Below are 96,197 nucleotides of genomic sequence, written 5' to 3' on the forward strand. Positions count from 1 at the left end.
GCCATCATGTACACAAGAGATTTCCGTAGGTTGGGTTAGCGGCTCAGCAGGAAAGGCATGCTCATTTTCTCCGTACGCTCCTAAAAAGCACCCACGTGTTTTCATCACGTTTATCAAGCGTAACCCAACATTCCGATGCAGTAATTCACATACACAGCTATTTTGTTGGGTTTCGCTCCGCTCTACCCAACCTACGAACTTGTCCACCCGTTCGTGATTGTTGATCGCCATCGGTGGTTGCTCCTTTTATCTTGCTATCAGTTCCGCACAGGCCTGGTAAATCTCTCTCAAGGGAAGGGCCTCAATACGATCGCGTCCTTATACGGATCGACATAAGAATCTCATTATTACAGTCCAGGGCTGGATGATACAAAAGGCTTCTATCGTTATATGAAACGGGCTGCTCCTAGGTGTAATAAAACACTACGAAAAAACGATCTAAAAACTTTGAAATCAGATTGTGTTCAGTCATAAATCGTAATCTACTGATTTTTCGGTATCGCCGAAATCTTCATAGATAACATGCCCATTGAAGACGGTCAGACTCACTTTCACTTTGACCAGCTCTAATGGATCGAACGAAGCGTCGAGAATATCTTGCGATAGAATTACAAAATCGGCTGCGTAGCCTTCTTTTAGCTTGCCAAACCGATTGTTCTCATTAGCGGTATAGGCGACATTTACGGTAAAGGTTTTAAGGGCTTCTTCAATCGATATATTCTTGTGCGGCCACAGGCCTCCCTGAGGATTACCCTCAAGATCCGTTCCATTAACCATAACGTGCATACCCAACATCGGGTCTCTGTGAGCAAGAGGGAAATCACTTCCTTGAACCACAATTGCTCCAGCATCGACAATATCTTTTAACCGTTGGTAACGGTTTTTCAATCGCTCCTTTCCAAACACTTGTTCAAGGTATGGTATAAAATCACTCGGATAAGAACCCATATAGTTCATTACCACCACCACACCCAGTTCATCAAAACGTGATAAATCCGACCCTTTGATCCACTCCGCATGTTCGACTGTGTGGCTTCTGGTGCGAGGTGGGTTCAGGGCAGCAACGTCCTCCAGAACATCCAGGGCCTCGGTCACAGCGCGATCGCCCATGGTGAGCACATTTATTGATAATCCGTTTATGTCGGCTTCAAATATTTGACGTCGTACTTCATCCATATCCTCCAGCGGATGTCCGGTAGTAGGAACTCCATTGGCGTTGTACGCCTCATGCATCCAAAGGTGGTAAGGCAGGTCGAGAATAATCTTGATGCCGTCCGCCCGCAAAAAACCATCATAAACGGGATTGCCGGCAATTTCATTAGCCCTTTGCGCAAACATCTCAATATCGCCATCTTTTGAATACGGAGTGTATAGATGATCCAGGATGACCCGAACAGGCAGGTTGTCTTCCAATAGAATCTGTTGATAAATCTGAGTAATGTCCAGATCCCCATCTTTGGTCCAGATACCCGTAACGCCCCATTGTGCATACTCTTCAAGAATCTTTTGTTGCAGTTGAACTTGAGTTTCAAACGTTAGCGGTTGCTGTTCTTTTACACTGCGAAGCAGAATCCCATGGGTGGAGGCCAGCTCTGTCTCAACCAGGTAGCCCGTGGCCAGACCTTGTTCATCCCGAAAAATAGTTCCTGCCGCCAAGTCGGGCGGATCGCTTTCAAGTATGCCCGCGACTTCAAGCGCTTTTGTATTGGTCCAGTGTTTATGGCCACTGGAATGAACCAGGTAACAGGGTTTGTCTGGGACGATTTCGTCGAGCAGGTCACGCGTTGGCTGGCTGTTTCCCTCAAAAACACCATCCGTCCAGCCGAAAAGTCGTGGATAGGTGTCTTCGGGGTGTTTTTCTACGTATTCACGAAGTATATCCTGCACCTTTTGAACACTGTCGGCTTCAAACAGGGTGGGGGCACCCGGACTCGTTAAAACATAGGGGGTCTGTGGGTGTGTGTGGCCATCCCAGAATCCAGGTACGATCAAACGTCCCCCTGCATCAATGACTCGACCGGTGGAAGTTTCAGCATCCATGGCTACAATCATGCCATCCATAACTGTCATTGAGGTCTTATAAGGATCTTGAGGATCTCCTGTCCAAATCTTGGCATTGGTGATGGTAATATCTCCGCCTATCGAATTGAGTCCCATCTCACCTGCATTATTATCATCAGAACAGCTCACAAAACCCATCACGCTAACCATCAGTGAAAAAACTATCAATACGTTTAGACATAGCTCCTTCATAAAATACCTCCTTATATTTTCAGTTGAAGTGTTCTGTGACTAACAGAACATAGGTCCCCTGTCAATACGAGCTATTACGAAGTATTTATGCGTCAAGAGCAGGTGTTTGAGCCCCTTGAAGGGAATCTAAGGAGTCAACACCGGAGTCTATAACCTCGAAAATCCAGCATATGAAGGTTACCCAAATCAGGGTTCGGCATCCCATGGCTTTCCCAAACGCTATAATACGTGCATGATCATCGTCTCTGAGCACTCCCCATTTGGTGAAGGCTACAAAATGAAAAGTTGAAAAGTCAACAAGTGAAGGATACTAAATATTGGGTTCAATTTTGGGCGTCGGGAAATCTCAAAGATACTTGCATGATGGTAACCCGGTGGCTGGGGAAAATCAAGTTCGGAATATTATTGGTATCCTTAAGAAAATCGGGGCCAGGCTACTCAGCTTTCGGATAATTAGTCGTGACTTATGGCGCGAATTTAATCCTATTTCTTGTCCAGCACCTCCCGAACCTTGCGCGCCAAACCTCCCGGTGAAAAAGGCTTTTCAAGAAAATTAAGTCCCGGTGCCAAAACACCGTGACGAACAATAGCGTCGTCCGTATATCCAGACATGTAAATTACCTTCATTTGCGGGTGGAGCGCTTGCAACCGTTCTGCTGTTTCCTTGCCACTCATCTTGGGCATCACCACATCAGTTACTATCAGATCAATCGGCCCCCCGTGTTCCTTGCTTGTTCTCAAGGCATCTTCCCCGTTTTCAGCCACCAATACTCTGTATCCATGGGGCTGGAGAGACTTTTGCGCAAGTTTTCGAATGCTATTGTCATCTTCTACAATCAAAACGGTCTCAGAACCCCTAAGGTTCTCCACAGGGGGTTGTTCTTTTTTCTCCGCCTTAATATCTCTTTTCACCCGGGGCAGATAAATTTTGAAGGTGGAACCCTGTCCGGGCTCGCTGTAGACCCATATAAACCCATTGTTTTGTTTGACAATGCCGTAGATCGTGGACAGGCCCAATCCTGTGCCCTTGCCTTTCTCCTTGGTGGTGTAAAAAGGATCAAAGATATATTCCTGGACTCCTTTGTCCATCCCAATGCCGGTATCACTGACAGTCAGCACCACATAAGAGCCTGTTTGCTTTTCAACAATGCCGTGTTCATCAAAATGGTTATCGTTCAGATCCATGTTGGCCGTTTCAATGGTGAGCTTGCCTCCCAAGGGCATGGCGTCCTTGGCATTGACCGCCAGGTTCATAATCACCTGCTCCATCTGTCCGGGGTCTATCTCTACCTTCCATAAGGCAGATTCCTGGATCATCAGAATCTCAATATCCTCTCCAATCAGGCGGACAAGCATCTTCTCTATCCCTGTCAATAATTTATTCAGATCCAGGATCTCAGGCTGGACAATCTGTTTGCGGCTGAAGGCGAGGAGCTGGCGGGTCAAAGCGGCTGCCCTTTCCCCGGCTATCTTGATTTCCTTTATCTCCTCAGTTAAGGGTTTCTCAGTGTCGATATCCATTAACATAAGGTCCGCATACCCGATGATAGTGGTCAGTATATTGTTAAAATCATGGGCCACGCCGCCTGCCAGTGTGCCGATGGCTTCCATTTTCTGGGCCTGACGGAGCTGCGCCTCGATCTGCCTGCGCTTGGTGACATCGGTGAAGAACCCCACGTTGCACTCCAGGCCGTCGATGATGCCCGGGGTCGTTTGGACGTCCGCATAGAAGACGCTGCCATCTTTCCGGAGGCAGGGGATACTCGGAGAGAGATGCTTATCACCACGCGCCTGGGTCTCGAAGTCGGCCAGGACGTGATCGAGCGACTCTTTGGGGTGGATATCCGTCACGTCCAGCTCTATGAGCTCTTCTTCGGAATACCCCAACATCTCGCATATGGCTGGATTACAGTATTTGAATCTCTGGGTCTCCATGTCCGCCACCAGTATACCCTCTGCAGCTCCTTCAAATATAATCCTATACCTTTCTTCTGATTCTTTGATTGTCTGTCCTGCAGACTCTGCAAGCAGGTCTTCCAATTGCCTGCGCTCGGTAATGTCCTCAATAGCCAGGAGGATGATCCGTTCCCTGCCCATCGCTTGTTCAATCTGCCTGGCATTCAAAAGCATTGTGCGCCTGCCGATGGTGGCAAAATCGTGTTCAACCTCGTAGTTATCAAAGGTTGTTTCCTGGGGAAGTATGGTTTCCAGCAGTTCCCGCAGCTTGGGGATATCCCATTGTTTGTTGCCAAGGTCATAAATAAGCTGCCCCACAGTCTCTTCAGGTTTTACCTTGAAAAATTCATAGAAGGAACGGCTGACGGTGACCACCCTGAGGTCTTGATCCAAGGAAATTAAGGGTTCACGCACGGTGTTGATAACGCTCTCAGCAAATTCACTGGCTTCATCTGCGGTTTTTTTGATGATCGCCAGTTCTTTTCGGGTCTTTTCCAGGCCGTCTTCTATCTTCTTACGCTCGGTAATGTCCTCAATGGCCAGGAGGATAATCCGCTCCTTGCCCACCGCCCGTTCAACCTGCCGGGCATTCAAAAGCATTATACGCCTGCCGATGGTGGCAAAATCGTGTTCAACCTCATAGTTGTCAAAGACGGTCTGTTGGGGCAGGATGGTTTCTAAAAGTTCCCGCAGCTTGGGGATATCCCACTGTTTGTTGCCAAGGTCATAGATAAAATTGCCTAAAGTTTCTTCCCGCGTTACCTTGAATGAATCAATGAAACTTCGGTTTGCTGAGATAACCTTCAGATCTGAATCCAGCACCAAAAAGGGGTCACGTATTGTCTCTACGATATCTTCGAATATCTGGTCTATCTGAGTCTCCACCACAGTGCTCTCCTCCGCCCATTAAATCTTGACTTTATTTTGTTTGAATAATGGGGCCTTTGAATTGTCAAGGATTCTTGTATGATGGTAACCCGGTGGCTGGGGAAAATCAAGTTCGGAATATTATTGGTATCCTTAAGAAACTCGGGACCAGGCTACTCAGCTTTCGGATAATTATTATGGAACGAGCTGATCATGGCCGGCGCGCTTGTTTGCGCCGTCCACTGCAGAAGTAGGTAGGCTTTCTGAGTTAACCTTGTTCACTTCGGTGTGTATAGGATTGCCCCTCCCATCGATTTCATTTTAATAGGATTTACGAAAATACCATATTTCTCCTGAATGTATTTGACTACAGCTTCCTTATCTCGCGATACATCCGTGTCTGCGACAAGAACGTCATTTTGTTGCTCTAATTTGTGAGGGTCTGTGAGAGCCTGACCAGACTCAAATAGTTGGTATAGAAGGCTGCAGCGAAATTCCTTTAACCTTCTTGAAAAACTGTTCACGCTCAGTTCGGCCCCTCTTCCATTATCAAGAACGACCGCATCAAGAGATGGGTACTTGAAGAATTCGTTATGATCGAAGTAAAAACAGTTTGCGTGCGAAAAACGCCCCGATTTATCACAAACGAGAAGATGCCTTGTACCGTAAAGAGTGGCTTTCATGAAATCAAATGCATCAGAAAACAGGCTTTCTATCGCTCTGAACCAAATGCATTTGAAACTATGGGCATCATCGGGCGTTTGTTCAAGTTGACTTACACCCTCCCGGATTATCTTTCCAAATGTATTTGATCTATGTAGCTGCTTCTCATAAGGAACAATCTCCAAATAGTTGCTCCTATTTAGGGCTGCTGTGAATTCTGGGTGATCCTCTTTCGTCTTGACCTCGATAAGAAACGATTGGTTACCTTTGGTCGCTCGTATATCTGCTCTCCGCCCTTTTTGGGGTTCTTCAGGAATCTCTGAGGATGTGAATCCGAAATCCTGAAGTATCTCTATGACAGCCTGTCTCTCGATGTCCTTGGGCATAGGAGTTCTGCCTAATGTTTGCGCATAACGTGCATTGAGACCTACTGCCAACCTTGCCAATGGTTCAACACCAAAACCCGCCGCCAGCACCCAAGAAAGCCGACGCGTGATGGCGTCGTAGTTAATGCGATTTGTCATGCAGATTCATGTTACTGCGATGCAGTTAATCTCATTCTTTTCAGTAACAGTCCAAAATGACTTCGTCGACTTATCGAGCTCCTGTTGGTAATCAAGTGCATATAAGTCTATTACTCCGAGATTATTCTTCAAATTGTTTACGTAAGCTTTAGAAAGTGGCTTTGTTGTCAACACAAATTCAATGTGACCAAAGAATGCTACACGTAGTATCGTAATATAATCTGGAAATGCCAATCTAATGAGGTGGACCGGGCTAAAATACTTAATGGTGGCTTCAACTCGCGTTACAGACAGTCCTCTCTGTATTTTTTGTTGGATAATCGAAGTCAACAGTAGCCGTCTCAACTCCACATTTTCCTCACTAAACAACTCTGCTCCACCGTAAAAAAACATGATCTCATAAGCGATTTTCGCAATCAACGGAAAAAGATCTGCTGTTTCCCGAGGAGTAGCACTGATTGAGAGCTTGTCAGAGCGTTTGCGAAGGGTCAATCCAAGCTCAACACACTCGATGGTATCGCCAGGTTGTGCCTTTTCGTACGACGAACTTAACTCTTCAAGCAGTTCCTTTATGTGTTGATCGGATAAACCTACTTCAGGGAGTCTCTTATCGCGTTTCACATTTCGCTGCAACGATTCAATGTAGTCGCGTTCAGGTGCAATGAGACTACCGTCTCGAAGACGTTGCTCGGGAAAATAAAAAGCTTGTCCCCTTGATTTGCCGAAGAGTAGCTCCACGTCCGCAGCCTTACCGGTGATATTGAAATGCCGATTTAGGATTCCGTCGCGGTCGTGAGGGATATTGAGAACTTCAAATGCCCGAAGCACATCAGGTAACTTTAGCAGTTCTGCATCTATGTTAGCACCGAGGCTACTGTTGCATTCGACGCAGACGGCATCATCGAGAAATAGATTTCCGCCTACGCTCTTTGGAATGACATGCTCGCGATTGAACCGCACCTCATTATCAGTGCGATCACAAAAGATGCAAACAGCTTTATGATTGACGTCGTCAGCCATGTAAATAACGGACCGATCTGCATAACGGGCTGCTCAGGGGCGGCGCGCTTTATCACCGTCCCCCGCAGCAGCAGTGTTGGGCTTCTTTAATCAAGTTTCTTGCGGCTACCCAAAGCCTCCTTGCGTTTTGCTGAATTGAATGGGAAACATACACCGCAATACGTGCATTGCCTCGATTCGATCCCACGAGGATTAGGATTGCCAAATACAGCATGGCTTTGTTCGAATCCCGATAGTTCTCCAAATCCGCAAATTGGGCATCGGGGGCCAATTTCTTCCAAAGGAGGATAGCCAGATTCGATAATAGAACGGACTCTTTTCGCTACAGCCTTGGCCTCGATAGCGGATCCCCATCGGTTACGCCACTCACGACGAATTGTTTTTTCAAAAATATGATGAAGGTGCCAAGTGCTTGGATTATCGGGAAACATTTCTGGCATTGATTTGTCATTGAATGCTGGATTCTCTCGGGAGAATGCTTTTAGACTGGTGATTGCAGACCACAGAATTTTTCCGGCTGAATATAAATCCGCTCCGATTCCGATCATGCCTTCGGACACGGATTCACATTCTGGAGCCATATAATTTATCGTGCCAACACCCTCGTCAATCAGCGTGATGGTTTCGCTTCCCTGTAGCTGGCAAAGTCCAAAATCAATCACTTTTATTGTGAGGTCTGGTTTTATAAGGATATTGGAAGGACTTAAATCTCTATGAATGATCTTCGGACTAGCTTTCTCGCACGCTATGAGGGCAGAGCAGATTTGCTCAAATAGGAAAAGTGATCTAAGAGGATCTCCATGGTATGGATTGGACTCGTCCTTAACAAGTTTTTCAAGAGGACGTGCCCCATCAATATACTCCATAACGTAGAATTGAAAATCATCTTCTGGTGAAGAATTATCAATAACGCTTATAATATTCGGATTTCGGAGGTTTTTAATGGTAGAAATTTCTCTACAGAAACGTTCGTAAGCTTGACCAGGCTCACCACGTTTTAGGGCTTTCAGCGCCCAGACGCCATCAAATTCTGCATTCTTATCTCTGACTAGGAAGACTTGTGCTTGCCCCCCTTCTCCACAAGTTTTGCCAGTCAATTCCCAACGCAGATTATTAGGAAATTTCATTTTATTATTCTCTTACAAACTGAGCCGAACGGCAACAGCCAGAAGCAGAAAGGCTTTTTCTGACTGAGTTAAGGATGGTTAATTTTAATTTCCCCCGGCTGTTCAAAACCCGATTGCCATAGTTTTCCTTTCTGCCCTGCCTGGTTTGGCAGCAGTAGACTATCGGTGCTGTTTGGCGGAACCGTGCTCTGTATGTTCATCAAGAGGCTTATCGTCGTGTCGAATTACTTCACCTGTACCAAGCTTCCTAATTATTTTGATATAACGATTATTTTCTCGATCTACGATCTGTTCTACGTGATTCCACACACCATCTTTGAAGAAAAAACTTGGACCAACCCGTGCTTCAAAAAAGGGTTTTCCTCGACCTTCGTGCTTTCCCTTCATTCTTAGCTCGTCATAAAATGCAATCTCTTCGCGCAGAAGTTCATCAGCACACCTACGTTCAGATCCGCAGTGTGGACATGGCTTTCTTTCAGTGCCCTGCTCATAGAAAAGGGACGCATCGCATTCGCAACATTTCCATTCTTGAATCATCGAGAATCGCCTAATATTAATGGTTAGTGCTTCAGTCCTGATGTCCAGCAATAATTTTATGTATCCGCATAGAATGCGGGGAGTTGTTTGTTTCTGCCCGTATAATACACGTCCTTAAATTGTTCCATTATCTCGTTAACCCTAGACTTTTTGCGTGTCGTGATATACGAATCGGCATAAGACACTCATTCTTAATGGCCATCCACTCGAATTTTTCGATTCAACCATACTTGCATTATCCTGCATGAATGATGCTTTTCAGGATTCAAATGCTATTCGAAAGCCCAAATCGAAACCGCAATTTTCTGACAGCCATATTGGAACATCCTGATTTAAACGATTGTGTCGATATCTACCACACAACATCTTTGGGCGCAACCAAAATGAGCTATATTCTCAAAGAAATTCTTTATTGAAAGGGAAAAGCATTGATTGAGGCTAAACTGGTTATCTTTTTTTTCAAGCTATATCAGTCCCGGGGAAAAATCATGATAGGGCGGGTTAAGCCTCGTGCGTGAAGGAAGCCACATCATCTGGATAACTCAAAGATTTAACACCACCCGGAATTACAGATATCTAATTTCGAGCTCGGGCTTTCGATTCTAAAATACAATGAAATATCGGATAGATAAGAGGCTAAGAAGAGTCTGTCGAAAAGAAGGGCTTTCATACCGGATGGTAATGGTTAAAATAACCGGGGATTGTGTCAAGGCTGTCTTCGCCCGGAGAGCCGGTTCAATACCCCATATCCCTGTCCCGGATTTCCAGAGGACCTGACCAAGGCTCCGGGCCTTTTGGACCTGCAGTTCGGAGTCCATTGAAAGGACTAATCCGAATAGGCCTTTTCAACGGCCCGCTGTACCGCATTCATGATGACCAGGCTGCTGTTTGTGGCCCCGCTTACCGCATCGACCTGTGTTGACTGCTGTTCTATGATCCTTTTGAGGGTAAGTGATTCGGCCTCCTTCCCCCTTAGCTCCCAGTGTTCGACCATTTCAATATGGACGATCCTGTTATCTTCGATGGTTACCCTCACGACGGCCTTGTTAGGCCCTCCCCTATAGACTCCTTCGTAGGTCCCACCCTTGAGTTTTCTCTGCTCCAGGGGTTCCCCGATCATGGGTGTTGCCGCGCAACCGGCAAAGAGGATGGCAAGCAGAATACAGGCGATTCCACGCCCAATAGGTCTATTGCCACGGGGATTGTACCTGAAGATTCGACTGCGAAACATCGGTTTGATAACCCCCTATTCCAGGCGCAACAACAGCACAAAGGGCAAGCTTCTAAAGCCTACCCCGCGCTTCCTGACCAGGCCATGTCTAAAAAGGCAGGGATGGCAGATGGGTATTATTTCCACGGGCTCTCCTGCCGGCCATCACCGTGGCGAGGGTGGCAGGTAGGTTTGAATTTCATGCTTACCTGGAAAAGGCCTTGTAAAGCTTGGCTGCGCCAATCATGGCTGTGCCATGGAAGGCCGCATCAAAGATATCCTGGTCGCTCCAGCCCATCTCCCGCAGCTTTTCCACGTCGGTTTCCTGAACTTCTTCCGGTGTCTTGACCACTTTGAGAACAAAAAGCAGCAGGGCCTTCTGGAAATCCTCCAGCGGTGCATTTTCGGGATTGGCCTTGAGGGCTTCCAGATCAGCATCGGAAAAACCGCCCGCCATTTTGAGAAGCCCTGCATTCAGATTAATGCAAAACGTGTAGTCATTCGCTACCGCTGACAGGTATCGAATCATGGCCAAGAGGCCCATATCCAGTTTTTCGCGGGTCATGAAATGCCGGATAATTCCGCTCTGCAGGTGGACCAGTTCCGGGCTTGCGCTCATAAGGACGAGAGGGGCTGGGACCGGCATTTCCTTGGGAAACACCGAATAGGCTTCCGCAACTTTTCCCGTAGCTTCCTCCGGTTTCACGGTTTTCAAAATAAACATGATTTTCTCCTTTCCGCTTTTTAAGGTTGATCATAGGATGTATCCGTTGTTTCGCTCTCTGCGGTCAAATCGGGTGCCTTTTTTGGCTCAGGTTTGACCTGCAACCAAAATCGCAGACGCTGCTTATTCATCTTTTCCCATACGAAAGGCTTTCCCGATAACACCTCCCAGGCACTGATATTGCGCAACTCCTACAGTGAATATGAGGGGATCTATCTTAGCAGGGTCAGGTTTCCCGTCGGTCATGCAACTCTCATCCACATATGTTTCAAGAATCTCTCCAATAATCAACATGTGGCTCTTGAGATCCAGGGAATGAATCACTTTGCATTCAAGATTAACGGGACATTCGCGAACGAGGGGAGCCGTCTGCAAGACTCCGTAAAAAATCTCAAAAAGTCCCGATTTATCTCTTTTCTCACCTGAATAGATCCCGCAGAAATCCACCTTCCGGGCAAGACTTGTAGACGGCACGTTAATGGAGAAAGTCCCTTGTTCGTTAATACCCTTCAAGGTGTGTCTCACTTTTTGTAACGCAACTGAAATAGCCGGTGGGCTGGATGCTGCAATACCACACCAGGCAGCCGTCATGAAATTGGCTTTTAGGTCAACGTTTGCTCCGACCAATACCGCCGGCATTGGATAAAGGAGTGTTTGAGGCCCAAGTTTTATTTTTTCCATGGTATTCTTTCCTTTCTCAATCCGTTCCTGCGGGATACCCTCCCGAGTCGAGATTGAATTCCCGGTTTCAAAAGATCTGCCAGCAGACTGACTTCCTGACAGCCTCAATATGTTCGCCATCCTGGTGCAGAAAATTATGTGGCGGCGTAACACAATCGGATTTGCAGATCTGATGCTACCTCTCGCCCCGTAAGACGAAAGACTGCCTCGTGAATTGCTTTTCGCCTCAGGACCATGTTACCTGGACACAATCGGCCCGGAGGAGTTAAGAGGAGAGTGTCGGATCCCGCACCAAACCGTTCAGTCGAGCCCATCAAGACCGTTCAGGTAAAGTATCCTTCCGTCAATTCCCGGCGATATGGGGGTATGCTGGATCACATAATCCGCCAGGATATCGGTAACTGTCGTGGTCGTAAGGGTTTTCTTGAGATCTTCTCTCAAAAATATGTAATGCCCGTCTCCGCCTTCTGCAATGTAGTCGTTGACAAGGACAGTATAGGCTTCGGCAGGGTCCAGGGGGACCCAGAAGCCTTCCTGCCAGACCTCCGCTTTGACGATCCTGGACCCCGGATTGAGAATTTCGGAAATCTCCCTCCCCGAATAGACGGCGCAGAAGCCCGGTTGTTCAAAATCAATGGTGATTCTGAGACCACTGACCTGGAGAAAGCCGCCTGTGGAGGCCCGGTTTCCGTCCGCACATCCATCTCCTTGGATACGGACCGCCGACGCGGAAACCTCCAGCGCTTCCTTGATGTGAGAACCCAGCATCTCAACACGGACAAGTTCATTCCAGTAAGGGAGCATTTCGTTTACAGTCAAGTAACTTATGGGCCCGGCTGGGTATATGGCATCACCACGGATGGAACCGGCGTTGACCGTCGCCACATCCGAGTCTGCGAACCTGCCTCTCCAGCTATCCGCTACCAGGTCGCCCAAATTGGTCTCACCCGAGCGAAGCCTATCCTTGCGGCCATCCAGATCAACCGTGGAGTCGCCAATCTGTTGCCCGAGTCTATGCTCATATTCCGAGACGTATCCCTCCATCAGGGCCTGGATTTCAGGATCATGCCCGACCTTTGCGTCGATCAGGATCCGCTGCCATGTGGGATTTAAGATAAAACCGCCCTCAACGGTAAATCTAAGGACACCGAGATACTCGCCGCCTGGCCCTTCCTGGATAATGATCGTGTCCTTGACGGTTTCATGAACAGGTTGCCGATCCTGACCATCGACAATAATGTCGATGCCCGTGACGTTTTGAGCGAGTTTGGAGGCCCAGGCATAACCGATATGGGTGAGCCCGATAATCAGATCGCAACCGCCTCCCCTCAATTCGTCCACCAGTCCCTGAGCCAGGGGGATGATCTCCCCAGAAACGCGGACCCCACCGCCAATCGGATTGCACAACAAAGAAAACTCGGGTGTCATCATGCCAAAAATGCCGATGCTCACCCCGGCAACCTCCTTTATTACATAGGGCAGGATTCGACTTGAGAGGTCCGCGTCATCCACAATAAGATTGGCAGATACCAGATCGAATTGGGCAAAGGTCAAGGCTTGTTTGTACATATCTGTGCCGTAATCAAACTCATGGTTGCCGGGCGTGGCGACCTCATACCCGGCAAGGCTCATGCCCTCCATCTCGGGCTCGCCCTGGAACATGCGGTAAAAGGAACCCAACAGGTCATCTCCGGAAGAGACCAGCAGGGCGCCATCCACCTCACTGCGGATCTGCTTTGCGGCTGATGCGATCCGGGCCAGCCCGCCCACTGTCAGTGTTTTCCCGTTTGAAACGACCTCGCGAGAAACGATGCAGCTTTGCAGGTCAGCGGTCGTCATCACTGCGATCTTTACAGATGACTGATCGGTATGGTGATTGTCCGAACAACCCACCCAGACCCCCGCCGCCAGCACAAAAGCAACAAAACGTGTCCAGTTCATGCGCCTCAATCCTCCCCTGCTCCCGGTTCCGAACCCGAGGCAGTATTGAGAACAGCCTCCTCACACTTTCCGATAACCGAGTCAAGCCGACCTTATTGAACCCCTTCGCAGATCCGAAGAGAAAATATAAACAGGTCTTGTACTGAGAACCCAAGTTATCACAGAATCGGTCTCGCTGCAAATTGTACGGGCTGCCTTCTCAGGAGGTCGGTTCATTCGGACAAAAGCGTTTTGCTGGGGCGCTGTCGATGGCTTCTCTAAACGATATGGGCAATTGGGAAGTGTTGAAACTGTGGTGTCAGGGCTTCGTGTGCCAAAGGAATACCATCTGGATAACTCACAGATTCAGCACCGCCCAAAACGTGAGATAACTGCCATCTCGCTCAGGCCTCTGATAGCAGAATATCTAATAAGATCAATTCGATACATGATCATCTTCCTATATCTGATGCAGGCGCGCTTGTCGATAACCTCTCGGCTTCAGCGCGTGGCGTCTTGCCATCGCCTGCGCGAAGGATAATATGGAGAAATAGACCTGATTTCGTACGGAGAAGTGATCGACAAAAATCGTCGTTTTGCTGGCGGTCTGCTTCATCCCATGGTTGGCGCTAATATGATGGTCCTTTTGGAAGTGTGTACCATGCCACACCGCAACAATCCAAACGACATCGTTTTTAACTTTACAGAAAAATCGATACGGCGATATGATCACTTCTCGGTGGGGGAGTTCTGGAAATTCAGGTATAATCCTTCCGGATTCAGGGAAGTCCTCAAGCATTCGTAGGATTTTTCAGCCCGTTTCCGAAAATCAACAGCAGAAAACAAATCGGTGATAAAATAGATCTTTGGGCGTTTCTTGATCTAAAAAGGAATTATCAGTCAATGGGTTCTTTTGTTGCAAGAATAGTATTCTACCTGATATTCGGGTTAATCATCTCCGAGACAATCAGGGAATTCAACAAACTCTTCAGCCTGGCCCTGAATCCTTACATGGCTATTATTCCAGCCGTCCTCATATACATATTTCAAGAACTATTGATCAAAGAAGAAAGAACCAATGATAAGGCGATCCCAATGAATACGCCCATGGAACCAAAACTCCATAAAGTCTTTTATTTCATGGCCTGGATTCTTGTAACAAGCTTTTTCCTTGGCATCTTATTTATTTGGGCAGGAACGGTATACAAACAGATCAAAGGAGCTTAGGCAAAGGAATCTTCCTGTCTAAGAAACCTGGTCCGGCCATCCATGCTCGTGAGGCAGGAATGAAGGAGTGAGGTGCCTGGAAAGCGAAAAGGCGAGGAAAGGAGAGTTGAAGAAATGGCACAGGAGATCATCATCAGGCAGATTCCCATAGGGGATTTTGAGGTGTTCACCTATGTGGTGACCTGTCCCGAGACGCGAGAGGCGACCATCATGGATCCTGCCGGAGAGCCAGAGAAGATCCTTTCAGCCTTGTCTGCCGAGGACCTGAAAGCCAGGTTCATCCTAAATACACATGGACATGCAGACCATATCCTTGGAAATGAGGCACTGAAAGAGGCCCTTGCGGTTCCTGTATGCCTGCATCGTGCAGATATGGACTTCTTTTGCAGTCCGGCCATCAAAGAGAGGATTAAGAAGGAATTGGGGCTTGCCTGTGAGGCCGTGGCAGACATACCTCTGGAGGACGGTCAGACCCTCACCCTGGGTAATCTGGAAATCAAGGTCATTCACACCCCTGGTCACACCCCTGGTTCCTGTTGCTTCCTCACTGAGGGGAATCTGTTCACGGGCGACACCCTGTTCGTAGGCGCAGCCGGAAGGACAGATCTGACCGGTGGATCCCTTGATACGCTTCTCGCCTCCATTCGGGACAAACTGCTGGTCCTCCCACCGGACACAGTGATCTGGCCGGGCCATGATTATGGAGAGAGTCCCACGTCAACGATAGGGAGGGAAATGGAGGAGAACGTCTATATAACGGAATTTATACTGGATGAGTAAGGGAAACCAACGGGCGGGCAAGGCCCTTCGAAACTGTTCGGCAGGCGTGAATACAGGTATGGATTTATCCCTTTACCTGATACAAAAATGCCTTTCCCAAATAAATCTAAAACGATACTCAAAAAAATGCCTACAACAACGTTTAAGACCGTCAGCGAAGAAGAAATCCAGAGGATTAACAGGCTTCAACGAAAGTTGTTTGATGACTTTTACCACCTTTTTGAGCCCCCTTTACCTGAGGGTGTACCTGAGCGGCTCGAGAAAATCATATCCTGCGGCAAAATCGCCGAGGGGGACACCGTCCTTGATGTGGGATCTGGCACGGGAATTTTGATTGCGATCATTCAGAAATACAAGCCCAGTTGCATTTATGCGTGCGATCTCTCAGACGATATGCTGAAGCAATTGAAAGAAAACTATTCCTCCGTGAAAACCATTTTGGCCGATGTTCGGGATCTGAGGCTGCCGGACCAATGTATTGATGTAGTCTTCATCAATGCCTGTTATCCAAACATTGTAGACAAAGCAGGGGCTTTCTCAAACATCAGCAGGATGATGAAGCGCAAAGGACGCCTCGTGATCAGCCATCCTCTGGGCAAGGCATTTATCTCTTCACTAAAAGCCAGTATGCCATTCGCCCTTGATGATTTCCCGGAAGAGCCGAAAGCATCTGCTTTACTAAAGTCCTTTGGGTTTGAAATAGAGACTTTCATTGACGAGCCCAAACTCTACATTCTGGTTGCCTTGAAACGCAGGCTCAGGGAGCCGGTTAAGGAGGCCAAATAAAAAAGCAAGATATGAATGATATAACCAGGTTAAGGCCGTTGGTGCAGAGGGTGATCCTGCAGGAAGGAAAGCAGTTCTCGGGCCAGGCGATCCGGGGCCTCTATAGCGGTCACATGCCCTATGCCTTCAATAACGACATGCCGGTTATCTGGAATGGCGCTGGCCATGATTCTGGCCGGCTCAATAAACAGATCGTCCTTTTCGCCAAGCAGGATTAGAACGGGGCAGGTGATCTTCGCCAATCTGTCCACCTGCAGATCCGGATCCTGGTAAAACGACCGGACAAATGCCGCTTCTTCAACCCCCATTCCAGACTGTTTCTGTTGCCGTAATGCTCCCAGGCCTTGAGGCACACCAGAAACAAGATGCCTCAATTAGGCCGAGACATGAGGCCATTGATCAGGTACGCATTCTTCGGTCTTATGAGGAAAAAATGGTCTTGACACCTCAATTCATCTCAAGATATAAGATACTTTATGTCAACCAGGTATGTGCATTCACCAACCGTTTGAACAATCATGCAGGGGACCGAAAGGAGGGTGGACAATGAGAACAAAGAAATTTGCGTTTATTGTGGCTGCTCTGGCGACAGTCTGTTTGGTAGGAGTGGCGTTTGCCGATGATCCCCCCATTCTTGGAGGTGAGGGGAATGGAAATTCACTCACAAGCCCGGTGTTATCGGTTCAGACGTTTAAATCCACGGCGTCACTGGGGTGGACCTCGGTACCTGGGGCCTCCGGATATACCCTCTCCTACGCGCCCTATCCGTACACCGGCCCTGATTCGATCAAACATATGGATGTGGGGACGAAGAGAGGCGTGGCAGTCGATCTCTCGGTGGGGTCATCATATTATGTGGCGGTTCAGGCTTATAATAATTCCGGTTCCAGCGCTTACTCCAACATTGAACGATTCACCATCTTTGGCGTCTCCTGTGTTGTGTCGACGGATGACGAAGGCACAGTGGCCGTTGCATCGGTTGGTGATGAAAATGCAGATATCGACAATGCCTTGGTCACGGTCAATGATGTGGCCCTGGCATATGGTCCTTCCCTGGAATTCCGAACCGAGAGGGGGTTCGACGTCGATGTGGTCCTGCCGATCTATTATGCAGATTTAAGCCGGTTCACGTATGGAGATTCGCTTCAGCTTACCGCCCGGATGCCTGACGGGACCATTATTTACGATCGCACCAACGTCACAATTCCGGGGAGACTCGCTCTCCTTGAGCCCAACAAGTGTCAAATAATCGCGGATAGCCAAGATGTTCCCATGCAATGGGATGTCGCAGCCGACGCTGAAGGATATGTGGCAGGTTATACGGAAGTGGACGCCTTTGACCAGGATCTGGCAGATGATGATGCGGGGTACTATGCCGCGTATGTAGATGCATCCACAACAGAGGCGACAGTCCCTTCCGCATACACCGTCATCGGCGATGCAACATTCTTTGCCAGCGCTGTTACGGGTGATACTGAAATCTTCACATCGGAAGAAGACGCCGTCGGATCGTTTTTAATCGCCACAACTTCCGATTCGGTCGATGCCAAAATAGTGGAGGCCTTTGGCAGCGAGTCCTTGCCCGTAGAGAAAGTCACAGAGGATCGGGGATCCCAGGGGCTCAGAGTCGCAAAGCAATACAGCAAGAAGATAGAAGGATACAAATTTAATATCCGCGAATGCGATCCCAATCAGATACAATCCCCGGGGACCATCTCGTTCTATTTCAAGTTGCATTCGTATAAGGCCAGCATTGCGTTTGTGGAAGCATATGATATGAATGGCAACAAATACTTCTCATGGAAAAAAGTCCGGATATTCAAGAGCAGCAAAAAATATTATCCGTCCTTCTCTGTCAGCCCCGGGACCACCGTAATTTTTGGGACACACGATGCCAGCGAGCGCGGGAAAACATACAGCTATTGAGTCGATTCTGAAAAACAGATTATTGGCGCTGAAATGCGATTCCTCATGGGATTGAATCCCTATGGGGGGAACTTGATCGTCTGATAAACTTAAGACGAACAGGCAAGAGGTTTCCATAGGAGCCTTCCAACCTTGAATGAGGCGGGCGCCGGCTTCAGATTGCCGCCGGCGCCCGCGCCTCTCTTGTGGCAATTACGAATCACTGAAATCTCCGATTGGACAGCTAACGAAAAAACCCCGACCTCCATTAGTTGAAGGAACGGGGTTTTAGGATTAAAGAAAGGATTTGATATATGGGAGTTGTGACTGATGTCAGGACAGGCAGCCCACTACCAGGTCCCCCACCTCGCTGGTGGAACAGCCCATCTTCCCGGCATCGAGGCTGGCGATCTTTTCCCTGACCACCTGTTTAATGGCGGTGAGGAGCCGTTTTGCAGCCGCATCTTCACCTAAATAGGCCAGCATCATCTGTGCGGCGCAAATCGCGGCCAAGGGATTGATCTTGCCCAGCCCCGCGTACTTGGGGGCCGAACCGCCGATCGGCTCGAACATGGCGGTCCCCTCGGGGTTGATGTTCCCGCCGGCCGCAATCCCCAGTCCCCCCTGGATGATGGCCCCGATGTCCGTGATGATATCGCCGAACAGGTTGCCGGTCACGATCATATCGAACTGTTCCGGGTTCTTGATCATCCACATACAGAGGGCGTCCACATGCTGATAATTGACGGCGACATCCGGATATTCTTTTGCTGCCTCATAAAAGACCCGGTGCCACAGATCGGATTCATAAACGAGCACATTGGTCTTGGCGCAGAGGGTGAGCTGCTTTTTCCCACCCCGTTTCCGGCAATAGTCAAAGGCGTACCGGATGCACCGCTCCACCCCCTTGCGGGTATTGACAGACTCCTGGAGAGCAATCTCATCCGGGGTCCCTTTCTTGAAAAACCCGCCCCCGCCCGCATACATCCCTTCGGAATTTTCCCTGATGACCACGAAGTCGATGTCCCCCGGCCCTTTTCCCTTGAGCGGCGTGTCAACGCCCTCAAAAAGGGCGACCGGCCGGAGATTGATGTAGAGGTCCAGTTCAAAGCGCAGTCTCAGAAGGATCTCCCTTTCCAGGATTCCGGGCGCGACGTCCGGATGACCGATGGCCCCCAGAAATACGGCGTCCATTCCCTTCAACCGGCGGATCTCATCATCGGCTACCAGTACCCCTTCCCTGAGATACCGATCGCCGCCCATATCAAAGGTGTTGAACCGGAGGTCAAAATCCGATATTCGGGATACGGCCTTCAGGGTCTTTATCCCTTCGGCCACCACCTCCGGGCCGGTGCCGTCGCCCCCGATGACCCCGATCTGATAGGATTTTCTCATGCGTCTTCTCCCTCTGCCTGGCCCTTTTTTCTGTTTTCAGGCCTCAGGGCACGGACGGCCGCCCCCGCCCGCCACATCTCGGAATCCCTGATTTCGGAAAGTTCCTTTTCAAGACCCTTACGGTAATCCGGGCGGCTGTTCGCATCGAGAACGATCCGGGTTTCTTCTCCCGACACAACGCTTTTGTAGAGTTCGTCAAAGACCGGAACCACCGCCTCCCTGAATCGTCCTTTCCAGTCCAGGGCGCCCCGCTGGGCCGTGGTGCTGCAGTTGCCGAACATCCAGTCCATTCCGTTTTCCGCCACCAGCCGGATCAGGCTCTGGGTCAACTCCTCCACGGTCTCGTTAAAGGCCTCGCTCGGGCTGTGCCCATGCTCCCGCAGGGTGGCATACTGGGCCTCCATGACGCCGGCAAGACACCCCATCAGGACGCCCCGTTCACCGGTAAGATCGCTGTAGACCTCTTTTTCAAAGGTGGTGGGGAAGAGATACCCCGATCCGATGGCGATCCCGACAGCCAGGGTCCGCTCCCGGGCCCGCCCCGTGGCGTCCTGAAAAACGGCAAAACTTGAATTGATTCCGCTGCCTGCCAGGAAATTGGACCGAACCGTACGGCCGGAGCCTTTGGGCGCCACCAGGATGACGTCCACGTCCGGGGGCGGTACCACGCCTGTCTGATCCTTATAGGTAATGGAAAACCCGTGGGAAAAATAGAGGGCATCCCCCTTACGAAGACAGCTCTTGATCTCGGGCCAGAGGGCGACCTGCGCTGCATCCGACACCAGATACTGTACAATGGTCCCCTGATCTGCCGCATCCTTGGGTGAAAACAGCGTCTTTCCAGGGACGAATCCGTCGTCCACGGCCCTCTGCCACGACCCCCCCCCTTCCCGTTGTCCCACAATGACCTTTATTCCGTTATCTATCTGATTAAGGGCCTGCCCCGGTCCCTGGACCCCGTAACCGATCACGGCCACGGTTTCATTCCTGAGCACATCCTGTGCCTTCGCGAGCGTGAACTCCTCTGAGGTGACCACCTCTTCCAACACTCCGCCAAAATCTATTTCTGCCATAACTTCCTCCTTTTATTTTTTTTCACGCGCCAGGGCAACGACCCCGGTCCTCGCGATCTCCTTGATGCCCATCGGTTTCACCAGTTTCAGGAAAGCGTTAATCTTCCCTTCGTTCCCGGTAATCTCCACCGTATAGAACTCCGATCCCACATCCACCACCCTGGATCGAAAGATATCCGCCATCCTCAGTATCTCAGCGCGATTTTCAGGCTTCGCCCGAATCTTGACCAGGGCGGTCTCGCGCTCAACATACTCCACATCGGTAAAATCCAGCACCTTGATGACATTGATCAGCTTGTTGAGCTGTTTCTTGATCTGTTCCAGGACGGCCATATCTCCCATGGCCACCAGGGTGATCCTGGAGATGACCGGATCGATTGTCTCGGAAACGCAGAGACTGTCGATATTGAATCCCCGTCCGCTGAAGAACCCGGCCACCCGTGAGAGCACGCCGGGCTGGTTGTCCACCAGCATGGAGAGGATATGCCTCTTGTCCTTCTCGTTTTTCATTGTTATTCCCTTTGTCTGATAAAAAATGGATCAGCTCTCCATTATCACTCACACCAGGAGCATATCAGTGATAGGCGCCCCTGCCGGCACCATCGGATAGACGCACTCCTCCTTCTCCACCACAAAATCCATGATCACCAGACCCGGATGGGAGAGGCCTTGCCTCAACACGGATTCCACTTCTTCCGGCCGAGATGCCCGCAGACCCATGGCGCCGTAGGCCTCAGCCAGTTTCACAAAATCCGGGGTGGCCTCCAACTCGGTATGCGCGTAACAGCGATCATAGAAGAGCTCCTGCCACTGTCTGATCATTCCGAGGCAACTGTTATTGAGCACCACAATCTTGACAGGGAGACGGTGTTGCATGGCGGTGGCCATCTCCTGGATGTTCATCTGGATGCTCCCGTCTCCTGCAATATCCACCACCAGCCTCTCGGGACAGGCGACCTGCGCGCCGATAGCAGCCGGAAAGCCGAACCCCATACACCCCAGTCCCCCGGAGGTGATAAAGCAGTTGGGCCGGTCGAACCGGTAGTACTGGGCGGCCCACATCTGGTTCTGGCCGACCTCGGTGGTAATGATGGCTTCTCCCTTGGTGATCTCACACAGCTTCTCGATCACGTACTGGGGTTTGATCACGTCCTTCTGAACATACTTGAGCGTCTTGGTCGCCTTCCATTCCCCTATCCGGTCCAGCCATGCCTTCCTCTCCTGGGACATATCCCCAAGTTCCTCTTTCTCAAGAAGGGCGTTCAGCTTCTGAAGGGTCAGCCCGCAATCCCCCACAATGGGAACCGCGACAGGGATGTTCTTACGAATAGACGTCGGATCAATATCGATATGGACAATCTTCGCCTTTGGGGCAAAGGTCTCTTCCTTCCCCGTCACCCTGTCGTCAAAACGGACCCCCACGGCGATCAGCAGGTCGCATTCGGCAGAGGACATATTGGCGCGGTAGGTCCCGTGCATGCCGATCATCCCCAGCCACAAAGGATCGCTCCCTGGAAAGGCCCCCAGGCCCATGAGTGTGCCGGCCACAGGTGCCTGGATCCTCCTTGCCAGGGCCTGCAACGCTTCCGAGGCCCTGGAAAGGATGACGCCTCCTCCGGCAAGGATCATCGGCCGCCTGGCCTCCCTTATCAGGGCCACGGCCTTGGGAAGCTGCCTGATATTGGGTTCGTATGTAGGATTATAGGACCTGAGCTCAACATTTTTTATTGAGCGATAGACCGTGCTCGCCTTGATAACATCTTTAGGCAGGTCCACCAGGACGGGCCCCGGACGTCCGGAACGCGCCACATGAAATGCCTCCTTCAGGATTCTGCCCAGATCCTCGACCTTTTTTACCAGGTAATTGTGCTTGGTGCAGGGCCGTGTGATGCCCACGATATCCACCTCCTGAAAGGCATCATTTCCGATGAGATCGGTGGGGACCTGCCCTGTCAGCACGATAATGGGGATTGAATCCATATATGCGGAGGCGATCCCGGAAATTGTATTGGTGGCCCCCGGTCCCGAGGTGACCAGACAGACCCCTATCTTTCCGGAGGCACGGGTATACCCGTCTGCTGCGTGGACCGCCCCCTGTTCGTGCCGTACGGTGATATGCCGGATATCCGTCTTGACCAGTTCATCGTAGATATCCGCTACCGCGCCCCCTGGAAAGCCGAAGATAACATCAACGCCCTCTTCCTGGAGTGTCCGTAGAATGATTTGTGCGCCGTTCAGTTTAATGATAATCCCCCCCTTTTTATTTATGATTGGTCACTGCTGATTGTTCATCTGGATGACTACAGCAGTTTCAAACCGAATCTTTACTTCTTTGTGCCTCTGTGTCTCTGTGTGAGACTCATTTTTTCACGCAGTATCATGTTAGAATCAGGCAATAGAGGCCACAGCAAAAAAATGCTTTGGCCTTTCAGGTTTCAGCTTCAAGCGTATCAAACGCCGTTCCCGTATCCATGCGTATCCATCGCCCGAATACAGGAAACCAGCCCCCCGGACTGAATGATTTTCATCATAAACTCCGGAATCGGCTTGGCAAGAAAGACCCTTCCCGTATCCGCCTCTCTGATCTCTCCCCGGAGAATATCGACGGCTATCCGGGCGCCGTCCCGGAGCATGCCCGGGGCATCCTCTGATTCCAGGACAGGGAGGCCGATATTGAAGGCGTTCCGATAAAAGATTCGCGCACAGCTTTTTGCAATGACGGCCGCGATCCCGGCCGCCTTCATGGCCCATGGGGCATGTTCTCTGGAAGACCCGCACCCGAAATTGATCCCTGCCACGGCTATATCCCCGGTCCGGACCTCTCTAACAAATTCAGGCCTCACATCCGCAAAACAGGATTTCGCCAATTCCTTCGGATCGGATATATTCAGATATCTCGCCGGAATAATCAGGTCCGTGTCCACATGGTCGCCGAACTTCCATACCCTTCCTTCTATTTTCATTCTGTTGTCACCCTCCAGTTCTAAAACGGCATAGCCGCAACCAATCCCGCCAGGCGGGACTCACACGGAGACACAGAGGCACAAAGAGTTTCTTGTCTTTACAGGGGGTTAACGGGTTAACCAATAAGCCACTCACTTGTTCAGAAGTTGCAGACATAGAACCTCAATCCCATCCACAGATTACGCAGATATCAATCGCCCAATCCTAAAGCGCATCCGGGGATGCGATGTGCCCCATGACGGCAGAGGCCGCGGCTACGGCCGGACTTGCCAGATAGACCTCGCTCTTGGGATGCCCCATACGGCCGAGAAAATTCCGGTTGCTGGTGGAAAGGGCCCGTTCCCCTTCTGCCAGGATCCCCATGTGTCCACCGAGACAGGGCCCGCAGCAGGGGGGGCCGATCACCGCCCCCGCCTCCAGGAAGGCCTCGATAATGCCTTCCTTTATGGCCTCTTTGTAAATGAACGGGGAGCCGGGAATCACGATGAACCGGGTCCCCGCCGCCGTCTTCTGCCCCTTGAGCAGGCCGGCTGCTTCCCGCAGGTCTTCCAGACGCCCGTTGGTGCACGATCCCAGAAAGACCTGATCCAAGGGAATGGCATCCAGTTTGGATACGGGTTTTACCTTGTCCGGCGAATGGGGGAGGGCCACCTGAGGCTCCATGTCGTCCACCGGAATCCGGATTTCCTGTTCATAGCCGGCATCAGGGTCGCTGTTGAAATAACGGCCGGGCCGGGCCGATCGTCCTTTCATATAGGCACTGGTGGTCTCATCCGGCGCAAAGATCCCGTTTTTGGCCCCTGCCTCAACAGCCATGTTGGCCATGGTAAATCGGTGCGACATGGAAAGCCGGTCAACCGCATCCCCGGTAAATTCCAGGGACTTGTAAACAGCGCCTTCCACCCCCAGAAGACCGAGGGTATACAAGATAAGGTCCTTCCCCCCCACCCATGGGCGGAGGCTCCCCTCATAGACGAGTCGTATGGTTGCAGGCACCTTGAGCCATGTCTTCCCCGTGGCCAGGATGGCGCCCAGGTCGGTGCTCCCCATGCCCGCTGAAAAGGCCCCGAGCGCACCGTAGGTGCAGGTATGACTGTCCGCACCGATAACTAGATCGCCCGGACAAACAAGCCCCTTTTCCGGCAGGATGACATGTTCAATCCCGGTCTCGCCCAGTTCAAAAAAATGCCGGATCCGATGCTTTCGGGCAAACTCCCGCATCAATTTCACCTGTTGGGCCGATGCGATGTCCTTGTTCGGCACAAAATGATCCTGGATCAGCGCAACCTTTTGCCGGTCAAAGACCGCATCCTTCCCCAGTTCGTTAAACACCCGAATCGCCATGGGAGCGGTAATATCATTGGCCAGGGCCAGATCCACCCGGACCTCGATCAATTCGTCCGGACTTACGCTCTCCCTCCCTGCATGTGCCGCAAGGATCTTCTCCGTAATGGTCATCGCCATGGATTGCTTTCCTCTCTTCGCATCAGATTTGCCCTATAAAAAACCACAGGTTCAGAGGTTTAAGGTTCAAAGGTCCCCGTTGCGGGGTGCCCGTTGCCGGAAAACCCCTTGCGCCTAACGCCTGCGCCTCCTCCCCTGGTTGCTTGTCACGTGTGGCTTTCAGCTTTGAGCTTTGAGATTTCGGCTCATCGCCCTCCTTTCTCACCGGAGCCCCTCGTTGGGTGACAGTCTCGGATTCTTCTTCAGATATTCCAGACGATTCAACCCGTTGATATAGGCCTTTGCGCTGGCAGTAATAATGTCCGGGTCCGCCCCCTTGCCTAAGGCTACCAATCCGTTTTCCTGCAGCCGAACGATCACCTCGCCCTGGGCATCCATCCCTCCGGTGATGGCATTAACTGAGAATCGCATCAATTTTGAGCTGCTCCCGGTCATCTTGGCGATGGTATTGAATGTGGCATCGATGGGTCCCACACCGAACCCGGCGCTCTTGACCTCCTCCCCGCTGATCCTGAGCTTGACGGTCGCCGTAGGGATCTCCACCGTACCGCTCACCACATTGAGATAGGCCAGTTCATAATGATCCGGAACGCGCAGGATCTCCTCCGCCACCAGGACCTCTATGTCTTCTTCCAGGATCTCTTTTCGTTTATCGCTCAACTCCTTAAACTTTCCGAAAAGCCGGTTCAATTCCTCGGTTGACAGCTCATAGCCCATCTGGGCCAGTTTATCCCTGAAGGCATGTCGGCCCGAATGTTTTCCTAGGACCAGGCGGTTCCTGGACAGGCCCACGGTCTCGGGCGCCATGATCTCATAGGTCATGGGGTTCTTCAAAACACCGTCCTGATGAATCCCGGCCTCATGGGCAAATGCGTTCGCCCCTACAATCGCCTTGTTGGGCTGCACCACAATACCGGTGATCAGGGAGGTAAGCCTGCTGGTGGGGTGGATCTCATTGGCATGGATGGAGGTGTTGAGGTTCACCAGATCCTTCCGGGTATGGAGGGTCATGACGACCTCCTCCAGGGAGGTGTTACCGGCGCGCTCGCCGATGCCGTTTACGGTAACCTCTGCCTGGCGCGCCCCGGCCCGGATTCCAGCCAGGGTATTGGCCGTGGCCAGTCCCAGGTCATTGTGGCAGTGAACGCTCAGGATGGCCTTGTGAATATTGGGCGTATGTTCTCTGACATAGGTAATCAGCGTGAAAAACTCTTCGGGAATTGCGTAGCCGACCGTGTCCGGCAGGTTGACGGTAGTGGCTCCGGCATGGATCACCGCCTCAAACACCTTGCAGAGGTAGTCCCTGTCGGACCGCGTCCCGTCTTCTGCTGAAAATTCCACATTGTCTGTGAATCCCTTTGCATATTTTACTGCATCCACGGCCTCTTGAATCACCTGATCCCGATCCATATTCAATTTGTGCTTCAAGTGGATGTCCGAGGTAGCAATAAAGGTGTGGATCCGCGGGTTGGCGCCGTCGCGGATAGCCTCCCATGCCCTGTCGATATCATTTCTGGATGTCCTGGCAAGGGCGGTTACCTGGACATTTCGGACCTTGTTCGCGATCATCCGGACCGATTCGAAATCGCCCGGGGATGAGGCGGGAAACCCTGCCTCCAGGACGTCCACCCCCAATTTTTCCAACTGGTTGGCCAATCTGAGCTTTTCAGCCACATTCATGCTGGCGCCCGGGGATTGTTCCCCGTCCCTCAGTGTTGTATCAAATATAACGACACGGTCTTCCATAATAGCATCTCCTTATGAATTGATTACATCGAAACCCTCTTCACGTCCTGGATCTGCAATCCCTCACAAGGACCCTCCGCAGACTGCCCGGGTTGTGAGCGTCTGCGGCGCATTCCTCCGTGGAACGACCTCTATGGTTAATCTTCATAAAACAGCTCCTGTTTCCTTGCTGAGTTTATACTGAAAGCTGTCCGCAAGGGCCTGCCAGCTCGCCTCGATGATGTTTTCCGAAACGCCGAGAGTGGACCAGATCTCCTTGGAATCCCGCGACTCGATCTGAACCCGGACCTTTGATCCGGTTCCCCAACTCCCGTCGATCACGCGAACCTTGAAATCCACGAGTCCCATTTCCCCGATCTGGGGAAAGAACTTGGTGAGGGCCTTTCTCAAGGCATTGTCCAGGGCATTTACCGGCCCATCTCCTTCTGCTGCGGTAATCTCCTCTTCATCCCCTACAGAGATCTTAATGGTGGCCTGACAGGCACTCGGGCCCAGACGGTTTTTTTCGGTGGTCACCCTGAAGGACTCCAGGGCAAAGGGCTCCCGGAACTGGCCCGTAACCTTCTTTATCATAAGTTCCAGAGATCCTTCCGCAGCATCGAACTGGTATCCCTCGTCTTCCAGTCTCTTGATCTCACTGACGATCTTCTGGCTGTCAAAACCGTTTCCCCCCAGTTTGATCTCCATCTCCCGGGCCTTGTAGGCGATGTTGCTCTTTCCGGAGAGATCCGAGACCAGGACCCTTCGCCGATTCCCCACCTGTTTCGGATCCATATGCTCATAGGCCGCCGGGTTTTTCTGAACGGCGCTGACGTGGACCCCGCCTTTATGGGCAAAGGCGCTCTGCCCCACAAAAGGCCGCTGATTCATGGGCGGCACATTGGCCACTTCACTCACATACCGGGAGAGTTCGGTGAGCTGCCTGAGCCTCTCTTCCGGGACACAGGAATACCCCATCTTTAACTGGAGATTCCCGATGACACCGATCAAATCCACATTGCCGCACCGCTCTCCATATCCGTTGATGGTCCCCTGGACCATTCGGGCGCCTGCCTCCACCGCGGCCAGTGAATTGGCCAGGGCAAGCCCGCAGTCATTATGGGCGTGGATGCCGATCGGGACCTGAAGACGCCCCGCAACATCCCTTACCATTTCCGCAATCTCCCAGGGCATTCTTCCGCCGTTGGTGTCGCAGAGCACGATGGTGTCCGCGCCCCCCTCTTCTGCGGCCTTCAATGTCTCCATGGCATAGGAAGGATTGGCCTGAACGCCGTCAAAAAAATGCTCCGCATCATAGATGACCTCCCTCCCCTCCCCTTTCAGATATGCCACGGTCTCCCGGATCATCCTCAGGTTTTCCTTCAGGGAGACCCCCAGGATCTCTGTGGCATGAAGATCCCAGCTCTTCCCGAAGAGGGTTACTGTCGCGGTTTCGGTCTTGAGGAGCGCCCGGATGTTGTCGTCATCCCGGGGGACGGTGCCGGGTCTGCATGTGCTGGAGAAGGCGGTCATTCGGGAATTCTTGAAATCAGTCCCTCTGGTCATCTCGAAAAAACGGACATCTTTTGGGTTGGAACCCGGCCATCCCCCCTCAACATAGGGGATCCCAAAGTCATCCAGTTTCTTTGCGATACGGAACTTATCTTCAGCCGTAAGATTGATGTATTCACCCTGGGTCCCATCCCGCATTGTCGTATCGTAAAGGGTAATTTGATCTTTCATAATTTTTGTCTCCAAAGAATTTTCCCAAAAAAAAATCCGTTATCAGGTTTGCCTGATAACGGATTTTAAAGAGTTTTGCTTAAATCATGTCATTATCAGGCCTGGAAATTTGAGTCTGACGACCAAAAGGAGAAGCAACAGGGAAAGGCTGATCCCTGCTGCGCTGATAATGACGATAACCTTATGCAAAAAATCGGACATGATCACAAAACCCAATCGATGGAATAATTAAAAATAAGCAAAGATTTTATTCTTTCAGATTTCACATGTCAAGATATTTTTTCAAGGCAATTCAAAAAATGGCCGCGCTTGGGTGTTTATAGGCGAAATCTAAAAAATATTTTACAGAAAATAACGAAGGGACCGAGGAAGATGTTGGGGATTCCCGCCCCTTATTGTTGCATTGCTTTATATGAGACCCCCTGCCGGACCTTTGCCAAATTTCCGAAGACTGCAATTTTGCGAAAAATATTATTTCAGCATCCTTCAATAATTTATCTTGACAAAATCGTTTGGGTGATTTACTAATTCACCACTCCATGCAGTTTGAAAGGATCAGCGACAAAAATGATTTTCAGTTATCGGTCATGGCAGAGCCTCTATTCTTATTTTTACTTTTGGGGAAGAGGTATGCCCATGTGCTGATAAGCTGATTTCTCAAGTTTCAAGGCCGTGGGTAAGCAAATTGCCCACGGCCTTTTTTTTGCTCAGGTGCAAACAGATATTATGAACATTGTCTTGATCGGTTACCGATGCAGCGGTAAGACGCGTGTGGGCAGGATATTGGCCCGGGATCTAAAAAGGCATTTCTTGGATACGGACCATCTCATTGAGGTAAAGACATGTATGCCTATCGATTCCTATGTAACTCAATACGGATGGAACGATTTCAGGAATGTGGAAAGGACGGTCATTAACGAGAGCGCCTCAAGCGACAATGTGGTCATTGCCACAGGCGGAGGCGCGGTGATGAACCATATGAACGTCCAGAAGCTGAGAAGAAATGGGTGGGTGGTGTGGCTTGACGCAGGGGCGGCGGCCATCAGGGAGAGGATGGCCCGGGCACAGCAGCTGGGACACATTCGGCCCCCGCTCTCAGAGAACGATCCTCTGGAAGAAGTGGATATAATGCTCCGTGAACGGAGAGCTGCCTATGAACAGGCCAGCGACTGGACGCTCCGTACCGACACCCGATCGCCTCAGGAGGTGGAACGGGCGATTATGAGGGCTCTCCCGCATGAACTTAGGGGCAACCCCGTGAGGACCGCTTAAGATGGCAGCAAATTCATTCGGGAAGGTATTCAGGATAACGACCTTTGGAGAATCGCACGGTAAGGGAGTCGGTGCGGTAATAGACGGCTGTCCGCCAGGCATCCCTCTCTCGGAAGATGATTTCGTCAGTGAGATGGCAAGACGAAGACCCGGTCGCACCCCTGTGGATACGCCCCGATCCGAACCGGACAGGGTGGAAATCTTCTCGGGTGTCTTTGAGGGGGTTACCGTCGGGACGCCGATTGCCCTTTTTATCCGCAATCAGGACGTAAAGAGCGCGCCTTATGAGATTCTTCGCAGACTGTTCAGGCCGGGCCACGCGGATTATACCTATTTTAAAAAATACGGTCATTTTGACTTCAGGGGCGGGGGGAGGTCTTCTGCACGCGAGACCGCCGCAAGGGTTGCCGCCGGCGTCATCGCCCAAAAAATTCTTGCGCCGGTAGAGGTACGAATTGCTGCTTACACCCTGGAGATGGGGGGCATCCGGGCAGAGCATATCGATCTCGATGCTGTCCATAAAAACCCTTTTTACTGTCCTGACGTGACTGTCGTAGACAAAATAGGAGAAGTACTTTCAAGGGCAAGGGAGGCTGGCGATTCCATAGGCGGTATTGTGGAGCTTCGAATCACCGGATGTCCTGCGGGATTGGGCGAGCCGGTATTTGATAAGCTGAGTGCGGATCTTGCCAAAGGGGTGATGTCCGTGGGCGCTGTAAAGGGGGTAGAAATCGGGGCAGGCTTCGGCGCGGCCAGGCTGAAGGGGTCTCAAAACAATGACCCGATAACGCCGACGGGTTTTGTGACGAATCATGCAGGCGGAATACTGGGGGGTATTTCAAATGGAGACGACATTGTCCTTCGCGCCGCAATCAAGCCCATTCCCTCCATTATGATGGCGCAGGAGACCATTGACAGGGAAGGCCGTCCTGCCCGGTTGAAACTGGAGGGGCGATTCGATACCTCTGCCGTTCCCCGCATAGTGCCGGTGTTAAAGGCGATGGCGGCCATTGTGCTGGTTGATCACTATCTGAGGTCGAAGTCCTTATGGTAACCGACAGGGTAACAGGAGACAGGATGTCGAAAAGAGACTGGCATAAGCTCTATTATTATTTTTTCTGGTGCACCGGTCCGCCCTTGGTCTAATGGAGTTTGTGCAAAAAAGAGACCGTGGGCTGGCAGATCGACCACGGTTTTTTTGTGCCCTTCATCATGAAAACAGGTTCAGAGGTTCAGGGTTCAAAGGTTCAAGGCTAGGGAGAGGGATAGGAATGAAACCCGCATATGCAAAAGGAGATGATTCGAGATGAACGCGCTTAGACTTGCCTCGCTGAACGGAGATCACTTGGTTCGGTCGGTCATATCGGCCGGGAATGTCCGATTCGGCGAGGATTTTGTGGTGATTGCAGGCCCTTGCAGTGTGGAGAGCGAGGAACAGACCATCAAGACCGCACAAGAGGTGAAGGCGGCGGGCGCCAATATGCTCAGGGGTGGTGCATTCAAGCCGAGGACATCGCCATACGATTTCCAGGGGCTCGGCCTTCAGGGCCTCAAGATCCTCGAAAAGGCCAAACACGCCACAGGGCTGCCGATTGTCACCGAGGTCACCGACCCGCGGGATGTGTCATGGGTGTCCGAATATGCGGATGTCCTACAGATCGGCACGCGAAACATGCAGAATTTTTCGCTCCTCAAAGAGGTTGGAAAACTCGACAAGCCTGTCCTCCTGAAAAGGGGGATGTATTCAACCCTCAAAGAATGGTTGAATTGTGCCGAGTATATCCTTGCAGCCGGAAACCCGAGTGTTATCCTTTGTGAACGGGGGATAAGGACATTTGAGACGTACACCCGAAATACCCTGGATCTCAGCATCGTCCCCTCCGTGAAGGAGACCTCCCACCTCCCCATTATTGTGGATCCCTCCCACGGAACCGGCCGGTTAAGCATTATCGAATCGATGAGTCTCGCTGCCATGGCCGCCGGGGCCGACGGCATTATGGTTGAGGTGCACTGCAGGCCGGGTGAGGCCATGTGCGACAAAGATCAGGCCATGTCGCCGGATATGTTCGGGGGACTGATGAAGAAATTGACCGTATTAGGGTCCTGCATGAACAAACTGAATGGAAAGTCACCGCATCGACTTGGAGCAGGCGAACCATGAAAGTCATCCGGGTAGACGGCCGCAGAGGTACCTCCGCCATCCTGATGGGAGAGTCGATCAGATCCATCGGTAGCTATGCGCCGTTGGAAAAGACGGTCATTATCACGGACGTGAATATCATGCGTCATTATCAAAAAGACATCCCCCCCTGTCACCTGATAGAGATCCAGAGCGGCGAAAAGGCAAAATCATTGGAGACGGTCAGAGAGATATGCCTGAAGCTCATGAAGATCGGAGCGGACCGGTCATCCTTTATTGTAGGAGTGGGTGGGGGAGTTGTTTCCGACATTACAGGCTTTGTCGCCTCCATATACATGCGGGGCGTCCCATTCGGATTCGTTTCCACCACCCTCCTGTCCCAGGTGGACGCCGGCATCGGCGGGAAAAACGGCGTCAACCTCGGCGGCTACAAGAACATGCTCGGGGTCTTTAATCAGCCGCAATTCGTTATCTGCGACCTGAATCTTCTGAAGACCCTCCCTCGAAGGGAACTCCTCTCGGGCTTCGCCGAGATCGTAAAACATGCTGTTATCGGGGACCCTGAACTGTTCTCATATCTTGAGACCAATTATGAAAGGGGAGTCTCCCTGGACCCGGAGGTGATAGAGAAACTCGTCTGTGATTCTGTGGCCGTAAAATCAGCCATTGTAAACAGGGATGAAGAAGAGGGGGGCGAGCGGCGGAAGCTCAATTTCGGACACACATTCGGCCACGCCATTGAAAAGACGACAGGCATCTCCCACGGTGAGGCGGTCGGCATCGGTATGGCCATCGCTTCAAGATTGTCCCACAAAAGGGGATATTTGACCCTTGAAACGGCGGAACGAATAGAGGCACTCATTAGGAAACTCGGGCTTCCAATCCGCTCTCACTGTGCACCCGGGGAGCTTCTTGACGCCATAAGAAAGGATAAAAAACGAAATGGGAGCAGCATCCGTTTTGTGCTCCTCAAGGCGATGGGCCACGCGGTGGTGGAAGAGATGCCGATCCATGAATTGGGAGACACAATATGCGGCGGCGCGTCGCCGATGGCGTTATGATATTTGCCGGCGTGAATCGATTCGAATGCAACTAATATTTCTGTTCTTTGATGATGAGTATGGGAGGATGGGCAGGAGCGGATCGATCCGTACGTGAATACCTTATTTCCCGGTCTTCTGTCGTGAAAGACAAGGAAATATGGCCATCCTTCCTTTGCACGCTTAGCCTGCCGTCATTCCGGCACGTTCCCGGCCGGAATCCAGAAATACGGCGGACTGGATTCCGGCTAAGGGCATGCCGGAATGACGGGACAGCACCAGCCGTCTTGGTTGCGATTATCCGCTTTAGATATTGTCCTATGATGCGATATGGGGCGGGATTTGTGAATACATACCCGCCTGCAGGCACAGCGCCTGCGAAAAACGATTATGTTCAAAAAGATGTTTAACGAGGTGAATCATGAATCTGAAAGAGATCAGGAAAAAGATCGACAGCATTGATGGGCAGATCCTGCAGCTTTTAAACAGCAGGATGGAACAGGTCCTGATAGCGAAAAAGTTCAAGACCGAGGTTGAGGACGTCAAGAGAGAAAAGGAGATCCTGGATAGAATACGAAATCGCCACTCAGGGCTCATTCACGCGGGATTTGTAGAAAAAATCTTTGACGGCATCATTCACGAAAGCAAGAGACTCCAGCGCGATCATTACGATCTCATTGCGTTTCAGGGAGAACATGGGGCTTACAGTGAAGAGGCGTCCATCCTCTGGAACAGCCGCATGGTCCCCTTTCCATGCAATACGTTCGCGGATGTCTTCGAAGGGGTTCAATCCGGACTCTACGACTATGGCATCGTTCCCGTGGAAAACACACTGGGCGGTTCCGTGGACCAGGTCAATCAACTCCTCATCCGTGTCGATCTCCATGTGGTCGGGGCCATTGAACTCCCCGTACGCCATTGTCTCCTTGCACTCCCTGAAACGGACCACAGAGAGATCCGGAGCGTCTTTTCCCATCCCCAGGCCCTTTCCCAATGCCGTCAATTCCTTGCACGGAATAAACTCGAGCCGATGCCTTATTCAGATACTGCCGGCGCCGCAAAAATGCTCGCAGAAGCACGGCCCAAGCGATCTGCAGCTATTGCGAGCCGGCTCTCCGCCCAATTGTATGACCTGGAGCTTATAAAGGAAGGCGTAGAGGACATGGAGAGGAATATGACTCGATTTCTTGTCCTGGCCAGGGAAAAGGCCGTTGGAAAGGGGGACAAATGCTCTGTTGTTTTTTCCACGGCGCACAAGGCGGGTACGCTCTTTAATGTGCTCCAGGTATTTGCGGAGAAGACAATCAACCTCACACGGATAGAGTCGATTCCCAATGAGCCCGGTGACTATGCCTTTTTCCTCGATTTCGAGGGGTCGGACCAGGACCGGCCCGTCATGGAAGCACTTAAAGAGGTCGAAAAGATGACGACCCGGTTCCGGCTGATGGGATGCTACACAGAGAGGAGGGTCCGATGAAGATACTCATACTGGGTGCCGGTCATATGGGTGCGTGGCTGGTGGAAGAGCTCTGCCTCGATCACGAAATGGCTGTTTACGACCTGGACCGAAGAAAGCTCAAATACTTCTTCAACGTTACAAGGATTCTTGAACCCTCCGAGGCAAAGGGGTTCGACCCCGAGATCCTCATTAACGCAGTGAGCATCGCCAATATCCGTGAGGCATTTGAAGATTTTCTTCCCCACCTGTCCGAGGAATGCATCCTTTCGGACATCGCCTCGGTAAAGACCGGAATACACGCGCTGTATAGGAGCCTGGGAAGGAGATTCGTCTCCACCCATCCCATGTTCGGTCCTACCTTTGCCAATATCAGGGACCTCCGAAATGAAAATGCCATCATCATCAAGGAGTCCGACGAGGAGGGAAAGGCCTTTTTCAGGAATCTCTATGAAGGGATTCGTCTCAATGTCTACGAGTACACCTTTGACGAACATGATCAGACAATCGCCTATTCCCTCTCCATCCCCTTTGCCTCAAGCATGATGTTTGCAGCCACCATGAAACAACAGGAGGCCCCCGGGACCACTTTTAGAAAACATCTCGATATTGCAAGAGGACTCTTTTCTGAGGATGATCACCTTCTTTCCGAGATCATGTTCAATCCCCACACGGTCAGGCAGATCGAGGCCATCAGTTCCAGCCTCACCTATCTGACCCACATTATCAGGGGAAGGGATTATGAAGAGATGCAGAAGTTTCTCAACCGGCTCCGGCAGAATATCCAGTAGAAACGCGACCAATATGAGGCGCAAGGCGCCAGGGGATCATCCAGCAGCGAGGAACATATGGAAAACGCTCCTGCCACAAGGGTGGATCAGTACACCGAGCTTTATGGTGTGATAGGAAACCCGGTCAGGCATTCCCTCAGCCCGGCGCTTCACAATGCCGCTTTTTCCGCGATAGGTCTCAATGCGGTCTACCTCGCCTTTGAACCCGAAGATATTGGGGCATGTGCACGGGGAATACAGGCGCTCGGCATCAGAGGGGTAAGTGTTACGACCCCCTTCAAGTCATCGGTGATCCCATATCTCAGTGAAATGGATCCCCTTGCAAAAAAGATCGGTGCGGTCAACACCATCGTGAATACAACCAACGGCCTGATGGGATATAATACCGACGCTCTCGGGGCCTTAAAAGCGCTGCAAGAAGAGATGGATCTTTTTGGAAAGCGCTGCATCCTCGTGGGAGCAGGGGGTGCGGCACGCGCCATCGGGTTCACTCTCAAAGAAAACGGGGCCACGCTATCGGTGGTCAACCGGTCCCGCCATCGCGGAGAAGGGCTTGCCCGCTCATTAGGATGCGAATTCATCCCTTTGGGGGATATTGCAGCGGCCAGTGGCGATCTCCTGATTCAGACCACGCCCGTCGGAATGTGGCCCCATGTGGATCAGTGCCCGGTCCCCGAGCGGATCTTGAAACAGGGAATGGTGGTCATGGACATCGTTTATCACCCCTCTGAGACCCGGCTCCTGAGAATGGCCAGGGCAAGGGGCTGCATCACCATCAGCGGCACCCGGATGTTGATTCATCAAGGGGCCGAACAATTCAGGCTGTGGACAGGGATTGAACCGCCGCTGTCGATTATGAATATGGCGATAAAGGAGGCCCTTCCGGGACAGAAATGACGTACATCGACCCCCCATCCAGATTAAACGCGGTGGTTCGAATACCCGGCTCCAAGAGCGTTACCCACAGGGCCGTCATAGCCGCCAGCCTGGCAAACGGGAAGAGTGTGCTCAACCATTTCCTGGAATGCGAAGACACCCTCTATACCATCAACGCCTTGCGCAAGCTGGGCGTAATGATCGCCATAGACAGGGATAGCCTGATTGTGGAGGGGCGAGGCAGATCGATCGGCACAGGTCCTTTTAGAGGAAAGCTCTATCTGGGCAATTCCGGAACCTCCTTTCGGCTCCTTCTGTCGGTGGTGGCCCTGTGCAGGGGTGAGTTTTTGATGACCGGCACAGAGAGGATGAAGCAGCGGCCGATCGGTCCTCTGGTTGCGGCCCTCAACAGTTTAGGGGTTAACGCCTCCTGCATTGAACAGGAGGGGTGTCCTCCGGTGCGCATCCGGGCCGGCGGCATCCGGGGCGGAAGGGTTTCCGTATCAGGAAATCAGAGCAGCCAGTTTCTCTCGTCCCTCCTCCTGTCAGCCCCCTATGCAGACGCTGATATCGATGTGGAGGTCACAGGACGACTGGTCTCAAGCCCATACGTGGACATGACCCTCCAGGTAATGGATCAGTTCGGGATCCGCACCCATCGGGATCATTATGGATGGTTCCAAGTCTCTTCAGGTCAGGGCTATAAAGCCCGGGAATTGACCATCCCGGGGGATGCCTCTTCCGCATCCTATTTCTGGGCCGGGGCAGCGGTCACCGGCGGGAAAATCGTCACCAGTAATATCCATCCGTATACGACCCGGCAGGGCGATATCAGGTTTCTGGAAATCTTGGAGAGGATGGGGTGTATCATCGAAAAGGCATCCGATTCTGTGACCGTTCACGGCGGGAATCTTTCAGGGATAGACGTGGATATGAGTGATCTTCCGGACATGGTCCCAACCCTGGCGGCAGTGGCGCTCTTTGCCAGGGGAAGGACGGCCATTCGAAACGTTGCCCACCTCAGGCACAAGGAGAGCGACCGGCTGAATGCCCTGGCACTCGAATGGGGCCGTATCGGGGGCCGTGTGAGAGAACTTCCGGATGGTCTCATTATCGACGGAGGCGCGCCCCTGACAGGGACTCTGACAGATCCTCACAACGATCATCGTCTGGCCATGGCTCTGTCAGTAGTGGGTTTACGGGTTCCACACCTCGACCTTCAGGATAAGGCCTGCGTGGAGAAGTCGTTCCCGGCCTTCTGGAGGCTGTGGAACCCGCTTCAATGGAACAAGGATTAATCCGCGTGAACGGTACCAACTCCTCCGCAGGGTGGGGAGAAGTCACCACCGAAGATTCCACCTCCGGATCGGCATGAGGAAATTTAAGGTTCTTACCCCATGCAAATAGGGTTTTTACCCCATTGTTGGAAGGTTGAAACACAAACATAATGTCTTCCATTGCTGGGAACCTCCTTTTCCCGCGAAGAGAGTGCGATGCTGGAAAGTATTTCAAATGATGGTCCGTGACTATCACCAGAACTGGAGAAGGAGCTTGCCGGGACTTTTTTTGTGAACGACCTGGACTAAATGAGGAGGTAAAGATCATGGGGAAAAAGAGAATGGCGGGGTCCATAGGCATCATGGCCGTATTCTTCTGGGCACTGGCCATCGGAGCGTGCGCAACCAACGGGAAGGTGCCTTCAGAGAAGATACGGAATGCCGAGCAGGCAATTGATCGGGCACGGCAGAATGGCGCGGTCGCCTATGCGCCTTTGGAGATAAGATTGGCGGAAGACAAGCTGAAAGCAGCCGAAGAGGCCATGAAAAAGGAAGAATATGAGACTGCGCGACGTCTCGCGGATGAGGCCTTTGTGGATGCCCAGGTTGCCGAACAAAAGGCCCAAGGTGCAAAATCTCTGGAAGCGGCTCAAGAGCTGCAGAAAACCGTAGACACCCTGCGTCGTGAGTTAAAGCAGAAACCAGCCACGGACTGATGATTTTCTGAGTGGAAATGTTCGAAAAGGAGATAATTATGAAAAGGATTCGTATTTTTTCGCTATCCCGCTATCCGGGATTCGCCCTGCTGATCCTCCTTGCAGTGGCTCTGACAGGATGCGCCACGACCCCCAAAGCCAATGATGCCATTGATCGGGCAGAAGCCGCCCTAAAAAGCGCACAGTCAAACCCCGATATCGTTGCCAATGCTCCTGTTGCGCTTTACGAGGCACGTCAGGCACTGGATCAGGCAAAAGAGGCTGAAGACCTCGGAGAAGCCACGCACCTGGCCTATATTGCTGAAAAAAAGGCCCAACTGGCTGCCGAGATATCTGAAACCAAAATGGCCCGGGAAAAGTTGACCCTTCTCGGACAGGAAAGAGAGCAAATCCTTCTTAAAGCAAGGGAACATGAGGCAGAACAGGCCCGCCTGAAAGCGGAGCTCGAACGCAGGCGGAGCGGGATATCACGCCAGCAGGCCCAGCAGGCCCGCCGGGAAGCTGAGATGTCACTTCAACAGGCTCGACTGGAGCGGGAAAAAGCATTAAAGGCCGAGCAGGCCGCCCAGGAACTGCAAAAGGAACTCGAAAAATTGAAGGCCAAACAGACGGACAGGGGCTACGTACTTACGCTCGGAGATATTTTATTCGAGTTCGACAAAGCCCAGCTCTTGCCAGGGGCCATGAACACTATCTATCGGTTAGCGGAATTCTTGAAAAAGTATCCGGAGCGCAAGGTCATTGTGGAAGGGCACACCGACGGCGTCGGCAGTGCGGAATATAATCTGGGTCTATCTCAGCGCCGGGCCGATTCGGTGAGAGATGCGCTCCTGCGCAGCGGGATAGGACCGGATCGGATCATTTCAAAGGGGTATGGCAAGGACTATCCGGTAGCCAGCAACGATACCGAGGCGGGACGGCAGCAGAATCGTCGTGTCGAAGTGGTTATTCTCGAAGAAAGTCAGGATCCGAGACAGCTGTTGCGTCGATAGCAGACCCATGGTGCTTTCAGGCCACAACCCACTTCAAAAACCCTTTTACCGTTCATGGCGCTTTTATTCCGAGGCCCGGCAGGCCCTCCCTTGCCGGGCTTCGGATGATCTGATTCGCTGACCCCCGCTCCCTATCTCTTTTCTGGATGACCGCACAATTGTTGTCCGCTTCTCTGAATCTGAGCCCCCCGTTTTTTCCCGAACCCGCAATATGCGGGCCCGCGTCAGGAGTTTCAGCATTGTCCTGCCATCAGAAAGAGAGGCCGCCAACGCCCGTTGCCCATCAAACTGCTTGACAGATGGAAAAATGACGACCAATGTAGGCCCCTCAGTGTGAAAGATAACATGATAACGGGCAGGATGCACATAGATGGCAAAGGTTTTCTACGGCTGGTGGATCGTTCTGGCCACGAGCCTGATTCATGTGTGGGGGGCAGGGACCTTCTATTACGGCTTTACGGCCTTTTTCAATCCGATTGTGGATGAGTTGGGCTGGAGTTATGCCGCCACCTCATTTGCCGCCTCCCTCAGAAGCATAGAGGGCGGCATCGCTTCCCCTCTTGTTGGTTTTGCAGCGGACAGATACGGCGCCCGGCGTATTCTTGTACTGGGAAGCATCCTGGGAGGACTCGGATTTATGCTCCTGAGCCGGATCCAGACCCTCTGGTCCTTTTACCTCATTTTCATATTCCTCTCAGTAGGATCGAGCCTCCTTTTCCCTGTCCCCGGCTGGACTGCCGTAGCCAATTGGTTTGTGAAGAAACGCGGCATGGCCCTGGGCACCCTCTCCGCGACCATGGGCATCGCCGGGCTGGTCATCTATCTGGTGAACTGGCTCATAGGGCTCTACGGCTGGCGGCAGACCCTGGTGATCCTGGGGATCGGCATGTGGGCGATCGGCATCCCATCGGCATTGGTTGTACGAACCCGGCCGGAACCATACGGGCTCCTGCCCGACGGTGACGAGGTCCTCCCTTTGAAACAGGGTCGATCCACCTCGACCCTGTCTCAGGAGAGTGAGGGCGAAAAGGAATTCACCGCCCGCGCAGCCCTCAAGACCCGGGCGTTCTGGATGCTGGCCATACTCGTGACCCTTTCCGCGGCCGCGCTTCACGCGGTGGTTGTGCATATCATGCCCTATCTGGTCAGCATCCATTTCAGCCGGGGAACAGCGGGGCTCACGGCATCTCTCCTCATCCTGGTGAGTGCCATGGGAAGGTTTGCCCTGGGGTGGCTCACCGGCCGGGTGGACACCCGATATCTCATGGCGTTTGCCCTCCTCCTGCAGACCCTGGGCCTGCTGGCCCTGGCCAATGTCCAGGGCCTGGGTATGGCGGCCCTTTTTGTCGGGCTGTTCGGTCCCGGGTACGGCGGCGTAATTACCCTCAGACTTACCATGCAGGCCCAATACTTTGGACGCAAGGCCTTCGGCGCCATTCAGGGAATAATGATGGCCATCATCATCATCGGGACCATGGCAAGCCCCCTCCTGTCAGGGGTTTGTTTCGACATATACGGGACCTATCGCCCGGCATGGCTGATTATGGCGCTCCTTCTTTTGATCGTCACCCCCCTCTCCATCCTGGCCAGGCCGCCGAAAATAGCGGCGGCGGCCTGATGGCGGCGACACCGCCCGATTGGCCCTTTTAACATTAACGATTTCACAAAAAGTCGGAGATTACGGATTGCGCACGATCTTAGCGAATCGGCGATCATTCGGAATTCCTAACTTCCCAAGGCGGCCTAACGGCCGCAACCTAAAAAAGGTATGGCGCAAAGCCCAAAAATTTTCCGGGCGCGCGCGGGGGTCTCTTTCTCCCCCCGGGACATTAAAATAAGCACATAGGGCTTCCTGAATCATTCAGCAAATTGGGATAGGCGAATCGAACCACCGGTTGGAGACCACTAATGGACCGCCAAACGGTAGATGGAACTTAACGAATTTTAGCTGCTTTTCACTGTGTCTGTACGTAATTGCCCGTCGATGGGTGCAAGGGTTTTGAGAAAAATCGCTCGATTTGCTTGCATTTTTCGACGACCGATATAATATATTTATAAAAACAATACAATAGGTTATATATTATTCAGGAGACCCTGATTATGGATTTTGTTCAAGGCATCGCTTATAATTTTCGGGGCATGTTTCTGGGGATCAAGACCCCGAGGCTTCTTTTCTGGGGGCTTCTGAGGTTCTGCGTAGTGGTCCTGATTACAATCATTTCTGCCAGTCTGATTCTCATCTATCACCAGGACATCCTGAAGGTTATCTGGGCAAAACCGGCAAGCCAATGGATCCTGTGGCTATGGCATCTCGTATCCTGGCTTCTCTCCCTGTTCCTGGTGGGACTATCGACCGTTATCTCCTATCTGATCTCCCAGATCCTGTTCAGTGTGGTCATCATGGACTACATGTCACGGATCACAGAACGCATGGTCAGAGGAGAGGCAAAAAACGCTGTCGGCGTATCTTTTTTTACGTCATTCGTTTATCTTGTCAGTCAGGAGATACCACGGACCATCATTCCGGTCATCCTGTCCATTCTCCTGATGATCTTCGGGTGGTTGACGCCCTTGGGACCTCTTGTGGCAGTCTTCTCGTCGGCCGTGGCCGCTGTCTTCCTGGCATGGGATAATACAGACCTTATCGCGGCGAGACAACTCGTCCCGTTCAGAACCCGATTCCGTTTCATGTTAAGAACCCTCCCTTTTCACTTAGGGTTCGGGCTTCCTTTTTTAATTCCGGTCCTGAACATTTTCCTTCTTTCCTTTGCCCCGGTCGGCGCAGCACTATATCACATGGAAAGAAGGCTCAAGGCGTGAGCCACAACCGGGCCTTAGGCGCAAGGCATAGGGGCGTGCGAGGCACCTTGGAAGGACCCGTATCCAGCAACCCGAATCGCGTTTCAACCCGAACGGTAATACGCCTATGTTTCCTTGACTTCTCCCTCTCTGTGATTAGATTTGAAACGTCATTCGTACTTTGCAGTCCTGTATTTTTTTCACCGTACGGCGTGTGTTTTTTGAAGACGTACAACTTACAGTTTTGAGCATCCCGAGAATATGCCTGGAAAAGACTATTATAAAATATTAGGGGTATCCAAGTCAGCCTCCCCCGAAGAGATCAAGAAGGCCTATCGTAAACTGGCGCTTAAATACCACCCGGACCACAACAAGGGGAACACCTCTGCCGAGGCAACATTCAAGGATCTCAATGAAGCCTATGCTGTGCTGCGGGATTCTGAAAAACGAAAACAATACGATATGTTCGGGGCGGAAGGCTTCCAAAATCGATTTACACAGGAAGATATCTTCAAGGGCTTCGATCTGAACAGCATTTTCAGGGAATTCGGCTTTGGCGGTGGCGGCAGGGGGCAGAATCCATTCAGCCAGATGTATGGTGGAATGGGTGGGTACGGCCGAGGGTCCGGCGGCTTCCAAGGCCATGGACAGGGTGCAAAGGGTCAGAACCTGGTTTATGAACTCCCGATGACCCTAGAGGAACTGAGCAACGTTACGAACAAGACGATCGCCTATCAGGTCGATGGGCGCCAGGAGAGACTCTCTGTCAAGATCCCTTCCGGAATGAAGGGGGGCCAGAAATTGAGATTACAGGGAAAGGGGCAGCCCGGCCTTTACGGGGGCCCATCGGGAGATCTCTATATACAGATCAAGGAATTGGATCACCCAATCTTCAGGAGGGAGGATGCGGATCTTTACGTAAAACATAAGATCAGGTTTTCTGAAGCCGCATTAGGCGCGGAAATCGAGGTGCCGACCATCGAACAGAAGGTGTTGAAGCTGAAAATCCCTCCCGGAACCCAGGATAACGCCAAATTCCGGCTCAAGGGGTACGGCATGCCGCGCTATAAGGATACGGGTAAAGGAAATGCCTATGTTGAAATCAACATTGCCGTTCCGAAGAAACTGACAAAAGAACAGAAATCCCTGATGGAATCGTTGAAAGAGGCAGGGTTGTAGATCACGAAATCTGATATGAAGGCAATCTGCGTTTTTTCTGGTGGCCTCGACAGCATGTTGGCCGCTGAGGTGGTAAGGGCCCAGGGCATTGATGTCCTGGCCCTTTTTTTTGAAACGCCTTTTTTCGGGCCTGCCAAGGCCAGGAAGTCCGCCCGCACCATAAACCTGGCGCTCAAGGTGGTAAACATCACCCGCCGTCACTTAGAGGTGGTCCGCCATCCCAAATCCGGGTATGGCAGGGCCATGAATCCCTGTGTGGACTGTCACGCCCTGATGTTTCGAATCGCCGGCGAAATGCTGGAATCAGAAGGGGCCTCCTTCGTCTTTACGGGTGAGGTCCTGGGACAGAGGCCCATGTCTCAGACCAGGGGCTCTCTGAATCGCGTCGCCAACGAAAGCGGGCTCCATCGGCTCCTGCTGAGGCCCCTCTCGGCAAAGCGCCTTCCGCCAACCCTCCCTGAAGAAAACGGTTGGATACAACGGGACCGGCTTTTCGATTTCCAGGGACGTTCCAGAAAGCCCCAGATGGAGATGGCAAGACATCTCAATATATCTGACTATCCCCTGCCGGGCGGGGGGTGCCTCTTGACCGAAAAGGGATTTTCCCGTCGGCTGAAAGATTTATTAACGGATAGGCCGGAAGTGGAAATACGGGAACTGGAACTTCTGAAAACAGGCAGGCATTTCAGGATCGGGCCACATACAAAGCTGGTGGTGGGCAGAAACAAGGAAGAGAATGAGATCATTCAGCAGTTGGCAGGTGAACAGGATATCATCTTAAAGTCGGTTTCGGTTCCCGGACCCACCGTGCTTCTTTCCGGAGAGCTTTTCGAGAACTCTCTCGACATGGCGGCCGCCATCACTGCCGCTTACAGTGACACCGTGGGAGGGGATGCCAGCGATGTCAGGATCAGTCGAAGCGGCCGTGAGCTCAGAGTTTTGTCCGCGCCGGTGCGTGACAAGGGGGAATATAAGGGGTATATGATTTAGGGATTGGGGAATTCAGGAATGCGGAGATTTATGGCGTTATCTGCCTAATCGGCGAAATCTGTGGATGGGATTCAGGAGAGTCCGTACTCCTTGATCTTGGAGATGAGCATCGGCCTGCTGACTTCCAGAAGCCTGGCCGCCTGGGTCCTGTTCCCATTGGTGGCTTTCAAGGCCTTTACAATCAGATTCCGCTGAAGATCCCTGGAGGCCTTCTTGATGGAAAGACTCCCCCCGATGGAAATCTCCCTGGAAACATCCCTCCCATCGACCAACTCGGGGGGGAGCTCTCCAGGCGTTATCCATCGCCCCGCGGATAGGAGCACGGCCCTTTCGATCACATTTTCCAATTCTCTAACATTGCCAGGCCAATCGTATCCCATCAGCATGGCCATGGCATCGGAAGAGGGGCCTTCCACCTTCTTCTTCAGCTTTTCGTTAAATATGTCTACAAAATAACCGATCAACAGGGAAACATCTCCCTTTCGTGTCCTCAAGGGGGGGAGATGAATGGTCATGACATGGATCCGATAATAGAGGTCCTCACGAAATCGTCCCTCAGCCACTTCTCTTTCCAGGTCCTTCGATGTGGCCGCAACCACCCGGACATCGATCTTTCTTGAGCCCGCGCCCCCCAGGGGGGTAATCTCCTCTTCCTGAAGTGCCCGCAACAATTTTACCTGAAGGGAATAGGGCATTTCACCGATCTCATCAAAGAAAAGGGTTCCTTTGTCCGCTTCCTCAAAGCGGCCCGGTTTATCCCTGTTGGCATTCGTGAAGGCCCCCTTTTTGTACCCAAACAGCTCGCTTTCAAGAAGGCTCTCTGGAATGCCGCCGCAGTTGATGCTTACCAGGGCCTCCGAAGATCTCGGACTGTTCGCGTGAATCGCCCTGGCAATCAGCTCCTTGCCGGTCCCGCTCTCCCCTGTAATGAGAACCGTTGTTTTGTGCTCGGACACCTTCTCCACAAGCTCAAACACGCGGGCCATAGGCTCACTGCGGGCGACAATATTTCCAAACGAGTATCGTTTTTCGATCACACCGATTCTGTCCTTAAGCCTCAGATTTTCTTTCCTGAGGGCCTCACGTTCCTCAGCCTTTTTCAAGGTGAGGAGGACCTCGTCTGTCTTGAACGGTTTTGAAATGTAGTCGTACGCCCCCTGATTGATGGCTTCCAGCGCGATTTCCACTGTCCCATAGGCCGACATCATGATGTAGATCTTCTCCGGCTGCTGCAAAACCGCCTCTTTCAAGAAAGCCATGCCATCCATGAGGGGCATTCGTATGTCGCAGAGAATGTAATCGAAGTCAGTGCCGGCCATCTGCTTCAGACCCTCCATGCCATTGCCGGCGCACACGACCCTGTAGCCTGCTTTTTCCAATAGTGTCTTCAACATATGCCGCATGTTCTCTTCGTCATCGATCACGAGGACACGTTGTTGAGGCATGACATGTTTCCCCTTTCACAGGTTCAGGGTTGAAAATTGGATCCGATTCCTTAATTCCTCAATTCTTAAATCTCTCAATCCCTTGGCTTCGGGTTCACGGCCAAGGGAATATCCACAATTACACATGTCCCCCTGCCGGCGGGACTTTCAACCCGAATGGCGCCTCCCAATCCTTTCATGATGGTATAGCAGACAGAGAGGCCGAGCCCGGTGCCCTTTCCCGGTGCCTTGGTCGTAAAGAACGGATCAAAGATTCGGCCCTGGGCCTCCAATGGAATTCCCGTACCTGTATCCGTAACAGTCACCCGAATGAACCCGTCATTATTGTCGGTCTCGATCTCCAGCATCTTCCGCGAATCCGATTGATCTGACATCCCCGCATCCGACATGGCATCGGCAGCATTGAGTATGATGTTTAGAAAAACCTGCTTGAGCTGGGAAGCATTCGCCCGCACAAGGTCGTTCTCCGCCTTCAGGGCCTGCTGAATATCAATCTGCTCCATCATCGGCTGAGATTTGAGCATATGCACGGTCTCCGTGATGAGTTCATGGACCGCTGTTTCTTCACTGTGAGGACCTGATGTCCTTGAAAAATCAAGAAGTTCTCTAATGATCAGATGGATACGGTTTACCTCCGCCTCGGTTCGCCCCAAAAAATCGTCCCTCTCCTCACGGCTCAAGTCCCCCCTCTTGAGCAATTCCAGATAGCCCAGGATAATGCCCAGAGGATTGCCGATCTCGTGGGCCACACCGGTGGCAAGGCGTCCCGCCGTAGCCATTTTTTCAGAACGGATCATGTCGTTCTGGGCCTTCTTGATCTCTCTATTGGCCGTTTCCAATGAGGCGATATGTGCTTTAAGTTCCTCCTTATTTTCCTCGAGCCGCGTCAGCATCATCTTCAGAGAACGGAACAGTTGCCCGAATTCATTTCTCGAGGTCTCGCCCGCCGGAACCAGGGCGGGCCATTCATCAAATTTCTCGGTAATGGTCAGAAGCCTCCGGATCGGTTTTAGGACGGTTCGCGAAAGCAGATAAATCCCGAACAGGACCAGGATCATCGTGTTCAGGCAGATATAGCCCAGAACCACGCTCTCCGATGATCTTAATGTCTGATAGAGGGGAAAGAGATCAGCGCCGATGGCCGCAGCGCCCAACGTTCTACCCTTGAAAACCATCGGCGCGCATATCCTGATCCTCTCCGGCGCAAACCAGGTTACTCCCCAAATTTTCCCGAAAAACTCAATAGACGCCTGCTCCGTTCTCAAGGTCTCGATACAATGGATAAACGCATCTTCCCCGTTGTTTTCCCACATGGCGATACGGGGAATCCTCATCCCTTCGGCACTGACCATCAAAACCGATGAGAATTCCCCCTTCTTGAGTACCTGGGCGATCTCCTCTCTGAGCCGCTGGTCCGGTGCGGGCGGCCCCTGAGAGTCCTCCCGCGTCATCATCTCATAACCTGCTATCTGTCCGATGCTGTGAATAAGGAGGTGCCCCATTTCTATCTTTGCATCGATCATGTCCCTTTCTGCAAATCGGATCATTACAATATTGATGAGAAGCATGGCAGAGACGATCAGCAGGCTCAGACAGGCCACAATGCCGGTCTTCAGGCTGTACAAGGGAAACCCCAAGACGCTACCTCCTCACAGGAATAAGCCGAAATACCACCTGGTCAGATCCCGTCCGAAGAAAAGGTATAGCAGGGTGCCTAAGGAAAGGAATGGACCAAAAGGTATCCTGAACCGATACCCTTCGCCGGCACAGAGGATGAAGACCATACCGATGACCGCACCCGTCAGCGAGGCGATGAGCACGATCAAAGGGAGCGCCTGCCAGCCCATCCACGCCCCGATCATGGCCAACAGCTTGATATCGCCCCCGCCCATTCCCTCTCTTCCGGTGATCCGTTCATACGCGATCGCCACAAGATACAGAGACCCTCCTCCGGCCAGTGTCCCGATCAGCGAGTCGAGCCAGTAAACGCTCCAGGGAAACAACGAAACCGCCCATCCTGCCGCCACTCCGGGCAGGGAGAGAACATCGGGGATGATCCTGTGGTCCAGATCGATAAAGCTGATCGTCACCAGTGTGCCAGCGAAAAGGAGTAAGAGAAGGTATTGAAAACTGATCCCATATGTGGTAAACAGAAAGAGGCTCAAGAGAGCGATCAGCGACTCCACAATCGGATAGCGCAGTGAAATAAGATGTCGACAGTGACGGCATTTCCCCATGAGAAAAAGAAAACTCAGGAGGGGGATGTTGTCATAAAACCGGATTCGTTCACCGCAATGGGGACACGAAGACGGGGGATGGAGAATCGACTGTTTGTGAGGAATGCGATGAATACAAACATTCAGGAAGCTTCCCAGAGAAAGCCCCAGCAGGAAGGAGAAGATCTGCCCTGTTATGCCAAGACTCATTTGCAAGGACCCTGACAACGCTGCCGGCATCTCGGCATCAATCCTCTGGTTGTCCACTGCTCCCTGGTGACGGCCTCATGGCGGCACGGGAAAACAAGATAGTAGAGATCTGGAAAAACCATGGCCAATATCAAGAATTCAGGAACGAAAAAAAAGACTGTAGCGCTCTCCATTAATCCGGAGAACCCGCAGCAGCGCCTCATCAACCACGTCAGCGAAACATTGGCGCAGGGGGGGCTCATTGCCTATCCCACAGACACCTTTTATGGAATAGGGTGTGACCTCTTCAACAAGAAAGGGATCCAACTCATTTACAGGATCAAGAAACGCCCTCTCAGCAAACCCTTTTCCTTTGTATGCGACAGTCTCAAAGAGATCAGTCGATATGCCCAGGTTTCCAATTATGCCTACAAAACCATGAAGCGGCTTCTTCCCGGACCGTACACCTTTATCCTGGAAGGGACAAACCTGGTACCGAGGATTATGCTGACGCGACGCAAAACCGTCGGCATCCGGGTGCCGGACAACAGAATTACCCTGGGCATTGTACGAACCTTTGGCCGGCCCATCATCAGCACCAGTGCAGGCTTTGACGATCCCCTGGAGATAAGGGAGGCCTATGGTTCATATCTCGATATGGTGATTGATGGTGGGGTGTTTGACCAAAGTCCTTCAAGCGTTGTGTCATTGATCAACGACGCGCCCGAGATTATACGAGTGGGTAAAGGAGATGTCAGTAGTTTCCTTTGAGATTAAGCCCCGAAATCCCGTCCCACCTGTATTCGATCCGTCCCTCCAGATTGCGCAGCACCCCGGCGATTAACCGGGCCCCTGTCTCGAGTAAGAGATCCAATACCTCCAGCCTGCGCTTCTTGGCATAGACCAGAGTCACATCTCCCGTAATGCCGGCCAGTTCTTTGGTTATGTCAACGGCGTCTTGAAAATTGCCCAGCACGTCCACAAGACCGAGTTCCTTGGCACGGGCCCCGGAAAAGATGCGACCGTCGGCGATCTTCTGAACCTGTTCAAGAGGAATCCGCCTACCGCGGACAATTGCTTCCTCGAACTGATCCTGAATGTCCGTAATCATGGCATCAAGGATCTCTCGGTCTCTCTGGGTCAGTTTCCTGTCAGGTGAGCCGATATCCTTGAATTCCCCGCTTTTCATGATCTCCAGATCAACGCCGATCTTATTCAACAGCTCTTCCATTCGAACGAATTCCATGATCACGCCGATACTGCCGGTAATCGTGCCCGGATTGGCCACGATCTTGCTGGCGGGGGCCGCGATGTAATACCCGCCGGACGCGGCAACCGTTCCCATGGACACAACCACCTTCTTGACAAGGATTGTCTTTTCTATCTCGCGATAGATCTCCTGGCTGGGAGCGATTGCGCCCCCTGGAGAATTGACCCTCAGGACAATGGCCTTGATGGCTGCATCTTTTCTAAATTTGGCCAAATCAGACGTAACGGTCTGCGAGGAGGAAATAATTCCCTCCACCGGGATGATACCGATTTTTTCACTGAAAAACGAGCCTGAGGAGGGAGACAGCGATTTCAGCACCATCACCATGGCGCCGCCCAACACCACAGCAATGACAAGGATGATCATCAGGACTGTGAATATGGAATGCCGCTTGCTTGACATGTATCCAGCTGATCGTTCACATTGGCGGTTTCAACTGTTCAGGGTTCACCCAAAAGCCGGACGTAGATCCGGGCCGTTGACAGGCGCGGACCGACGTCTGGTGATGGGGGTTCAGAATAGAATATTTCCAGCACGGCACGGGTGTTATTCAGATGCTTTGTCGGATTCGGATTGCGATTCCTCCGGAGAGCCGTTATCGGTTTCCGTGTGTTCTCCTGATTCAGGTTCAAGCGGTGCTTCCTCCTGAGGGCCCTCCGCGCCCTCTGATTCCGACCTCCTGGATTGGGACTGCCCCAGATTCATCATCTCTTCTCTCAAGAGCTCTCCAAGGTTGGAGGTGGCTTCCTGATTGCTGTTCAGATAGCTTCTGAAAATATCCTTCTCACTGGTCTCTTCCAGCTTCCGGATGGACAGGCCGATCTTTTTCTCATCACGGGAGACATTGATGACCTTTGCCTGGATGACATCGTCTATCTGAAATCTCGACAAGGGGTTTCCCTTCTTGTCCCCGGATATCTCGGAGACATGAACAAGCCCCTCGATTCCCTCTTCCAGCTCAAGAAACAGCCCAAAATCCGTCACGTTGGTCACTGTTCCCGTCACTCGGGTTCCCGGCTTGTACTTGATCGGGATTTCGTCCCACGGGTCGGTGGTCAGCTGCTTGATACCCAATGAAAAGCGCTCGTTTTCCTTGTCGATATTCAACACCACAGCCCGCACTTCATTCCCTTTTTTGTAAAGTTCCGAGGGATGCTTGATTCTCTTGGTCCATGACATATCAGAGATGTGCACCAGACCGTCTATCCCTTCATCGATCCCGATAAAGGCGCCAAAATCGGTAATGTTCTTAATCTTTCCCTCTATCGTTGTCCCGACGGGATATTTTTCTTCTATGATATCCCATGGATTCGGGGCCACCTGTTTCATCCCGAGGGAGATCCGTTTTCTGGCAACATCCATATTCAGAACAACGGCTTCGATGGTTTCTCCGATACTCAGAAGCTGTGAAGGATGCCTGACCTTTCGGGTCCAGGACATTTCAGACACATGTATCAGTCCTTCCACCCCTTGCTCCACTTCAACAAAGGCACCATAATCCGTCAGACTGACCACCCGGCCGGTAATTTTTGTACCGATGGGATATTTGTCTTCGACCTGACTCCATGGATCAGGCGCCAACTGCTTGATGCCGAGAGAAACACGTTCCCGCTCCTTATCAAAACTCAAGACCTTTACTTCAATCTCATCTCCGGTCTGATGCATTTCAGAGGGATGCCCGACCCTTCCCCAGGACATGTCGGTAATGTGGACAAGCCCGTCAATTCCCCCCAGATCGATAAACAGCCCGTAGTCCGTAATATTCTTTACCACCCCACGGAGAACAGAGCCCTCCTCGATGATCTTCAGGGTTTTTTCTTTCATCGCCGTTCGCTCGGCTTCCAATAAAGCCCGGCGGGACAGAACAATATTACCGCGACGCTTATTGTATTTGACTATCTTAAATTCATGCTCGGTGCCCACCAGAGTGTCCATATCCCTGATTGGCCGGAGATCGACCTGAGAACCGGGCAAAAAGGCCTGAAGACCGATATCCACAGAAAGTCCGCCCTTTACCCTCGATACAATCGTCCCCTTAACCGTCTGGTCGCTTTCATAGATGTCCCTGATCTTATCCCATACCTTGATCTTTGCAGCCTTTTCCTTGGAGAGCTTGATCGCGCCTTCATCATCCTCTCTCCGCTCAAGAAGAACCTCTATCCTGTCACCGACCTTGGCCGTCATCTGGCCATCGGCATCGATGAACTCACGAATAGCGATCTGTCCTTCTGATTTGTAACCGATATCCACCAGGACATATTCCTTATCCACCTGGACAATCTCGCCCGAAACGACCTCCCCCTCCTGGATGCTCTTCAAGCTTTCTTCATACATTTGCATAAAGCTGTCGGAATCTTGAGAATCTTCAGCAAGTTCGTCCTCTGACCGGACCGTCAGTTCATCCTCGAGTGTGTCTTCCGGTTCGGTAGCTGACGCCGTGTCTTTCATGTCCGAATCATTGCCAGAAGTGGTGTCACGATCCGTCTCTGGGTCTAAAGATGTCGTTTCGTTCTCTTCGGTTACTTCCTGGGTTACAAAGTTCGTTTCCTTTTCCATTAACGTAGATACCCCCTGAATGTTTTTGCCTGCTTGAATCCCTCCGAATCCCCTAAATTTCTGAGTTTATCAAAACAAAAATAAGATATCAACCATTATTTCCATCAATTTGCTCAGACAGAGCAATGCTATCGGTGCTTGATATGCTTCAGCATCCGCTCAACTACCTCTTGAGCTGTTGAGGCCGTGGAATCGATAATAATGGCATCTTCGGCAGGCCTTAAGGGGGACAGAACCCGCATCCTGTCTTGATAATCCCTCTTTAGTAGATCTTCTGCCACCCCCTCCTCCGTGACCGCCTCTCCCCGTGCCAGCCGCTCCCTGAATCTCCTTTCTGCCCTTGCCTCAGCAGAAGCCGTCAGATAGAACTTCCAGGCGGCCCCGGGAAACACCACCGTCCCCATGTCTCTTCCTTCAGCCACAACTCCGCCGTCCTTTGCCATGTTTCGCTGGAGGTCCGACATGGCCTCCCGCACCTCCCGTACGGCAGAAATGCTGGAGGAAAGCATGTCCAACTCAGGACTCCGGATGAGACCCGAGATGTCTTCTTTGCCAAGGATGAGTCTGGGCGGATCCTCCCCCCTGTCAAACCAAAGGTCCATGTTCCTGCAGGCCGTTTCCAATGATCGGCCATCATGAAAATCTATGCTGTTTCTTTTTGCTGCCAGAGCTACCGCCCTGTACATCGCCCCGGTATCCAGGTATACATAATTAAGTCTCCTGGCCAGCATGCGGCTGACGGTGCTCTTCCCTGAACCTGCCGGACCGTCGATCGTGATGATCTGATTCATATTGGCTCTTAAATATGCTTCAATCCTGATTTCTTCCGCCGGTCCCACACAGCCGGAACTCGGGAACACGTAACTGTTCCGGCCCTGATAATCACCTCCCTCCCAAACATGGACTCGTAAATCTCTTGATGGCGGTTGAGTGCGTAATCAAAAAGAAATCAGTCCGAACCTGGTCCTCAAGAAAAATAAGAGAGGTGGACATCCCCGACGTCTCGGTCCAGGCGGTCGGGGGCCGGGTGCGTGAGTTTGGCCTTTATAGCGAAAAGACGGGCAAATGTAAACGCCTCTTCCCGAGGGGTACGCCCTTTTTTATCCTTCACAGAATATTTTTGCTGATTTCTCCTTGACTTGAACTCACTGATCAACTATTTTCTATTCGATTGCGCAACCGATCAGGAGAGATTCCGTGTCTTCAGATAAGGGCATTATGCACACATGCAACCAGATGCCCGGACGCAAACCACACGATAGTCTTTTTCGGCAAACAAACACCGTTTCACAGAAAGAATTTTGAAAAGGGTATTTTGCAAAGGGCTTTACAAGGGGGAAAAATGAACAAATCGCAAATGATAGAAGCCTTGGCCAAAGAAGAGAAGTTGCCCCTGAAAAAGGCGGAAGAGGTGGTGAACACTGTCTTTGGAGAAATTGAAGCAGCCCTGGTCAGAGGTGAAAGGGTTGAAATCAGAGGACTCGGGAGTTTCAAAGTAAAAGAATACGGCGGGTACCAGGGCCGAAATCCCAAGACAGGGGAAATGATAAAGGTGGCCAGCAAGAAACTGCCTTTCTTTAAAGTGGGAAAAGAGCTTAAAGAGCGGGTAGACCTCCAGTAAGTAAGAAACGGTGAGACCCTTGGTCGTGCTAGACGGGGAGTTAGCGGTGCCCTGTGACCCGAAATCCGCTCATGCGGGGTTGAAAATCCTCCAGGAGAACTCTGATACCACCTGCTCCTGTGTCGCATTCGGCGTTGACATGGACCTCACGTAACAGGCGCTTGCGAACCCCGTCAGGTCCGGAAGGAAGCAGCGGTAAGTGAGAATGCCTGTGTCGTGATGACCTCTATGTTATTTCACCGTGCGGCACGGACGGATGGGTCATAGTTTGAATGAGGATGCACGGCCAAGGACTCTAAATCAGTGCATAAAGAGATTCCCCTCTGATGGGTCTGCTTCCCCATGAACACCATGCCTGACCGACCCGGCCTGAGATGGATGGCGCAATCGGTTCCATATCTCAGATACTCCATCCTTTCCAGTTATCCGCAGCTCTCACATGCCGTATTTACCCGGCTCGGCGGGACGAGCCGCCCGCCATATGATCGTCTGAATACCAGTTATGATGTGGGAGATCTTTCATGTCATGTCGCTGCGAATCTTGACCTTATCAAGAGTACCCTCGGCGCCGGCCAGCTCACATACATGGAGCAGGTCCATGGGACCAGAATTCTCGTGATTCGCAGAGGGGACGAAGTGGGCAGGAAGGAGATACCGGCAGCAGACGCCGTCATCACAAATGCCCCTGATCTTGCGGTCTTGGTAAAGCAGGCGGATTGCCAGGGGATTATTCTTTTCGACCCTGACCGGAACGTCGTCGCCGTTATCCACTGCGGCTGGCGGGGAAATGTGGCAAATATTCTCAAAAAGGTTGCGGCACGGATGAGAATTGACTTCGGCTGTGAGGAATGCAACCTTCTGGCGTGCATTGGACCCTCCCTCGGTCCCTGTTGCGCCGAATTTGTGGATTATAAGACAATATTCCCGGACGATTTTCAGGCATTCAGGGTCAAACCGGACTATTTTGATCTAAAAGCCATCAGCCGCTGGCAACTCCTAAACGCAGGGCTCAGGCAAGAGAACATTCAAATCTCCGACATCTGCACACGCTGCCGTACCGACCTCTTCTACTCATACCGGGGGGAAGGGAGAACAGGACGCTTCGGGACCGTGGCGATGTTGAGGCAAGGAGAGGTGCGTCATGCAAACGTCCACTAAATATATTTCGGTCACAGGCGGCGTCCTTTCAGGCCTTGGCAAAGGGATCGCCGCCGCCTCTATCGGACACCTTCTTTCCTCAAAATTGAAGATCATACCCATTAAGTGTGACGGCTATCTCAATGTAGACCCGGGGACCATGAATCCGTTTGAGCACGGAGAGGTTTTTGTCCTGGATGACGGAGGAGAGGTCGACATGGATTTCGGTCACTATGAAAGGTTCCTGGGGGTCACGTGCAAATCCAATTGGAACCTGACCATGGGCAAGGTCTTCGACACTGTGAGAAAAAAGGAGCGAAGGGGAGATTACCTTGGAAAAACGGTCCAGTACATCCCCCATGTGACCGATGTCATAAAAAATCACATCTTCGAGGTGGTGAGGGATGAAAAACCGGATCTTGTTATCATAGAGATCGGCGGAACTGTAGGCGATATTGAAAATGAACTCTTTCTGGAAGCCATGCGCCAGATGAAAGAAGATGTGGGGAGGGAGAATATCATTTACATCCATCTCACCTACGTGCCGATTCCCTACGGGGTCAACGAACAAAAATCCAAACCCACCCAGCAGAGCGTCAATCTTCTAAAACAGCGCGGAATCTTTCCCGACATCATCATCGGCAGGTGCCCCGACTTTCTCACCAAGGAAATCAAGGCCAAGATCGCCAGTTTCTGCGATGTCAACCCCGAGGCGGTCATCACCGGCCTGGACGTGGAGGATATCTACGAAATCCCCATTATTTTTGAGCATGAAGGTCTCCCCGAGATTATCCACAAAAAACTCAACATTTACAGCCCACCCGATTTGAGGCGGTGGAAGAACCTGGTGGATAATCTCAAAAACCCAGACAGGAACATTACCATTGCCATGTGTGGGAAATACACCCGGCTGGAAGACTCCTATGCCTCCATCATCGAGTCATTCAACCATTGTTCCGCCCATTTCCGGTGCAAGATAGATCTCAAGTGGGTCGACACCACAGACCTGAAAGACGCCTCATTTCTGGAGGCCTTAGATGGCCTTGTTATCCCCGGCGGGTTCGGGTCAAGGGGAACCGAGGGTAAAATTGAAGCGATCCGTCTGGCCAGGGAGCAAGACATCCCCTTTCTAGGCCTCTGTTTGGGGCTCCAGTTGGCGGTAATCGAGTTTGCCAGGAATGTCTGCGGTCTGGCAGGCGCCAATTCTACGGAAATAGCGCCGGATAGCCCCCAACCCATCATCGATATCCTTCCTGAACAAAAAGAGGTCACAGACAAAGGCGGGACCATGCGGCTCGGGGCCTATCCGGCAATGCTAAAAGAAGGAACCCTGGTTCATTCCCTGTATGGCAAGACTGAGGTATCGGAGAGACATCGGCACCGTTATGAGGTCAACCCGGACTACCATGGAATTCTGCAGGAAAACGGGATGGTCCTGTCCGGCATGTCCCTGGACGGCAGGCTGGTCGAATTTATTGAATTGCCCCAATTGGCATTTTTTGTCGCTACCCAGGCGCATCCGGAACTCAAATCCAGAATGGAAAGGCCGGCCCCTCTCTTTTATGGATTTGTCCGGGCATGTCTTGACAAGGCGGGGGCGGCGTCCCAGTTGGAAAGATAGTAGTTCATGATGATCCGGCCGAGTTCCCCGGCCCTGATCCCCAGTTTTTCACCATGTACGCCCATGACTGCCACACATACCTTCCTGGCACCATCGGAAGAGATGGCATAGGCGGTCAGCCAGTCATATTTAAAGCGTCCGGTCCGGTCATTGATGGTGCCGGTCTTTGCGCCCAGTTCCAGGTCCCTGAAGGCCTTTTTTATCCGTAATCGACGAAAAGAACGCCTGCACGTCCCATGAGTGACGGTCTCCCGCATCAGAATCCTGAGATCTCCGGCGGTTTCCCTGGTGATGGAAGTTGCCATTCTGGACGGTCTGCCCGTATATAGGATCTCGCCGTCCTCCCGCAGGACCCTCTTGACCAGCAAGGGCCTCATCATGACCCCATTGTTGGCAACTGCGGATGCCAGAAGGACCGCGTGAAGGGGTGATATCATAGTCCTCTTGTTAAAACCGGTGGCGATTTCCGCCAGGCCGAAATCATCCTCCGGCACATCGACGATGCTCCTGCCCACCGGAAGATCAAATGGAATCGATCGATTGAAGAAAAATTTTTCAGCCGAATCGCTCATAACCTGTTGGCCGAGATCGTATATCCCCAGTTTCCCGAAAACAGGATTAATAGAAGAACCAAATGCCTCCTTGAAGCTCATTTCAGTGGTATATCGTCCTCTCGCCTGTTTCAACTGACGTTTATAGAGGGTATACTTGCGCCCATCGAAATAGACCTTACGATCCGGAGTAAACCCTGCGCATTCCAGGGCTGCAGCCGCAGCCACGATTTTGAAAAGGCTGGCGGCCGGAAAGTCCGCTTTGAGACAGAGTCCCTCGCCATTCCCCGTTGCGTCATAATCGGCCATGGCAAGAATCCGGCCGTCCTCGGGTCGCAGTACCACCACAGCCGCCTTTACAGTGTGTGATTTTTCAAGGAGTTCGGAAATGTAGTATTGCAGGTTCGGATCTATGGACGATTCCACGATGAGGGATTCACCCGCTCTTTCGAGGACGATCCGGTCGCTCAAATGTGCAGGATTCAGCTTCAGGTCCGCCAACTCGAGGGTAACAGGCTCTTGTGGCAAGGATTTGACCGGTGTGTTTTCTACCGCCGAAGAGAGGATCCCCGCCTCGCCCTTCTGATCGGTAAGCGATGGAATCACGAAAAAGTAAAAAAAGAGGCCTGCCAAGAAAATCCCCGAACAAAGGATAATCAGCGGTGCCCGGTGAATGGCCCTCCTCGACGGACGGGTCTTCTGTGAGATCTTGGTGTGTTCCCGCCAGCCGGAAGAATAGGGGTGATTTGTGCTCATGTGAAACTTGAGGTTCAGGTTAAAGCGTTCAGGGGTTCTGGTCTATTCGAGATACTACTTTTGGATGTTGGAGTTGGGGTTTATGCTTTAGCATGGCGTCGGGTTTCTTCCTCATGCAAACTGGTCTGCCCGCCCCGCGGAGGTTCAGATGGGGACAGCCCACAAGCCGGGAGACTCTTGCTGGGAGGTAATAGGACGCTCACAGAGAAATGGCATCCATCCCTCCCATATACGGCCGTAGCGCATCGGGGATGGAGATACTCCCGTCTTTCTGTTGATAGTTTTCGAGAATCGCCACCAAAGTCCTTCCCACAGCCAGGCCTGATCCATTCAGGGTATGCACAAGTTCCGTCCCGGTCCCCCCTTTCTTCTTGAAGCGGATTCCGGCCCTCCTGGCCTGAAAATCAGCAAAATTGCTGCACGAAGAAATCTCGCGATAAAGTTCCTGCCCGGGAAGCCAGACCTCCAGATCATAGGTCTTCGCGGCGGAAAATCCGAGATCTCCGGTACATAATGAAACCACCCGATAGGGAAGTTCCAGGCGTCTGAGGACCTCTTCCGCATTCCGGGTCAATTTTTCCAATTCATCGTAAGATGTTTCAGGCCTCACAAACTTGACCAATTCCACCTTGTTGAACTGATGCTGCCGGATAAGCCCCCGAGTATCCTTTCCGTAGGATCCCGCCTCGGAACGGAAGCAGGGGGTGTAGGCCGCATAGTAGACAGGGAGATCTTCCTCCCTCAAAATCTCATCTCTATGGATATTGGTAACAGGGACCTCTGCCGTGGGGATCAGATAGAGATCCCATCCTTCCACCTTGAAGAGGTCTTCCTTGAATTTGGGTAATTGTCCGGTACCCGTTAAGGAATCGGCGTTGACCATAAAAGGAGGGAGGATTTCGGTATATCCATGTTCCCGGGTGTGCATATCGAGCATAAAGCTGATGAGGGCCCTCTCCAATTTCGCGCCCGGACCGATATAAAGGGCAAATCTCGATCCTGCAATCTTGGCCGCACGTTGGAAATCCAGGATGCCCAGGGTCTCTCCGATTTCCCAGTGCGGACGGGGGACAAAATTCATCTCTCTGATCACCCCCCACGTCCGTATCACCGGATTGTCTTTTTCATTCTCTCCCACCGGCACCGAGCTGTCAGGAAAATTGGGGATCACCATGAGCATCTGATCGAGTTCTTCAATATACGTGGGGAGTTCTTTCTCCTTTTCTTTGATCTTGGAGGCAACGGCCTTCATTTCAGCAATAACGGCTGAGGCATCCTCGCCCCTTTTTTTCATGACTGCAATATCTTCGCTCACCCGGTTCTTCTGATGACGAAGCGCTTCCAGACCGGACAGGATCTCTCTTCTGGCGCAATCCAGGGTCTCAAACCGCGAGATATCCAGGTCATATCCCCTGGTTTTCAGCATATTTTCAATATCCCTGAGATGGGACCTAACGAATTTAAGATCGAGCATGGTCTTCTCCTCCATAACCCCGGAAGATTTTCATTGCCATTTCGATTGACCCCTGTTGCTTGTAACATCTAATACATGATACAGCACAAATGGTCAAACGTTTTACACCCGCAAATCGGGTTTGCAGTTTAATGTCACCTGTGTTATAGGAAAGTACTTCCAGAATCATCATATTGAACCACCACAGTCTTTATCCCAATTTGCAATGTTGAAATGATGGAAGATCGGAATTATGGGTTCAGAGGATGAAAACAATTGAGAGCGTTCTTTTGCATTTCGTGCCCGTCTTTCCACTATTCCACGATTCCATCATTCCGGTTCAACCATACAGCCAGCTGTCGCAGAAAGACATATGATTGCCACGCCCTGGCGTGCAGAAATGCCGATCCCTCTGATTAACGCCTCATAACAGAGGAAGGCCCACCGGAATATGCTCCATGGGAGCTGCTAAGCATGAAATATCCGACATCAAAAAACAGGTCCAATATCTTCTGGGACTTTTTCGCTTCGGTCAAGTTGGCGATCGTACTCCTGATCGTCCTGGCCATTGTGTCTATCCTGGGAACACTGATCCCTCAGCAACAGGGAGCCGCCCAATTCGCCGGTCGCCTAAGCCCGGGTACGCTTAGGTTCTTTACGGCTCTCGACCTGTTCGACGTGTACCACTCCATATGGTTCAGGGTCCTTTTGGGGGTCATTACCCTCAATCTGATTATCTGTTCTCTTGACAGGTGGCCCGCTACATGGAAGCGATTTACTGCCCTTCCGAAACCCGACCGGGAAAAACCTTTTGAGGGGTTGCCGCCCGAGCGATCCTCTCTTACAGACGAGGCCCCGAAAGAAGCAGCAGAGCGGATCGGCCGATTGCTCCAATCCCGCTACAAAAAAATAAGGGAAAAGGAGGTGGAGGGGAATCGGTTTTTTTATGCAGAAAAAGGAGGGCTTTCCCTTTTCGGCGTTTATTTCGTTCATGTGAGCATACTCCTTATCCTTGTGGGCGGGATGGTGGGCTCCTTTTTCGGCTTTGAGGCCTATGTCAATATCCCGGAGGGCGAACAGACAGACACGGTCATGCTCCGGAAGGGAATGAGACCCCTAAAACTGGACTTCAGCGTACGCTGCGACCGGTTCCTGCTGGATTTCTATAAAAACGGCGCACCCAAGGAATACCGCTCCGATCTCAGCTTTCTTGTCAACGGAAAAGAGATCGAAAAACGTGGTGTCCTGGTGAACCATCCCGTGGAATTCATGGGAGTTACCTTTTATCAGTCGAGTTACGGCACCACGCCGGGCAGGACGGTTGATCTGAGAATATCCGGTCCGGGGGACTCAGAGACCGCCATGGAGGTGGAATCCGGAACGACGGTTAAACTCCCCGGCGGCGAAGGGGCCTTCAGGGTGGCGGACGCGAGGGGAGATATCATGAATATGGGGCCTGCCATCCTCATTTCGGTCCAGCCCGCCGGCGAGACCGACACCAGGGACTTCTGGGTGTTCAAGAACCGGGAGGAGGTCCTCAGCAGGCTTCCCGAGCCGATGCGCCGGTCCCCCAAATTCGATCCTACCGCCTTCCCGCCGTATACCTTTTTCCTTGAAGATATGGGAACCCGGTATTACACCGGGCTTCAGGTCAACAGAGATCCCGGAGTCCCCATCGTCTGGGGGGGGTGTTTTTTTATGGTCTTGGGTCTTTTTTTCACTTTTTTCACCTCCCACCGCAGAATATGGATCCGGATATTGGGTGCAGTACCAGAGGCCAGGATCGAGGTTGCGGGGACATCCAATAAAAATCCGGTGGGTCTCGAGAGGGAACTGGAACATCTGATGGGGGATATACGTAAGATTGATTAATGGAGGATCGGCTATTGAGACCACTTGCGGACCGTAAGGATCACCATTAAGGCAGAGGTTTTGACCTCTAACCGGGAACCGGCATCCGGTATCCATTCCGAACCGCGGATCATACACTCCACCAAAAGGGCGGAAAATCATGTTAGATTCCATCATCCTAAGCTATACAACGTTTGTCTATTTCGCTGCGTTTATGCTCTACCTCCTCGGCATGGTCATGAACCGGGCGCTTCTTGCCAAACTGGGCACCTTCGCGTCCCTCCTCGGGCTTACCGCCCAGACCGCGGCCATCATTCTCAGGTGGGTGACATCCTATAAGATGGGTATCGGTCATGCACCTTTTTCCAATCTCTATGAATCCCTGATCTTCTTTGCCTGGACCCTCATGTTTCTCTATATGATCGTGGAATGGCGGACCAAAAACAGGACCTTCGGCACCTTTGTCACGCCGCTGGCATTCCTGGCCATGGCCTATGCCTCCTTTTCCCCCGGTATCAGCAGCCATATCCAGCCGCTGATCCCCGCGCTCAAGAGCAACTGGCTCATCAGTCATGTAATCACCTGCTTTTTCGGCTATGCTGCATTCGGCGTTTCTTTCGGTCTCAGCATCATGTATCTGATGAAGCGGCTGGACGCGCCGGAGAGGAAAAATATCTTCCTGAAACTGATCCCCTCACAGGGGATCCTTGACGATCTCAATTACCAGATGATTGTCATAGGGTTCCTGATGTTGACCCTCGGCATTATCACAGGATCCGTCTGGGCGCATTCCGCATGGGGAAGCTACTGGAGCTGGGACCCGAAAGAGACATGGTCTCTCATTACCTGGCTCATCTATGCCGCGGTGATTCATTCACGGATGGTAAGGGGTTGGAAGGGGAAAAGAATTGCCATCCTCTCCATGGTCGGGTTTTTCTGCGTCTTATTCACCTATTTCGGCGTCAACTATCTCGCCGGTCTCCACAGCTATGCGAAGTAACGCCCAGGTGAGAAACCGGGTTCTGGATATTTGGAACTCGTCGGATGACCGGAGGCTGGAGACGGGGGATGCCATGTTCCCGATCTCTGATCTCCCACATCCGAGTTCTGTCATCCGACCGCCGTTTCCCTACGGTGTAGGATACCTCGCAAATCGTGAAAATGCCTCGGCATACGCTTTTCCGCCCACCCGATAGGTGTCATTATGACCCGCTCCCGGAATCGGGTAAAAACTCTTGGGATCCGGTGACGCCTCATACAATATTCGGCCCATCGAAAAGGGGACAATCTCATCCTTTTCTCCGTGGATGATAAATTTGGGGGCATGGATTGCCTTGATTTTCTCAATATTATTGTAGTTGACGGGTAAGACGGGCGAGACGAGCTGAAAAAGAAACATCTGTCTCGCCATGTCCCTGGTGGAGGTAAAGGCGTTCTCGATGATAAGCGCCCTGACCTCCCTTCTCATGGCAATTTCAATGGCCGCTGCAGCCCCGAGGGAGCGGCCGAAGGGGATGATGCGGTCCGGCGGGAGCTTCCTGCGCGAGACCAGGTAATCATACGCTGCCAGGCCATCCTGGTAAATGCCCTTCTCCGAAGGACTTCCCTTGCTCCGGCCGTATCCCCGGTAGTCATAGATAAAAACCTGGAGATCCTGATCCAGCAGCACCTTTACATTCTCAAGTCGATGGGAGATGTTGCCTGCGTTTCCGTGGCAAAAGAGGATGACCGGGGCCCTGTTGTCTAAAGGGAAAAACCATCCGTGAAGCCGGGTGCCGTCCGCGGCCTCAAACGACACATCTTCAGCGATTAGTCCCCAGTCTGCAGGGGCCGCGTCAAGAGAACGCTCCGGGAAAAAAATAAAGAAGTTTTCAATCCTGGAATACCCCAGATAAGATAAAAGACCCAATAAGACCACCAGAAGGATGAGACCGGACCTGCCTCTAGACATAATAACGATAGGGGTTCATTTTGGCTTTCCGATAATAGGATCGCAAATACTCGGCCAAATTTCAATGACAAGAGTATTGCAATCCAGGCAGCTTCTTTTTTATCAGCTTCGGTCTCCAGCGCTGACGCTGGGGAAAAGCGACCTGTCCGTGTGGGGAATGAACTTGGCGGCGCTGAAGAGGTTCATGAACTCCTGATTCACATTGAGTTCCAGATAAGTGATCCGATCCCTTATCTGAAAGAGCGCCTCCCTGGCCTCAGTCCCCAGAAGGGCCAGGGCAGCCCCTTCCAGGGAGGTATTCCCCAGAGAGACATATGTCTCCAGCGGGAGGTCGGGAATCATCCCGATGGTAATCGCCGACCTCGGATCTATGTAAGACCCGAATGTCCCGGCCACATAAAATTGCCCTATCTCTGAAAAAGAGATATTCACTGTATTGGCAATGGTGGTCAGTATGGTGTACATGGCGGCCTTGGATCGTATGAGCCCGTCCATATCGGTCTGGCTCAGGGTAAGAGGGCTGCCGGTCCCGGAATCTCTGGCAGGGACCACCACCAGATGCCGGGTTCCGTCCATCTCCTCAAGACGGTCCCCGCACGCGGCCTCCACAAATTTCCCCCTCAAATCGATCATCCCGGCCAGGAAGAGCTGGGCCGCAAGATCAATAAGCCCGGAACCGCAGATTCCCACCGGCCGTTGTCCCTGTGGGGCCTTGGCATCCCCCGGATCCTGAATCGTCCCTATCCTGAACTCACGTGTGACCGGATCAATGGTCACCCGGTCGATGACACCTGGCCCCGCCATCATTCCCATGTCTGCAATGCCCCCCTCCAGGGCAGGACCTGCCGCCCCGGCGCAGGCCATGAGCCACTCCCTGTTGCCGACCACCACCTCGGCATTGGTCCCCACATCCACTAAGAAAGATATGTCGCTCTGCCGGTTCATACCCGAAGCCAGAATCCCGGCTATCAGGTCCCCGCCGAAATAGCTGCCCACGTTGGGAGAAACCAGCACCGGGGCGCCCCGATTGATGTTCAGGCCCAGTTCACAGGAAGGAATCAATCCCGGTCGGTTCACCACGGGAATATACGGCTCACGGCAGATCCAATAGGGATCCAGGCCCAGGAACAGATGCGTCATGGTGGTGTTCCCGGCAACTGACATGCCCACCACCGATTCCAGGCCTATTCCATGTTTTCGAGACAAAATTTCCACTTCTTGATTGAGCCGCTCAATGGTCATCTCCTGAAGCCTCGAAAGCCCTCCCTCCCGGGCCGCGTAGTGGATCCGGGTGAGGATGTCCGCACCGATCTCAATCTGGGGATTGTGGAAGGAGGATTCATCCGTCACAATACCGGTTTCAAGGTCTACCAGCCTCACAACAACGGTTGAACTTCCCAGATCGAGGGCGACACCATGAATCGCCTGCTGATCCCGCGTCCCCGAGATATCGATCAGATGCCAGCCGTCATGCTCCTCATACACGGATGCGCCGACGTGATAGTTCCAGTGCCTGAGAGAGGCGGACACCTTTCCTGCCAGCGAGAAATCAACATCTACATTTTCCGTATGGAGGGCCTTTTTCAGCCCCTTGATGAGACGGTCCACGTCAGCGGTATTGTCGCTGAGGCTCGGCGGCTTGAGATCCGGCCACACTTTCCTGATCCACCCATTTTGTTCTCCGATGCTTTCCATTGGTAACCGTTTCTCACTCCCCGATAATTTTTACCAGGACGCGCTTCCTCCTCCTTCCGTCGAATTCACCGTAAAAAATCTGCTCCCAGGTCCCGAAATCGAGTCTGCCCTCAGTAACGGCGACCACCACCTCCCGTCCCATAATCTGTCGCTTCATGTGGGCGTCTGCGTTATCTTCCCCCACATTGTGCCGGTACTGGGCCACGGGTTCATGGGGCGCCAGCTTCTCCAGCCATATGTCATAGTCATGGTGGAGTCCGGCCTCATCGTCATTGATAAAGACCGATGCGGTGATGTGCATGGCATTCACCAAAACCAGTCCCTCCTGAATGCCGCTTTCCTTCAGGCAGTCATTCACCTGGGGGGTAATGTTGATAAAGGCCCTCCTGGAAGGTACCTGGAACCAGAGTTCCTTTCTGTAGCTTTTCATAGTCATGGTCCTTTGTAATGGCAAGAAGTCACCACTTCCTTCACTTTAGGTGCCCTAATGCAGGGAACCTTGAAGGATCAACACCACAGGCCAACGCTTCTGGGGGTAGGTCTTTGATTTATCTGGCGCCGCCCCCGCCGCCCCCGCCGCCCCCGCCCCCGCCATGATCGAATTCTGGAGGGTTGGCGCGAGCACTAAAGAGCTTTAAGAGAAAATAGGTTTTTTCCCCGGGGAGGACAGTGAGTTCAACCGGGCCTTCCCCCTCCCACACATAATCCGACGGGATCATGAGGATGTACCTGCCCGCCCGAACAGCCGTCGGGTTCAGGGGGGTTTCGCCCACGAAAATCTCTCCACTGGAACAGACATGTCTTACGGATTTGATCAACCCGAAAAATACCCTTGTCTCTTTTGGCACATAGTTGCCCTCTGGACACAAGCGAAGGTTGATGCCCGCGATATTGCAATCCACCTCCAGCAACCCGGCTACGGACTTCATGGGATCGGCTGCTTGGGCCGGGCACGTTGTCACCGGGGTCATAATGCAAGTCCATACGACCAACAGAAAGCCTGCGCCCGCTATTTTGTGCATGGTTCACCTCCCGGATTGAACAGGCTTGATTCGCATGCAAATAATGATAAACAGGATCGACGCACACAGAAAATTGGCCAGGCCGAAAAGGACAGGTGTGACGGCCAGGCCGATGATCAGAAACATGGCCGCCAGTCCCATGGCCCCATGGGTCAGCTTCCAGTTCTCTTTTCTGTCTGCCAGGACATACACGAGGCTGAGGAAGACGCATGTGATGATCGTCTCGAGGAGTAAAAACAGGAGACTTTCCAGATTCAGCAGCGAAAACCGTTTGGCATCCGTGGGCCATGACCATTCGTCGTTGATCTCGATGGGGTAATATCCGTTCACGATCTGGTTGATGGCATGGGCAAAAAGAAACACACCGGGCATGCCGTATGGATCCCCGGAATCGTTGGGCGTAAAATCCGTGGGGCTGTAAGGGACCATGAAATAGTCTGTATCGGTCAGGGAGAGGCCGATCAGGACAATCCTGCCGTCAAGCCTGGTTTTGTCGGCCGTGCCATTATATACTTCATGATAAGGAACCCTGTCAAAAGGTGTTTTGGAAAAGGCCAACCAGAGCCTTCCTGGAATGGGCTTTCCTATGAGACGCACGCTGCCGTTCTCTATCCTGGGGTCCAACCCGAGTTTTCTGGCCAGGACCTGCACAAAAAAACTCGCCTTTTCGACCCGGCTTCCCGAGATATCCAGTCGGTCCCATGATAACAGATACATCACCTCATGGATCCACGTAATGTCCCTGTAGACCGAAATATAGCCCCAGGATGCCCGCTTGTAGATCTCAGGATCCTGGATATTCTGAAACTGCCCGACAATGATCGGGAACTTCTTCTGTTTGGCCCACTCCAGTCCCTTGATAAATTCCCGGGAGGCCTCCCTGGTTGCGTCATCATAGGGGGGTGAAAACCAGAAATCAAATCCCACCGCGGCCGCGCCCATCTCGTAGAGGTTCCGGATCGCCCTGGCATGATACCTTCGCCAGAGCTTGGGATCTCTGGCAAAAGAAGGCGGCGGATCCTCACCCGCCGCCATGTGCATCTCCTTGTTTTCGTTCTCCTCCATGGTCACCACCGTTACGTCCATGGAATTGGGGATAAGGGCCAGCCGGCATTGCCATATCTTTGTCAGGACATTCAGGTTCAGGTGATTGGCCAGCGGCATGAGAACGACCATCAAAAACGAGGTTATGACCATGCGTTTCACCCACCGGTTGTTCACGCCTTTCCGAACCGATTCGGCACGGGGGACCCTGCTGCCTGTCCGGACCCACTTTTGAACATCCTCTTCCCGCCACAATACCCGGTAGGCCCTCACCGGTTCGGTGATGTTCTTTACCTGTTGCTCCCCCATAAAGTCGTAGGCCAGGCCCAGTTTCCGCCGGACCTGATCGTAGGCTGTGCCCGAAATGCAGATGCCTCCGGGATCTGCCAGGCTTTCCAGTCGGGCCGCGATGTTCACCCCGTCCCCGTAGATCTCCGCCCCCTCAATAATCACGTCCCCGATATTGATGCCGATCCGGAACACCATCCTGCGATGCTCGGGCAACTCGGCGTTCTTCGCGGCCAGGGCCGTCTGGATCTCCGTCGCGCATTGTATCGCATCGACCGCGCTGGCGAATTCGGCCATCAGATTGTCGCCCGGAGAGTCTACCACCCGACCCCGGTGATTCCGTATCAGGACGCGCATCACCTGACGATAGGCCGTAATAGTCCTTACGGTAGCCTCTTCATCATCCCCCATGAGACGGCTGTACCCCTGCACATCAGCACTCAAAATGGCGGTAAGTTTACGATGAAGGTCCATCCCTTTTCTTCTTCTTGATTCCCAGTGACCTTGCCCCGTTTAGAGAGATACCACCGTGCAGGAGGTATCCCATGGTTCATGTGAACCGGCCGCATCGCGTCCTGTTGGGCCGCCACATTATCATGGCTCCTGGTTAAAATTGCAAAAGAGAAAAGCAGAATGAGACCAAAAAGTCAACCGATGTTCATCTTCTTGCTGGCGGGAGAGAAATGTTGATCCCGAAGGATGCAGGATTGCCGGTCGAAAACACCTCAATTAGGAATTGCAGATACGGCTTTTCAATCTTCAGCAATCACTCCTCAACAGCCAATCACCGAGGATTTTCATTTACATGATCCTTCAAAAACATTATAAATCTTTTCGAAGGAAGAACTTGTTCGGAAATAGATTTTATTTGTGATGAGCGAACCAGAAGGGAGGAACGCGTGAACCAGGATCGAGATGAGGCGGCACAGGAATTCATGGACGAGATTGTCGATGACCTTGGATATACGCCCAAAGGCGGGAAAACTCAGAGTTCCGGGTCGACCGTCGACCCAGGCCGTTTCCCAAAATTCCTCATTCCATGGGCCATCGGCATCTTTCTACTCGTTCTCATGATTGTTTTCTTCGTGATAGGCGGAAACGGGAACAGTACCGAAGAACTTGCCTCCATACAGGCCGACGTGAACAAGCTTGAAGAGCGGCTGGCCCGTCTGGAAGGGCTTGAAAAACTTGAGGACAGAATCGTACATCTCGAGAAAGAGGCAAACCGGCTGCAACAGGATATCCGGAAAATAATCGGCCGCGACGCCACCGCTTCCCCAAAAACATCATCCTCGGCAGTCACGCAGAGGTATCACACGGTTCGGTCAGGCGAAAGTCTGTACACCATCGCCAGGAAATACGGCATTTCCACGGACCGGTTATGCAAACTGAACAATATCAGCCCCAAACAACCGATCCAGCCGGGCCAGAAGCTCCTGGTGGGAGGGTAGGTGGCAGTTTCGCCTCACTCGGTGACCCTCTGATCATAGGATTCCTGGATCGCTTCCACGAGGGACGTCAGGGTCAGATTCACAGGGGTCGGGATGCCGAATTTGAGACCTTCTCGAACAATAGCCCCGTTAATGGCCTGGATCTCAGTGACCCGCTTGGCCAAAACATCCTGGAGCATGGAGGCCGTATTTTCCGCGGTAGCGCGGCATACCTCCAGAACCCGTTTAAAAGGGTCCGGGTAGGGCAGACGAATCCCCCTGGCAACAGCAACACTCATGGCCTCCTGAACCGCCATCTTCATAACCGTTTTCGCCCCCTTTATGGCAGGGAGACGGCCGTTCTTGACCCGAGTGATGGCTGTCAGTGCGTTTATGCCGACATTCACGATCAGTTTGCCCCAGATAAGGTTTTCCACATCGTCGGCGGTGCGGGTATCGAATCCCGCCCCTGCAAACGCCTTGACAATTTTTGCCACCGGACCGTCCGCGCTCCCTGCAGGCCCGATAACGGTCTGCCCCCGTCCTGCGTGCCTTGCGTGACCCGGACCCAGGAGTGTTGCCCCTTCTGCCGTAACGCCGCCCAATACCCTTCCCTTCCCGAATACCTCCTCCAACAGCTCAAGGTTGCCGAGGCCATTTTGAAGGGTCAGAACCGAAGTCTGAAGGTGAATCCACGAGGCGATCTCTTCTGCCGCCTCCCGTGTCTGGTTTGCCTTCACGCAGAAGAGCGCCACATCCGGTTCTTCTTCAATCCTTCCCGTGACCGCCTGGACATGAACCCGTTCTTCACCGGTCGTCTCCTCAAGGCATATACCATGCCTGTTGATGAAATCCGCCCGCTCGGGATTATAATCCGCAATCGTCACCTGATGCCCCACCTTTTTGAGGCGGCTGGCGAAAAGGCACCCCATGGCACCGGGACCTACCACTAAAAAATTCATTGCGCTACTCCTTAATTTATACAGAAAACCAACGTCGAAAGACACCAGGCGCGAGACAACAGGCGCTTCCGTCCCGGTCGACCGAGTAACCCATATCCGCCTGACACGCGTTCTCGCTACAATCGCTCGGACTCTTCGGCCTTCATGACAAAACTATGTTCCGGCCCGGGGAATATCCCCTTCTCCACCTCGTCCCGATACTGGATAAGGGCCTCCCGTATCATGGGGGCCAGGTTGACATACTGTTTGACCATCTTGGGGGTGAACCGCTCAAAGAGGCCAACCAGATCATGATAGACCAGCACCTGCCCGTCACAGTATTTGCCGGCCCCGATTCCGATGGTAGGGATCTTCAGACTATCCGTGATCTTGGAAGCGACCTGGTCCGGGATGCATTCCAGGACGATCATAAAGGCCCCTGCATCTTCAAGGTCTTTTGCGGATTGAACCAGCTTGTTCGCACTGTCAGCATCCTTGCCCTGGACCTTGAAGCCGCTGAGCTTGGTGGCCGTCTGGGGGGTTAGCCCGATGTGAGCGCAGACCGGTATCCCTGCATCTGTCATGGCCTTCACTACGTGGCTCATTTCAGACCCTCCTTCAAGTTTCACCGCCTCGCATCCTGCCTCCTTTATGAAACGACCGGCATTCTCCACCGCCTTCTCCACGCTCACCTGATAGGACATAAAGGGCATATCCCCGATAATAAAGCTCAGTTTCGCCCCCCGGCGCACGGCCTTGCAGTGATGGAGCATCTCATCCATGGTCACCGGAACCGTGGATTCATACCCCAGAACGACCATGGCCAGGGAATCTCCCACCAATATGGTATCGATTTCCGCTTGATCCACCAGACTGGCCGTAGGATAGTCATAGGCCGTCATCATGGTAATCTTCCTTCCTTCGCTCACTTTTTTCTCAAGATAACTGATCGTCACTTTTTGTCGGGCCACCTATTTCACCTCCTGAGGAATAATGTTGAAATGGCATAAGAATCAATTGTCAGATCATGGAAGCCCCTCTGATCCCGATTGACATCGGAACTTCCTCTCATTTGGGCGAATTGCAAAAAAAAAGGCCTTGCGGCGACACCGCAAGACCCTTTTTCAAGTTAACGCAATCATCAGGAAAGACCTTTCCATCACCTATGATGATCTTCCCTTTCAAATCGCCTTTCAGTCTGCTTAACCGTCCCGGTCGTGGTTTCACTCCCAGATCCAGGCGGTATCACCTTCATGGCATATGCAATAACAATGAACATCCCCCGGATAAATGACCGTTTGATCAGGTTCACCTTCCCTCAGGGGCATTAAAGAATATCGTTAACAGATGGGGCCGCTTTTGTCAACACAATTCAGAACTATTTTCAGGCCAGCTGAGCCTTATTTGATGGGCGCAAAAGGCTTTTTGCCGGATTCCATTTTATGGTTGAACTGGATCTCTTGCTGTGCATAATGAATGGCGTATTCTCATCATGAGATCTTCCTCACTCTAACGCTTCTGAAAGGGGACTGTATCATGGCGCAAATCGACGCCTTTTTTAAGCTGATGCATGACCAGGGGGCCTCAGACCTTCACCTGATGTCCGGGCAGCAGCCTGTGCTGCGGATTCAGGGGGATCTGGAGCGGGTAAAATACAAAGAGCTGGATAACGATACCCTAAAGGCCATGCTCTATGAAATTGCGCCGGAAGAGAAGGTTAAGGTCTTTGAGGAAAGCGGAGATGTGGACTTTGCCTATGAGATCCCCGCCCTGGCCCGATACCGGGCCAATTTTTTCGAGCAGAAGAACGGGGTAGGCGCTGTTTTCAGAGAGATACCTTCTACCGTTCTCACCTGCGAACAATTGGGGCTTCCCCCCGTGGTCCGAAAATTGGCCTCCCTGCCGAGGGGGCTGGTCCTGGTTACCGGACCCACCGGGAGCGGTAAATCCACCACTTTGGCGGCCATTATCGACGAGGCCAATAAGACGCGGAAGGATCACATCCTCACCATCGAAGATCCTATTGAATTTGTCCACAAGAGCTCCAAGGCGATCATCAATCATCGTGAAGTGGGTCTTCACACCCGAAGTTTTTCCGCTGCCCTGCGAGGCGCATTGAGGGAAGATCCGGATATCATACTGGTAGGGGAAATGCGCGACCTGGAGACCATTTCACTGGCCATAGAGGCATCCGCCACAGGCCATCTGGTGTTCGGCACGCTTCACACCACCAGTGCGGCAAAGACCGTGGACCGGGTTATAGAGGTTTTTCCCGTAACCCAGCAGGAACAGATTCGAAATACCCTTGCGGACGGCCTCAGGGCGGTGGTTGCGCAAAATCTTTTCAAACGTATCGACAAGAAAGCCCGATGCGCGGCACTCGAAATCATGATCGCAACCCCTGCGGTCCGGAATCTTATCCGGGAAGCGAAGACATTCCAGATCCCTTCAATGATACAGACAGGGAAGAAGTACGGGATGCAGACATTGGACGATGCGATCATGAACTTCCTGAATAAGAAAATGATAAGCGCGGATGACGCCTACGCCAAGTCCAATGATAAGGCCAAATTTCTTCCTTTCTTGAAGAATCCGCCCACTGATTTTACAGAGGCATAAGGAAGTGCAGATATCCGCGGACAAGGAGATCATTCAATGAGACCGCAGCAGATCGATTCCATCCTGAGTTCCATGTTGAAATCCCACGACAATGTGTCGGACCTTAATATGACCGTAGGCAAGCCCTTTCAAGTGGAATCGTCCGGTCAGTTGGTTCCGGTGCCGCTGACCCCCGCCATTCAGCGCTTGACCCCCTTTCAGACGGAGATATTCGCCCTCAATCTTATCGGCGGCGACCGGCGCCTCACCCAAACCCTTCTGACCCAAGGCTCGTGTGATTCCTCCTACCAATTGGCGGGCAAGGCCCGTTTCAGGGTCAATATCTTTTCCCAGAAGGGTTGCTATTCCATTGTAATGCGCCAATTGGCCACCAGTGTTCCTACCATTACAGACCTGAATCTTCCATCTGCCTTCTCCAAAATGACCGGCGAAAAAAACGGGATCATTCTGGTGACAGGGGCCACCGGGAGCGGAAAGACCACATCCCTCGCGGCCTTTTTGAATGAAATCAACGAAACACAGTCTGTTCACGTGGTCACACTGGAAGACCCGGTAGAATATGTCCATTCCCAGAAGAGGGCCACCTTCAATCAACGGGAACTGGGCATGGACTTTGATTCCTTTGCGTCGGGCCTGAGATCTGCACTCAGACAGGCCCCAAAGGTGGTGCTGGTGGGCGAAATGAGAGACCGGGAGACCGTGGAAATCGGTCTTTCTGCCGCAGAGACCGGGCACCTGGTCCTCAGCACCCTCCATACCGTGGATGCGGGACAGACGATCAACCGGATTGTGGGCATGTTTGAGCAGGAAGAGGAAAAGCAGATACGGATCCGGCTTGCAGATACGATGCGCTGGGTTGTCTGTCAGCGGCTTCTCCCCAAGGTAGGGGGCGGGCGTGTGGCGGCATTTGAAATCATGGGATCCAATCTTCGGGTAAAGGATACGATTCTCCATGGTGAATCCGAAGGCAAGACCTACTATGAAATTATCGAAGGAAGTCAGCCCTTCGGCATGATGACCTTTGATCAATCTATCTCCGAACTCTACAAGAATGGTCTTATTGAAGAAAACACCGCCATGGGGTATGCATCAAGAAAGGCGATCGTAGGCAGAGCAATCGATACCATTAAGTCTCAAAGGGGAGAAAAGACGACCACCATCGAAGGTCTGGCCATTGATGAAGATTATGGACAAGAGAATGAGAATAAAAGGTCTTTCTGAGGAGTAATCCAATGGAACTCGTATGCGAATCGTGCAAGGCCAAATTGAATATTCCCGAGGAAAAGCTCCCCCCGGGACAGCGGGTAAGCGTCAGATGTCCCCGTTGTAAGAACAAGCTGGTCATCGATACCAAGACGGTGGCATCCGAGGGCGCATCTCCCCCGGCGCAGGTCTCCAGGAAAGCAGAAGGTCCCACGGCGGATACAGCCGTGCCATCAGTGGAACAGGAATATGATTCATCCACTTCCGAAATATACGGTCTTGACGACACAGAGGCAGACAGTGCTCTGGATTCCTATGAAGAGGGGGACAAGCTGGCCCTTCTCATGACGGCCGACGACCTTCGTCTGGAAACGATGAAGGCGGCCCTCGACGCATTGGGCTACAATACGATTCGAGCCGAAAACACCCGTGAGGCCGTGTCCAAGATGCGATTCCTAAACTTTGATCTGGTCATACTATCCGACCTTTTCGACAATATCCGGCTTCAACAAAGTCCTATCCTCCAATATCTCAACCATCTCTCCATGTCTGTCCGCAGAAAGATGTTTGTTGTCTTGATGAGCGACACGTTCCGGACCATGGATCCCATGTCGGCATTTGCCATGAGCGCCAATCTGGTCGCGAACTGGAAAGATCTGGGCAGGTTTTCAAACATATTGGCACGGGCCGTGTCGGAGAATGCGAATTTCTACAAGGTCTTTATGGATACCTTGAGGGAAACAGGAAAGGCCTGATCCAAACGGACAATCATCATCGGCGATTGTCGATTGACAAATTGCCAAAAACATGTAACCGTACGACCTTCCTTCTGGAAAAAATTGAACTTGTGAGCAGCTTTCACTCAAAAGGACATGGATAGAACGGATCGATATAAGCTGAGAATACAAAACTGTGTAGGAACCATCCTTGATGTGCACAGTACCATCAGCAAAAAATTTGAAAATCAGGAACTCTTGTCCCAGTTTGAGGGGTTGGAGGAAGCCCTTGAGACCCTTGATATGACCTTTGTCTCTGAGGGGGACATCCTGATGGTTGAACAGGCCACCAATGCCCTCCTGGACGAATTCCGCGGCCTTTTTGACGCAGGCCTGCTCGGACCTGTTTACGGACATGCATTGAATTGATGCCGGACCGCGGTGCCATCTTTTCCAAGAACAGCGTCCGTGAGGACCATGACCCTATCATCTGGATTCAATATCGGATTCCTGCTTCACCCCTGACGGATCGACTTGGCAATCAAGAATGGCGGCGCCTTTAATTTTCACCAGACGGGTTTCCCAAATGCGTCTCAACGTGTCAATCCGATCCACATCGCCTATGGCCCATAGGGAACCTCCTGCGCCCGCCCCCGTGAATCTGGCCCCACACCCTGCATTCTCCGCCGTTTCTATCAGTTCCTCTGTTACCGGTGTGAGGGCCTCGGGCGTGATCTCCCTCCTGACAGACATCTCTTCCCGAATCAAGGCCGCCGCCTGACTCCAGTCCCTCGCTTCAACGGCCCGACCGAACCGGCGCACGGTCTCGTTGACCTTAAGCCATCCCGTCCGTGTTCTGCCCGAAAGAAAATCCCTGATCCAGCGACGGTTCGTACTCGACGCTGTATGACGCTTTCCGCTGTATGCGACCAGAAGATGTCTGGAAAGAACGGCCTGTCCTTTCCGGTCCAGAAGCGCCCGCCTTCTGAACAAGGTCTTATGGCTTCCATAAGACCATTCCCAATGCTGCACGCCTCCATAGACCGCGGCGGCCTGATCCTGAATCCCGCAGTTGCCGCCGCTGACCCCATCTTCCAGATGATATCCCGCATGAAGGATCTCCTTTCTTGAGAGATCTTTTCGGCCAAGGTATGAAGCCGTCTTTGACAGGGCGCTGATGAGGGCCACGAGCGCCGTGCTGGATCCTCCCAGGGCCGACCTCACAGGGGATTGAGAATTGATTTTCACCTCCAACCCGTGGAAGCCGAAAAAAGAAACAGCAGCAAAAAAGAGCCCGAACCGGGTGTCAAAAGGGAGCCTGTCAATGGGGAAGATCTCCGGCGCACCAAAGCCGACGGAGCTGATCTTCACCCGGCCCGCCTCATAGGGGTGGAGCGACGCGGAGGTCCGCAGGGTAAGGGCGATATTGACCGTCGTCGGTTGAATCCTCTCAAGGGGAAGCGCCAGGGCCTTGATGTCCCAGGTGCCTCCTGAATCGATGCGACAGGGCGCCGATGCCACCACAGACTGTTTTGAGAGGAGGTCTTTTACCAGAATCATACAGGAGCCCTTCACCGCGCCTACGGTTTGTCGACGGGCACATCGGGTTTCACTACTTTTCAATCATTCAAAAAATTTAGATCGCTTCAGTCAGTTGAATCAGGAGGCGCCTCCAGGTCCTGATCCAGCCACAGCCTTGTCATAAAAAGCGCGGCTATGGTCTTTGCATCCCCTATCTCCCCCCTTTGCACCATCTCAACTGCGTCCTCGAACCCGACCTCGTGGACGTGAAGGATCTCATCTCTATCCAGATGCTGCCTTGCAGGGGTCAGATCGGTCACACAGAAGATATGGATTCGCTCATCCGAGTATCCGGGCACCGGGGTGATTTCCCCCAATTTGTGCCATATATCGCCTGAATATCCGATCTCTTCAACCAGTTCCCGTTTCGCACAGTCCAGGGGCGTTTCATTGGGGTCCAGTGTCCCGGCAGGGATCTCCCAGATAAATCCCCCCATTGCATGACGGTATTGCCGGATCATCAGCAGGGTCTTGTTTTGCGTCAGAGGGACCATGGCCGCGGCCCCGGGATGACGGACAATATCCAGATCAACGGTGACGCCGTTTTCCAGCGCAACCGTCTCCTGTACAAGCCTGAATACTCTTCCCTGGTGAAGGGTAACACGCTCAAGGGTTTTTGTACTCATTCTCTTCTCCAAAAGATATCTTTTCTCGCCGCTTCACTCCTTATTCCCGACCATCGGCACAAAACGAACCCGCATTGCTTCTTCCTTTTGGAGCCGTCCCCCCGTCTTAACGCCGATCTCCAATCTCTGAACGGTCCCTGCCCCCCCCACCGGGATGATCATGCGGCCCCCTTCCTTCAACTGCGCAATCAGGGGCTCAGGGACCTTTTCAGGGGCGCATGTGACGATGACGGCGTCAAAGGGGGCTTTCCCGGGCCACCCCTTGTGGCCATCTCCGATCCTGATGTGGATGTTTGTATACCCCAATTCGGCCAAGGTTTGCCTGGCCCTTTTTCCCAAGATTTCCACGATCTCAATGGAGTATACATCCTTGACGATCTCCGCCAGAACCGCAGCCTGATACCCGGACCCCGTACCGATTTCAAGGACCTTGTCCTCCGGCGTGAGTCTCAGCGCCTCTGTCATGAAGGCGACGATATAGGGCTGGGAGATGGTCTGGCCTTCACCGATGGGAAGAGGATGGTCGGCATATGCCGACCCCCGATATTTTTCGGGTACAAAAAGATGCCTGGGCACCGTTTTCATGGCCCGTATGACCTCCCGGTCTTTTATCCCCCGGTCGATAATCTGCGACTCTACCATGACCTCCCGGTAATGGGCGAAATCCCTTGCTTCCTGGGCGAGGCAGGTAGAAAAACCGCACGGGACAAGAAAGAAAAGAAACAGATACCATAAATATGCCTTTACCATTCTTAAGTTCCTTTCACTTTATTCGCCGAGCTGATAGACAACGATCGGTCTTGAGTACCCCTTTACAAACCGGGCAGACTCCTTCTTCAACGGGAAACTCCCTTTGAGTCGTTCAACCGTCTCTTGGCTCACCAAAATTTCGCACCCTATTTCCCGGGTGAGGCCTTCAATACGCGAGGCCACATTGACCGTATTGCCGATGAGAGCGTAGGCCGACTGATCTTCGCTCCCCGAGTTCCCTGCCAGGACACTCCCGGAATGAATTCCGATCCCGTGGGCAAACGGCGGCTTGCCCGAGGCAACCCGTTCCGCATTCAGCTCCCTTAAGGCCTTTCGCATGTCTGTGGCCGCCCGGACAGCTGCATCCGCATGGCCTTCAAAACGAACGGGGATGCCGAATACGGCCTCGATTTCATCCCCCACAAATTGGAGCACCAAACCCCGGCGGAGACGTATGGCCCGGTGCATGGCCGTAAAATAGGCCCTCAATCCTGACATGACTTCTTCAGGGGGATTGTTCTCGACAAAAGGGGTAAAATCCCTCAGGTCGACAAACATCACCGTCCCCTCCCGGCGCTCCCCTTCCAACGGGATACGACCGGAAAGGATCTCGTCCCGGATCTCGGGGGTTACGTACTTTCCGAAGACTTCCCTGAGCTTCTGCCGGTCTGCCAGACCCCGGATCATCTGATTGGCGGCATCTCCCAGTATGCCGATTTCATCGTTCCCGACCACCCGGATCTTTGCCTGATAATCCCCATCCCGGATCTTTCCGAGCGCCTCTAACATGCTTTTTAGAGGCTCCACAATCGATCTGCTGACCAACCTGTTAAGGACCCCTGTACTGATAAAGAAGATCCCGAAGAGGACCACAGTAAAAATAATCACTCTTCGACCATATTCTTCCACCGGTATTTTCAACGCATCCAGTTCCCACTGCAGGGTGACAAGGGTAACGATGAGGATGGTCATCGGCACCACCGTTGCCATCCTGAAAAATATCCGTATACGCCGGGAAATGGATATCCTGGCAGCGCCCTTGAGATCGGCCACACGGCCCTCTGGAAAAAAGAAAGGGATAAGCTCCCTTCGGGAGTAGGCCTCCAACCTGTAGAAGGCCACAGACGATGTGATGAACCCCACCATGCTGGCCCGGGCTGCGAAAACCGCGCTGGTGCGGAGATTCATCAGATCCACCACATAGGCGATGAAAAAAACCAGGGCGGGGGCAACAAGCCACAAGCCGATGTTCAGGGCAATAAAGATAAAAGGAAGGTTGATCAATCTGCGGCGGGCCTTCTCCGAAACACGAGCCGGAGGTTCTTCGCCTCGCTTCACCCTGTTCAGGCATCGGGAGATCGGACGCAGAAGCTGGTGCATCACCAGCAGCGTCGGAGAACCGATCAGGGCTATCAGGAAAAAGAGGCTGGCCAACCGCTTGACTACCTCGAAGGAATATTCAAAACCCTCTTTTTGGGCGAGGTCTGTAAACTGCCTTAAGATAAAATCCGTGGGTGTGGCAAAATTGAGCACAAAAACCACGCTGATACCGATACCCATGGCCAGTACGCTGATCACATAGAATCCGCCAAGGGATAATCCGGATGGATCAGGCCACTGATCGCTTATGGAGGGGGTCGTTTCCGTCATATTTGTTCATTCATGGGGACATCTGTTTTGAGCCGTACCCTACCACACTTGGGTCCCTGCCGCAAACCTCCTTTGGTTCCATCGGATCGAAAGCCCGCCGAAAGAATTATCGAGCAGTCCAAAAAAACCTTTGACAAAAGGAGGGATCTTGTTTATAAAGTATGTTTCTATTACGGCTGTCAGAGATGTTATTTCGATATTCATTCGAACAAGCAACATCGAGAGGGTCGGACCTTACCCGAGGTACGCGCCTCCATGGTGAGCACCTCCAGCAAGGGCATGCGTTCTGCGTCCCCATCGTCTAGTTCCGGGTCCAGGACATCCCGCTTTTCAAGCGGGACAACACCTGACTTTCTCAAGCAAGGGGGCGTGAACAAAAGAATATTGTTGTATCTGTTTCTATTTGGGTGCTACGCTTCAAGCTTTAATCTTGGCGCACGGCCAAGCCCCTACGTCCCCATCGTCTAGCCAGGTCCAGGACACCGGCCTTTCACGCCGGCAACACCGGTTCAAATCCGGTTGGGGACGCCATTCAATAAAATCAAGAGGTTAGCTATAATAGCTCAACCTCTTTTTTTATGTGGACAGAGATCCTTTAATCCTGCATCGGCATTATGTGGCTTTTCATTCTCATTATTACCGCGCTCTATCTGATGGTGACCCTGTTTTTCACCTACGTGGTCCTTCAGGTCCCTCGACAACCGATCCAGGACCCGCCGGACTGGGGCCGGATCATGGATACCCGCATCCCTGCGGCGGATGGCGGCGATTTGGAGGTCTGGCGGATTGACCCCCACGGGCCTTCACGGGGGATTGTGGTCCTGGCCCACGGATGGAGCCGCAATCGGGATCGCATGGTCAAAAGGGCCAGGTTGTTCGGGGAAATGGGCTTTACAACCATTATCCACAGCGCGCGGGACCATGGACAATCCAGTCGCAACCATTTTATGAATGCCGTTAAATTTGCCGAGGATATAGAGGCCGTATTGAACTGGGTGGGTGAACCGGTTTTTCTGTACGGCCATTCAGCCGGGGCCGCGGGGGCCGTCATTGCCGCCAGCCGAAACCCTGAGAGGGTAACGGCGCTCTTTTTGGAAGGGTGCTACGCCCGTACCAGGGAGGCCCTGCGCAGCCTCTACCGGAACTATAACCTGGCCTTCGGGATCGTGTTCGGCCCGATGATCGTGTTCTGGATGGACATCTTTTACAGGTTCAGGATGGACCAGGTGAGTCCGGCCTGCCTGGCTCCCCAACTGGATATCCCTGTGCTGATTATTCATGGAGAAAATGATCGGAATTTCTCCATTCACCATGCCTGGCGGCTCAGAGACAGCTTCCCGGCCGGCCGGGCCGTCCTCTTTGTGGCCAAAGGCGCCGATCACAGCTCCAGCAGCCTCACCCCCGAATACCCCGCCGCCGTCCGGGCCTTTGTAAACCGCTATCTGTGAGGGCTAAATAAGAAATCCAGATCTTATAGACCTGGATTTTTCTAACCTCGAGAGATTGAGCAAAAGCCATTCTCTACTTCTTGAACTCGGGTCGCCGCTTTTCCAGAAATGCTGAAATCCCTTCCCTGGCAGCATCGGTACAGGCGATATCCCCAAACCCCTTATAGCCGATCTCAATGGCCTCGGCAAAGGTCTGGGCGGCTGCAGCGTCCCGGATGGTCCGGGCCGTGATCTGAACCGCCTCCCTGCTCAAGGCCTGTTTTCCTGCCATGCAAGCATCGGGAATCTGAATATCCGGGATATCGATCTTTCCGTCCGGTATCCGCGTGATGTTACCCTTAAGCCTGTTAACTTCCTCCATAGCTGCCCGGATCAGATGGGAAGGCGCGTCCACGACCTGGGCCACCATGCCGATCTCCTGGGCCTCTTTAGCCTTGATGGGCCGCGCAAAGCAGATCATCTCGTGGAAGAGCCGGGACCCCTGGGGCCATCTGCGGTAGGGAACCACGCACCCGCCAATGCCCGGCAGGATTCCCAAGGTGATTTCTGGGAACTGAAAAAAGGCCTTCTTCACAGCCACCATGCCGTGACACCGGAGGGCCACCTCAAAACCTCCACCCAGGGCCATGCCGTTGATAGCGGCCACCACCGGTTTTTCCATTTCATCCATAAACCGCTGGACCTTGGCGCATTCTCGTGAATACCGGATAGCGGCCTCGCTGTCGCCCAACATCTCGGGGAATTTTCCGATGTCCGCGCCGGCTGAAAAGGCGGCGGTTCCATATCCGGTAATCACGAACCCCTTCACGGCCGGATCATCGGTATATTCCTTAAAAACAGACAGGATCTCATCTGTGATCTCATCGGTGATGGCGTTCATGGCCTGGGGTCTTCTAATGGTGATGATCTTGATCCCGTCCATTTCATCCACCAGGACAAAGCGCCGGAAATCCAGATACATGCCAAGAGATTGCTTCGGCTGTGGAAAACCGGGCCGGTCCGCCTCGAATTTCTCCATGATCCGCTTGACCTCGGCCTCTCCCAGGTCCCGCATCACATCAAACGGCCCTTTTTTAAAACCGAGGGCGATCTGACAGCCGAAATTAAGATCTTCCCGAGTGCCGATGCCCCGGTCGACCACGTCAAAGGACTGAGAGAAAAAGATGCCCAGCATACGGTCTCGGATGACCTGTTTCACCGCGTCCGGGACATCTACCTTGGACCCCGGACGGGGCGTCCGCCACCGTTCCACCGATTCCAGGATGGACGCGGGTCTATAGTGCGCGCCCTCTTCCATCTGGAGGGTGTTGGTCTCGATGATAATGGGGTTGCCATTGGCCATGTTGAGCACAAAGAAAGGCCCGGCGAACACGAATGCTTCCACCACCTTGTCGATCTGTGCAGCGGTCGCATCCTTGAGGAGATAGGCCGCCTCATTGCACCAGTTGTCAAAGATGCGATCCAGCATAAAGCAGATGGCATTATCCGTAATGATTGGGGCCTTTCCGGTCCGGGCAAAAAACCAGAAGAGGTAGTCCACCACCTCCTGGCGTGCTTTTTCCCATCCGATTACCTCCACAGGAAGGCTCCGCCAGGCCGGGGCAAAGAAGTGGGTAATGGTGGTCCGCTCCGGCCGCCGCATCTTATTAAATATTCGGTCCGCAGGGATGGAACTGGTGTTGGAGGTAATAATAGCATTCTCTGAAACCAGGCCTTCAACCGTCTCGAAAATTCGCTGCTTCAGGGCGATATTCTCGGTAGCCGCCTCGATCACCAGATCGCAGTCTTTAATCCGGTTGTAGTCGGTGGTGTAGATAATATTCTCCCCAACTCCCTCGGCCGTCTCCGGCGTCATCTTCTTTTTGTCCAATGCCTTCTGGATATAGCTCGAGAGTCTTTTTTCAGCCTTTTTGAGCGGATCCTCTGCCACATCCACCAGGTAGAGCGTGATCCCCGGCAAGGCGCTCTTAAGGTAATAGCCGATGTCGGGGCCGATAGTCCCGGCCCCGATGACCGCGACCTCTTTGGGAAAATCGTACGCGGGCGTAACGAGCAGGGGGTTATGAAATGTCGGATAAAGCTTTTTTTCCTGTTCCATAGGTTTTCTCCTTTCGTCCCGCCCAAACGGTTAAGCGGTTCATTGGGTTCATCGAGTTTATCGGCCGAGTTGAGTTTTCTGCTGTTCCGCGCTTCCGGTTTCGAGGTTTCCCTGATGAGAATCCAGTATTAAATCTCCAGCGATTTTACCATGTCCCGCATGGTCCTCGCGAATTTGGGACCGTCCGCAGCCGAGCACCAGACATTCCAGAGTCTTTCCGGATCATAACCCGCCTTGGCCAGCCTCTTTTTGACCCGCCGGACCCTTTTCTCCGCGGCATAATTGCCCTTGATATAGTGACAGGTAGGGAACTCGCATCCGGCGACCAAGACCCCGGCCGCTCCCAGTTCAAAGGCCCGTTCAATCATCTTGATGGAGACCCGGGCCGAGCACATCACCCGAATGAGCCGCGCATTGGCCGGATACTGGAGTCGGCTCACCCCGGCCATGTCCACTCCACCCAGGGCGCACCAGTGGCAGACAAAGGCGATAATCTTGTCCTCAGGCGTATTTTCGAGGGCCGCGGCCACCTGGGCCAATATCTGGGGATCGGAATAGTGAACAATGGTGATGGATTCTGTAGGACAGTCGGCTGCACAGAGGCCGCATCCCTTGCACAAGGGCTTGATGACCTTGGGGGTCTTTTCTTCGTCCAATTCGATGGCATTGTACGGGCACATTTTAGCGCAGAGGCCGCATCGTTTGCAGTCGGTCAAATCGATGTCCGCCACAATCCCCTCGGCCTCCACATACCCCCGCTTCATCGGGATTGAAGCCCTCATGGCCGCCCCGGCCGCCTCGTCCAGGGTGTCCCGTAAAGATTTTGGGGAACGGGCACACCCGCACAGATGAATCCCGCTGGAGGGGAAATCAAGGGGTCCTAATTTGACGTGGGCCTCCTGAAAAAACCGATCCGCGTTGGCAGAAATCTTGAGGAATCCCTTTGTCTGGTCCACGCTGTCATCCCCCCCATAACCGGTGGTAAGCACGATCAGGTCGGCAGGCATTCGAAATTCACGGCCAAGGATGATATCCCGGGTCGAGACCTCCAGTTTCCCGTTGGACCTTGAAATTTCTGGATAGTGATCCCGGGAAAATCTCAGGAACCGGATCCCCTGGTCCACGGCCTTCCTCAGGTCCTGCTTCTCCTCCCTGACCATGCTCATGTCGCGATGAAGGACCGTAACAGTCATCTCAGGATCCGTCGCCTTGAGGGCGAGGGCGTTCTTGACCGAGACATTGCATCCGATATGGCAACAGCCGTGAGAACTGTTTCGTGAATTGACGCAGTTGATGAAGACCACGTCATGGAGATCGCTGAGCGCCCCCTCCTTCAGGCGCTCCTCCAGGGCCAGCTGGGTGATCACCCTGGCGTCATCGCCGAAATCGTAGACGCCTTCCGGCGGCAGTTCCTTCATCCCCGTAGCCACGATGACCGTGGAGACGGTCATCTCCTCGTCAACCCCGTTTGCCTGAAGACTGATCTTAAAATTACCGATATACCCATCAACCGATGTGAGTTGCGCGTTGGTGTAGACCGTGATGTTGGGATGGGCGTCCACTGCATCAGCCTTGGCCTTGACCAGGTCTTCCGGACCATAGGACCGCTGATCAGACCGGATCCCGGAGATGCGGTTGAGGAGCCCGCCCAGCTGGGCCTCCCTCTCCACGAGCACTGCACGGAACCCCTGATCCGCTATATGAAGCGCCGCGGTCATACCAGCCATGCCGCCGCCGATCACGAGGCACTCTGTCTTCACAGGAAGCCTGATCTCTTCCCCTTCTTCGAGAAGCCTGGCCTTGGCCACCCCCATCCGGATCAGGTCCTTGGCCTTTTCCGTGGCGATATCGGGCTCGCCCATGTGGACCCACGACACCTGCTCCCTTATACTCACGAATTCCAACAGATAGGGATTCACCCCTGCTTCTTTGACGGCCCGCTTGAACAGGGGTTCATGGGTTCTCGGGGTGCACGATGCAATGACCACACGATTGATGGCATGCTCCTGGATCAGCCCCTTCATCTTTTCGATGTAGTCCGACGAGCAGGACCAGCGTCCCTCATCGGCGAAGGCGACCCCTTCAAGTCCGGCAGCGTAGGCCGTCACTTCCGGAACATTCACCACCCCCGCGATATTGGAACCGCAGTCGCATACAAATACGCCTACCCTGATTGCGTCATCGCTCATTTAGTGCTACCCCAACCGGAGTCACCATAGTTGACGAGAATAACAAAAACACGCCCTGACATTGTTTTTGTAAGCGCATGGCTGTCCCACCATAGTCAGGCGCCAGTTCTCAACTTCTACGAATATTAAGGATCGCTTTCATGCCTGCCGCACCGGCCTGAACCACTGATTCGGAGATATCGATGGGGCCCAGTGCGCCCCCGCAGACATAAATCCCTTCCACCCGGGTTTCCAGAGGCGCCAGCAGCGGATCGTTTTCCTTAAAGAACCCCAAATGATCCGTCTCGATATTAAGGGCCTTGGCCAGTCTGGCGTTTCGATCCGAAGGAACCAGCCCGGTGGAGAGGACCACCATGTCCACCTCCTCTTCTCTTAACCGATCCGTATCCGGGTCCAAATAGGGGATCTTCAGGTTTCGGGTCTCGGGATCTTCAAAGACGTCCCAGGGTCGGACATTAATGTAGCGGACCCCCATGGACCTGGCTTTTTCATGAAATTCCCAGAAGTCCTTTCCATAGGCCTTCAGGTTGTTATAAAAGATCATGGCCTCCATGGATGGATCGTGCTCTTTGGAGATGATCATCTGCTTGGCGGCGATCATGCAGCAGACCTTGGAGCAATAGGGCAACTGGCCCTCTTTTGCACCCCGTCCCGCGCACTGGATCCAGGCGATCCTCATGGCGTGCTTCTGGTCGGACGGCCGTATGATCTCCCCGCCGGTCGGCCCCCCTGCATTCATCAGTCGCTCAAATTCCAGGTTGGTCACCACATTCTGGAAGACACCATATCCAAACATCCCCTTTTCCGGCGTGTACGACCTGATACCGGCAGCGACAATAATGCTCTTAACATCCAGTTTCAGGTTTTTATTGGACTGCCAGAGTCGTACCGCGTCCTTCCCCTCCTTAATGCACGCCTTCACGCAGAGGGCGATAGGGCATTCCCTGCATTGGCTGCAATCCACCACACACTCGCCCACGCACGCCCCCTGTGCCCGCATGTTGCCGTACCGGCAATCCGGATCGATCACCACAATATTGGGAATCGCCTGGGGGAACGGGGTATAGATCAACTTCCGTGTACCGCTGATCCTGCCGTCCATTTCATCCGGAATGGTGACCGGACACGCCTCAATGCAGGCCCCGCAGCCGGTGCACTTATCCGGATCGATAAAACGGGCCTTCTGCACCAGCTTGACATCAAACCCCTTGTCGGTTTTCTTGACCTTTCGGATCTCAGTATTGCTTAAAATCTCGATATCGGGATGGTTGTCCACCTCGTACATCTTGGGCGCCTCGATGCAGATGGCGCAATCATTGGTGGGGAACGTCTTGTCGAGTCGCGCCATCATGCCGCCGATGCTCGGGGTATCGTCTACCAGATAGACATGGATTCCATAATCCGCCGCATTCAAAGCCGCATTGATTCCGGCAATGCCGCCCCCTATAATTAGTATCGAATCAGACATGCATTCACCCGAAGCGCAATAACGAATTCAGGAATTGAGGGATCAGATATAAGAGGCCGGCTTCAATTCCTGGATTCAACAGTCCTCAATTCCTCTCATATTTCCGTAATAATAATGGCCTTTGATTTGCAGACGGCCGCACAGGTCCTGCACCCCAGGCAGTTCTGAGGACGTGCCACAGTCGCCTTGTGTGCCATGTCAAAGACGTCCACCGGGCAGAATCGGACGCACTCCTCGCATCCGTCGCATTTGTCCGGATCGATATGCACGAGATAGACTTCAAAGTTCTTGTATCGTTTGCCCATAATCTCAGTCTGTAATTTGAAATCCGGAACACAAGACTGCATGCCGGAGGAGTCGGCGCCCCTCCTGCCGAATTTTAAGTCTCCGGTTTCGAGTTCCTATTTCAGTTCATCCCACTTGTAATCGATCAGCTCGGTTAAGACCCCGTTCAGCTTCTTGGGATGGATAAAGGCAAATTCGCAGTCCCTGAACGGCCTTGCCACCTCGCCCTTTGAATCCGGAATAAAGGGATACTCCCTGGCCTTGAGTTCATCCACCGCCTTGCGCGTGTTGTCCACATTAAAACTGATGAGCATCACGCCCTCTCCATTCTTTTCGATGTACTTGGCAACATCCCCATCCGGCGTTGTGGATTCCATCAGTTCAAACCCGACTTCGCCGACCCAATATCGGGCCACATTGATCTTTTCCGGTTCATCCACATAGGCGTCATCCGGGCCTGACTTGCCCAACAGGGGTTCCCAGATCTTCCTGGCCGCGGCCAGGTCCTTTACGGCAATACAGATATGATCGATCTTATTGACCTTCATGATCCACTCCTTTGAATTGAAGGTTTTCGATTGACGACCGAAGCAGCTTCGATCGTCAATCTTCAATGTTCAATTCTCAATTCTAAAACGTTACCTTTTCGAGGGGTACGCTGATCGCGTGATCGGGACAGACACACCCGCACTCATTGCAGTCTTCGCATATAAATTCCGTCACCACGACCCTGTTATCCTGTACCCTTATGGCCTGATCAGGACACGCCTCAATACACAGCGGCTGGACGTTGCCCCCACACATGGTGCACTTTTCCGGATCTATTTGAGCAGCCATTTTGTTTCAACTCCTTCATATTTTGAAAATCTTTTTAGAGGTCGCCGGGTTTCGCCTTCGCTCTATCCAATCGACGATCTCAATTGTAGCGGGGAAGGAACATCTCCCCTCCGGTTTCATCAGCCTTCTTCCTTGGACAATCTCAGCAGATATTCGCCCTCGCCTCTCGGAATGGCCTTGAGCATCTCAATCTTGAGAGGGATATTGAAAAAGACACTCACGTCTTGGAGCATGGACTGAAAAAGCCTTTCTCGGGTGAGCGCCACCTCCTCCATCGGGACCCCGAATTCCTTGGCGGCGGTCGGCCAGGGGCAACGGGTGCAGCGGATAAAGACCTCGCCGGGCTTTTCACCCTTTTCGGCCGCTGCAAGGGCCCCTTCGGTGACCCAAGTCCCGGCCAGAGCACGTCCCAGGTTCATCAAAAAGGCCTCTTCTCCCTTCAACCAGTTCAACCGCGGCAGAAGGCTTTTCCCCATATCTTTTCCCATCATTTCAGCCGCCTTCAAGGCAATATCCATCGGCTTCATATCCGGACCTGCCACTGCAACGGCGACTTCCCGCCAGCGGTAATAAGTCTTGCAGATCTCGGCCTGGGCGCTATGAAGATCCCGCCATAATTTCGTTATTTCTTTTTCTGCATTTACTGGCATTTTTCTCCTCCTTAGATCCTTAGACCGATTCGGTAGCCGTCATGCACGGCGCTGGACAGGTTGCGGGGCACCAATGCGTCTCCAATGACAAAAAGTTCGATCCCTTCCGACTGAACCGTCTTTTTGAGGCTCTCGTTGGCCTCACGCTCCGATACGACCACGGTATCGCACGCTACCGGGAACCGATATCCATCAAAGGTTTTCACGATAATCTCACCGTCGTTGATCGCTTCGATGTCGCAGTCATTGTAGGCCATCACGCCGTTCTGCTTGAGATAGATCATGTATCGCCATTTGAATGATGGATTCACATCGAACCCTGCGGTCTTTTCCCTGCCCACAAGCGTAACCTTCTTGCCCTGCTTGGCTAAGAAGAGCGCCACCCCGATGCCGGGCTTCCGGTTTCCATAGACCACCACGGTATCGCCTACCTGGGCCTTGCCGTTCATAACATCCAGTACGTTCACCACGTTGTCCCGACCGGCTGCGCCCTCGATCTGGGGATAGAACGGGCCGGTGGCCAGAACCACACTGTCGGGCATCTCATCCGCTATCAATTGTTCGGTCACCTCTTCCCCCAGGTGAAAATTGACGCCCGCCTTTTCGCACATGGTCTTCTGGTAGTTGACGCAGGTCATCAGTTCTTCATCCCCATAAGGTGCGTGCGATGCTTCCAGGAGAGTCCCGCCCACCTCGGAACGCTTATCATACAGGTGCACCTCATGCCCTCTCTGGGCAGCCACATAGGCGCATTCCATTCCCGAGGGACCGGCGCCCACAATCATGATCTCTTTTGGATCTTCCACGGGTTTCGGGGTAAAATTATCATCGTGCTCATGGGCACAGCGGGGATTGATGTAGCAGGTCATGGGGGCGTCCCGGAAGAGCCTGGCAAGGCAGAGGTTGCAGGCCACACAGTGCCGGATATCTTCCTCTCTTCCTTCCAAGACCTTCTTGGGCATGAGGGGGTCCGCAATCATGGACCGGCACATCTCCCAGAAATCGAGTTCCCCATCGCCGATGGCTTTATCCGGTTTGTCCGGGGTAAAGAGCCTGTAGGCCATTTGAATCGGTATCTTGACATGCTCTTTAGCCCGTTTGGCCAAATAGAGCCAATTCCCCTGGGGGATGTCCCTGCTGATCACAGGGTATATGGATTCCTGCCAACCCAGGGTGCAACTGATATAGTCGGCGCCGGCCTCTTCAGCCATCCTGTAGGTCTCCATGGATTCCTCGGGCGTGTTCCCCCGGACGTCGTTGAGCAGCTCTTCTGAACAAAGACGGATGCCTACCGGGATGTCCGGACCGCAGACCTCTTTGACCCCCTGGATGATCTCCATCATGGCCTGGCATCTCCCCCGAATATCACCGCCGTATTCGTCGGTCCTCCGGTTGGTATAACTGGAGAGGAAATTGGAGATCAAGTATCCGACGATCCCTGAGATCTCCATAACGTCAAAGCCCGCCTCAACGCCCCTTCGAGCTGCATCCACATGTTGCCGGACCATCTCCTTGACCTCGGCGTTGGTCATCTCAAACATCGGCTTGAAGATCCGCAGACGCTGGGGAACGGTCGAGGGACCGTGCCCGCTCTCCACCTCCACCGCGCCGACCCGGCCGCAGTCCATCAACTGGAATCCGGCAATGGCCTTCTCACTGTGGATCGCATCTGCGATCCGTCTCAGGCCATCGACATACTTATCGTCCCAGCAGGCCGCCTGACCCACATAGCCCTGACCCTTCCTGGCCTCATCCATGTACACCCCCTGCATGAAGCAAAGGCCTCCCACAACCCCTTCTGCCCTGGACCGCATGTAAGCGATATCTGCGTCGGTGATAAAGCCGTTGTGGTCATTGAGGTTGTCTTCAGTGGCTGCATACTTGATCCGGTTGGGGACCATAAGATTGCCTAACTGAATCGGTTTGAACAGATTCGGGTAGGCCTTTGCCCCAGGGTACGATGCATAATCCCATTCAAACAATACCTTAGCCATTTACACGCCTCCTTTTCAAATTCCTGTGAGTAAAACGACATCGCCGACGTGAGGACCGCCGCAATGCCCGGCCTAAACTCCTTAGCTGAAACCCATGATGCGGAACAGTTCCAGAATATTGAATTTCGATCAATGCTAAGCTAACACCTTAGACTTCTGAAGTACGGCAAAAGGCCCCATAGGGGCTCTCATTTAAAGCGCTGCAACCATAAGGGTCCGTAACGCCCTTTGGAATGGGAGGGAAACAAGACAATTCGGGTTAGTCAAATTTACTTCGCAGCTGTCCCGCCCGACGGTTCCGATCCTACTGTCAGAAATCCGTCCATCATCAGGTCAAAGATCTCCTCTAAATTCTCGAACAAGGAATAGGACCGGTCTTTCAGTAGCCACCGGGTCACCAGGTGTTCCATGGTCCCGATAAAGATATCCCTGGCAAAATAAGGATTGAGGTCCGGTTTCATCTCGCCCGATGCCCGGCCCTCTTCAAATATATCGATTAAGTAGGCATAGAGGGCCTTGACATTTGAATAGACGTCGGTCTTCATGAAGTTGGCATTGGTCTTGAGAAAAAGGTAGACGATCTTGGCATCCAGGGGGGCCTCTTCCACACGTCGTAGATACCACCATAGAAACTTGCGCAGTTTGTTGACCGCCCCTTTGATGCCGAACAGCTGTTCCTTCAGATCTCCTATCAGTTCCGAGACCCAGAGGTCCGGGATGGTCAAAAGGAGGTCTTCCTTGCCCTGAAAATAGTCATACAGGGCCGCTTCAGAGAGGCCGGCCTGCCGGGAGATATCGACGATGGTGGTTTTCTGGTATCCCTGCCCTGCAAACAGCGTCTTAGCCGATTCAATAATCCGGCTTCGCGTATTTTCCTTAGAAACCTTATTGCCCATGGATCATCTTCCGAAAAAAATTAGGCGACAACACTGCCAGCCCTTGTCATAGGTAAGCTAGATACTTTATTTTATAGATCAAAGAAGATTTGAATTGCATTGGTCCGATCCCCTTTTCTCTGCAAAATCGAAATAGCCCTTTGCATCTGGATATTTACGGATTGGTCTCTATTCCCGCATATACTCTGATATAAACTCTGATTTCAAATCGTCATTAGGTGGTTTAAGTTATTGTTTTTATGTCAACTTATTACAATATCAAAGCATAATTATATTTTTACTTAATATCATTAGGTCATATCGTTGTCAAGCAGAAAAGGGATGCCATCCGCCTGGATAACCGTATGATGATTAAAGTCTCATGCGCATTCGAGGATGGCTTTTCTGGCAATCTTCTTTTCCGTAGGCGAGACAGGTGAGGGGCTTTACATTGTGAATCGCACAGATGAAGAGGCCCTGGGGGGGGAGTTCCCATAGGAAGGGGCAGAACTTTTGTGTGAGGGGGCTGTCCCCTGCGATATAGGTATACCAGTAGCCCGGATAGCGTATGGTCTCAGGGGCATCCGGGACGGTCCCGGAAAGCTGACAGCATTCCCCGCAAAGGGTGCACCATTGTCCCCTTGGGACAACCTGTCGTGCGTCGCCGTTTAGATCCACGCATGTCGCCTCACGGTTCCCGAAACACCGGTCAATATCTTTGCGGATCCGAAGGAACATTCGGCTGAGAAGGGCCAGGTTTTGGCCGGCCCTTGCCAATCCGCACCGGCTCTGTTCACCATTGGGCAGATAATGCCGCACATAGAGGGTGAGGGGAAAAAAGGGATCGCCAAGGGCCTCCATAACCTGATGCCCGGCTTCTGTTTCTTCATACAACCGGCCCACGTCTTGGGCCACGTGGGACATTGGCAAGGCCTTGTGTCTGCGTTCCACTGCATCGTAAATCAATGACTCAAAATAGTACATAACTCATCTAACATATTGTTTCTGTTAAGTTTTTTTGTCTCCGTTTTTTGCCAGATGCGGCTGAGATGCGTTTAAATGCATATCCAAATTATCAACCTCGGTTTTGAAATTTGACGGTATCCAGTGCGTGTAGGTGTCAAATGTTATCTTGATAGAGCTATGTCCCATCTGGTAACTTACATCTCCGATATTATGCCCTCTGGCAATTCTGATTGTGGCGTATGTGTGCCGCAAGTCATGGACCCTCATATGTGGCAGGTCTGCGTCTTTCAAAATAGCATCAAGTGTGTAATTTATAGGTAGTGGCCTCATAGGTTTTCGTCCGTCAAAGGTGAAGATCCACTGTGAAAACGGCCTGCCTTTTTTTAATGACTCTTTCTGCCTTTCGAGCTTCAAGGCTTTCAAGGTCTCCGTCAAATATGGCGTCATATCAACCACTCGGCTCTGACGGTTTTTAGTCGGTCCTACAATCCCATTATAGACGGTCCTCTGAATTTTGATAGTCCTCTTTTCAAAATCGATATCGTCCCATTTCAAACCAATTAACTCGCCCACCCTCATGCCCGTGCGCAGCAAGGTCAAAAAGTGTGGGTAAAACAGGCCGCCCCTGTGCTGTTTGGCCTTGTCAAGTAGAATAACAATCTCGTCCTCCTCCAATGGCCTGATTTTGATGTTACCTTTGTTGTTAAGCTTTAAACCCTGGAGCGGATTCATCTCTATCAATTCTTTATCTATGGCATATTTAAAGATGTGACTCAACGGTGATCTTAGATTCTGAAAAGTCGATGGTGACATTCCTTTTATTGCCAAATCGTCAAAAAATCCGCTCAGGTCTTTCTTTTTGATGTCCCGGATTTCCTTTTTGCCAAATGCTGGGTATATATGCTTTTCGAGTAGGGAGACATAAGCATCTTGTGTCTGCACGCACCTCTTATGTGGCAGCTCCAGCCATTTTTCAGCCACGGTCTTGAATGAAGGTGATTTTTTATTGAACTCCTCCATTTCCAAATCGCCCAGCGTCAGCTTTGCCTCAATCTTCTTTGCCATATCCCTGGCAAACTTCTTGTCTTTGCCTATCTTCTTAGATTTCCGTTTGCCTCGGTGGTTGATGAAAAGCCAGTATTCGCCTGAGCCTTTCGGATGTTCTTTAACCTTCACGCCCATGATTTATCCTCCCTCGTATTCCCGGATCAAATCGTCAATCGTTAAATCGTGTGACAGAAAGCCACCATGTTCACTGTCAGCGTGCACCCGCAGTTGATTAACCAGATACGCCTGAGCGTGTGGATTATCCTTGCAAGCCTCGTCCAGCAATTCGATAACCTCCCACAATTTGTCTTGTGCATCGTGCAAAAGATCCAAGATATATTCATCATTTTTTGTCATCTCTTGCCTCCTTTCTTTTTGGTCATGGTTTCGGTTTCTTCCACGTACTCCTGAATCATCTTGCATAGAACGTCCTTGATGGTGGTCTTTCGCTGCGCAACTGCCATTTTCAACCTGATTCTCAAATCTTCATCCAGATGAAATGTGGTCCCTTTTACCATTGCCTGCCCTCCTTGTGTTTATGTTATCGTTTTAACGTTTGTCATATTCTAATCATTATGATTTTAAATGTCCAGTCCTTTTTTTAGTATAATTGCCTTTTATTGTCGATTTGGAGGTATAGCTGAGCATGGCTTAGCTTCTTATCGACGGTCTCCGGCCTTCTCACAAAGCCGAAAACTGACCTAACTCCGGCCTGTGATTAGGAAAATACGATTTTTCGGAGGCTCATGCAGATTTTTGTGAATTTAACGATTTTATTTGCTATGATTAGAATAAAACTGAAAGGAGGTGTTATAATTGGCAAGCGTCATTGACATTCAGACTATTTTAGCAGGTCGAATTATTGATGGGGTCCACGATAGTATTGGTGATATTGAAGGGATTATTGACGATGAGTTGGAAAAGCAGGCATGTATCAATTATCAAAACCTTTCCAAAGATGAGCGGGAAATGTATCGTGACAATGTAGGCAAGATGCTCTCCGTTAAAATTTTGCGCCACCCTTGTATGAAAAACATTATTGATGGGGAAGTGCAAGCAAAAGATGCACCATTAACCAGCCAGGAAATGTTTGACTTGTTACGGGAAATATTCCCATGGGACTATTCCTAAATCATCAACTATCAACCAAATGAAAGGAGATAATTGAAACATGGAAGAAAAGAAAATGACTCAAAATGAAGAGGAGATCATGTTATGTGCAAATCAGAAATTGAAACTTAAACCGATAGATGGTTTTGTTGTCAAAATATGTGACGTAAAGCTTCACGCGACGGGTCCCCCTACTTTTGGCCTGGTTTTTCCCATCCCTAATGAGGAAGCTTATGAAGTCATGCAAAACAAAATAACACTAGCAGAACAAAAAAAATTAGCAGCTTCTGCGATAAAAGAATGTATAGAGGAATTTAAGCAAAAAGAAGATCTCGTTTAACCGCGTGCAGGCTTTTTATTTATCCCCACCATTGAATCTCCGGCTGATCCTCCGGCTGAACGTCAGGCCCTTTCTTCATAGCCCGTTCTTTTGCTCGCTCCTCAAGTCGCCACGATTGAGGGGCGAAAATAGCCCTCAATAGATGGGTACAGGCCACCGCCTCAATAGTCACCAATTCATCATATATCGGTGATGGTTTCGGCTCGGCATGTTTGCAATTTTGGCAGTCTGTACAATCCAAAACCAGATCGAAAAATGCGGCATTGCGTAAGCAGATCTGATAACTGTCACATCTATAGTCGCGATATGGAGCTGGTGGAGTTTCTTCAATCAGCTTTGCTTTCTTCTTTTTTTTGGGTTTTTTCTTGAGACTTGCATTTGGCATACGTTTTTTAATATGCTCTTTGCTTTGCTTGTAGCCTTTTTTCGGCATGGTTTCATCTCGGTATGATGTAGGGGTGGGGTGTCTATGGGGTGTGGAGGGCACCCCATAGACGGCTTTAACGCTGGCAAGATGAAGCAGGAAAGGAGTGAAACTGCTTCTTAACCGGAGTCTTGCCACCCCGTGCCTGCAATAACCCAGGTCAAAGGAGAAAAACCCCTGGGCATTATTCGCAGGACTTATGCAGCTACGGCAGCATCCTTGATTCCACGGAGCCGAGCCGCAGACTTGTTATGGCCAATGGTAAACGAGGCGATCCACTCAATCAATGTGCGATAAGCAGTGCCTCCACTGTAGAGGCCAAGGTCCAAAACGTCCATTTCCCCACATTGTAACCCAAAGACGTATTGACCAACACCAAACCGAACGGCATAAATGCTGGTTGACGCAGCCGTGCCACCGCCAGGGTTATCCTCTGTGAAACCGAGAATCTCGTCATTATTCTCATCCGTTTCAATCACCCCGATGGGAATGTCATTGTAGGTGGTTACTCTGCGACCAAATTCATCAAGGGTGAAGTTGATGTCTCCAGACACGGAGCTGGTTCTCGAAGCCACCGTCAATCTCCTTCTCATGGTTTTATTCATAAAAAGAATGTCAGGCGAACCATCGACAGCATCAATAAGCTCATCTAATTTGGTAAGAGTAAGAGAATCACCACCAGAAGATGAGCCAGCGTTAATGAGCTGGTTTCCAATTAGTCTAACTTGCAGACCATCAAACTCTTTTGGACTTGCTTCACAATCACCTTTAAAGAAAGTCTTTTGCCATTTCAAGGCACAAGATTTGGCTTTTAAGGAATCATGAATAGCCCGCAAGTCATTAATGTTTCCCTGGGTCTTAACAAGTACACGGTCCACATCTGAAACACCGCCAGATATGGTCAGGTTTTCAGTTACAGAATCAAGGCCTGTAGTGCTTTCGGTGTAACTTTCATTCAAACCCCTGAAAGCGGTGAACGGCAGGGTGGCTGCTCGGTTAAATTTATATGAATCACTCGAAACCGTCAGAAACGGCAGTCTTTCGAGTACGGGAGAGGCTTTGGGAAAACATTCAATCACGCCTCTCTGCAAAGGGTCAGTTTTAAGTCTTGCTGCTTCAATCAATGTAAGTGCCATTGTAAAAACCTCCGTGAGTGCCTAATCACAAGACCTTCAAGGAGGTTCGACGTGCAGCACTTCTGAAAAATGTTATTTACTTGTAACCATGCACCATCATTTGTTGTGGTGTCATGTTGCTAAAATCAAGAGGCTGTTTGCCTGATGGACGTTTTGAATCCAGGCCGTTTACTACCTGCCTATTGAATAATCCCTTTTTAAGTGCGTTTCTGATCCAGGTTATTTTAGCGGCTGGCTCAAGGTCTGGAATGATGTCCCTGAATTCCTCCGGCACATCTTCAACCATTTCATCAGCAACAGTGCGCAGAGCATCCGTGGCGCGTTTACGTTGCTCCAAGACCTGATCAAAACGACTTTTTGGAATCATATTCTCACCTTTTCCGGTGGTGTCGTCCGTGTAGTTTTCGGCCTGGCCTTCAATTAGTTCATCCTCGCTGCCTTTTCTTGCAGCAACAGGAACATGCTTCACGATAACTTGTGGAGCGTTTGCCGCTTCCTGCTTTGCTTCTTCACCTTTAACGTCCGTGTTGACGATTTCATCTGCCATGTGTCTATTCCTCCGCTTTTACGCCTGCGTTTGGCGAGTAGTTAAAAAGTTTATTTTCTTCCCGTATTTCTAAAAGTCTTTGCTTTGCATCTTCTCGGGTTAAATCAGGATTCTTGAGCATCAAAATATCAACTCTGCTTATCGTGCCCATCTCTAATTCCTTCTCCCATTTTTCGGATTCCTTCAAAGGGTCCATAGTCGGTTTTGGATCATAGAAGTCGATTTTTAGCCTTGCCTTGTCACTAATCTTTCGGCCTTGATTGTGAACGTTCCACACGACGCGAAACATATTAAAAAGCCGTTTCTCATAGGTGTTAAATAAACTGATCTGGTCCCTGCGCAACTCTTCAAGCTCACGATTGCCTGAGATTCTTGCAAGGCCGCTTTCTTGTGCCCCCTGTGTCAGAGTAGTTGTCGGATGAAGCAGGAGAGAAGTGGCGACACCCCCGTAGGTGAGCGTAGCGAACCGGAGGGGGTGTCGGAGGCGACCCGCCATCCCCATTTCTCCTCAATACGAACATGAAGCGGG

General features: G+C 52.1%; 88 protein-coding genes, 1 tRNA gene, 1 other RNA gene and 1 pseudogene. 34 read left to right on the forward strand and 57 right to left on the reverse strand.

Annotation, left to right across the window (positions count from 1 at the left end):
* From K9N21_10005 to K9N21_10060, 12 genes and pseudogenes are all read right to left on the reverse strand, one after another.
* A partial coding sequence (locus tag K9N21_10005; GenBank protein ID MCF8144242.1) for a hypothetical protein occupies nt 1-231 on the reverse strand: 231 nt, incomplete at its 3' end.
* A gap of 237 nt (nt 232-468) precedes the next feature.
* Entirely contained in the window at nt 469-2,253 is a 1,785-nt protein-coding gene (locus K9N21_10010; GenBank protein ID MCF8144243.1) for an amidohydrolase, read from the reverse strand.
* A gap of 483 nt (nt 2,254-2,736) precedes the next feature.
* Nucleotides 2,737-5,097: a PAS domain S-box protein gene (locus K9N21_10015; GenBank protein ID MCF8144244.1), complete on the reverse strand. Its 2,361-nt coding sequence runs from the start codon at nt 5,095-5,097 to the stop codon at nt 2,737-2,739.
* 257 nt (nt 5,098-5,354) lie between these two features.
* The gene (locus K9N21_10020) at nt 5,355-6,263 is read right to left on the reverse strand and encodes a hypothetical protein (protein ID MCF8144245.1); all 909 of its coding nucleotides are present in this window, start codon (nt 6,261-6,263) and stop codon (nt 5,355-5,357) included.
* A gap of 6 nt (nt 6,264-6,269) precedes the next feature.
* Nucleotides 6,270-7,283: an HNH endonuclease gene (locus tag K9N21_10025; GenBank protein ID MCF8144246.1), complete on the reverse strand. Its 1,014-nt coding sequence runs from the start codon at nt 7,281-7,283 to the stop codon at nt 6,270-6,272.
* A gap of 86 nt (nt 7,284-7,369) precedes the next feature.
* Nucleotides 7,370-8,410 carry a serine/threonine protein kinase gene (locus K9N21_10030; protein MCF8144247.1) on the reverse strand — a complete coding sequence of 347 codons (1,041 nt, stop codon included), beginning with the start codon at nt 8,408-8,410 and terminating at the stop codon, nt 7,370-7,372.
* A 159-nt stretch (nt 8,411-8,569) separates the two neighbouring features.
* Complete coding sequence (locus K9N21_10035; protein ID MCF8144248.1) at nt 8,570-8,947, reverse strand: hypothetical protein; 378 nt, start codon at nt 8,945-8,947, stop codon at nt 8,570-8,572.
* Nucleotides 8,948-9,773: 826 nt separating this feature from the next.
* The gene (locus K9N21_10040) at nt 9,774-10,178 is read right to left on the reverse strand and encodes an FMN-binding protein (protein MCF8144249.1); all 405 of its coding nucleotides are present in this window, start codon (nt 10,176-10,178) and stop codon (nt 9,774-9,776) included.
* Between the two features lie 184 nt (nt 10,179-10,362).
* A complete protein-coding gene (locus K9N21_10045) occupies nt 10,363-10,881 on the reverse strand; it encodes a hypothetical protein (GenBank protein MCF8144250.1) in 519 nt (172 codons plus the stop codon).
* Between the two features lie 123 nt (nt 10,882-11,004).
* The gene (locus K9N21_10050; GenBank protein ID MCF8144251.1) at nt 11,005-11,562 is read right to left on the reverse strand and encodes a flavin reductase family protein; all 558 of its coding nucleotides are present in this window, start codon (nt 11,560-11,562) and stop codon (nt 11,005-11,007) included.
* Nucleotides 11,563-11,862: 300 nt separating this feature from the next.
* Nucleotides 11,863-13,503, reverse strand: coding sequence for a bifunctional metallophosphatase/5'-nucleotidase (locus K9N21_10055; protein ID MCF8144252.1), 1,641 nt, complete (start codon nt 13,501-13,503; stop codon nt 11,863-11,865).
* 637 nt (nt 13,504-14,140) lie between these two features.
* Nucleotides 14,141-14,281, reverse strand: a pseudogene (locus K9N21_10060) (type II toxin-antitoxin system RelE/ParE family toxin).
* 104 nt (nt 14,282-14,385) lie between these two features.
* On the opposite strand from K9N21_10060, the gene K9N21_10065 reads away from it, so the two are divergent.
* The 3 genes from K9N21_10065 to K9N21_10075 all read left to right on the forward strand — a co-directional run bounded on the left by K9N21_10065 (nt 14,386) and on the right by K9N21_10075 (nt 16,275).
* Nucleotides 14,386-14,709: a hypothetical protein gene (locus K9N21_10065; protein ID MCF8144253.1), complete on the forward strand. Its 324-nt coding sequence runs from the start codon at nt 14,386-14,388 to the stop codon at nt 14,707-14,709.
* 129 nt (nt 14,710-14,838) lie between these two features.
* On the forward strand, nt 14,839-15,489 hold the full coding sequence (locus K9N21_10070) for an MBL fold metallo-hydrolase (GenBank protein MCF8144254.1): 651 nt from the start codon (nt 14,839-14,841) through the stop codon (nt 15,487-15,489).
* An 87-nt stretch (nt 15,490-15,576) separates the two neighbouring features.
* Nucleotides 15,577-16,275 carry a class I SAM-dependent methyltransferase gene (locus K9N21_10075; GenBank protein MCF8144255.1) on the forward strand — a complete coding sequence of 233 codons (699 nt, stop codon included), beginning with the start codon at nt 15,577-15,579 and terminating at the stop codon, nt 16,273-16,275.
* A gap of 29 nt (nt 16,276-16,304) precedes the next feature.
* Here the strand turns inward: K9N21_10075 and K9N21_10080 are convergent, their stop codons facing one another.
* On the reverse strand, nt 16,305-16,583 hold the full coding sequence (locus tag K9N21_10080; GenBank protein MCF8144256.1) for an alpha/beta hydrolase: 279 nt from the start codon (nt 16,581-16,583) through the stop codon (nt 16,305-16,307).
* A 238-nt stretch (nt 16,584-16,821) separates the two neighbouring features.
* Here K9N21_10080 and K9N21_10085 point away from each other — a divergent pair, with 238 nt between their 5' ends.
* The gene (locus K9N21_10085; GenBank protein MCF8144257.1) at nt 16,822-18,201 is read left to right on the forward strand and encodes a fibronectin type III domain-containing protein; all 1,380 of its coding nucleotides are present in this window, start codon (nt 16,822-16,824) and stop codon (nt 18,199-18,201) included.
* Between the two features lie 312 nt (nt 18,202-18,513).
* On the opposite strand, the gene K9N21_10090 is transcribed toward K9N21_10085, so the two are convergent.
* The 8 genes from K9N21_10090 to cimA all read right to left on the reverse strand — a co-directional run bounded on the left by K9N21_10090 (nt 18,514) and on the right by cimA (nt 28,544).
* On the reverse strand, nt 18,514-19,575 hold the full coding sequence (locus K9N21_10090) for a 3-isopropylmalate dehydrogenase (GenBank protein MCF8144258.1): 1,062 nt from the start codon (nt 19,573-19,575) through the stop codon (nt 18,514-18,516).
* A complete protein-coding gene (gene ilvC / locus K9N21_10095) occupies nt 19,572-20,648 on the reverse strand; it encodes a ketol-acid reductoisomerase (protein MCF8144259.1) in 1,077 nt (358 codons plus the stop codon). The genes K9N21_10090 and ilvC overlap by 4 nt, the downstream gene beginning before the upstream one ends.
* A 12-nt stretch (nt 20,649-20,660) precedes the next feature.
* A complete protein-coding gene (gene ilvN / locus K9N21_10100; protein MCF8144260.1) occupies nt 20,661-21,158 on the reverse strand; it encodes an acetolactate synthase small subunit in 498 nt (165 codons plus the stop codon).
* Nucleotides 21,159-21,206: 48 nt separating this feature from the next.
* The gene (ilvB, locus tag K9N21_10105) at nt 21,207-22,892 is read right to left on the reverse strand and encodes a biosynthetic-type acetolactate synthase large subunit (GenBank protein ID MCF8144261.1); all 1,686 of its coding nucleotides are present in this window, start codon (nt 22,890-22,892) and stop codon (nt 21,207-21,209) included.
* Nucleotides 22,893-23,098: 206 nt separating this feature from the next.
* Complete coding sequence (locus K9N21_10110) at nt 23,099-23,611, reverse strand: 3-isopropylmalate dehydratase small subunit (protein ID MCF8144262.1); 513 nt, start codon at nt 23,609-23,611, stop codon at nt 23,099-23,101.
* A 205-nt stretch (nt 23,612-23,816) separates the two neighbouring features.
* Nucleotides 23,817-25,076: a 3-isopropylmalate dehydratase large subunit gene (gene leuC, locus K9N21_10115; GenBank protein MCF8144263.1), complete on the reverse strand. Its 1,260-nt coding sequence runs from the start codon at nt 25,074-25,076 to the stop codon at nt 23,817-23,819.
* 201 nt (nt 25,077-25,277) lie between these two features.
* Nucleotides 25,278-26,822 carry a 2-isopropylmalate synthase gene (locus K9N21_10120; protein MCF8144264.1) on the reverse strand — a complete coding sequence of 515 codons (1,545 nt, stop codon included), beginning with the start codon at nt 26,820-26,822 and terminating at the stop codon, nt 25,278-25,280.
* A 144-nt stretch (nt 26,823-26,966) separates the two neighbouring features.
* Nucleotides 26,967-28,544, reverse strand: coding sequence for a citramalate synthase (gene cimA, locus K9N21_10125; protein MCF8144265.1), 1,578 nt, complete (start codon nt 28,542-28,544; stop codon nt 26,967-26,969).
* Nucleotides 28,545-29,270: 726 nt separating this feature from the next.
* Here cimA and K9N21_10130 point away from each other — a divergent pair.
* The 14 genes from K9N21_10130 (at nt 29,271) to K9N21_10195 (ending at nt 44,072) form a co-directional block, all read left to right on the forward strand.
* Nucleotides 29,271-29,816, forward strand: a complete 546-nt coding sequence (locus K9N21_10130) for a shikimate kinase (GenBank protein MCF8144266.1) — start codon at nt 29,271-29,273, stop codon at nt 29,814-29,816.
* A 1-nt stretch (nt 29,817) separates the two neighbouring features.
* Nucleotides 29,818-30,870, forward strand: a complete 1,053-nt coding sequence (gene aroC / locus K9N21_10135; protein ID MCF8144267.1) for a chorismate synthase — start codon at nt 29,818-29,820, stop codon at nt 30,868-30,870.
* Between the two features lie 252 nt (nt 30,871-31,122).
* Nucleotides 31,123-31,977 (forward strand): 3-deoxy-7-phosphoheptulonate synthase, encoded by an 855-nt coding sequence (gene aroF / locus K9N21_10140; GenBank protein ID MCF8144268.1) that lies wholly within the window; start codon nt 31,123-31,125, stop codon nt 31,975-31,977.
* Nucleotides 31,974-33,017 (forward strand): 3-dehydroquinate synthase, encoded by a 1,044-nt coding sequence (gene aroB / locus K9N21_10145; protein MCF8144269.1) that lies wholly within the window; start codon nt 31,974-31,976, stop codon nt 33,015-33,017. Before aroF ends, aroB begins: the two co-directional genes overlap by 4 nt.
* Nucleotides 33,018-33,417: 400 nt before the next feature.
* Nucleotides 33,418-34,473: a prephenate dehydratase gene (gene pheA / locus K9N21_10150; protein ID MCF8144270.1), complete on the forward strand. Its 1,056-nt coding sequence runs from the start codon at nt 33,418-33,420 to the stop codon at nt 34,471-34,473.
* Nucleotides 34,470-35,243 carry a prephenate dehydrogenase/arogenate dehydrogenase family protein gene (locus K9N21_10155; protein ID MCF8144271.1) on the forward strand — a complete coding sequence of 258 codons (774 nt, stop codon included), beginning with the start codon at nt 34,470-34,472 and terminating at the stop codon, nt 35,241-35,243. Before pheA ends, K9N21_10155 begins: the two co-directional genes overlap by 4 nt.
* Nucleotides 35,244-35,300: 57 nt before the next feature.
* Nucleotides 35,301-36,140 carry a shikimate dehydrogenase gene (locus K9N21_10160; protein ID MCF8144272.1) on the forward strand — a complete coding sequence of 280 codons (840 nt, stop codon included), beginning with the start codon at nt 35,301-35,303 and terminating at the stop codon, nt 36,138-36,140.
* The gene (aroA, locus tag K9N21_10165; GenBank protein MCF8144273.1) at nt 36,137-37,417 is read left to right on the forward strand and encodes a 3-phosphoshikimate 1-carboxyvinyltransferase; all 1,281 of its coding nucleotides are present in this window, start codon (nt 36,137-36,139) and stop codon (nt 37,415-37,417) included. The genes K9N21_10160 and aroA overlap by 4 nt, the downstream gene beginning before the upstream one ends.
* A 305-nt stretch (nt 37,418-37,722) precedes the next feature.
* Nucleotides 37,723-38,112 (forward strand): DUF4398 domain-containing protein, encoded by a 390-nt coding sequence (locus K9N21_10170; GenBank protein ID MCF8144274.1) that lies wholly within the window; start codon nt 37,723-37,725, stop codon nt 38,110-38,112.
* Nucleotides 38,113-38,150: 38 nt separating this feature from the next.
* Complete coding sequence (locus K9N21_10175) at nt 38,151-39,104, forward strand: OmpA family protein (protein MCF8144275.1); 954 nt, start codon at nt 38,151-38,153, stop codon at nt 39,102-39,104.
* A gap of 370 nt (nt 39,105-39,474) precedes the next feature.
* Nucleotides 39,475-40,722 carry an MFS transporter gene (locus K9N21_10180; protein ID MCF8144276.1) on the forward strand — a complete coding sequence of 416 codons (1,248 nt, stop codon included), beginning with the start codon at nt 39,475-39,477 and terminating at the stop codon, nt 40,720-40,722.
* Nucleotides 40,723-41,204: 482 nt separating this feature from the next.
* Nucleotides 41,205-41,924 carry an EI24 domain-containing protein gene (locus K9N21_10185; GenBank protein ID MCF8144277.1) on the forward strand — a complete coding sequence of 240 codons (720 nt, stop codon included), beginning with the start codon at nt 41,205-41,207 and terminating at the stop codon, nt 41,922-41,924.
* Between the two features lie 240 nt (nt 41,925-42,164).
* Nucleotides 42,165-43,082, forward strand: a complete 918-nt coding sequence (locus tag K9N21_10190) for a J domain-containing protein (protein MCF8144278.1) — start codon at nt 42,165-42,167, stop codon at nt 43,080-43,082.
* 15 nt (nt 43,083-43,097) lie between these two features.
* Nucleotides 43,098-44,072: a tRNA 4-thiouridine(8) synthase ThiI gene (locus K9N21_10195; protein MCF8144279.1), complete on the forward strand. Its 975-nt coding sequence runs from the start codon at nt 43,098-43,100 to the stop codon at nt 44,070-44,072.
* Nucleotides 44,073-44,143: 71 nt separating this feature from the next.
* Here the strand turns inward: K9N21_10195 and K9N21_10200 are convergent, their stop codons facing one another.
* From K9N21_10200 to K9N21_10210, 3 genes are all read right to left on the reverse strand, one after another.
* Nucleotides 44,144-45,517 carry a sigma-54 dependent transcriptional regulator gene (locus tag K9N21_10200; protein ID MCF8144280.1) on the reverse strand — a complete coding sequence of 458 codons (1,374 nt, stop codon included), beginning with the start codon at nt 45,515-45,517 and terminating at the stop codon, nt 44,144-44,146.
* Between the two features lie 74 nt (nt 45,518-45,591).
* Nucleotides 45,592-47,154 carry a HAMP domain-containing protein gene (locus tag K9N21_10205; protein ID MCF8144281.1) on the reverse strand — a complete coding sequence of 521 codons (1,563 nt, stop codon included), beginning with the start codon at nt 47,152-47,154 and terminating at the stop codon, nt 45,592-45,594.
* A 12-nt stretch (nt 47,155-47,166) separates the two neighbouring features.
* The gene (locus K9N21_10210; protein MCF8144282.1) at nt 47,167-47,943 is read right to left on the reverse strand and encodes an A24 family peptidase; all 777 of its coding nucleotides are present in this window, start codon (nt 47,941-47,943) and stop codon (nt 47,167-47,169) included.
* 120 nt (nt 47,944-48,063) lie between these two features.
* Here K9N21_10210 and K9N21_10215 point away from each other — a divergent pair, with 120 nt between their 5' ends.
* Nucleotides 48,064-48,693, forward strand: a complete 630-nt coding sequence (locus K9N21_10215) for a threonylcarbamoyl-AMP synthase (protein MCF8144283.1) — start codon at nt 48,064-48,066, stop codon at nt 48,691-48,693.
* On the opposite strand, the gene sppA is transcribed toward K9N21_10215, so the two are convergent.
* The 3 genes from sppA to cmk form a co-directional block, all read right to left on the reverse strand.
* Nucleotides 48,677-49,558: a signal peptide peptidase SppA gene (gene sppA / locus K9N21_10220; protein MCF8144284.1), complete on the reverse strand. Its 882-nt coding sequence runs from the start codon at nt 49,556-49,558 to the stop codon at nt 48,677-48,679. The genes K9N21_10215 and sppA overlap by 17 nt on opposite strands.
* A 180-nt stretch (nt 49,559-49,738) precedes the next feature.
* On the reverse strand, nt 49,739-51,640 hold the full coding sequence (locus tag K9N21_10225; protein ID MCF8144285.1) for a 30S ribosomal protein S1: 1,902 nt from the start codon (nt 51,638-51,640) through the stop codon (nt 49,739-49,741).
* Between the two features lie 236 nt (nt 51,641-51,876).
* Nucleotides 51,877-52,539 (reverse strand): (d)CMP kinase, encoded by a 663-nt coding sequence (gene cmk / locus K9N21_10230; protein ID MCF8144286.1) that lies wholly within the window; start codon nt 52,537-52,539, stop codon nt 51,877-51,879.
* 551 nt (nt 52,540-53,090) lie between these two features.
* Between cmk and K9N21_10235 the strand changes: the two genes are divergently transcribed.
* From K9N21_10235 to pyrG, 4 genes are all read left to right on the forward strand, one after another.
* A complete protein-coding gene (locus K9N21_10235) occupies nt 53,091-53,369 on the forward strand; it encodes an integration host factor subunit beta (GenBank protein ID MCF8144287.1) in 279 nt (92 codons plus the stop codon).
* A 23-nt stretch (nt 53,370-53,392) separates the two neighbouring features.
* Nucleotides 53,393-53,655, forward strand: an RNA gene (ffs, locus tag K9N21_10240) — signal recognition particle sRNA large type.
* A 56-nt stretch (nt 53,656-53,711) separates the two neighbouring features.
* Nucleotides 53,712-54,527, forward strand: a complete 816-nt coding sequence (gene pgeF, locus K9N21_10245) for a peptidoglycan editing factor PgeF (GenBank protein ID MCF8144288.1) — start codon at nt 53,712-53,714, stop codon at nt 54,525-54,527.
* On the forward strand, nt 54,511-56,127 hold the full coding sequence (pyrG, locus tag K9N21_10250; GenBank protein ID MCF8144289.1) for a CTP synthase (glutamine hydrolyzing): 1,617 nt from the start codon (nt 54,511-54,513) through the stop codon (nt 56,125-56,127). Before pgeF ends, pyrG begins: the two co-directional genes overlap by 17 nt.
* Here pyrG and K9N21_10255 read toward each other — a convergent pair.
* Together K9N21_10255 and serS are read right to left on the reverse strand one after the other, a co-directional pair.
* Nucleotides 56,067-57,434: a hypothetical protein gene (locus K9N21_10255; GenBank protein MCF8144290.1), complete on the reverse strand. Its 1,368-nt coding sequence runs from the start codon at nt 57,432-57,434 to the stop codon at nt 56,067-56,069. The two genes, pyrG and K9N21_10255, sit on opposite strands and share 61 nt — an antisense overlap.
* Before the next feature lie 199 nt (nt 57,435-57,633).
* Nucleotides 57,634-58,908, reverse strand: coding sequence for a serine--tRNA ligase (serS, locus tag K9N21_10260; GenBank protein ID MCF8144291.1), 1,275 nt, complete (start codon nt 58,906-58,908; stop codon nt 57,634-57,636).
* A gap of 453 nt (nt 58,909-59,361) precedes the next feature.
* Between serS and K9N21_10265 the strand changes: the two genes are divergently transcribed.
* The gene (locus K9N21_10265; GenBank protein ID MCF8144292.1) at nt 59,362-60,759 is read left to right on the forward strand and encodes a cytochrome c biogenesis protein ResB; all 1,398 of its coding nucleotides are present in this window, start codon (nt 59,362-59,364) and stop codon (nt 60,757-60,759) included.
* 139 nt (nt 60,760-60,898) lie between these two features.
* A complete protein-coding gene (ccsB, locus tag K9N21_10270) occupies nt 60,899-61,738 on the forward strand; it encodes a c-type cytochrome biogenesis protein CcsB (protein ID MCF8144293.1) in 840 nt (279 codons plus the stop codon).
* A gap of 129 nt (nt 61,739-61,867) precedes the next feature.
* Here ccsB and K9N21_10275 read toward each other — a convergent pair whose 3' ends face one another.
* The 5 genes from K9N21_10275 to K9N21_10295 all read right to left on the reverse strand — a co-directional run bounded on the left by K9N21_10275 (nt 61,868) and on the right by K9N21_10295 (nt 67,212).
* A complete protein-coding gene (locus K9N21_10275) occupies nt 61,868-62,689 on the reverse strand; it encodes an alpha/beta hydrolase (protein MCF8144294.1) in 822 nt (273 codons plus the stop codon).
* A gap of 102 nt (nt 62,690-62,791) precedes the next feature.
* Nucleotides 62,792-64,384: an ASKHA domain-containing protein gene (locus tag K9N21_10280; GenBank protein MCF8144295.1), complete on the reverse strand. Its 1,593-nt coding sequence runs from the start codon at nt 64,382-64,384 to the stop codon at nt 62,792-62,794.
* A 13-nt stretch (nt 64,385-64,397) separates the two neighbouring features.
* A complete protein-coding gene (locus K9N21_10285; protein MCF8144296.1) occupies nt 64,398-64,814 on the reverse strand; it encodes a secondary thiamine-phosphate synthase enzyme YjbQ in 417 nt (138 codons plus the stop codon).
* Nucleotides 64,815-64,932: 118 nt separating this feature from the next.
* Nucleotides 64,933-65,406, reverse strand: coding sequence for a hypothetical protein (locus K9N21_10290; protein MCF8144297.1), 474 nt, complete (start codon nt 65,404-65,406; stop codon nt 64,933-64,935).
* Nucleotides 65,407-65,409: 3 nt separating this feature from the next.
* Nucleotides 65,410-67,212, reverse strand: a complete 1,803-nt coding sequence (locus K9N21_10295) for a CHASE2 domain-containing protein (GenBank protein ID MCF8144298.1) — start codon at nt 67,210-67,212, stop codon at nt 65,410-65,412.
* 461 nt (nt 67,213-67,673) lie between these two features.
* Between K9N21_10295 and K9N21_10300 the strand changes: the two genes are divergently transcribed.
* Entirely contained in the window at nt 67,674-68,189 is a 516-nt protein-coding gene (locus tag K9N21_10300) for a LysM peptidoglycan-binding domain-containing protein (protein ID MCF8144299.1), read from the forward strand.
* A gap of 14 nt (nt 68,190-68,203) precedes the next feature.
* Here K9N21_10300 and K9N21_10305 read toward each other — a convergent pair whose 3' ends face one another.
* Both K9N21_10305 and panB read right to left on the reverse strand, forming a co-directional pair.
* The gene (locus K9N21_10305; protein MCF8144300.1) at nt 68,204-69,130 is read right to left on the reverse strand and encodes a 2-dehydropantoate 2-reductase; all 927 of its coding nucleotides are present in this window, start codon (nt 69,128-69,130) and stop codon (nt 68,204-68,206) included.
* A gap of 116 nt (nt 69,131-69,246) precedes the next feature.
* A complete protein-coding gene (gene panB / locus K9N21_10310) occupies nt 69,247-70,080 on the reverse strand; it encodes a 3-methyl-2-oxobutanoate hydroxymethyltransferase (GenBank protein MCF8144301.1) in 834 nt (277 codons plus the stop codon).
* 565 nt (nt 70,081-70,645) lie between these two features.
* Between panB and K9N21_10315 the strand changes: the two genes are divergently transcribed.
* The 4 genes from K9N21_10315 (at nt 70,646) to K9N21_10330 (ending at nt 74,076) form a co-directional block, all read left to right on the forward strand.
* On the forward strand, nt 70,646-71,728 hold the full coding sequence (locus K9N21_10315) for a type IV pilus twitching motility protein PilT (protein ID MCF8144302.1): 1,083 nt from the start codon (nt 70,646-70,648) through the stop codon (nt 71,726-71,728).
* Nucleotides 71,729-71,764: 36 nt separating this feature from the next.
* Complete coding sequence (locus K9N21_10320) at nt 71,765-72,949, forward strand: PilT/PilU family type 4a pilus ATPase (protein MCF8144303.1); 1,185 nt, start codon at nt 71,765-71,767, stop codon at nt 72,947-72,949.
* Between the two features lie 11 nt (nt 72,950-72,960).
* Entirely contained in the window at nt 72,961-73,686 is a 726-nt protein-coding gene (locus K9N21_10325; protein MCF8144304.1) for a zinc-ribbon domain-containing protein, read from the forward strand.
* Between the two features lie 177 nt (nt 73,687-73,863).
* Nucleotides 73,864-74,076: a hypothetical protein gene (locus K9N21_10330; GenBank protein ID MCF8144305.1), complete on the forward strand. Its 213-nt coding sequence runs from the start codon at nt 73,864-73,866 to the stop codon at nt 74,074-74,076.
* A 57-nt stretch (nt 74,077-74,133) separates the two neighbouring features.
* On the opposite strand, the gene K9N21_10335 is transcribed toward K9N21_10330, so the two are convergent.
* The 4 genes from K9N21_10335 to K9N21_10350 form a co-directional block, all read right to left on the reverse strand.
* Nucleotides 74,134-75,207, reverse strand: coding sequence for a galactokinase (locus K9N21_10335; GenBank protein MCF8144306.1), 1,074 nt, complete (start codon nt 75,205-75,207; stop codon nt 74,134-74,136).
* An 86-nt stretch (nt 75,208-75,293) separates the two neighbouring features.
* Nucleotides 75,294-75,854, reverse strand: coding sequence for an NUDIX hydrolase (locus K9N21_10340; GenBank protein MCF8144307.1), 561 nt, complete (start codon nt 75,852-75,854; stop codon nt 75,294-75,296).
* A 33-nt stretch (nt 75,855-75,887) separates the two neighbouring features.
* Complete coding sequence (locus K9N21_10345) at nt 75,888-76,604, reverse strand: protein-L-isoaspartate(D-aspartate) O-methyltransferase (GenBank protein ID MCF8144308.1); 717 nt, start codon at nt 76,602-76,604, stop codon at nt 75,888-75,890.
* Nucleotides 76,605-76,622: 18 nt separating this feature from the next.
* A complete protein-coding gene (locus tag K9N21_10350; GenBank protein MCF8144309.1) occupies nt 76,623-78,254 on the reverse strand; it encodes an adenylate/guanylate cyclase domain-containing protein in 1,632 nt (543 codons plus the stop codon).
* Between the two features lie 453 nt (nt 78,255-78,707).
* Here K9N21_10350 and K9N21_10355 point away from each other — a divergent pair.
* Nucleotides 78,708-78,785 (forward strand) — tRNA-Glu (locus tag K9N21_10355).
* A gap of 83 nt (nt 78,786-78,868) precedes the next feature.
* A complete protein-coding gene (locus tag K9N21_10360; GenBank protein MCF8144310.1) occupies nt 78,869-79,702 on the forward strand; it encodes an alpha/beta fold hydrolase in 834 nt (277 codons plus the stop codon).
* A 73-nt stretch (nt 79,703-79,775) separates the two neighbouring features.
* On the opposite strand, the gene K9N21_10365 is transcribed toward K9N21_10360, so the two are convergent.
* From K9N21_10365 to K9N21_10425, 13 genes are all read right to left on the reverse strand, one after another.
* Nucleotides 79,776-81,800 (reverse strand): 3-hydroxyacyl-CoA dehydrogenase/enoyl-CoA hydratase family protein, encoded by a 2,025-nt coding sequence (locus tag K9N21_10365; GenBank protein ID MCF8144311.1) that lies wholly within the window; start codon nt 81,798-81,800, stop codon nt 79,776-79,778.
* Nucleotides 81,801-81,928: 128 nt separating this feature from the next.
* Complete coding sequence (locus K9N21_10370) at nt 81,929-83,989, reverse strand: hydrogenase iron-sulfur subunit (GenBank protein MCF8144312.1); 2,061 nt, start codon at nt 83,987-83,989, stop codon at nt 81,929-81,931.
* Nucleotides 83,990-84,098: 109 nt separating this feature from the next.
* Nucleotides 84,099-85,457 (reverse strand): FAD-dependent oxidoreductase, encoded by a 1,359-nt coding sequence (locus tag K9N21_10375; GenBank protein ID MCF8144313.1) that lies wholly within the window; start codon nt 85,455-85,457, stop codon nt 84,099-84,101.
* A 95-nt stretch (nt 85,458-85,552) separates the two neighbouring features.
* Nucleotides 85,553-85,762 carry a ferredoxin family protein gene (locus K9N21_10380; GenBank protein MCF8144314.1) on the reverse strand — a complete coding sequence of 70 codons (210 nt, stop codon included), beginning with the start codon at nt 85,760-85,762 and terminating at the stop codon, nt 85,553-85,555.
* A 96-nt stretch (nt 85,763-85,858) separates the two neighbouring features.
* Nucleotides 85,859-86,290: a VOC family protein gene (locus tag K9N21_10385; GenBank protein MCF8144315.1), complete on the reverse strand. Its 432-nt coding sequence runs from the start codon at nt 86,288-86,290 to the stop codon at nt 85,859-85,861.
* An 82-nt stretch (nt 86,291-86,372) separates the two neighbouring features.
* A complete protein-coding gene (locus K9N21_10390; protein ID MCF8144316.1) occupies nt 86,373-86,579 on the reverse strand; it encodes a ferredoxin in 207 nt (68 codons plus the stop codon).
* A gap of 119 nt (nt 86,580-86,698) precedes the next feature.
* Complete coding sequence (locus K9N21_10395; protein MCF8144317.1) at nt 86,699-87,229, reverse strand: L-2-amino-thiazoline-4-carboxylic acid hydrolase; 531 nt, start codon at nt 87,227-87,229, stop codon at nt 86,699-86,701.
* Between the two features lie 11 nt (nt 87,230-87,240).
* The gene (locus K9N21_10400; protein MCF8144318.1) at nt 87,241-89,223 is read right to left on the reverse strand and encodes an FAD-dependent oxidoreductase; all 1,983 of its coding nucleotides are present in this window, start codon (nt 89,221-89,223) and stop codon (nt 87,241-87,243) included.
* A gap of 269 nt (nt 89,224-89,492) precedes the next feature.
* Nucleotides 89,493-90,119 carry a TetR/AcrR family transcriptional regulator gene (locus tag K9N21_10405; protein ID MCF8144319.1) on the reverse strand — a complete coding sequence of 209 codons (627 nt, stop codon included), beginning with the start codon at nt 90,117-90,119 and terminating at the stop codon, nt 89,493-89,495.
* Between the two features lie 351 nt (nt 90,120-90,470).
* On the reverse strand, nt 90,471-91,082 hold the full coding sequence (locus K9N21_10410) for a hypothetical protein (protein ID MCF8144320.1): 612 nt from the start codon (nt 91,080-91,082) through the stop codon (nt 90,471-90,473).
* Nucleotides 91,083-91,106: 24 nt separating this feature from the next.
* Nucleotides 91,107-92,246 carry a tyrosine-type recombinase/integrase gene (locus K9N21_10415; GenBank protein ID MCF8144321.1) on the reverse strand — a complete coding sequence of 380 codons (1,140 nt, stop codon included), beginning with the start codon at nt 92,244-92,246 and terminating at the stop codon, nt 91,107-91,109.
* Nucleotides 92,247-92,249: 3 nt separating this feature from the next.
* Nucleotides 92,250-92,468, reverse strand: coding sequence for a hypothetical protein (locus tag K9N21_10420; GenBank protein ID MCF8144322.1), 219 nt, complete (start codon nt 92,466-92,468; stop codon nt 92,250-92,252).
* Nucleotides 92,465-92,629: a hypothetical protein gene (locus tag K9N21_10425; GenBank protein ID MCF8144323.1), complete on the reverse strand. Its 165-nt coding sequence runs from the start codon at nt 92,627-92,629 to the stop codon at nt 92,465-92,467. Before K9N21_10425 ends, K9N21_10420 begins: the two co-directional genes overlap by 4 nt.
* Nucleotides 92,630-92,927: 298 nt before the next feature.
* Between K9N21_10425 and K9N21_10430 the strand changes: the two genes are divergently transcribed.
* Nucleotides 92,928-93,242, forward strand: a complete 315-nt coding sequence (locus K9N21_10430; protein ID MCF8144324.1) for a hypothetical protein — start codon at nt 92,928-92,930, stop codon at nt 93,240-93,242.
* A gap of 40 nt (nt 93,243-93,282) precedes the next feature.
* Nucleotides 93,283-93,561, forward strand: a complete 279-nt coding sequence (locus K9N21_10435; GenBank protein MCF8144325.1) for a hypothetical protein — start codon at nt 93,283-93,285, stop codon at nt 93,559-93,561.
* A gap of 19 nt (nt 93,562-93,580) precedes the next feature.
* Here K9N21_10435 and K9N21_10440 read toward each other — a convergent pair whose 3' ends face one another.
* From K9N21_10440 to K9N21_10455, 4 genes are all read right to left on the reverse strand, one after another.
* A complete protein-coding gene (locus K9N21_10440; GenBank protein MCF8144326.1) occupies nt 93,581-93,994 on the reverse strand; it encodes a hypothetical protein in 414 nt (137 codons plus the stop codon).
* 188 nt (nt 93,995-94,182) lie between these two features.
* The gene (locus K9N21_10445; GenBank protein MCF8144327.1) at nt 94,183-95,121 is read right to left on the reverse strand and encodes a phage major capsid protein; all 939 of its coding nucleotides are present in this window, start codon (nt 95,119-95,121) and stop codon (nt 94,183-94,185) included.
* A 76-nt stretch (nt 95,122-95,197) separates the two neighbouring features.
* A complete protein-coding gene (locus tag K9N21_10450) occupies nt 95,198-95,668 on the reverse strand; it encodes a hypothetical protein (GenBank protein MCF8144328.1) in 471 nt (156 codons plus the stop codon).
* Between the two features lie 4 nt (nt 95,669-95,672).
* Nucleotides 95,673-96,164 carry a hypothetical protein gene (locus tag K9N21_10455; protein MCF8144329.1) on the reverse strand — a complete coding sequence of 164 codons (492 nt, stop codon included), beginning with the start codon at nt 96,162-96,164 and terminating at the stop codon, nt 95,673-95,675.
* Nucleotides 96,165-96,197: the final 33 nt, after the last annotated feature.

This window comes from Deltaproteobacteria bacterium, from assembly GCA_021737785.1.
Classification (GTDB): Bacteria; Desulfobacterota; DSM-4660; order Desulfatiglandales; family Desulfatiglandaceae; genus AUK324.

Bases quoted from the DNA above. Each gene is read 5' to 3' on its own strand.
- K9N21_10010 (MCF8144243.1), bottom strand. From the start codon at position 2,253: ATGAAGGAGCTATGTCTAAACGTATTGATAGTTTTTTCACTGATGGTT.
- K9N21_10020 (MCF8144245.1), bottom strand. From the start codon at position 6,263: ATGACAAATCGCATTAACTACGACGCCATCACGCGTCGGCTTTCTTGG.
- K9N21_10025 (MCF8144246.1), bottom strand. From the start codon at position 7,283: ATGGCTGACGACGTCAATCATAAAGCTGTTTGCATCTTTTGTGATCGC.
- K9N21_10030 (MCF8144247.1), bottom strand. From the start codon at position 8,410: ATGAAATTTCCTAATAATCTGCGTTGGGAATTGACTGGCAAAACTTGT.
- K9N21_10035 (MCF8144248.1), bottom strand. From the start codon at position 8,947: ATGATTCAAGAATGGAAATGTTGCGAATGCGATGCGTCCCTTTTCTAT.
- K9N21_10040 (MCF8144249.1), bottom strand. From the start codon at position 10,178: ATGTTTCGCAGTCGAATCTTCAGGTACAATCCCCGTGGCAATAGACCT.
- K9N21_10045 (MCF8144250.1), bottom strand. From the start codon at position 10,881: ATGTTTATTTTGAAAACCGTGAAACCGGAGGAAGCTACGGGAAAAGTT.
- K9N21_10050 (MCF8144251.1), bottom strand. From the start codon at position 11,562: ATGGAAAAAATAAAACTTGGGCCTCAAACACTCCTTTATCCAATGCCG.
- K9N21_10055 (MCF8144252.1), bottom strand. From the start codon at position 13,503: ATGAACTGGACACGTTTTGTTGCTTTTGTGCTGGCGGCGGGGGTCTGG.
- K9N21_10065 (MCF8144253.1), top strand. From the start codon at position 14,386: ATGGGTTCTTTTGTTGCAAGAATAGTATTCTACCTGATATTCGGGTTA.
- K9N21_10075 (MCF8144255.1), top strand. From the start codon at position 15,577: ATGCCTTTCCCAAATAAATCTAAAACGATACTCAAAAAAATGCCTACA.
- K9N21_10080 (MCF8144256.1), bottom strand. From the start codon at position 16,583: ATGGGGGTTGAAGAAGCGGCATTTGTCCGGTCGTTTTACCAGGATCCG.
- K9N21_10085 (MCF8144257.1), top strand. From the start codon at position 16,822: ATGAGAACAAAGAAATTTGCGTTTATTGTGGCTGCTCTGGCGACAGTC.
- K9N21_10090 (MCF8144258.1), bottom strand. From the start codon at position 19,575: ATGAGAAAATCCTATCAGATCGGGGTCATCGGGGGCGACGGCACCGGC.
- ilvC (MCF8144259.1), bottom strand. From the start codon at position 20,648: ATGGCAGAAATAGATTTTGGCGGAGTGTTGGAAGAGGTGGTCACCTCA.
- ilvN (MCF8144260.1), bottom strand. From the start codon at position 21,158: ATGAAAAACGAGAAGGACAAGAGGCATATCCTCTCCATGCTGGTGGAC.
- K9N21_10110 (MCF8144262.1), bottom strand. From the start codon at position 23,611: ATGAAAATAGAAGGAAGGGTATGGAAGTTCGGCGACCATGTGGACACG.
- leuC (MCF8144263.1), bottom strand. From the start codon at position 25,076: ATGGCGATGACCATTACGGAGAAGATCCTTGCGGCACATGCAGGGAGG.
- K9N21_10120 (MCF8144264.1), bottom strand. From the start codon at position 26,822: ATGGAAGACCGTGTCGTTATATTTGATACAACACTGAGGGACGGGGAA.
- cimA (MCF8144265.1), bottom strand. From the start codon at position 28,544: ATGAAAGATCAAATTACCCTTTACGATACGACAATGCGGGATGGGACC.
- K9N21_10130 (MCF8144266.1), top strand. From the start codon at position 29,271: ATGAACATTGTCTTGATCGGTTACCGATGCAGCGGTAAGACGCGTGTG.
- aroC (MCF8144267.1), top strand. From the start codon at position 29,818: ATGGCAGCAAATTCATTCGGGAAGGTATTCAGGATAACGACCTTTGGA.
- aroF (MCF8144268.1), top strand. From the start codon at position 31,123: ATGAACGCGCTTAGACTTGCCTCGCTGAACGGAGATCACTTGGTTCGG.
- aroB (MCF8144269.1), top strand. From the start codon at position 31,974: ATGAAAGTCATCCGGGTAGACGGCCGCAGAGGTACCTCCGCCATCCTG.
- pheA (MCF8144270.1), top strand. From the start codon at position 33,418: ATGAATCTGAAAGAGATCAGGAAAAAGATCGACAGCATTGATGGGCAG.
- K9N21_10155 (MCF8144271.1), top strand. From the start codon at position 34,470: ATGAAGATACTCATACTGGGTGCCGGTCATATGGGTGCGTGGCTGGTG.
- K9N21_10160 (MCF8144272.1), top strand. From the start codon at position 35,301: ATGGAAAACGCTCCTGCCACAAGGGTGGATCAGTACACCGAGCTTTAT.
- aroA (MCF8144273.1), top strand. From the start codon at position 36,137: ATGACGTACATCGACCCCCCATCCAGATTAAACGCGGTGGTTCGAATA.
- K9N21_10170 (MCF8144274.1), top strand. From the start codon at position 37,723: ATGGGGAAAAAGAGAATGGCGGGGTCCATAGGCATCATGGCCGTATTC.
- K9N21_10175 (MCF8144275.1), top strand. From the start codon at position 38,151: ATGAAAAGGATTCGTATTTTTTCGCTATCCCGCTATCCGGGATTCGCC.
- K9N21_10180 (MCF8144276.1), top strand. From the start codon at position 39,475: ATGGCAAAGGTTTTCTACGGCTGGTGGATCGTTCTGGCCACGAGCCTG.
- K9N21_10185 (MCF8144277.1), top strand. From the start codon at position 41,205: ATGGATTTTGTTCAAGGCATCGCTTATAATTTTCGGGGCATGTTTCTG.
- K9N21_10190 (MCF8144278.1), top strand. From the start codon at position 42,165: ATGCCTGGAAAAGACTATTATAAAATATTAGGGGTATCCAAGTCAGCC.
- K9N21_10195 (MCF8144279.1), top strand. From the start codon at position 43,098: ATGAAGGCAATCTGCGTTTTTTCTGGTGGCCTCGACAGCATGTTGGCC.
- K9N21_10200 (MCF8144280.1), bottom strand. From the start codon at position 45,517: ATGCCTCAACAACGTGTCCTCGTGATCGATGACGAAGAGAACATGCGG.
- K9N21_10210 (MCF8144282.1), bottom strand. From the start codon at position 47,943: ATGAGTCTTGGCATAACAGGGCAGATCTTCTCCTTCCTGCTGGGGCTT.
- K9N21_10215 (MCF8144283.1), top strand. From the start codon at position 48,064: ATGGCCAATATCAAGAATTCAGGAACGAAAAAAAAGACTGTAGCGCTC.
- sppA (MCF8144284.1), bottom strand. From the start codon at position 49,558: ATGATCATCCTTGTCATTGCTGTGGTGTTGGGCGGCGCCATGGTGATG.
- K9N21_10225 (MCF8144285.1), bottom strand. From the start codon at position 51,640: ATGAAAGACACGGCGTCAGCTACCGAACCGGAAGACACACTCGAGGAT.
- cmk (MCF8144286.1), bottom strand. From the start codon at position 52,539: ATGAATCAGATCATCACGATCGACGGTCCGGCAGGTTCAGGGAAGAGC.
- K9N21_10235 (MCF8144287.1), top strand. From the start codon at position 53,091: ATGAACAAATCGCAAATGATAGAAGCCTTGGCCAAAGAAGAGAAGTTG.
- pgeF (MCF8144288.1), top strand. From the start codon at position 53,712: ATGAACACCATGCCTGACCGACCCGGCCTGAGATGGATGGCGCAATCG.
- pyrG (MCF8144289.1), top strand. From the start codon at position 54,511: ATGCAAACGTCCACTAAATATATTTCGGTCACAGGCGGCGTCCTTTCA.
- K9N21_10255 (MCF8144290.1), bottom strand. From the start codon at position 57,434: ATGAGCACAAATCACCCCTATTCTTCCGGCTGGCGGGAACACACCAAG.
- serS (MCF8144291.1), bottom strand. From the start codon at position 58,908: ATGCTCGATCTTAAATTCGTTAGGTCCCATCTCAGGGATATTGAAAAT.
- K9N21_10265 (MCF8144292.1), top strand. From the start codon at position 59,362: ATGAAATATCCGACATCAAAAAACAGGTCCAATATCTTCTGGGACTTT.
- ccsB (MCF8144293.1), top strand. From the start codon at position 60,899: ATGTTAGATTCCATCATCCTAAGCTATACAACGTTTGTCTATTTCGCT.
- K9N21_10275 (MCF8144294.1), bottom strand. From the start codon at position 62,689: ATGTCTAGAGGCAGGTCCGGTCTCATCCTTCTGGTGGTCTTATTGGGT.
- K9N21_10280 (MCF8144295.1), bottom strand. From the start codon at position 64,384: ATGGAAAGCATCGGAGAACAAAATGGGTGGATCAGGAAAGTGTGGCCG.
- K9N21_10285 (MCF8144296.1), bottom strand. From the start codon at position 64,814: ATGAAAAGCTACAGAAAGGAACTCTGGTTCCAGGTACCTTCCAGGAGG.
- K9N21_10290 (MCF8144297.1), bottom strand. From the start codon at position 65,406: ATGCACAAAATAGCGGGCGCAGGCTTTCTGTTGGTCGTATGGACTTGC.
- K9N21_10295 (MCF8144298.1), bottom strand. From the start codon at position 67,212: ATGGACCTTCATCGTAAACTTACCGCCATTTTGAGTGCTGATGTGCAG.
- K9N21_10300 (MCF8144299.1), top strand. From the start codon at position 67,674: ATGGACGAGATTGTCGATGACCTTGGATATACGCCCAAAGGCGGGAAA.
- K9N21_10305 (MCF8144300.1), bottom strand. From the start codon at position 69,130: ATGAATTTTTTAGTGGTAGGTCCCGGTGCCATGGGGTGCCTTTTCGCC.
- K9N21_10315 (MCF8144302.1), top strand. From the start codon at position 70,646: ATGGCGCAAATCGACGCCTTTTTTAAGCTGATGCATGACCAGGGGGCC.
- K9N21_10320 (MCF8144303.1), top strand. From the start codon at position 71,765: ATGAGACCGCAGCAGATCGATTCCATCCTGAGTTCCATGTTGAAATCC.
- K9N21_10325 (MCF8144304.1), top strand. From the start codon at position 72,961: ATGGAACTCGTATGCGAATCGTGCAAGGCCAAATTGAATATTCCCGAG.
- K9N21_10335 (MCF8144306.1), bottom strand. From the start codon at position 75,207: ATGATTCTGGTAAAAGACCTCCTCTCAAAACAGTCTGTGGTGGCATCG.
- K9N21_10340 (MCF8144307.1), bottom strand. From the start codon at position 75,854: ATGAGTACAAAAACCCTTGAGCGTGTTACCCTTCACCAGGGAAGAGTA.
- K9N21_10345 (MCF8144308.1), bottom strand. From the start codon at position 76,604: ATGGTAAAGGCATATTTATGGTATCTGTTTCTTTTCTTTCTTGTCCCG.
- K9N21_10350 (MCF8144309.1), bottom strand. From the start codon at position 78,254: ATGACGGAAACGACCCCCTCCATAAGCGATCAGTGGCCTGATCCATCC.
- K9N21_10360 (MCF8144310.1), top strand. From the start codon at position 78,869: ATGTGGCTTTTCATTCTCATTATTACCGCGCTCTATCTGATGGTGACC.
- K9N21_10365 (MCF8144311.1), bottom strand. From the start codon at position 81,800: ATGGAACAGGAAAAAAAGCTTTATCCGACATTTCATAACCCCCTGCTC.
- K9N21_10370 (MCF8144312.1), bottom strand. From the start codon at position 83,989: ATGAGCGATGACGCAATCAGGGTAGGCGTATTTGTATGCGACTGCGGT.
- K9N21_10375 (MCF8144313.1), bottom strand. From the start codon at position 85,457: ATGTCTGATTCGATACTAATTATAGGGGGCGGCATTGCCGGAATCAAT.
- K9N21_10380 (MCF8144314.1), bottom strand. From the start codon at position 85,762: ATGGGCAAACGATACAAGAACTTTGAAGTCTATCTCGTGCATATCGAT.
- K9N21_10385 (MCF8144315.1), bottom strand. From the start codon at position 86,290: ATGAAGGTCAATAAGATCGATCATATCTGTATTGCCGTAAAGGACCTG.
- K9N21_10390 (MCF8144316.1), bottom strand. From the start codon at position 86,579: ATGGCTGCTCAAATAGATCCGGAAAAGTGCACCATGTGTGGGGGCAAC.
- K9N21_10395 (MCF8144317.1), bottom strand. From the start codon at position 87,229: ATGCCAGTAAATGCAGAAAAAGAAATAACGAAATTATGGCGGGATCTT.
- K9N21_10400 (MCF8144318.1), bottom strand. From the start codon at position 89,223: ATGGCTAAGGTATTGTTTGAATGGGATTATGCATCGTACCCTGGGGCA.
- K9N21_10405 (MCF8144319.1), bottom strand. From the start codon at position 90,119: ATGGGCAATAAGGTTTCTAAGGAAAATACGCGAAGCCGGATTATTGAA.
- K9N21_10410 (MCF8144320.1), bottom strand. From the start codon at position 91,082: ATGTACTATTTTGAGTCATTGATTTACGATGCAGTGGAACGCAGACAC.
- K9N21_10415 (MCF8144321.1), bottom strand. From the start codon at position 92,246: ATGGGCGTGAAGGTTAAAGAACATCCGAAAGGCTCAGGCGAATACTGG.
- K9N21_10420 (MCF8144322.1), bottom strand. From the start codon at position 92,468: ATGACAAAAAATGATGAATATATCTTGGATCTTTTGCACGATGCACAA.
- K9N21_10425 (MCF8144323.1), bottom strand. From the start codon at position 92,629: ATGGTAAAAGGGACCACATTTCATCTGGATGAAGATTTGAGAATCAGG.
- K9N21_10435 (MCF8144325.1), top strand. From the start codon at position 93,283: ATGGAAGAAAAGAAAATGACTCAAAATGAAGAGGAGATCATGTTATGT.
- K9N21_10440 (MCF8144326.1), bottom strand. From the start codon at position 93,994: ATGCCGAAAAAAGGCTACAAGCAAAGCAAAGAGCATATTAAAAAACGT.
- K9N21_10445 (MCF8144327.1), bottom strand. From the start codon at position 95,121: ATGGCACTTACATTGATTGAAGCAGCAAGACTTAAAACTGACCCTTTG.
- K9N21_10450 (MCF8144328.1), bottom strand. From the start codon at position 95,668: ATGGCAGATGAAATCGTCAACACGGACGTTAAAGGTGAAGAAGCAAAG.
- K9N21_10455 (MCF8144329.1), bottom strand. From the start codon at position 96,164: ATGGCGGGTCGCCTCCGACACCCCCTCCGGTTCGCTACGCTCACCTAC.